Source organism: Microbacterium sp. NPDC090281, from assembly GCF_044769635.1.
In the GTDB taxonomy this organism is placed as follows: Bacteria; Actinomycetota; Actinomycetes; order Actinomycetales; family Microbacteriaceae; genus Microbacterium.
In genome coordinates this window covers 1,644,062-1,759,404 of record NZ_JBIVYH010000001.1, presented here as the reverse complement: position 1 = coordinate 1,759,404, position 115,343 = coordinate 1,644,062, and the positions used below count along the sequence as shown (strand labels likewise).

100 protein-coding genes and 1 riboswitch (2 of these 101 running past the window's edge) are annotated in these 115,343 nt (G+C 68.6%); of the genes, 44 read left to right on the top strand and 56 right to left on the bottom strand.

From position 1 onward, the window contains the following. The 9 genes from ACIQTX_RS08485 to ACIQTX_RS08445 form a co-directional block, all read right to left on the bottom strand. Window positions 1-1,389 carry the 5' portion of an NAD(P)/FAD-dependent oxidoreductase gene (locus tag ACIQTX_RS08485; RefSeq protein ID WP_402971200.1) on the bottom strand. 141 nt of this gene lie to the left of the window's left edge, so 1,389 of the gene's 1,530 nt are visible here — the first part of the coding sequence; it begins with the start codon at window positions 1,387-1,389; its stop codon lies beyond the left edge, outside the window. Between the two features lie 25 nt (window positions 1,390-1,414). Then, window positions 1,415-2,722: a S8 family serine peptidase gene (locus ACIQTX_RS08480; RefSeq protein ID WP_105526662.1), complete on the bottom strand. Its 1,308-nt coding sequence runs from the start codon at window positions 2,720-2,722 to the stop codon at window positions 1,415-1,417. Beyond that, window positions 2,719-3,261, bottom strand: a complete 543-nt coding sequence (locus ACIQTX_RS08475; RefSeq protein WP_402971197.1) for a DUF501 domain-containing protein — start codon at window positions 3,259-3,261, stop codon at window positions 2,719-2,721. Before ACIQTX_RS08475 ends, ACIQTX_RS08480 begins: the two co-directional genes overlap by 4 nt. 47 nt (window positions 3,262-3,308) lie before the next feature. After that, the gene (locus ACIQTX_RS08470; protein ID WP_402971194.1) at window positions 3,309-3,884 is read right to left on the bottom strand and encodes a septum formation initiator family protein; all 576 of its coding nucleotides are present in this window, start codon (window positions 3,882-3,884) and stop codon (window positions 3,309-3,311) included. 76 nt (window positions 3,885-3,960) lie between these two features. Further along, the gene (gene eno / locus ACIQTX_RS08465) at window positions 3,961-5,241 is read right to left on the bottom strand and encodes a phosphopyruvate hydratase (RefSeq protein WP_105526664.1); all 1,281 of its coding nucleotides are present in this window, start codon (window positions 5,239-5,241) and stop codon (window positions 3,961-3,963) included. A gap of 132 nt (window positions 5,242-5,373) precedes the next feature. Beyond that, window positions 5,374-6,033 (bottom strand): O-methyltransferase, encoded by a 660-nt coding sequence (locus ACIQTX_RS08460; protein WP_402971190.1) that lies wholly within the window; start codon window positions 6,031-6,033, stop codon window positions 5,374-5,376. A 31-nt stretch (window positions 6,034-6,064) separates the two neighbouring features. Beyond that, window positions 6,065-7,015, bottom strand: a complete 951-nt coding sequence (locus ACIQTX_RS08455) for a lysostaphin resistance A-like protein (RefSeq protein ID WP_402971187.1) — start codon at window positions 7,013-7,015, stop codon at window positions 6,065-6,067. Continuing rightward, a complete protein-coding gene (locus ACIQTX_RS08450; RefSeq protein WP_402971184.1) occupies window positions 7,012-8,070 on the bottom strand; it encodes a DUF1648 domain-containing protein in 1,059 nt (352 codons plus the stop codon). Before ACIQTX_RS08450 ends, ACIQTX_RS08455 begins: the two co-directional genes overlap by 4 nt. Beyond that, complete coding sequence (locus tag ACIQTX_RS08445) at window positions 8,067-8,465, bottom strand: GntR family transcriptional regulator (RefSeq protein ID WP_105526668.1); 399 nt, start codon at window positions 8,463-8,465, stop codon at window positions 8,067-8,069. The genes ACIQTX_RS08450 and ACIQTX_RS08445 overlap by 4 nt, the downstream gene beginning before the upstream one ends. A 108-nt stretch (window positions 8,466-8,573) precedes the next feature. Here ACIQTX_RS08445 and ACIQTX_RS08440 point away from each other — a divergent pair, with 108 nt between their 5' ends. After that, window positions 8,574-9,044 (top strand): PaaI family thioesterase, encoded by a 471-nt coding sequence (locus tag ACIQTX_RS08440; RefSeq protein WP_402971181.1) that lies wholly within the window; start codon window positions 8,574-8,576, stop codon window positions 9,042-9,044. 33 nt (window positions 9,045-9,077) lie between these two features. Here the strand turns inward: ACIQTX_RS08440 and ACIQTX_RS08435 are convergent, their stop codons facing one another. From ACIQTX_RS08435 to ACIQTX_RS08420, 4 genes are all read right to left on the bottom strand, one after another. Continuing rightward, window positions 9,078-9,482, bottom strand: a complete 405-nt coding sequence (locus ACIQTX_RS08435; RefSeq protein ID WP_402971179.1) for a hypothetical protein — start codon at window positions 9,480-9,482, stop codon at window positions 9,078-9,080. 95 nt (window positions 9,483-9,577) lie between these two features. After that, window positions 9,578-11,251: a hypothetical protein gene (locus ACIQTX_RS08430; RefSeq protein WP_402971176.1), complete on the bottom strand. Its 1,674-nt coding sequence runs from the start codon at window positions 11,249-11,251 to the stop codon at window positions 9,578-9,580. Next, window positions 11,248-11,541: a hypothetical protein gene (locus tag ACIQTX_RS08425; RefSeq protein ID WP_402971173.1), complete on the bottom strand. Its 294-nt coding sequence runs from the start codon at window positions 11,539-11,541 to the stop codon at window positions 11,248-11,250. Before ACIQTX_RS08425 ends, ACIQTX_RS08430 begins: the two co-directional genes overlap by 4 nt. A gap of 103 nt (window positions 11,542-11,644) precedes the next feature. Beyond that, window positions 11,645-12,631: a LacI family DNA-binding transcriptional regulator gene (locus tag ACIQTX_RS08420; protein ID WP_402971170.1), complete on the bottom strand. Its 987-nt coding sequence runs from the start codon at window positions 12,629-12,631 to the stop codon at window positions 11,645-11,647. Between the two features lie 103 nt (window positions 12,632-12,734). Here ACIQTX_RS08420 and ACIQTX_RS08415 point away from each other — a divergent pair, with 103 nt between their 5' ends. The 5 genes from ACIQTX_RS08415 to ACIQTX_RS08395 are packed head-to-tail and all read left to right on the top strand — an operon-like array spanning window position 12,735 to window position 19,020. Continuing rightward, window positions 12,735-13,745: an alpha/beta hydrolase gene (locus ACIQTX_RS08415; RefSeq protein WP_402971167.1), complete on the top strand. Its 1,011-nt coding sequence runs from the start codon at window positions 12,735-12,737 to the stop codon at window positions 13,743-13,745. After that, window positions 13,742-14,758: an alpha/beta hydrolase gene (locus tag ACIQTX_RS08410; protein WP_402971164.1), complete on the top strand. Its 1,017-nt coding sequence runs from the start codon at window positions 13,742-13,744 to the stop codon at window positions 14,756-14,758. Before ACIQTX_RS08415 ends, ACIQTX_RS08410 begins: the two co-directional genes overlap by 4 nt. Window positions 14,759-14,793: 35 nt before the next feature. Next, window positions 14,794-16,092, top strand: a complete 1,299-nt coding sequence (locus ACIQTX_RS08405) for an MFS transporter (RefSeq protein WP_402971161.1) — start codon at window positions 14,794-14,796, stop codon at window positions 16,090-16,092. After that, window positions 16,089-17,786: a CocE/NonD family hydrolase gene (locus ACIQTX_RS08400; RefSeq protein ID WP_402971158.1), complete on the top strand. Its 1,698-nt coding sequence runs from the start codon at window positions 16,089-16,091 to the stop codon at window positions 17,784-17,786. Before ACIQTX_RS08405 ends, ACIQTX_RS08400 begins: the two co-directional genes overlap by 4 nt. Before the next feature lie 4 nt (window positions 17,787-17,790). Beyond that, entirely contained in the window at window positions 17,791-19,020 is a 1,230-nt protein-coding gene (locus ACIQTX_RS08395) for an APC family permease (protein WP_402971154.1), read from the top strand. A 57-nt stretch (window positions 19,021-19,077) separates the two neighbouring features. Here the strand turns inward: ACIQTX_RS08395 and ACIQTX_RS08390 are convergent, their stop codons facing one another. Then, complete coding sequence (locus tag ACIQTX_RS08390; protein WP_402971151.1) at window positions 19,078-19,863, bottom strand: helix-turn-helix domain-containing protein; 786 nt, start codon at window positions 19,861-19,863, stop codon at window positions 19,078-19,080. Window positions 19,864-19,950: 87 nt separating this feature from the next. Here ACIQTX_RS08390 and ACIQTX_RS08385 point away from each other — a divergent pair, with 87 nt between their 5' ends. Next, entirely contained in the window at window positions 19,951-20,505 is a 555-nt protein-coding gene (locus ACIQTX_RS08385) for a VOC family protein (RefSeq protein WP_402971148.1), read from the top strand. Here the strand turns inward: ACIQTX_RS08385 and ACIQTX_RS08380 are convergent. The 4 genes from ACIQTX_RS08380 to nhaA form a co-directional block, all read right to left on the bottom strand. Further along, complete coding sequence (locus ACIQTX_RS08380) at window positions 20,474-21,280, bottom strand: SGNH/GDSL hydrolase family protein (protein ID WP_402971145.1); 807 nt, start codon at window positions 21,278-21,280, stop codon at window positions 20,474-20,476. The two genes, ACIQTX_RS08385 and ACIQTX_RS08380, sit on opposite strands and share 32 nt — an antisense overlap. Before the next feature lie 72 nt (window positions 21,281-21,352). Beyond that, a complete protein-coding gene (gene hisS / locus ACIQTX_RS08375; RefSeq protein ID WP_402972994.1) occupies window positions 21,353-22,603 on the bottom strand; it encodes a histidine--tRNA ligase in 1,251 nt (416 codons plus the stop codon). A 69-nt stretch (window positions 22,604-22,672) separates the two neighbouring features. After that, window positions 22,673-23,269, bottom strand: coding sequence for a MazG family protein (locus ACIQTX_RS08370; RefSeq protein WP_402972992.1), 597 nt, complete (start codon window positions 23,267-23,269; stop codon window positions 22,673-22,675). A gap of 101 nt (window positions 23,270-23,370) precedes the next feature. Then, window positions 23,371-24,540 carry a Na+/H+ antiporter NhaA gene (nhaA, locus tag ACIQTX_RS08365; protein WP_402971142.1) on the bottom strand — a complete coding sequence of 390 codons (1,170 nt, stop codon included), beginning with the start codon at window positions 24,538-24,540 and terminating at the stop codon, window positions 23,371-23,373. Window positions 24,541-24,652: 112 nt separating this feature from the next. Between nhaA and ACIQTX_RS08360 the strand changes: the two genes are divergently transcribed. Then, on the top strand, window positions 24,653-27,349 hold the full coding sequence (locus tag ACIQTX_RS08360) for a phosphoenolpyruvate carboxylase (RefSeq protein ID WP_402971139.1): 2,697 nt from the start codon (window positions 24,653-24,655) through the stop codon (window positions 27,347-27,349). 131 nt (window positions 27,350-27,480) lie between these two features. Next, window positions 27,481-28,851, top strand: a complete 1,371-nt coding sequence (gdhA, locus tag ACIQTX_RS08355) for an NADP-specific glutamate dehydrogenase (protein ID WP_402971136.1) — start codon at window positions 27,481-27,483, stop codon at window positions 28,849-28,851. 66 nt (window positions 28,852-28,917) lie between these two features. Here gdhA and ACIQTX_RS08350 read toward each other — a convergent pair whose 3' ends face one another. From ACIQTX_RS08350 to mfd, 3 genes are all read right to left on the bottom strand, one after another. After that, the gene (locus tag ACIQTX_RS08350; RefSeq protein ID WP_402971134.1) at window positions 28,918-30,345 is read right to left on the bottom strand and encodes an APC family permease; all 1,428 of its coding nucleotides are present in this window, start codon (window positions 30,343-30,345) and stop codon (window positions 28,918-28,920) included. Window positions 30,346-30,531: 186 nt separating this feature from the next. Continuing rightward, window positions 30,532-31,158: a gamma carbonic anhydrase family protein gene (locus tag ACIQTX_RS08345; RefSeq protein WP_402971131.1), complete on the bottom strand. Its 627-nt coding sequence runs from the start codon at window positions 31,156-31,158 to the stop codon at window positions 30,532-30,534. A 34-nt stretch (window positions 31,159-31,192) separates the two neighbouring features. Continuing rightward, window positions 31,193-34,768: a transcription-repair coupling factor gene (gene mfd, locus ACIQTX_RS08340; RefSeq protein WP_402971128.1), complete on the bottom strand. Its 3,576-nt coding sequence runs from the start codon at window positions 34,766-34,768 to the stop codon at window positions 31,193-31,195. 77 nt (window positions 34,769-34,845) lie between these two features. On the opposite strand from mfd, the gene ACIQTX_RS08335 reads away from it, so the two are divergent. From ACIQTX_RS08335 to ACIQTX_RS08305, 7 genes are all read left to right on the top strand, one after another. Next, window positions 34,846-35,409: a GNAT family N-acetyltransferase gene (locus ACIQTX_RS08335; RefSeq protein WP_402971125.1), complete on the top strand. Its 564-nt coding sequence runs from the start codon at window positions 34,846-34,848 to the stop codon at window positions 35,407-35,409. Window positions 35,410-35,476: 67 nt separating this feature from the next. Further along, window positions 35,477-36,340: an Fpg/Nei family DNA glycosylase gene (locus tag ACIQTX_RS08330; protein ID WP_402971123.1), complete on the top strand. Its 864-nt coding sequence runs from the start codon at window positions 35,477-35,479 to the stop codon at window positions 36,338-36,340. A 79-nt stretch (window positions 36,341-36,419) separates the two neighbouring features. After that, window positions 36,420-36,564: riboswitch (FMN riboswitch) on the top strand. 63 nt (window positions 36,565-36,627) lie between these two features. Beyond that, on the top strand, window positions 36,628-37,671 hold the full coding sequence (gene ribD, locus ACIQTX_RS08325; protein WP_402971121.1) for a bifunctional diaminohydroxyphosphoribosylaminopyrimidine deaminase/5-amino-6-(5-phosphoribosylamino)uracil reductase RibD: 1,044 nt from the start codon (window positions 36,628-36,630) through the stop codon (window positions 37,669-37,671). Then, window positions 37,671-38,300, top strand: a complete 630-nt coding sequence (locus tag ACIQTX_RS08320) for a riboflavin synthase (RefSeq protein WP_402971118.1) — start codon at window positions 37,671-37,673, stop codon at window positions 38,298-38,300. Before ribD ends, ACIQTX_RS08320 begins: the two co-directional genes overlap by 1 nt. Beyond that, on the top strand, window positions 38,297-39,565 hold the full coding sequence (locus ACIQTX_RS08315) for a bifunctional 3,4-dihydroxy-2-butanone-4-phosphate synthase/GTP cyclohydrolase II (protein ID WP_028503764.1): 1,269 nt from the start codon (window positions 38,297-38,299) through the stop codon (window positions 39,563-39,565). Before ACIQTX_RS08320 ends, ACIQTX_RS08315 begins: the two co-directional genes overlap by 4 nt. After that, window positions 39,562-40,035, top strand: a complete 474-nt coding sequence (gene ribH, locus ACIQTX_RS08310; protein WP_028503763.1) for a 6,7-dimethyl-8-ribityllumazine synthase — start codon at window positions 39,562-39,564, stop codon at window positions 40,033-40,035. Before ACIQTX_RS08315 ends, ribH begins: the two co-directional genes overlap by 4 nt. Window positions 40,036-40,088: 53 nt before the next feature. Further along, on the top strand, window positions 40,089-40,442 hold the full coding sequence (locus ACIQTX_RS08305; protein WP_402971113.1) for a Fe-S protein: 354 nt from the start codon (window positions 40,089-40,091) through the stop codon (window positions 40,440-40,442). A gap of 21 nt (window positions 40,443-40,463) precedes the next feature. Here the strand turns inward: ACIQTX_RS08305 and ACIQTX_RS08300 are convergent, their stop codons facing one another. Further along, a complete protein-coding gene (locus ACIQTX_RS08300) occupies window positions 40,464-41,450 on the bottom strand; it encodes a LacI family DNA-binding transcriptional regulator (RefSeq protein WP_402972989.1) in 987 nt (328 codons plus the stop codon). A gap of 159 nt (window positions 41,451-41,609) precedes the next feature. On the opposite strand from ACIQTX_RS08300, the gene ACIQTX_RS08295 reads away from it, so the two are divergent. From ACIQTX_RS08295 to ACIQTX_RS08275, 5 genes are all read left to right on the top strand, one after another. Beyond that, entirely contained in the window at window positions 41,610-42,527 is a 918-nt protein-coding gene (locus tag ACIQTX_RS08295) for a carbohydrate ABC transporter permease (RefSeq protein ID WP_028503760.1), read from the top strand. Between the two features lie 46 nt (window positions 42,528-42,573). Then, the gene (locus tag ACIQTX_RS08290; RefSeq protein ID WP_028503759.1) at window positions 42,574-43,419 is read left to right on the top strand and encodes a carbohydrate ABC transporter permease; all 846 of its coding nucleotides are present in this window, start codon (window positions 42,574-42,576) and stop codon (window positions 43,417-43,419) included. Window positions 43,420-43,488: 69 nt separating this feature from the next. Continuing rightward, window positions 43,489-44,844, top strand: coding sequence for an ABC transporter substrate-binding protein (locus ACIQTX_RS08285; RefSeq protein WP_402971110.1), 1,356 nt, complete (start codon window positions 43,489-43,491; stop codon window positions 44,842-44,844). 71 nt (window positions 44,845-44,915) lie between these two features. Beyond that, window positions 44,916-46,664 (top strand): beta-galactosidase family protein, encoded by a 1,749-nt coding sequence (locus ACIQTX_RS08280; RefSeq protein WP_402971107.1) that lies wholly within the window; start codon window positions 44,916-44,918, stop codon window positions 46,662-46,664. A 78-nt stretch (window positions 46,665-46,742) separates the two neighbouring features. Then, window positions 46,743-48,203 (top strand): MFS transporter, encoded by a 1,461-nt coding sequence (locus ACIQTX_RS08275; RefSeq protein ID WP_402971104.1) that lies wholly within the window; start codon window positions 46,743-46,745, stop codon window positions 48,201-48,203. 65 nt (window positions 48,204-48,268) lie between these two features. On the opposite strand, the gene ACIQTX_RS08270 is transcribed toward ACIQTX_RS08275, so the two are convergent. Next, on the bottom strand, window positions 48,269-49,300 hold the full coding sequence (locus ACIQTX_RS08270; RefSeq protein WP_402971101.1) for an LD-carboxypeptidase: 1,032 nt from the start codon (window positions 49,298-49,300) through the stop codon (window positions 48,269-48,271). A gap of 74 nt (window positions 49,301-49,374) precedes the next feature. On the opposite strand from ACIQTX_RS08270, the gene ACIQTX_RS08265 reads away from it, so the two are divergent. Both ACIQTX_RS08265 and ACIQTX_RS08260 read left to right on the top strand, forming a co-directional pair. Beyond that, window positions 49,375-49,581: a transcriptional regulator gene (locus ACIQTX_RS08265; protein ID WP_105526702.1), complete on the top strand. Its 207-nt coding sequence runs from the start codon at window positions 49,375-49,377 to the stop codon at window positions 49,579-49,581. Between the two features lie 77 nt (window positions 49,582-49,658). Next, on the top strand, window positions 49,659-51,545 hold the full coding sequence (locus tag ACIQTX_RS08260) for an ABC transporter ATP-binding protein (RefSeq protein ID WP_402971097.1): 1,887 nt from the start codon (window positions 49,659-49,661) through the stop codon (window positions 51,543-51,545). Window positions 51,546-51,675: 130 nt separating this feature from the next. Here the strand turns inward: ACIQTX_RS08260 and ACIQTX_RS08255 are convergent, their stop codons facing one another. Next, window positions 51,676-53,538 carry a phosphoenolpyruvate carboxykinase (GTP) gene (locus ACIQTX_RS08255; protein ID WP_402971094.1) on the bottom strand — a complete coding sequence of 621 codons (1,863 nt, stop codon included), beginning with the start codon at window positions 53,536-53,538 and terminating at the stop codon, window positions 51,676-51,678. Window positions 53,539-53,650: 112 nt separating this feature from the next. Here ACIQTX_RS08255 and ACIQTX_RS08250 point away from each other — a divergent pair, with 112 nt between their 5' ends. Next, complete coding sequence (locus tag ACIQTX_RS08250; protein ID WP_402971091.1) at window positions 53,651-55,093, top strand: helix-turn-helix domain-containing protein; 1,443 nt, start codon at window positions 53,651-53,653, stop codon at window positions 55,091-55,093. 36 nt (window positions 55,094-55,129) lie between these two features. Here the strand turns inward: ACIQTX_RS08250 and ACIQTX_RS08245 are convergent, their stop codons facing one another. The 4 genes from ACIQTX_RS08245 to ACIQTX_RS08230 form a co-directional block, all read right to left on the bottom strand. Further along, a complete protein-coding gene (locus tag ACIQTX_RS08245) occupies window positions 55,130-56,176 on the bottom strand; it encodes a winged helix DNA-binding domain-containing protein (RefSeq protein WP_402971088.1) in 1,047 nt (348 codons plus the stop codon). A gap of 44 nt (window positions 56,177-56,220) precedes the next feature. Next, a complete protein-coding gene (locus ACIQTX_RS08240; protein ID WP_036274616.1) occupies window positions 56,221-57,669 on the bottom strand; it encodes a glyceraldehyde-3-phosphate dehydrogenase in 1,449 nt (482 codons plus the stop codon). A 167-nt stretch (window positions 57,670-57,836) separates the two neighbouring features. Beyond that, window positions 57,837-58,364 (bottom strand): HNH endonuclease, encoded by a 528-nt coding sequence (locus ACIQTX_RS08235; RefSeq protein WP_402971084.1) that lies wholly within the window; start codon window positions 58,362-58,364, stop codon window positions 57,837-57,839. Then, window positions 58,256-58,864, bottom strand: a complete 609-nt coding sequence (locus tag ACIQTX_RS08230) for a DUF222 domain-containing protein (protein WP_402971082.1) — start codon at window positions 58,862-58,864, stop codon at window positions 58,256-58,258. The genes ACIQTX_RS08235 and ACIQTX_RS08230 overlap by 109 nt, the downstream gene beginning before the upstream one ends. A gap of 589 nt (window positions 58,865-59,453) precedes the next feature. Between ACIQTX_RS08230 and ACIQTX_RS08225 the strand changes: the two genes are divergently transcribed. From ACIQTX_RS08225 to ACIQTX_RS08215, 3 genes are all read left to right on the top strand, one after another. Next, window positions 59,454-59,822, top strand: coding sequence for a DMT family transporter (locus ACIQTX_RS08225; protein ID WP_402971079.1), 369 nt, complete (start codon window positions 59,454-59,456; stop codon window positions 59,820-59,822). Next, window positions 59,819-60,142: a multidrug efflux SMR transporter gene (locus ACIQTX_RS08220; RefSeq protein WP_105526708.1), complete on the top strand. Its 324-nt coding sequence runs from the start codon at window positions 59,819-59,821 to the stop codon at window positions 60,140-60,142. Before ACIQTX_RS08225 ends, ACIQTX_RS08220 begins: the two co-directional genes overlap by 4 nt. Window positions 60,143-60,219: 77 nt before the next feature. Then, window positions 60,220-60,600 (top strand): DUF4259 domain-containing protein, encoded by a 381-nt coding sequence (locus ACIQTX_RS08215; RefSeq protein ID WP_402971076.1) that lies wholly within the window; start codon window positions 60,220-60,222, stop codon window positions 60,598-60,600. Window positions 60,601-60,619: 19 nt separating this feature from the next. Here ACIQTX_RS08215 and ACIQTX_RS08210 read toward each other — a convergent pair whose 3' ends face one another. The 4 genes from ACIQTX_RS08210 to ACIQTX_RS08195 all read right to left on the bottom strand — a co-directional run bounded on the left by ACIQTX_RS08210 (window position 60,620) and on the right by ACIQTX_RS08195 (window position 63,848). Further along, entirely contained in the window at window positions 60,620-61,285 is a 666-nt protein-coding gene (locus ACIQTX_RS08210; protein ID WP_402971073.1) for an SDR family oxidoreductase, read from the bottom strand. Between the two features lie 31 nt (window positions 61,286-61,316). After that, window positions 61,317-61,853: a hypothetical protein gene (locus tag ACIQTX_RS08205; RefSeq protein WP_402971071.1), complete on the bottom strand. Its 537-nt coding sequence runs from the start codon at window positions 61,851-61,853 to the stop codon at window positions 61,317-61,319. Window positions 61,854-62,011: 158 nt separating this feature from the next. Next, window positions 62,012-62,947 (bottom strand): N-acetylmuramic acid 6-phosphate etherase, encoded by a 936-nt coding sequence (gene murQ, locus ACIQTX_RS08200; RefSeq protein WP_402971069.1) that lies wholly within the window; start codon window positions 62,945-62,947, stop codon window positions 62,012-62,014. Continuing rightward, entirely contained in the window at window positions 62,937-63,848 is a 912-nt protein-coding gene (locus tag ACIQTX_RS08195; protein WP_402971066.1) for an N-acetylglucosamine kinase, read from the bottom strand. Before ACIQTX_RS08195 ends, murQ begins: the two co-directional genes overlap by 11 nt. A 97-nt stretch (window positions 63,849-63,945) precedes the next feature. On the opposite strand from ACIQTX_RS08195, the gene ACIQTX_RS08190 reads away from it, so the two are divergent. After that, on the top strand, window positions 63,946-64,803 hold the full coding sequence (locus tag ACIQTX_RS08190) for a MurR/RpiR family transcriptional regulator (RefSeq protein WP_402971063.1): 858 nt from the start codon (window positions 63,946-63,948) through the stop codon (window positions 64,801-64,803). A gap of 75 nt (window positions 64,804-64,878) precedes the next feature. Here the strand turns inward: ACIQTX_RS08190 and ACIQTX_RS08185 are convergent, their stop codons facing one another. Further along, window positions 64,879-65,598, bottom strand: coding sequence for an alpha/beta fold hydrolase (locus ACIQTX_RS08185; protein WP_402971060.1), 720 nt, complete (start codon window positions 65,596-65,598; stop codon window positions 64,879-64,881). 101 nt (window positions 65,599-65,699) lie between these two features. Here ACIQTX_RS08185 and ACIQTX_RS08180 point away from each other — a divergent pair, with 101 nt between their 5' ends. Further along, window positions 65,700-67,154 carry a DUF222 domain-containing protein gene (locus tag ACIQTX_RS08180; RefSeq protein ID WP_402971057.1) on the top strand — a complete coding sequence of 485 codons (1,455 nt, stop codon included), beginning with the start codon at window positions 65,700-65,702 and terminating at the stop codon, window positions 67,152-67,154. A 442-nt stretch (window positions 67,155-67,596) separates the two neighbouring features. Here the strand turns inward: ACIQTX_RS08180 and ACIQTX_RS08175 are convergent, their stop codons facing one another. From ACIQTX_RS08175 to ACIQTX_RS08160, 4 genes are all read right to left on the bottom strand, one after another. Then, a complete protein-coding gene (locus tag ACIQTX_RS08175) occupies window positions 67,597-68,712 on the bottom strand; it encodes a sugar-binding protein (protein WP_028503959.1) in 1,116 nt (371 codons plus the stop codon). A 59-nt stretch (window positions 68,713-68,771) separates the two neighbouring features. Beyond that, window positions 68,772-70,142 (bottom strand): multiple monosaccharide ABC transporter permease, encoded by a 1,371-nt coding sequence (gene mmsB / locus ACIQTX_RS08170; protein WP_028503960.1) that lies wholly within the window; start codon window positions 70,140-70,142, stop codon window positions 68,772-68,774. Beyond that, complete coding sequence (gene mmsA, locus ACIQTX_RS08165; protein ID WP_402972985.1) at window positions 70,139-71,659, bottom strand: multiple monosaccharide ABC transporter ATP-binding protein; 1,521 nt, start codon at window positions 71,657-71,659, stop codon at window positions 70,139-70,141. The genes mmsB and mmsA overlap by 4 nt, the downstream gene beginning before the upstream one ends. A gap of 208 nt (window positions 71,660-71,867) precedes the next feature. Continuing rightward, a complete protein-coding gene (locus tag ACIQTX_RS08160; RefSeq protein WP_028503962.1) occupies window positions 71,868-72,881 on the bottom strand; it encodes a LacI family DNA-binding transcriptional regulator in 1,014 nt (337 codons plus the stop codon). A gap of 180 nt (window positions 72,882-73,061) precedes the next feature. On the opposite strand from ACIQTX_RS08160, the gene ACIQTX_RS08155 reads away from it, so the two are divergent. From ACIQTX_RS08155 to ACIQTX_RS08095, 13 genes are all read left to right on the top strand, one after another. Next, entirely contained in the window at window positions 73,062-74,546 is a 1,485-nt protein-coding gene (locus ACIQTX_RS08155; RefSeq protein ID WP_402971052.1) for an amidohydrolase family protein, read from the top strand. A gap of 156 nt (window positions 74,547-74,702) precedes the next feature. Further along, window positions 74,703-76,091 carry a serine hydrolase domain-containing protein gene (locus ACIQTX_RS08150; RefSeq protein ID WP_402971049.1) on the top strand — a complete coding sequence of 463 codons (1,389 nt, stop codon included), beginning with the start codon at window positions 74,703-74,705 and terminating at the stop codon, window positions 76,089-76,091. After that, window positions 76,088-77,005, top strand: coding sequence for a serine hydrolase (locus tag ACIQTX_RS08145; protein WP_402971046.1), 918 nt, complete (start codon window positions 76,088-76,090; stop codon window positions 77,003-77,005). Before ACIQTX_RS08150 ends, ACIQTX_RS08145 begins: the two co-directional genes overlap by 4 nt. Before the next feature lie 83 nt (window positions 77,006-77,088). Continuing rightward, a complete protein-coding gene (locus tag ACIQTX_RS08140) occupies window positions 77,089-78,684 on the top strand; it encodes an ABC transporter substrate-binding protein (protein ID WP_402971043.1) in 1,596 nt (531 codons plus the stop codon). A gap of 21 nt (window positions 78,685-78,705) precedes the next feature. Beyond that, complete coding sequence (locus tag ACIQTX_RS08135; RefSeq protein WP_402971040.1) at window positions 78,706-79,704, top strand: ABC transporter permease; 999 nt, start codon at window positions 78,706-78,708, stop codon at window positions 79,702-79,704. Between the two features lie 70 nt (window positions 79,705-79,774). After that, complete coding sequence (locus tag ACIQTX_RS08130; protein WP_402971037.1) at window positions 79,775-81,736, top strand: dipeptide/oligopeptide/nickel ABC transporter permease/ATP-binding protein; 1,962 nt, start codon at window positions 79,775-79,777, stop codon at window positions 81,734-81,736. Continuing rightward, entirely contained in the window at window positions 81,733-82,776 is a 1,044-nt protein-coding gene (locus tag ACIQTX_RS08125; protein WP_402971034.1) for an ABC transporter ATP-binding protein, read from the top strand. The genes ACIQTX_RS08130 and ACIQTX_RS08125 overlap by 4 nt, the downstream gene beginning before the upstream one ends. 19 nt (window positions 82,777-82,795) lie before the next feature. Further along, on the top strand, window positions 82,796-86,128 hold the full coding sequence (locus ACIQTX_RS08120) for a serine hydrolase (RefSeq protein WP_402971031.1): 3,333 nt from the start codon (window positions 82,796-82,798) through the stop codon (window positions 86,126-86,128). Then, window positions 86,128-87,261: a M20 family metallopeptidase gene (locus ACIQTX_RS08115; RefSeq protein ID WP_402971028.1), complete on the top strand. Its 1,134-nt coding sequence runs from the start codon at window positions 86,128-86,130 to the stop codon at window positions 87,259-87,261. Before ACIQTX_RS08120 ends, ACIQTX_RS08115 begins: the two co-directional genes overlap by 1 nt. After that, window positions 87,258-88,133, top strand: a complete 876-nt coding sequence (locus tag ACIQTX_RS08110) for a GNAT family N-acetyltransferase (protein WP_402971025.1) — start codon at window positions 87,258-87,260, stop codon at window positions 88,131-88,133. The genes ACIQTX_RS08115 and ACIQTX_RS08110 overlap by 4 nt, the downstream gene beginning before the upstream one ends. Then, a complete protein-coding gene (gene menC, locus ACIQTX_RS08105; RefSeq protein ID WP_402971022.1) occupies window positions 88,130-89,236 on the top strand; it encodes an o-succinylbenzoate synthase in 1,107 nt (368 codons plus the stop codon). Before ACIQTX_RS08110 ends, menC begins: the two co-directional genes overlap by 4 nt. Before the next feature lie 123 nt (window positions 89,237-89,359). After that, a complete protein-coding gene (locus tag ACIQTX_RS08100) occupies window positions 89,360-91,030 on the top strand; it encodes a helix-turn-helix domain-containing protein (protein WP_402971019.1) in 1,671 nt (556 codons plus the stop codon). A 286-nt stretch (window positions 91,031-91,316) separates the two neighbouring features. After that, window positions 91,317-91,778, top strand: coding sequence for an Lrp/AsnC family transcriptional regulator (locus tag ACIQTX_RS08095; RefSeq protein ID WP_028504010.1), 462 nt, complete (start codon window positions 91,317-91,319; stop codon window positions 91,776-91,778). Window positions 91,779-91,808: 30 nt separating this feature from the next. Here ACIQTX_RS08095 and ACIQTX_RS08090 read toward each other — a convergent pair whose 3' ends face one another. From ACIQTX_RS08090 to rsmA, 4 genes are all read right to left on the bottom strand, one after another. Then, window positions 91,809-92,228 (bottom strand): hypothetical protein, encoded by a 420-nt coding sequence (locus ACIQTX_RS08090; RefSeq protein ID WP_028504011.1) that lies wholly within the window; start codon window positions 92,226-92,228, stop codon window positions 91,809-91,811. Window positions 92,229-92,385: 157 nt separating this feature from the next. After that, window positions 92,386-93,318, bottom strand: a complete 933-nt coding sequence (locus tag ACIQTX_RS08085) for a 4-(cytidine 5'-diphospho)-2-C-methyl-D-erythritol kinase (protein ID WP_402971016.1) — start codon at window positions 93,316-93,318, stop codon at window positions 92,386-92,388. A 7-nt stretch (window positions 93,319-93,325) separates the two neighbouring features. Continuing rightward, complete coding sequence (mgrA, locus tag ACIQTX_RS08080; protein ID WP_105526734.1) at window positions 93,326-94,393, bottom strand: L-glyceraldehyde 3-phosphate reductase; 1,068 nt, start codon at window positions 94,391-94,393, stop codon at window positions 93,326-93,328. Between the two features lie 9 nt (window positions 94,394-94,402). After that, the gene (gene rsmA, locus ACIQTX_RS08075) at window positions 94,403-95,284 is read right to left on the bottom strand and encodes a 16S rRNA (adenine(1518)-N(6)/adenine(1519)-N(6))-dimethyltransferase RsmA (protein WP_402971013.1); all 882 of its coding nucleotides are present in this window, start codon (window positions 95,282-95,284) and stop codon (window positions 94,403-94,405) included. 54 nt (window positions 95,285-95,338) lie between these two features. Between rsmA and ACIQTX_RS08070 the strand changes: the two genes are divergently transcribed. Continuing rightward, window positions 95,339-96,625, top strand: coding sequence for an MFS transporter (locus tag ACIQTX_RS08070; protein ID WP_402971010.1), 1,287 nt, complete (start codon window positions 95,339-95,341; stop codon window positions 96,623-96,625). On the opposite strand, the gene ACIQTX_RS08065 is transcribed toward ACIQTX_RS08070, so the two are convergent. The 10 genes from ACIQTX_RS08065 to rsmI form a co-directional block, all read right to left on the bottom strand. Then, window positions 96,604-97,497, bottom strand: a complete 894-nt coding sequence (locus ACIQTX_RS08065; RefSeq protein WP_402971007.1) for a TatD family hydrolase — start codon at window positions 97,495-97,497, stop codon at window positions 96,604-96,606. The two genes, ACIQTX_RS08070 and ACIQTX_RS08065, sit on opposite strands and share 22 nt — an antisense overlap. Before the next feature lie 17 nt (window positions 97,498-97,514). Further along, window positions 97,515-99,092: a methionine--tRNA ligase gene (gene metG, locus ACIQTX_RS08060; RefSeq protein WP_105526960.1), complete on the bottom strand. Its 1,578-nt coding sequence runs from the start codon at window positions 99,090-99,092 to the stop codon at window positions 97,515-97,517. A 63-nt stretch (window positions 99,093-99,155) separates the two neighbouring features. Beyond that, the gene (locus tag ACIQTX_RS08055) at window positions 99,156-100,697 is read right to left on the bottom strand and encodes a molybdopterin-dependent oxidoreductase (protein ID WP_402971003.1); all 1,542 of its coding nucleotides are present in this window, start codon (window positions 100,695-100,697) and stop codon (window positions 99,156-99,158) included. A gap of 84 nt (window positions 100,698-100,781) precedes the next feature. Beyond that, complete coding sequence (locus ACIQTX_RS08050; RefSeq protein WP_402971000.1) at window positions 100,782-101,951, bottom strand: glycoside hydrolase family 1 protein; 1,170 nt, start codon at window positions 101,949-101,951, stop codon at window positions 100,782-100,784. Window positions 101,952-101,989: 38 nt separating this feature from the next. Beyond that, window positions 101,990-103,690, bottom strand: a complete 1,701-nt coding sequence (locus ACIQTX_RS08045) for an ABC transporter ATP-binding protein (RefSeq protein WP_402972982.1) — start codon at window positions 103,688-103,690, stop codon at window positions 101,990-101,992. Window positions 103,691-103,695: 5 nt separating this feature from the next. Further along, complete coding sequence (locus ACIQTX_RS08040; protein ID WP_105526963.1) at window positions 103,696-104,610, bottom strand: ABC transporter permease; 915 nt, start codon at window positions 104,608-104,610, stop codon at window positions 103,696-103,698. Beyond that, window positions 104,607-105,587 (bottom strand): ABC transporter permease, encoded by a 981-nt coding sequence (locus ACIQTX_RS08035; RefSeq protein WP_028504022.1) that lies wholly within the window; start codon window positions 105,585-105,587, stop codon window positions 104,607-104,609. The genes ACIQTX_RS08040 and ACIQTX_RS08035 overlap by 4 nt, the downstream gene beginning before the upstream one ends. Next, window positions 105,584-107,203 (bottom strand): ABC transporter substrate-binding protein, encoded by a 1,620-nt coding sequence (locus tag ACIQTX_RS08030; protein WP_402970995.1) that lies wholly within the window; start codon window positions 107,201-107,203, stop codon window positions 105,584-105,586. Before ACIQTX_RS08030 ends, ACIQTX_RS08035 begins: the two co-directional genes overlap by 4 nt. 237 nt (window positions 107,204-107,440) lie before the next feature. After that, window positions 107,441-108,553 (bottom strand): LacI family DNA-binding transcriptional regulator, encoded by a 1,113-nt coding sequence (locus ACIQTX_RS08025; protein ID WP_402970992.1) that lies wholly within the window; start codon window positions 108,551-108,553, stop codon window positions 107,441-107,443. Beyond that, window positions 108,550-109,377: a 16S rRNA (cytidine(1402)-2'-O)-methyltransferase gene (gene rsmI, locus ACIQTX_RS08020; RefSeq protein WP_028504025.1), complete on the bottom strand. Its 828-nt coding sequence runs from the start codon at window positions 109,375-109,377 to the stop codon at window positions 108,550-108,552. The genes ACIQTX_RS08025 and rsmI overlap by 4 nt, the downstream gene beginning before the upstream one ends. Before the next feature lie 62 nt (window positions 109,378-109,439). On the opposite strand from rsmI, the gene ACIQTX_RS08015 reads away from it, so the two are divergent. After that, window positions 109,440-110,993, top strand: a complete 1,554-nt coding sequence (locus ACIQTX_RS08015) for a dolichyl-phosphate-mannose--protein mannosyltransferase (protein WP_402970989.1) — start codon at window positions 109,440-109,442, stop codon at window positions 110,991-110,993. Window positions 110,994-110,997: 4 nt separating this feature from the next. Here the strand turns inward: ACIQTX_RS08015 and ACIQTX_RS08010 are convergent, their stop codons facing one another. From ACIQTX_RS08010 to ACIQTX_RS07990, 5 genes are all read right to left on the bottom strand, one after another. After that, the gene (locus ACIQTX_RS08010) at window positions 110,998-111,486 is read right to left on the bottom strand and encodes an Lrp/AsnC family transcriptional regulator (protein WP_028504027.1); all 489 of its coding nucleotides are present in this window, start codon (window positions 111,484-111,486) and stop codon (window positions 110,998-111,000) included. A gap of 2 nt (window positions 111,487-111,488) precedes the next feature. Further along, window positions 111,489-112,880, bottom strand: a complete 1,392-nt coding sequence (locus ACIQTX_RS08005) for an amino acid permease (RefSeq protein ID WP_105526967.1) — start codon at window positions 112,878-112,880, stop codon at window positions 111,489-111,491. Beyond that, window positions 112,877-113,965: a histidinol-phosphate transaminase gene (gene hisC, locus ACIQTX_RS08000; protein ID WP_402970984.1), complete on the bottom strand. Its 1,089-nt coding sequence runs from the start codon at window positions 113,963-113,965 to the stop codon at window positions 112,877-112,879. Before hisC ends, ACIQTX_RS08005 begins: the two co-directional genes overlap by 4 nt. Before the next feature lie 176 nt (window positions 113,966-114,141). Further along, window positions 114,142-114,876, bottom strand: coding sequence for a formylglycine-generating enzyme family protein (locus ACIQTX_RS07995; protein WP_402970981.1), 735 nt, complete (start codon window positions 114,874-114,876; stop codon window positions 114,142-114,144). Between the two features lie 67 nt (window positions 114,877-114,943). Further along, window positions 114,944-115,343, bottom strand: partial view of a thioredoxin domain-containing protein gene (locus ACIQTX_RS07990; protein ID WP_402970978.1) — the 3' portion only. It continues 1,403 nt past the right edge of the window; only the last 400 of its 1,803 coding nucleotides appear in the window; the start codon falls outside the window, past its right edge; it ends in the stop codon at window positions 114,944-114,946.

The window sequence follows — 115,343 nt, the reverse complement described above, 5'->3', positions numbered from 1 at the left end:
AGCAGCCTTCGCGACCGGCGCATCCTTCACGGCCGGAGCGGAGTCCGCTGCCGGAGCTGCGGGAGCGGCCGGACGCGGGCGCGCAGCGAACTCCTCGAAGACATAGCGCGGGTTCTGCACGGTCTCGAGGTTCACCAGGTCGCGTCCGAGCCACAGGTTGTTCCACCAGCCCCAGATGACGCGGAACTTGCGCTCCCACGTCGGCATCGCGAGGCCGTGGTATCCACGGTGCGCGACCCAGGCGACGAAGCCCTTGAGAGCGATCTTTCCGGACTGGAAGACACCGTTGTAGAGACCGAGACCGGCAACCGCTCCCATGTTCTTGTGGAAGTAGTCCTTCGGGAGCTCACCGCGCAGAACGGCGACGAGGTTCTTCGCGAGCAGCTTCGCCTGACGAACGGCGTGCTGGGCGTTCGGCACGCAGAAGCCGCCGACACCGCCACCCGAGAGATCGGGGACAGCGGACACGTCACCGGCTGCCCAGGCGCCCTCGACGAATGCCTCAGGCGTACCGACGCGCAGGTCGGCGCGGGTCTGGATGCGACCGCGTTCTTCGACCGGGAGGTCTCCGCCGCGCACGACGGTGGGGTTTGCCATGACACCGGCGGTCCACACGATGACGTCGGTCGGGATGACCTCGCCCGTGGAGAGCTCGACGTTGCCGTCGACCGCGCTGGTCAGCTGCGTGTCGAGGTGCACGTTGGCACCGCGCTTGGCGAGGTCCTTGAGCACCCACTCGCTCGTCTGCAGCGAGACCTCGGGCATGATGCGCCCCATCGCCTCGATGAGGTGGAAGTGCGTGTCCTCGAAGCTCAGCTGCGGGTACTTGCCCACCAGGGACGAGGCCAGCGAGCGCAGCTCGGCGAACACCTCGATGCCGGCGAAGCCACCGCCGACGACGACGACGGTCAGCAGACGGTCGCGCTCGGGGCCGGCCGGGAGGGCCGCGGCCTTGTCGAAGTTCGACATGACCTTGTCGCGGATCGCGACGGCCTCTTCGATCGTCTTCAGCCCGATCGCGTTGTCGGCGATGCCCGGGATCGGGAACGTGCGCGAGACCGCACCAGCGGTGACGACGATCTGGTCGTACGCGAACTCGTACGGCTCACCGACGGGCGGCGTGATCGTTGCGACCTTCTGCGCGTGGTTGATGTTCGTCACCTTGGCGGTGAGGACGTTGGTGTGCTTGAGGTGACGGCGGTGCGCGACCACCGAGTGCCGGGCTTCGATGGAGCCTGCGGCGACCTCGGGGAGGAACGGCTGGTACGTCATGTACGGCAGCGGGTCGACCATGGTCACGTCGGCCTCACCCTTGCGCAGGTGCTTCTCGAGCTTCCACGCAGTGTAGAAACCTGCGTACCCTCCACCGACGATCAGAATCTTGGGCACAGTGCTGTTCTGAGGCACAGAAGAACTACTCCTCGGAGTCGGGGGTTTGGCGTACGGAAATGCGCGCCGATCGGATGCGCCGGGCAGCTGCGGTGACGCCAAGCGCTACCAGGATACCAGGGACGGTGAGCGCAATGAGCGGCAGGGTACCGTAGCGCAGTGAATCCGCGCTGGGAAGCAACGGTGAACCGGCTTCGGTCGGCGCGTCGGCCGCCGGGAGAGGGGCGACCGCCACCGGTGTGACAGGCGCTTCAGGCTGCGGTTCCGTGGCGGCTCGACGGAAGACGCGGATCCACTCGGCCAGGTCTCCCATGGGGTTCTCATTCACCGGAGCGATGTTCGCAGAGATCGCCGCCGCGGCATCCACGAGCCCGTAGCCGTAGAGCGGATCCTGTGGCTTCGCCGCATCCGGAACCGGGATCGCGGTCTTGATGATGCGGTTGATGACATCGATCGCTTTGATATCGGGGTGCGCTGAGCGGATCAGAGCAGCGACACCGGCGACGATGGGGGCGGCACCACTGGTGCCTCGCCACGGCACGACGGAACCGTCGGCAGAGACCCCGATGAGGCCCTCGCTGGGCGCGGAGATCCCGATCGTGATGCCCTGGGTCGAAGCCTCGATGCTCGCCGTTCCGGTCTGGTCGACGCCGCCGACGGTGAGCACGCCGGGAATCGTCGCGGGAGCCCCGATGATGTTCGTGCCGCTCCCCCGGTTCCCGGCAGCGACCACGACCACCACGTCATGCTCGAACGCATAGAGGAACGCATCGTCCCAGCTCTCGTCCCAGTCGAGGGTGTTCGTGGTGAAGGAGAGATTGATGATGTCGGCGCCGTTGTCGACAGCCCATCGCATGCCCTTCGCGACCTGCTCGGTGAAAGGCACAGCGGCAGCAGCGCCGAATCCCACCGAGATCGAGAGCAGGTTGGCTTCCGGCGCGACACCGATCATGCCGGTGCCGTCCGGTGCACCGCGTCCGGCCGCGAGCGAGGCCACCCAGGAACCATGGTTTCCGTCGACCGCGCCCAGCGGCGTGCGACCGTCGGGCGTACCGGCCCCCGACACGTCGGTGCCTCCGACCACCGCCTCGCCGAAGACCGCAGGCACCTTGCCGATGCCCGTATCGATCACTGCGATCGTCACACCCTTGCCACGGGTCGTCTGCCACGCCTCACGGATTCTCGCGCCGTCGAGCCAGTACTCCGAAGCCCGCACGGGATCAGCCGGATCATCAGGGATCGGCGGCGGCGTCGCAGTGGCGCCGATGAGCAGCACAGTCGCCGCGACCACCACGATGGCGGCAGCGCTGCGCAGCGTCCGGCGGACGGTCATACCGAGGACGCCGCCACTTCGCGGGTGGCTGCGCCGGGGTCTTCGCAACGGCAGATCGAGGGCGACCACGAGGAGCGCGCGAGCGCGGCATCACCGATGGGATTGACCCCTGGACCGGCCGCCAGGGCGTGACCTGCGAGCGCGTGCAGGCACTTCACGCGCGTAGGCATGCCACCGGCGGAGATGCCATCGATCTCGGAGACCTCTCCGAACTGCGCACGATCGGCGAGGTACGCCTCATGGGCTGAGAGGTAGGCGGCTGCCACCTCCTCATCGTCGACGAGGAGGGCGGCGAGCTCCGGCATCACCTGAGTGGCCTCGAGGGTCGACATCGCCGCCGTCGCTGCGGGGTGCGTGAGGTAGTAGAACGTCGGGAACGGTGTGCCGTCAGGCAGCCGTGGCGTGGTCGCGACGACAGTCGGGTTGCCGCAGGCGCAACGGGCCGCGATGCCCACCACACCGCGGGCGGAACGACCGAGCTGGGCCGATACGACGGCGAGCTCGGCGGGAGTGGGTGCAGGGAACGGCGGCGTGGTCACCCCACCAGCGTAGGGGAGCCGCCAGGGAAGATGCTCGGAGCCGATTCTCAGGGAGCGACGGCTGCCGTGTCGCTGAGGCCCGTCGCGACGAGGGTGCGCAGCAGCTGCGGCATCCAGTCCGCCGGCTTCTCCTCGAGCGTGTCGCTCACCGGCTCCTGCTCACGAGGCAGAGCTGCCGGGTCGAGATCGTTGTCGATCAGGTAGACGACCTCGCCGGGCTTGACGTAGTAGAGACGTTCGCGGGCTTGGGTCGTGATGTACGCGGGGTCGTTCCAGCGTTCGCGCTCGGAGACGAGCGCCGCGATCTGGTCTTCGCTCACCTGCACCGAGGCCTCGAGAGCGGCGATCTTCTGACGCTGGTCGATGAAGGTGCCGAGCGTCGGCACGAGCACCCAGGCTCCCAGGACCACCAGCGAGAGCATGATGACGGAGAACGCTGAGAGTCGGATGCCGGAGGCCCACTCGCGGACGTCGACGCGCGGCGCCTCGCCACGGGTCGTGGCCGAGGCCTTCGTCGTCGAGACGGGCGCGGACGCCTTCTTCGATTTCGCGGTCGTCCTCCCCGACGGTCGTGCAGCCTTCGGCGCGGGAGACGGCGAAGGAGGAGCCGGTCGTCGTGCCACGGCTCCCCCTTCGTCGTGCCGCTTCAGCGGCGGTGTTCACCGCCGTATCGGCGGCTTGTTCGATGTTTCGTTGCGCTCAGCGCTGCGAGCGCGGGAACGCCGAGCGACCGGCGAAGACCGCGGCATCGCCGAGCTCTTCCTCGATGCGCAGGAGCTGGTTGTACTTGGCGACACGCTCGCTGCGAGCAGGAGCGCCCGCCTTGATCTGGCCGGCGTTGGTCGCGACGACCAGGTCGGCGATCGTGGTGTCTTCGGTCTCACCCGAGCGGTGCGAGAGCATCGCCGTGTAGCCGGAGCGCTGCGCCAGGCTGACCGCGTCGAACGTCTCGGTGAGCGTGCCGATCTGGTTGACCTTCACCAGCAGCGAGTTCGCGACACCGCGCTTGATGCCGTCGGCCAGACGTGCCGGGTTGGTGACGAACAGGTCGTCGCCGACCAGCTGCACCTTGGAGCCCAGGGCGTCGGTGAGGTGCTTCCAGTTGTCCCAGTCGTCTTCGGCCAGCGCGTCTTCGATCGTGACGATCGGGAAGTCGTTGACGAGTCCGACGTAGTACTCGGTGAGAGCCGCGGCGTCCCAGTCCTTGTTGTCCAGGCGGTAGACGCCGTCCTTGAAGAACTCGGTCGCTGCGACGTCGAGGCCGAGCGCGATGTCGGTGCCGGGCGTGAAGCCCGCCTTCTCGATCGCCTTGACCAGGAAGTCGAGGCCCTCGCGGTTGCTGGGCAGGTCGGGGGCGAAGCCGCCCTCGTCGCCGAGGCCGGTCGCGTAGCCGGCGGCCTTGAGCTCTGCACGCAGCACGTGGTAGGTCTCGACACCCCAGCGGAGCGCCTCGGAGTAGGTCTCCGCACCGATCGGGGCGAGGAAGAACTCCTGCATGTCGATGCCGTTGTCGGCGTGCTCGCCGCCGTTGATGACGTTGAACAGCGGAACGGGCAGCACGTGCGCGTTCGGGCCACCCAGGTAGCGGAACAGCGGGAGGTCGGCCGAGTCGGCTGCGGCCTTGGCCACTGCGAGGCTCACGCCGAGGATGGCGTTGGCGCCGACGCGCTTCTTGTTCTCGGTGCCGTCGACCTCGATCAGGATCTCGTCGACGATGCGCTGCTCGCTCGCCTCGACACCCTCGATGGCGGGTCCCAGCTCGTCGATGATGGCCTCGACGGCCTTGAGCACACCCTTGCCGCCGTAGCGGCTCTTGTCTCCGTCGCGCAGCTCGTACGCCTCGAACGCGCCCGTGGATGCGCCGGACGGAACGGCCGCCCGCTGCACGATGCCGTCGTCGAGGAGGACCTCCACCTCAACGGTCGGATTTCCGCGCGAGTCGAGAATCTCGCGTGCGCCTACAGCCTCGATCAGTGCCACTGATGTGCTCCTTGCTCAGGGGGAAAACGTTGTGTGGAGCGTCGTCGATCCGCGCCCAGTCTAGCCCGGCCTCCCGACACACTCAGGGACTCGCCTGACAGGTACGGACCGCGGTCCCTGACCCCGCCGACGTCAGACGACCACGGCGATCGCGAAGCCGTCCCAGCCCTTCGCGCCAACGGTCTGCAGGGCCGTGGCGTCGAAGCGCGGGTCCTCCCCCAGCATCCGGAGTCCCTCTCGGGTGCCGATCACCTTGGGATCGTCGGAATCGTCGCGGACGATCTCGCCCTCGCGCCCGATGTTGTCGAGCACGATCACAGTGCCGGGATGACCGAGCTTCGCCGCCCAGTCGAGGTAGATCGTGTTCGACTCCTTGTCGGCGTCGATGAACACCAGGTCGAATCCGCCGACCAGCGTCGGAAGCACGTCCGCTCCCCTGCCCACCCGGATGTCGACGCGGTCTCCGACGCCCGCGGCGTCGATGCTGGCGCGGGCGACCGCCGCGTTGTCGGACTCCGCCTCGATCGTCACGACCCGCCCCTCGGAGCCGACGGCCCTGGCGAGCCAGATCGTGGAGTAGCCGCCGAGGGTGCCGATCTCGAGCACCCGACGCGCGCCGCTGATCCGGACGAGCAGATTCAGCAGCTTGCCGGCGACCGGCGCGACCTCGATCTCGGGCAGACCCGCGGCTCGCTGCGCGGTGAGCGCCGCCTCCAACTCCGCGTCGGGACCGACGAGCGTCTCGGAGAGGAAGGAGTCTGCTTCGGACCAGGCGGCGGGGGTGGATTCCATGGCTTCAGCCAACCCCCGCCGCCGCCGCCAGTCAAGACCGCGGGGCGGAGAGCAGACGGCCCGGGGCGTCGGCGAGCTCGGGCTGCTGCCGGAACTGACCGGTCAGCACGAGCACGATCACGACGAGGGCGGCCACGATCCATCCTGCGACCCCCAGGGGTCCGGCGAGAGCGAGATCCGGCTGTGCAGCGGCGAAGATCACGATCATGCCCGCAGCCGCGTTCAGCGAGCCGTGCGCGATGACCGCGGGCCACACCGATGCCGACCGCAGTCGCAGCCAGCCGAGCAGAACGCCCCAGGCCACACACCCACCGATCATGAACAACACGCCGGTGATGTCGGTGCGCCCGAAGTTGTAGCCGAGCAGGATGATCGGGCTGTGCCACGCGCCCCAGATCACACCGCTGAGGATCAGCGCGGGCCAGGTTCCGAGCGGACGCAGCGCCGGGAGCAACCACCCACGCCAGCCGAGCTCCTCACCGAATGCGAAGAGGCTGTTGAACAGTCCACCGACGGGAATCATCGCGAGCTGGGCGAACACGATGATCTGGACGGGAGGAAGCGGAGTGCCGGCGGGCACGGCCTTCTCGAGTTCGGCGGCGAAGGCCGCGAACGTCAGATCGAGCTGTACGAAGCCGAGCGCGGCCGAGAGCAGGACGCCGAGGCCCACCAGCAGCGGCGGAACGAGCCAGCCCGCGACCATGAGCCAGATCACGCGCTTCGCTGGGCGCAGCGGCCACAGTCCGAGGAAGCGGGCACGCTGCCCGGATGCGGGGACGCGCATCACGAACGTCACGACGAGGGCTGCCACCGCGGGTGTGAACATCATCACCGGCAGCAGGAAGACCGACATCGGCTCGGCGAGACCGTCGCCCAGCCACAGCGGCAGGGCCACCAGCCAGGCGAGGGCGAAGGAGACCGCCACGAAGACGATAACCGCGGTCCACGGTACGCGGCGCGCGTGCAGGGTCTGGTCGTTCATGAGGTCGCCTTTCCGGAGTCGGTCGAGGGGGTGCCCGGTGTTCGCGAGCGGTCGACATAGGCCTGCAGCAGCGCTGCGGCTTCTTCCGCACCGTCGATCGTCACGATGAAAGGCCGCCGTCCCTGACGGGAGACCTCGATCGCGGAGCCGCGGCGCATGACGATGCCCGTGCGCCCGTCGACGGCGATGCGCCATCCCCAGCCGCCGAACTCGCCGAACGGAGAGATCTCGACAGCACGTGCCGATTCCACCTCGTCGAGCGGAATCCGGATGCGCGGCCAACCCAGCAGGGGCCGAGCAGAGAATCCCTCAGGGGTGATCGTGACGCGGAAGGAGGCGGTCGCTGCGAGGGCGACGCCAACGACGACCACGACCAGCGCGACGATCCATCCGCCCTCGACGCCGGCGACGAGCATGTACGCGGCGAGCGCGACGAGACCGAGGAGCACGAACAGCAGGAAGGCGAGCGCGCCGCGCGGCATCGTCGTCGTCGCGACCCACACGACACGTTCACCCTTCGCGACGTGCACCGAGTATCGAGGCTCGAGCGTGCGTCCTTGCTCCGGTCGCACGCGGGGCTGCACCGCCCAGACGATGCCGCCGACCGCAACGAGTCCGGCGAAGGACAGGGCCATGACCCCTCCGATCCCCGGCGCATCGGATATGTCGGTCAGATCGCGCTGGATCGCGAGAGAGCCGAGGCTCATGACGGCGGCGAAGACGGACATGCCGGCGGCGAGCGCGCCCATCAGTCGGGCCGCGCCGCCCCAGTGCGCACCGACCGAGGCGAGCGTCACGATCGCCATCAGCACGGGCAGTCCGAGTCCGACCCCGATGAGGAGCCAGAGATACGTGGAGGGTGGTCCGAAGCCATCGGCGCCACTCACACCCCAGTGGGTCGCGACCTGCTGCGGCAGCGTGGGCAGCCAGGTGAGGAGGACCACGACAGCGATGGCGGTGATCACGATCGGCACGATCACCGCAACGAGGAAGAAGGTCAGCCGCGCGCGCCTCAGCAGCTGCGGAGGGGTGCGGGTGAGGTCGTGGGTGGTCATGGCGAGTCCTCCTCGCGGGTCTCGGAGCGGGTCGGTTCGGTTCGGTCGTCGCGGTGCGACTGGATGATGCCGGCGAGCGTGTCGGCGGAGACGCCGAGGGCGGCCGCGCGTCGCACCAGCCCATCGATATCGTGCGCGAGCTCGGCGAGGGGCGCTGCCGAGGCCGCGATGACCGCTCCCCTGCCGCGTCGAAGATCCACGAGGCCCTCGTCGCGCAGCCGCTGGTAGGCGTGCAGGACGGTGTGCTGGTTGATGTCCAGCGCTTCGGCGACATCGCGTGCCGCGGGAAGCCGGTCACCGGGGGCGAGAACCCCGGCGAGGATGTCGGAGCGAATGGAAGCCGCCACCTGGTCGTACAGAGCGCGGGGGCTGTCGGGATCGACACGGATGAGCATCCGACCCTCCTCTCGTGGTATCGCTACTTATTCTATGCGAACTATAACAACTGTGCCAACCCTCCAGACGTCTTTGTCGCTCTCGGCTCGTTCCTCCACACTGGCGTGATGCGCATCACTCCCCGCCGTCTCGCGATCGGCATGAGCCTGTGGATCCCCAACCTCTTCAGCGGCATCCGCATCCGCCGCTTCAGTGAGGATTGGACCCACGCCACGGTCGAGCTCCACGTGAACGTCTTCACCCGCAACTACGTCAAGACCGCGTTCGGCGGTTCGATGTCGGCGATGACCGACCCGTACTTCTTCATGCTCGTGATGCACCAGCTCGGACGCGACCACGTCGTGTGGGACACCCGCGGCGAGATCGAGTTCCTCAAGCCCGGCCGTGGCGTGCTCACTGCCGAGTTCGAGGTGTCGAAGGAGAAGGCCGAGGAGATCCGCGAGCGCGCACGCGGCGGAGCCAAAGTGCTCGAGTGGTTCGAGACGGTCATCACCGACCGGGACGGCGACGTCGTCGCGAAGGTACGCCGCGAGGTCTACATCCGGGAGAAGAAGCGGGTCACGGCCTCGCGGGGTTGATCGAGGGCTGTGGAGGTGTTGGCGGGGCCGTCGTCAGAACTTGCCGCCCGGATAGACGCCCTCCGGCAACGTGAAGCAGACCGAACCCGACGCGATACGGATCGTGTGCGGCTCTCCCTCGCTGAAGATGTAGTTCTCCACCGAACCAGGCAGCGTCAATTGCACGCTGTACGTGTCAGTGACATCGACCCAGGATTCGACGGAGAACCGGCCTTCATCTCTCACATCTGATTCCAACTGCTTCACCACCGCAGTCGTATCAGCTTCCGGGACGAGCACCACCGTCGTCGAGCCCTTCCACCGGTGCCGTTCTTCGTCACAGGAGAACAGCGTTCCGTCCGGCTTCTGCTCGATGCTGGCGACGACGTCCTCAGGAATCAATGACGCGAGCTCCAACTCCGCTGCTTGCGCCTCAGCCTTAGCCTCTTCCAGCGTCACGTTACTCTCCTCGTTTGTTCGGTCAGGTGCGGGTGCACAGCCCGATAACGCGAAGACACAGCTCAGACCCACGGCGATGAGGCCCCATCGCGCCCTCATTCTCCAGCCACCAGATTCAGCATCGCATTCAGCGCCTTGTCGTTTGCCGTTGTGTTGGTGGCGATCAGATTGTGATTGTCCATCAGCACGCCAATGTCATCGACCGGGAAGTACACCACTGGGTACCCGCTGGCCGCCACGGCTTCGGCCTCTGCGGCGGACTCTGCCAGTTCGTCATCATGCGGCCCTTCGTAGTATTCGCCGTGCTCGAAAGCCGGGTGATCCCGTGGATTGTTCCTGTCCCACACGATCCCGAGCCCCTGCCCGGATTGCAGGATGTCGTTGTAGGAGAGGTCGGTGTACGTCGTGTCCTGCCCAGGGTTCCACGCTTCGGGCATCCCTGCCCCCGAGAGCGAGATCACCTTGTCGTAGTCTGCCCCAGCGACCTCGGAGCTCGTGACGTTCGACAGCCCCCAGCTATGTCCGAGAGCATCCTGCTCCGCCGCCCCGAGGAGCGGGTCCGCGCGCATGCCCGCCTCGAACCGCGCGAGCTGTCGCCCTGCCGCGAGCGCGCGATCCTCATCGTTCGCCTCGCCGATGCGGAACATGTCGATACCGCCGACGTCGGTGTTCTCACCCGGGAACGGCCCGTCCTTGTAGACGAACGCGACCGTGCCGGGCACCTGGTCCGCGAGGTACCCAGCGATCTGCTGCGCGCCACCCCGGTAGAAATCCCCGAGACTCGTGAAGGTTCCGGGCACATACGTGATCGCCTTCTCCGTCTCGGGCGAGGGGGTTCCGATCATCTCGACGATCCGCGAGGAATCGCGATCGTAGAGGTAGAGCTGCACGGGAGCATCATCGCTCAGCACCTGCTTCAGGTAGGCGATCTCGCTGCGCAGGAAGGCCGCGCGTTCATCCGAGATCCCTTCGACGGCGAGGTCCGCTTCGGCCTCCGCGATCCAGTCGGGCGCGTTCAAGCGGTTTGCAGCCACGCGAACGAGCGCGGGAATCCCGTCCATCGCGCCCACGATCTCGGGGTGCGCATTGATCACCTCGTCTTGCAACTCCGGCCGCGAAAGCCACAGGAGCAGCACGTCCTCCGGGGTGTCGGCGGACAGGAGCGCATCGAGGAAGTCCCGCGCCTCGAGGGTCACCGGCACGCTCTCCGACGGGACCAATGCCCGCACCGCGGCGTCGTAGGCCTCTTCCCAGGCCCCGAAGTGTCGTTCGTACTCGCCCCAGAGCTCGTTCAGCTCTTCCTCGGCTCGATCGCGCGCTCCGATCTGTGCCGTCGCCTCGTCTTCAGCCTTCTCCAGGGCTGCGGGGTCGTCGAGCCTCGACGCGGCCAGCGCACCGCGCCCGGCACTGTCAGCGGCCCTTCCCAGCGTTTCGTGCTGGGCGTGCGCACTCTCGATCTCCTCGATCAGCGCGTTCGCCTTCTGGGCGTGCGCGTCGTGCGCCTGCGCGTACGCCGTCAGGGCTTCGGCGAGCGTCTGCGCGAGCGCGACGTCCGGGCCGATCACCGACAGGATCGCCGCAGCGTCCCCGCGGGCGCCGGAGACGGCCTTTCCCACCCCGGCGCACTCCGTCGTCCGCGCGGCCGCTCCGCGAAGCGCGCTGAGGTGCTCGGCGACGACCTCGAACTGATCCACCCACCGCGACATCGTCCCTACGTCGCCGGTGATCTTCTCCAGCGGGTATCCGCGGTTCGGAGAAGCAAGGCTCACGGCTGTTCCTCACCCATGAGCTCGACATCGAGGTCGGAGTACCGATCCGTGATGTTGGACAGGGTGGTCCGCAGGGCGGCGCTCGCCTCCTGATGCGCGAGCGTGGCCTCACGGAGCACATCGACCTGCCTGTCGACCGCGGTCTTCAGCGTGTAGCGGCCGATCGGAGCATCGACTCCGGCATCACCGCCGACGAGATTCGATGCATCCGTCTGCAGGACGAACGCGGCATCGGCGAGATCTGACGCCGACGACTGCAATTCGTCATAGAACACCTGTACTTCCGACATGAAGACACCCCCCGGTATCCATCTGGATCATCCTTCCCTCATGGTTTCACCACACGAGGTCAGGCGTGGAAGCGAGCATAGGCGACGGCCGAACGACGCTTCGTCACCCTGGCGCGAGCGTCGACGACCTCGCGATCAGGGTCGGGGCGAGTCGCACGGTGTCGTGTGCGGTCGATGCGCCCGACACCAGTCCGAGGACGAGTTCGAGGGCCGTGCGCCCGCTCTCCTCGAACGGCTGCCGCACGGTCGTGAGGTCGAGCGCTGCGGCGACCTCACCGTCGTCGTAGCCGACGACCGCGAGCGGGGCAGTGCCAGGATCCGCGCGGAGCGCCGACATCACCGCGGCGGCGAACTGGTCATGGTTCGCGACGATCGCCGTCGCACCTGCAGCTCGGGCTGCGGCGATGACCCGACCATCGACCGAAGCGGGATCAGCGACCGCCAGATCCGTCATCGCCACGTGCTGCGTCAGCCCGTCGATGCGGAGCATCCCCGCCGACACGTATGCCGGCGAGCGCTGCGGCTCATGCACGAACAGGACCCGGCGATGGCCGAGTCCTGCGAGATGGCCGCCGATCTGCGACCCGCCGTCGCGGTCGTCGACGAGGACGACCGGACCGCCCGCATCGGACCGTGTCGGCACCACGTCGACATAGACGACCGGGATGCGCGCCGCTCTGCTCGCTCTGCGCGCCGCACCGCCGAGCGGAACCCCCATCACCACGAGGCCGGTGGCATCCGTGCGAGTGGGCAGCACATCGAGCAGCGGCTCATCCGCCGCGGCCGCGGAATCGAGGTCGTAGGGGATGATGTCGACTGCCGCGTCCCTCGCTCGACGGAGCATGCCGGACAGGCGGCGCAGATACGACGGGTAGGTCGTGAACGGTGCGGCGACCGCGATGCGCGCGGCCCCCACGCGCCGCCCCTGTGTCATCCGATACCCGAGCGCGGTGGCCGCGGCGACGATGCGTTCGCGGGTCTCGGGGCGCACCCGGTGCGGCGCGCTGACCGCCAGTGACACGGTGGAGATGCTCACTCCGGCGCGCTCCGCGACGTCGTAGATGGTGACCCGTCCCGGTCGTGCACGCATGATCGGACTTCCTTCTTCATCGAAGTTCTTCGATTGTCCAGACTAGGGCGGAACTCGCACTGTGGGAATTCACCGGTGCGGAACCCATCGAAGGAGATGCCCGATGCCGACACCACGGTCCCGATTCCGGCGCCCGGCCCTCGACAGCGCGGTCGCAGCGTGGGAGGAGCGGGTCGCACCGTTGCTCGCCCCGGAACCCGCCGACCCCGCAGGGCGCCGCCGGGTCGCGGCTGAGAACGACGACGCGGTGAGCGCCGCGCTCGGGATCACTCCGCTCCCCACTGCCACCGAAGAGCAGATCGTTGCGGTCGACGGGCACCCCGACGTGCGCGTCCGCGTGTACTGGCCCAGCGAGGAGCGCACGCCACCAGGGTCGGGTCTCCCCGTGCTGGTGTACTTCTACGGCGGCGGATTCACGATCGCCGGGATCGACTGGGTCTCGTGGGACGCCCGGTTCCGAGCCAGGGCACGGGACGCGGGAATCGTGATCGTCGCGGCCGACTACGCCCACGCGCCGGAGGAGCGCTTCCCGACCCAGCCGGAGCAGTGCTGGTCGGCGTTCGAATGGGCACACGACCACGCTGAGGAGCTGGGGGCTTCGCGAGATCGGATGGCCGTGGGGGGAGCCTCGTCGGGAGGTGACCTCGCCGCCGCCGTGACACTCATGAACCGCGATCGGTCCGCGCATCCGATCGCCCTGCAACTGCTGGAGAACCCCGCACTGGACTTGACGATGGGGCACGCCGACATGAGCGGGATCGATGCCCGCATGCCAGGAGTCATCGTGCGCGCGGTCGGCCGGAACCTGGTGCGGCAGTACGTCGGGGACGACTCCGCGGCTGCGCGCGGACCGTATGCCTCACCGTTGCTGGCCGCGACCCACGAAGGCCTTCCGCCCGCGGTGATCCTCACCTCCGAGCTCGACCCCCTGCGCGGTGACGGAGAAGCCTACGCACGGGCGCTCTCCGCCGCGGGGGTGCCGGTGACGGCGATGCGCTTTATCGGACAGACACACGGATCGCTCGGTTCGACCGGATACGTGCCAGCGGCCGATACCGCACATCGCCTCGTCGTCTCCGAGCTGCGCACGCTTCACGAAGGAGCCGGGGCGTGAGCGATCACGAGCAGAGCAGACCGCCGTTGAGTCCGGAGATCCGGGAGTGGATCCAGCGCATCCGGGAGCTCTCCGCGACACTTCCCGACCTCGAGTCGCGCGACATGGGAGTGCGCCGCCGCGCGCAACGGGAATTGAGCGACCTCCTGGCCGTCGAGTTCACCGCACCGGTTCCTGCGGGTGTGGAGATCGACGACCTCATGGTCGCCGGTGGGGCGGGCCCGCTGCGTGCGCGTCGATATCGACCCGCCGCCGCGACCGGCGCGCTGCCGACGATGCTGTGGCTGCACGGAGGGGGTTGGACCGGCGGCACGATCGACGAGCTCCTCAACGACCGCCTCTGCGCGGATCGCGCCTTGCGCTCCGGGGTGCAGATCGTCGCGCTCGAGTACCGGCTGGCGCCCGAGCATCCGTTCCCTGCTCCGGTCGACGACGCCGTGGCCGCAGTGGCGAGCCTGCGCGAGCGCGCCGACGAGCTCGCGGTCGATGCGGACCGGCTGGGGATCGGCGGCAACTCCGCCGGTGCGACGATCGCCGCGACGACGGCACTGCGCCAGCGGGATGCCGGAGCACCGCTGCATCACCAGACGCTCGAGGTGCTACCCGCGGCGCTGCGCCTCTTCGGCTCATCGATGCACCGATACCTCGGCGCCGCGGAGAGGGAGGGTGTCGAGCACCTCGCCGACCTCTACCGTGCCGGAGCGCCCCTCACCGATGCCTCTCCGCTGGACGCGCCGGATCACCGAGGACTCGCTCCCGCACTGATCCTCGCCGCCGAGTTCGATCCCCTCCGGGACGGTGCCACCGCCTATGCCGATGCGCTGCGGGTGGCGGGAGTGCCCGTCGTGCTGTGCATCGGCCCCGGCCACGATCATGCCTCCCCCGGACTCACCGGTCGTTGGCAGGGCGCACGGGAATGGCGTGACGTCTTCGTCTCGGAGCTCGCCGACGCCTACCGCACGACCAGCCACCCGAACGCCGACCCGGTGACGACCGCCGGCGCGCACCCGTGACCAGCCCGAACCCCGACCGAGACTCGGAGACGATGATGTCCACCCACGCAGTCGATCCTGTTTTCCCCGCCGACCCCGCTCCCCCGCTCACCGCCGACGCGATCCCCGGCCAGCGCCAGACCCGCTGGTTCTGGATCGCCTTCGTGCTCGCCTGGCTCGGATCCGGCATCGCTCAGGGCGTCGCCAGCGTCGCGATTCCCCAACTCCTCAAGGAGTGGGATCCCGATCAGGCGACAGGCAACCTGAGCATCATCCTCACGCTCGGCGGCGCGGCCATCCTCATCACGACGCCGATCTTCGGCCGGCTCAGTGACCGCTCGATGTCGAAGCTCGGCATCCGCCGCCCCTGGATCCTCTCCGGCTCGCTGATCGCCCTGGCCGGATACGGGGTGCAGGCCACCGCCCCTTCCCTCCTCGTGCTGGGCATCGGCACGATCCTGGTCCTCGTGGGCTGGGGCGCGGTGTCGATGACCGTCCACACTCTGTTCGCCGACCAGATCCGCCGCAGCATCCGCGCCATCATGTCGGCCGTCACCGGCGCCGCCACCGCGATCGGGATCCTCGGCGGCGTCTCCCTCGCCGGCATCGTCGCCCCGACCGGCCAGGTCGGGATGTTCCTGATCCCGGGCGGGCTCTCCGTGCTCCTGGCGATCACACTCTTCTTCACGCTGAAGGACATCCGTCGCCGGGAACCCGCGGCGCCGATGGACTGGAGCGGCGTCCTGGCCACGTTCTGGCTGAGCCCGCGCCGCTACCCCGACTTCGCCTGGGCGTGGGTATGCCGGTTCTTCATGACCGCGTCGATCGTGTCGGTCACGAGCTACCTCTACCTGACCATCTCGGGCCGTTTCGACATCGACGACCCGACCGAGATCGCCGCGGTGCAGACCCAGGCGACAGCGGCCTTCACCCTGATGAACCTGGTGATGGCGTTCGTGTTCGGGGTGATCTCCGATCGCACCGGCCGTCGCAAGCCGAGCGTCATCATCGGCGCGCTCGCGAGCGCGGGAGGCCTGGTGCTGGCGATCTCGTTCGGCGACATCGCGTTCTTCCTCGTCGGGATCGCGATCGTCGGAGCCGGGCAAGGCGCCTACATCGCCGCCGACGTCGCTCTGATGACAGAGTGCCTCCCCTCCGTCGACGATGCCGGCAAGGACCTCGGCATCGTGGCACTCGCGTATCTGCTGCCGGGCATCCTCGTGCCCGTTTTCGGATTCTTCGCCACCCGCATAGGCTCGCCGACAGGTGAGAACTTCGCGGCCCTCTACATAGGCGCGGTCGTGATGGCCGTGATCGCCGCATTCGCGGTCACCAGAGTGAAGGGCGTGCGATGACCGATGCTCCCCGCCTCAGCGGTGCAGCCCGCCGCGAGCACCGGCGCCTGACCCGAGCCTCCGACATGCCGCCGCGGACGCACCGGAACGTCACGCGCACGGCCGACATCCGGGTCGCCGCAGACGACGGCGCCACCCTCCTCACCGACCACTGGCATGCGGAAGGATCCGGCGGGCACACCGTGCTGATCCGGACCCCGTACGGACGTGACGGGATCGCCGGAGTGGCGCTGTTCCTCGCCGAACGCGGGCACCACGTGGTGGTGCAGAGCTGCCGCGGCACGTTCGGGTCGACCGGCGCATTCGACCCGCTGCACGACGAGGTCGCCGACGGACAGGCGACGATGCGGTGGCTGCGCGCGCAGCCGTGGGCGACGGGGCGCGTGCACTCCTGGGGCGGAAGCTACTTCGGCGTGACCCAATGGGCCTACTGTGACGGCGACGAGCGCCCCGACGCCATGGGCATCGCGATCTCCGCGCGAAACTTCGATGACGCGATCCTGTACCCGGGCGGCGGATTCTCGATCGACACCCCGCTCACGTGGGCCTACGCGCTCGACATTCAAGAGCGGTCGCTGCCGTCGAAGGCGTGGGCGCTGCTGCGCGCCCGCGGCGGGTTCCGTCGGGGCGCGCTCGCGGTACCGCCCGCGGATGCTGTGCGTCTGGCACGCGGCGCCGACCCTCAGTTCTTCCGCGACTGGGTCGAGCACAGCGACAAGGGCGACCCCTGGTGGGAGCCCCTGCACTTCGCACAGGAGGTCGACACCATCCCGCCCGTCACCCTGGTCGCAGGATGGCAGGACCTGTTCCTGGTCGGTCAGCTCACGGACTACGCCGCCCTCCGCGACGCCGGCCGTCCGGTGCGCCTCATCATCGGCGACTGGGTGCACGGTGCCCCCGAGATCACGGTGATCGGCGTCCGCGAGGCGCTGAGGTCGTTCACCGGTGACGCGCCGACGGACGGCGCGCGGATCGACGTGACCGGAGGCGGTGGCTGGCGCGAGCTGGCGAGCTGGCCTCCGCCGCACACGGCGATGACCATGGAACTCACCGCCGACGGGCGATTGGACCCGACCGGCACCGAGACCCCCGCGGCCGACCTCACGTATCGCTACGACCCGGCGGATCCGACCCCGGATGCCGGTGGCCGCACCCTCAATCCGTTCTCCGCGGGGCGACGCAAGCAGAGCGCCCGTGAACGCCGGAACGACGTGCTCGTCTTCACCGGAGATCCGCTCCCGGAAGATCTCCTCGTGATCGGGGCGCCCGAGATCGCACTCTCGTTCGGGTCGTCGAACCCCCGCGCCGACCTGTTCGTGCGTCTCTGCGAAGTGGATGCCCGGGGCGTCTCCCGGGCGCTCACCGACGGGTACCGACGGCTCTCCTCCGACGCAGCCACCGACGGAACACACCCCGATGCCGGCCGGATCCGGCTCGAACTCGCCCCTCTGGCCCACCGCTTCGCCGCCGGGTCGCGGCTACGCGTGCAGGTCTCGTCCGGCGCGCATCCTCTGCATCTGCGCAATTCCGGGACCGACGATCCGGTGCGCGACCACTCGCGCCTGATCCCCAGCGACCAGATCGTGCGGGTCGGAGGGTCGCGGCCTGCCACCCTCACCCTGCCCGCACAGGTGTCCGTGCCGGCGCGGGAGAGGGCCGGGTCACCCGCCGTTCACCGTCGCGTGCCACGATGACGGGATGCCCCTCGCCCGTCGACTGACACTCGCAGACGCGGTCGCCATCGGCCTCGGCTCGATGATCGGCGCCGGTGTGTTCGCGGTGTGGGCTCCCGCGATCGGCGTCGCAGGGAGCGGCATCCTCATCGCCCTCGCGATCGCCGCCGTCGTCGCGTACTGCAACGCCACCTCCTCGGCGCAGCTCGCCGCCGCACACCCCGTCGCCGGTGGCACGTACGCCTACGCCCGCGCGGAGATCGGCCCCTGGTGGGGCTTCATCGCGGGATGGAGCTTCGTGATCGGCAAGATCGCGAGCTGCGCCGCGATGGCGATGACCTTCGCCGCGTATGCAGCACCGGCCGGCTGGCAGCTGCCCGTCGCCGTCTCGGCGGTCGTACTTCTCGCCGTCGTGAACTGCTTCGGCGTGACCCGCACCGCCCTGGTCACCCGCATCCTGGTGGTGTGCTCGCTGCTCGGACTCGCGATCGCGGTCGGCTTCGGACTGGGCGCAGCCCCCACGGCCTCGCCGACCCCCTTGCCGGATGCAACGGCCTACGGAGTGCTCCAGGGCGCAGGGCTGCTGTTCTTCGCGTTCGCCGGCTACGCACGCATCGCGACGATGGGCGAAGAGGTCGTCGACCCGGCGCGCACCATTCCGCGCGCCATCGTCATCGCCCTGGGCGGCGCGGTCGTCGTGTACACGCTGGTGGGGCTCGCCGTCGTGCTCGTGCTCGGCGCCGACGTGATCGGTTCGACGGCTCCGCTGGTCGACCTGCTCACGGCCGCCGGCGCATCGGCGTGGGCTCCGATCCTCCGCGTGGCCGCGGCTGCGGCGTCACTCGGCGCTCTGCTGGCGCTGCTGACGGGCATCGGCCGCACGACCCTGGCCATGGCTCGCGAGGGTGACGTGCCCCGATTCCTCGCGCAGATCGACCGTCGCCATCAGGTGCCGCAGCGTGCCGAGATCGCGATCGCCCTGATCGTCATCGCCATCGTGCTCCTCGCCGACCTGCGCGACGCCATCGGCTTCTCATCCTTCGGCGTGCTGCTCTACTACCTCATCGCGAACGCGGCCGCCTTCCGTCAGACGGGGCCCGCCCGCCGCTACCCGCGGGCATTGCAGGTGCTCGGAGCCGTGGGATGCCTGGTGCTGGTGAACACCCTGCCCGTGCTCGCCTCGCTGGTCGGCACCGCCGTGGTGCTGATCGGCATCGGATACCGGATGCTGCGGCTGCGGTTCACGCGGGTCTGACGCTCGCGCGGGTTGACGCTCGCCCGAGTCTGACGCGCGCGCGGGTCTGACCCGATCTCAGCCGCTCACCTCGGAGCGGTACGTGCGCGGCGCGATGCCGAGGACAGCCTGGAAGTCGCGCGTGAGGTGGGCATGATCCGCGTAGCCGAGTTCGGCGGCGATCGAGGCCAGGTCGGCCTCCGGCTCCTCACGCACCCGCTGCGCCGCCTCTTGCAGCCGCCTCCTCCGGATCATCGCTGCCGGCGACAGCCCGACGTGGCGGTGCGTCATCCGCTGCAGAGTACGCACCGAGACGGCCAGCCGCGTGGCTGCCTCTTCGGAAGTGAGCGCCGCGCCGTCACCCATCAGAACGTCCATGACAGCGTTGGCCTGGAGGGCGGACTCCCGGGCCCGTCCCACGCGCTTCTCGAGCCAGCCGGAGAAGGCAGCGACCGCCCGCTCTCGGTGCCGCTCACCCGAGCCCATCGCCGAGGCGACGGCATCACGGAGCTCGGTGATGCCGTCGTCGAGCACCCGCTCGCCGTCGACCAGCGAGGCGGGATCGTCGATCAGGGCAGCGACAGCAGCCGGACGCAGCAGTGCCCCGACCGCCCATCCGCTCCCTCGGAGGTCGCGGTGAGACATGCGCGTCGTCGCGCCCGACAGCGTCACAGCATCTCGATCGACGACGAGGTTGAGCGCCGGGTACGCGACGATCTCCTGCCGCGATGAGCGCCCCGGCTCGATCTCCCACTCCGGCATCCAGAACCACGCGACCAGCTCGGTGACCGCCGACGGCGCCGGCAGCCGGTGGAACTGCGGCAGGCGTGCGGGATACAGCACGCCACGGGTCGGGTTCACCATGCGCCCAGCGTAGGCTCCGGCTCCGACATCGCGAGGTTGTCGCGGATCTTCAAGCGACGGCCATCCCGCCCGGCCTAGCGTGGCGGCATGAGCAACGACGACAGCACGACAGACACCACGACCGACGCCCCGACGATCGGTGCGAACGGGACGTACACGACGAACGGCCGCCCGAACAGCGCCACCTCGCTCACCCCCTTCCTGGCGATCCCCGACGCGAAGCAGGCGATCGAGTTCTACCGCGACGTCTTCGGCGCCCGGGTCGTCGACGTGACCGAGTTCGGCGGAGTGGTCGCACACGCCGACCTCGATTTCGGGCTCGGCCTGCTCCAGCTCGGAGAGCCGAACCCCGAGTACCACCTCGTGCCCTCCCCCGCAGGCGACGACGACTGCTACTCGATGGGCCTGTACGTCGCCGACGTCGATGCGGTCGTCGAGAAGGCCGTCGCTGCGGGAGCCACCGTGCGCGAAGCCCCCGCGCCCTTCGTCTCGGGCGACCGATTCGCCAGCATCCGCGATCCGTTCGGGGTGCGCTGGTCGGTCATGACGCGTGTCGAGGACATCTCCGACGAGGAGAGCAGCCGTCGAGTCGCGGAATGGGCGGCGTCGTTCAGCGCTGCACCGGCCGACGGCGCGAGCTGAGCGACTGCTCCGCCGCACGGCACACCGCCGACAGCAGCGCTTCGGCCGTGCGGCGATAGCCCAGCGCACTCGGGTGGAAGCGGTCGAGACTGAACATCGCCTCCGGCTCGTCGAAGAACATCGGCCCCACCGCACGACGCAGATCGACCGGCTCGGCGCCCGCCTGTCGCGCCGTCTCATCCTGGATCTCGGCGAGACGGCGGGACAGGCTGGACGCGATCCGACGAAGCGGCTGCGGCACTGCGCGCAGCGCGCCGAGGTCGGGGCAGGTACCCACGACGACTTCGGCGCCCCGCTCCCGGAGCCTGCGGATCGTCTCGTGCAGATGCTGAGCGGACAGTGCCAGGGGCAGCCGGTGCGTCACATCGTTTCCGCCGACGATGATCACCGCCACGTGCGGCTGGTACTCCGCAGGCAGGGCGTCGAGCTGGCCCGGCAGATCGGGTGACTCCGCCCCGACCACGGCCGCCGTGCGCAGCCGCACCGGCCGATGCATCCGGCGTCCCGTCGCCTTCGCCAGACGACCGCCGAGCGTCTCCTTGCGGCGCTCGGCCCCGAGGCCTGCGGCGATCGAATCACCGAGCAGAAGCAGTTCGAGCGGCTCGCCGTCGAGAGCTCGCCGCCAGAGGCGATCCGCGTCGAGGGACTCCTCCCCCAGCGGCTTCCCGATCCGGCGCCGCGCGAGCGCGGCCTGCTTCACGAGCACGAGACGGACGCCACCGAGGAACGCGACGAGCGCCACCCCCACGAGGACCGGGATGCGGATGCGACTCACGCCCCGATTCCACCCCGTCACCGTGAACGCGGCGTGAACGCGGCGCGGCCGCTCCGCTCAGGTCAGCTCAGCTCAGCTCAGCGGCTTGAGCTCCAGTTCGCCGGTACCGGCGGAGACGGTCGCGAATGCCGTGTAGCCGTCGGCGGCCGAACGCTCGAGCAGCGCCTTGACGTTCTTGGTGCGTCGCTCGAGCCGCACCCTGGCGCCGCCCGCGATGAGCGCCGCCTTGTGCTGGACCAGCTGGTGCACCGGAACATCGGCATCGTGGATGAGCACGACCGCCTGTGCCCCGGTATCAGCCTCATCCGCGATCAGGTCGACCAGGCGCTCGAACCCGAGCGAGAAGCCCACGGCAGGAACCTGCTGCCCGAGGAAGCGGCCGATCATGCCGTCGTAGCGTCCGCCGCCCCCGAGGGAGTATCCGACGGAGGGGTGCGCGAGCTCGAAGATCGTGCCGGTGTAGTAGCCCATGCCGCGCACGAGGAACGGGTCGAAGACCAGCGGGATGTCGGACTGACCTCGCCCTGCGGCCACGGCCTCGCCGATGCCGACCAGGTGCTCGACGAGCTCAGCGGGAGCACCGTCGGGCAGCGCCTTGCGGATCTGCCGCTCACCGTACGGGTTGTACTCCATGGTCTGCGGGCGACGCAGGAAGGCCTCGAATGCGTCGGCGGCCGCAGCGGAAGCACTGCGCTCACGCAGCTCGGTCGCCACGCCCTCAGGCCCGATCTTGTCGAGCTTGTCGATCGTGATGAGCACGCCGGGGCGCTCCTCGGCGGTGAACCCGAAGCTGTCGAGCATCCAGTCCAGCACGCGGCGGTCGTTGATGCGCACGGTCGCGCCCTCGAGGCCCAGCGCGTCGACCGCATCGAGCGAGGCGACCATCAGCTCGGCCTCGGCGCGTGACGAGTCGTCGCCCATGATGTCGATGTCGCACTGCACGAACTGGCGGTAGCGGCCCTTCTGCGGGCGCTCGGCACGCCAGACCGGACCGATCTGGATCGAGCGGAAGACGGTGGGGAGCTGGCCGCGGTTGCTCGCGTAGAAGCGCGCGAGCGGCACGGTCAGGTCGTAGCGCAGGCCGAGGTCCGAGAGCGCAGCCGGGTCTTCGGCGGCAGCGCGGATCGCGTCGGCGTCGAGGCCACGGCGCAGGATGTTGTACGACAGCTTCTCGTTGTCGCCACCGATGCCGGCATGCAGGCGGTCGTATTCCTCGACGACCGGCGTCTCGATCTCGTCGAATCCATGCGCGCGATAGCGGTCGCGGATGACGGAGAGCACACGCTCACGGCGGGCCTTGTCGGCGGGGAGGATGTCGCGCATGCCGCGCGGCGGGTTCACGGTAGCCACGGTTCCATCTTCCCAGGTCTGCCGGCGCCGTCGTGCCGGGCGTCAGGATGCGGCTTCGGCAGCCCGAACGTCGTCTTCCAGAACGCGCAGCCGCTCACGCAACGCCCGCTCGGCGTCCCAGCCCTCGGCACGCGCGGTCGCGACGAGCGCGAGGAGCGCGTCGCCGAGTTCTGCTTCCGACGCAGGAGCGGGCGCCGGTTCGACCGTCACCCCGGCACCTGCAGCACGGCCCGCGAGCTTCTGTGCGAGCGCGAGCGCGGGCATCCCCCGCGGCACGCCGTCGAGCACACTGCGCCGGGTGCGCTTCTCCGCGGCCTTCGCGGCGTTCCAGTGCACCAGCACCTGCTCGGGTGTCTCGGCCACCTCGCCCGCGAACACATGCGGATGCCGGCGCACCATCTTCTCGGTGAGCGTCAACGCCACATCGTCGATGTCGAACGGATCGTCCGGGTCCTGCGCCGCGATCGCCGAGTGGAACAGCACCTGCCACAGCAGGTCGCCCAGCTCTTCTCGCAGGTCGTCACGAGTGCCGGTTTCGACGGCGTCGATCACCTCGTGCGACTCCTCGATCAGGTAGGGAACGAGGTCGCGATGCGTGATCTGCTGCGACCACACGCAGCGTTCTCTGACCGCGTGCATGGTGTCGGCGGCGATGCGGAGCGGATCGTCCGCCGACGTGCCGGGCTCGGGCTGAGAGCTCACGCTTCCTCCTTGAATGGGCGGGGAACCGGACGGACCGCTCACGACGACGCGGATGCGACCCGACGGTACCAGCGCGCACGGAGCGACACGAAGAACGCGGAGACGACGAGCGCGATCAGAGAGCCCACGAGCACACCGAGGATCGCCTGATCCCGGATGCCGCCGTCGCTCGCGAAGGCGAGGTTGGCCAGCAGCAGCGAGACCGTGAAGCCGATGCCGCCGAGCGCACCGGCCGCGAGGATGTCGGCGAACGGCAGGGCGGGTTCCGTCCCCTTCGGGCGGATGCGCATCGCGAGCCAGCCGAACAGGGAGATGCCGATGATCTTGCCGACCGGCAGCGCGACGACGATCGCCCAGAACGCCGGCGACAGCTGCGTGATCGACACAGCGGGGATCACGACGAACGCGGCGACGAACGCGAAGACCGGGAGGATCACGCCGTTCACGGTCGGTTCCAGCGCGTGCCTGGTGCGCGCAGCCGGAACGGGCGACATCACGAGTCCCAGCAGCACGCCGGCGATCGTGGCGTGGATGCCGGAGGAGGCGACCAGACCCCAGGTGACGGCACCCACCACGACCATGGCCACCGCGATCAGCGGGTGCCCCTTCGCATGCAGGAGCCGGCTGAGAGCCCAGAACACGGCCACGCCGACGATCGCGAGGGCGAACTGCACCCACTGCACATCGTCGGCGAAGAGAACAGCGATGAAGATGATGCCGATGATGTCGTCGAGGATCGCGAGCGCGAGCAGGAACACCCGCACGCGGGACGGGAGGCCCTTCCCGAACATCGCGAGCACACCGAGGGCGAACGCGATGTCGGTCGCCGTCGGGATCGGCCACCCCGAGGCTGTGGAGCTGTCACCTCCGGCGATCAACAGATACACCGCGATCGGGACGAGCACTCCTCCGGCGGCCGCGATCGCGGGCTGCATGGCCTTGCGCGGAGAATCGAGCTCGCCGTGGGTCAGCTCATGGCGCAGCTCGATGGCCACGACGAGGAAGAAGACGGCGAGAAGCCCGTCGGACACCCAGTGTGCGATCGACAGATCGAGGTCGGTTCCAGGCACCGCGATGTGGAAATCGAGGAACGCGGCGAGCGCGTCGTGCGTCGGCAGGTTCGCGAAGAGCAGTCCGAGCCCCGCTGCGATGAGGAGGAGGACTGCGGGGAACTGCTGCCCGCGGAGGGGGTTCGCTGAGATGCGCATTCCCCCCATCGTAGGTCGCCGCGTTTCTCCGCGCCTCCCCCGTCTCCTGCTCGTCGGCGAAGCGTCTGTCATGCGTGCAGGACACCCCTTCCACGAGGGATACTCTCGAAGGGTGACCCCCGCACACTCCTTCTCCGAGCCCACGAACACCGAGGCCATCCGCGTGATCGGCCGCTTCGAAGCAGGCCAGGGCATCCCCGATGCCATGCGCACCGACGTCCGCATGCTCGGCCAGCTGCTCGGCCAGGTGCTGCGCGAAGCCGGCGGCGACGGACTCTTCGAAGACGTCGAGCGACTGCGACTCGCGACGATCCAGGCGTATGACCAGGAGACCCCCGACGCTTTCGAGCGCGCAGCGGCCATCGCCGAGTCGTTCACGGTCGCTCGCGCCGACGAGGTCGCACGCGCGTTCACCTGCTACTTCCACCTCGTGAACCTCGCCGAGGAGCACCAGCGCGTGCGCGTGCTGCGCGAGCGTGCCGGGCAGCCGGGCCGCGAGGATGCCGCCGACACCGTCGCGACGGCGTACGCGCGGCTGCGCACCGAGGTCGGCGACGACGAGGCCCGCCGCCGCTTGGAGGGCCTCCGCTTCCACCCGGTCTTCACCGCGCACCCGACCGAGGCCCGCCGCCGCGCGGTGTCATCGAGCATCCGTCGTCTTTCCGAGCTGCTCACGCAGCACGATGCGGCGAGCGAGGGCGGCTCGGAGGAGCACCGTGCCCGCCGGCGGATGCTGGAGGAGATCGACACGCTCTGGCGCACGGCTCCGCTGCGGTCGCAGAAGCCGTCTCCGACCGACGAGGTCCGCACCGTGATGGGTGTGTTCGACGAGACGCTCTTCACCACGGTGCCGCACGTGTACCGCCGCATCGACGACGCGCTTCGCGGCGAGGACTCCGGATCGAGCGCCCCGGTGGTTCCCGCCTTCGTGCGGATCGGCTCCTGGGTGGGCGGCGACCGTGACGGTAACCCGTTCGTCACGGCATCGGTCACCCGCGAGGCGTCGCAGATCGCGGCCGACCACGTGCTGCGCGGCCTCGAACGCGCCCTGGAGCGCATCGGCCGGACCCTCACGCTCGCCTCCGACGACACTCCGCCGAGCGCCGAGGTCACAGCCCTCTGGGAGCGGTTCGTCGCGGCGGAGCCGGAGCTTGCCGCCGAGCTCGCCACCCGCTCGCCCGATGAGCCGCATCGTCGCGTGCTGCTGGTGCTGGCGCGTCGCGTCGCCGCCACGCGCCACGGTGATGACGGCGCACAGGCCTACTCGCGTCCCGAGGAGCTGCTCGCCGATCTCCGCGCAGTGCAGTCGTCGCTCGCGGATGCCGGAGCGAAGCGGCATGCGTTCGGCGGCGTGCAGCACCTGATCTGGCAGGTCGAGACCTACGGCTTCCACCTCACCGAGCTCGAGGTGCGGCAGCACTCCCAGGTGCACGCGAAGGCCCTCGCCGAGCTGGAGAGCGGTGCGGCGATCAGCGCGCAGACCGAAGAGGTGCTCGAGCTCTTCCGTGTCATCGCCGACATCCAGCGCGACCGTGGACTTCAGGCCGCCGGCCGCTACGTGGTGTCGTTCACCCAGGCCGCATCCGACCTCGCGAACGTGCACCGACTCGCGAAGCACGCGCTCGGAGAAGACGCACCGGTGCTCGACGTCGTCCCCCTGTTCGAGACGTTCGCCGACCTCCAGGCGGCACCCGAGATCCTCGCCGAGGCGGTGACGTTCCCGGAGTATCGGGCCCGCATGGCCGCGACCGGCAACCGGCTCGAGGTCATGCTCGGCTACTCGGACTCGTCGAAGGATGTCGGCCCAGTGGCCGCGAACCTCGCACTGTACGAGGCGCAGGAGAAGATCGCACGGTGGGCCAAGGAGTCCGGCATCGAGCTGACGCTCTTCCACGGTCGTGGCGGCGCACTCGGACGCGGCGGCGGCCCCGCCAACTCCGCGATCCTCGCGCAGCCTCCGCACTCGGTCGACGGCCGGTTCAAGCTCACCGAGCAGGGCGAGGTCATCTTCGCCCGCTACGGCGAGCCCGCGATCGCGATGCGGCACATCGATCAGGTCGCCGCGGCGACGCTGCTCGCATCCTCCCCCACCGAGGAGGAGCGCACGAGCCGTGCAGCCGCCCGCTACGCCGAGGTCGCATCCATCATGGATGCCGCGTCCCGCGAACGGTTCTTCTCGCTCGTGAAGGCGGAGGGCTTCGCTCCCTGGTTCGCCACCGTGACGCCGATGGAGGAGATCGGGCTGCTCGCGCTCGGTTCCCGCCCCGCCCGTCGTGGGCTGTCGGTCGAGTCGCTGGAAGACCTGCGGGCGATCCCGTGGGTGTTCGCGTGGACACAGGCCCGCATCAACCTCGCCGGCTGGTTCGGTCTCGGCACCGCCCTGGATGCTGTGGGCGACGAAGAGCTGCTCGTCGAGGCCTACCAGGAGTGGCCGCTTCTTCGCACCATGATCGACAACGTCGCGATGAGCCTCGCCAAGACCGACGAGCGCATCGCCCGCCAGTACCTGGCGCTCGGCGACCGCGACGACCTGGCGCAGCTCGTGCTCGACGAACTCGCGAGCACGCGACGCTGGGTGATCCGGCTCACCGGCGGCGAGCGCCTCCTCGAGAACAAGCCCGTCCTGCAGCGCGCCGTGCAGTTGCGCAGCCCGTATGTCGACGCTCTCTCGCTGCTGCAGCTCCGCGCTCTCCGGGCGCTGCGGTCGGCCGAAGGCGGCGCGACGGGCTCCGGCGCCGATGCGGAACAGCAGCGTCTGCTGCTGCTCTCGGTCAGCGGCGTTGCCGCAGGCCTTCAGAACACCGGGTGACCGCCCGCCCCCGACCGAGCGGGAATCGACCCTTTCGGTGCCCACTAGAGTGAAATCTCTGCCGGATCCGGCACAGCCTCACGCGACACGATCGCCTGCAACACCATCCCCCACCAGAAAGCTCCTTCCGCGTGACCGCTAAGACTCCCGCCGATTTCCATCCGCTCGCAGCCTCGGTGCAGCCCGTCTTCGACACGGTGCTCTCTCGCAGCCCCTACGAGCCGGAGTTCCACCAGGCCGTCCACGAGGTTTTGCACTCGATCGCGCCTGTCCTGGAGAAGCACCCGGAGTATGTCGACGGTGGCATCCTCGAGCGGCTCGTCGAGCCCGAGCGCCAGATCCTGTTCCGCGTGCCGTGGATCGACGACTCGGGCAAGCTCCAGGTCAACCGCGGCTACCGCATCCAGTTCTCCTCGGTGCTCGGTCCGTACAAGGGCGGGCTGCGCTTCCACCCCTCGGTGAACCTCTCCATCATCAAGTTCCTGGGCTTCGAGCAGATCTTCAAGAACGCGCTCACCGGTCAGGGCATCGGCGGCGGCAAGGGCGGCTCCGACTTCGACCCGCACGGCAAGTCCGACGCCGAGGTCATGCGCTTCTGCCAGTCGTTCATGAACGAGCTGTACCGCCACCTCGGCGAGCACACCGACGTTCCCGCGGGCGACATCGGCGTCGGCGGCCGGGAGATCGGCTATCTCTTCGGCCAGTACCGCAAGGTCACCAACCGTCACGAGTCCGGCATGTTCACCGGCAAGGGCACGGGCTGGGGTGGCGCCGAGGTGCGCACCGAGGCCACCGGTTACGGCGCGGTGTTCTTCGCGCAGGAGATGCTCGCCGTGCACAGCGACTCCCTCGCGGGCAAGCGCGTCGGCATCTCGGGCTCCGGCAACGTCGCGATCTACGCGATCCAGAAGGCCACTCAGCTCGGCGCGACCGCGGTGACGGCATCCGACTCCTCCGGCTACGTCGTCGACGATGCCGGGATCGACGTCGACCTGCTGCGTCAGATCAAGGAGGTCGAGCGCGCCCGCATCGTCGAGTACGCCAACCGCCGCCCGAGCGCCCGCTTCGTCGAGGGCGGCAGCGTCTGGGAGGTCCCGGTCGACATCGCAGTGCCCTCCGCCACACAGAACGAGGTCAGCCTCGCCGATGCCGAGGCCCTGATCGCGAACGGTGTGCGTGCCGTCTCCGAGGGCGCGAACATGCCCTGCGTGCCGGATGCGGTCGACGCCTTCCAGAAGGCGGGCGTGCTGTTCGCCCCGGGCAAGGCCGCGAACGCCGGTGGCGTCGCGACCTCTGCACTCGAGATGAGCCAGAACGCCTCCCGCCAGCGCTGGAGCTTCGGCGACAGCGAGAACAAGCTGCGCGAGATCATGGCCGACATCCACGACGCCGCGTTCGACGCTGCAGAGCGTCACGACGTCGCCGGTGACTACGTCGCCGGTGCCAACATCGCGGGCTTCGAGCGCGTCGCCGCGGCCATGCTCGCCCAGGGCGTCATCTGATCCCTGACCAGACGCACGAGAGCCGCCTCCCTTCCCGGGAGGCGGCTCTCGTCGTGTGCAGCGGTGTCAGCTCTCGTCGACGGACACCTTGACCACCTTGTTGTATCCGGTCACCGCCTGGTTCTCATCGAACGCGACGACCTTCTTGCGGAAGCCCTTCGTGATGATGGCGAGGTAGATCAGCCCGATCGCCGTCCACACCAAGCCACCGCGCAGGGCGTCCTCGTGCAGGTTCGCCCAGAGCAGCCCCGTGAGGATCATGCCGATCCCCGGCATCACGATGAAGTTGAAGATGTCGCCGGGGGTCTTGCGACGCCCCTTGCGGATCGCGAACCATGCGATCACCGAGATGTTGACGAACGTGAATGCGATCAGCGCGCCGAAGTTGATCCACGCCGCGATCAGTTCGAGCGTGAACGGGATCGCCAACAGCGAGATCGCACCGACCAGCACGATGTTGAACGTCGGCGTGTGGGTGCGCGGGTTGATGTACCCGAACGCCTTCTGCGGAAGCACGTTGTTGCGCCCCATCACCAGCAGCATCCGCGACACCGACGCGTGCGAGGCGAGACCCGAGGCGAGTGTGGCGCAGAACCCCGCGGCCGTCAGCACGGCCATGAGCACGGGCCCGCCGACCAGTTCTCCGATGACGGGCAGGGTCGAATCCTCCACGAACTGCATGTCGCCACCTGGTGCGAACTCGTTCCAGTCGGGGAAGCGCAGTTGCGTGAGGTAGCCGGAGATCAGGAAGATCGCCCCGCCCAGCAGCACCGTGAGGAGGATGGCCTTCGGCATGATCTTCGGATCCTTCGCCTCCTCCGCGTACATCGTGACGGCGTCGAATCCGATGAACGAGAAGCAGACGATCGTCGCGCCCATCAGCACCGCGCTCATCGTCGCGCCGTCGTGGAAGAACGGCGTCATCGAGGCGATCGTGCCGGCCCCCTCTCCGCGCATGAGCTGCGCGACCACCATCACGACGAACACCGCCATCACGACGATCGAGAAGACCAGAAGGATCATGTTCATGTTCGAGGTGCCGCGCATGGTCAGGTAGATGACGCTCGTGACGAGGATGCAGTACAGCACCACCCAGATCCAGCCCGGGATCTCGGGGAAGAGCGCCTCCAGGTAGCTGCGGATGATGAGGCAGTTCACCATCGGCAGCAGCACGTAGTCGATCAGCGAGGTCCACCCGACCATGAAGCCCAGGTTCGGGTGGATCGACTCCCGCACGTAGGTGTAGGCGGATCCGGCGCTCGGGATCGCGCGGGAGATCTTGCCATAGCTGATCGCGGTGAACACCATCACGACCAGAGCGACGGCGTAGGCGGCAGGAACCACGTTGTCGGTGTCGCGGGCGACCATGCCGAAGGTGTCGAACACGACCGTCGGCGTCATGTAACCGAGCCCGAGCCCGACGATCGCCCACAGCCCGAGATTTCGTCTGAGCGTTCCTCCACCTTGCGCGAGCGGCTTCGTCTTCGTGGCCATGGGTACTCCTCAGGGGACAGCGCATGGGTCGGACTTCGGGTCGTCCGACGCTGAGCAACAGTATGGACCGGAGGTAATCGTCAGCGCTACGGCGAATCTGGCACGAAATGCGCATTTAACAATTGAAAAGCACACGCGATTCGAAGATGGGTGCGTCGGCTGCTGCGCCGATCATCCCCCGTGGCGCTACCGGCGGTGTGTGTGGTCGAGGCCCGAGTCGACGCTCACGTCGTGCGCATGCCGCGCGAGCGAGGTGCCGTAGCGCTCGGTCAGCTGCACCATCAGATCGGGGGTGTCCCGGTCGACGCCGAACACGTGCCCCGGGAAGTCGAGGTCGGGCTGTGCCGCCGCGATCTCCTGTTCACGATCCGGGGAGTACAGCTTCGCCGGATCTCCCACGGCCACCCACCCGATCGGCACGACGGTACCCTCCGGCAGCACCGCGCGGCGGAGCACGATCGCGTTGACGCGGATCTCGCAGCGTGGTCCGATCAGGGAGCCGTTGAAGAGTCGCGACCCCGAGGCGAGGAACGTCTCCTCGCCCACTGTCGCGCCGGCGATGCTCGACAGCGTGCCGATCAGGGTGTGCGCACCGATGTGCACCGCGTTGGCCGCGGTCGCCCTGATGAGGGCGTTCTCCATCACGATGACGTGCTCGCCGAGGGTGATCGCCCCTCCTTCGGCGGTGATCACGGCGCCGTGCAGCACCTGGCAGCCCGGGCCGATCTCCACGTCGCCGGAGACGACGGCGGTGGGGGCGATGACGGCGGTGTCATGGACGCGGGGCCGAGCCCCGAGGTGCTCGTACAACATGCGGCCAGACTAGTCCTGCGACTGCCGCCGCGCGCTACTCGGCCTTCACCGGCTCGGGGAAGATCGCGGTGAAGAGCTGGCCGACCCACTCGAGCAGCGGAGCGTCGGTCAACGGCTCGAGACCGACGCCGACCGCGGCAGGGATGGTGGGCATCGGCACGACCAGCGCCTCTCCCCCGGCGACGAGCTTCGCCTTCGGGTACAGCCGTTGCAACCGCACCTTGATCGAGTCTTCGAGGTGTGCCGGCGCGATGCGCAGGTTCGAGCCCATCACGACGACATCCGTCAGCCCTGCTCTGGCGGCACGGCGGCGCAGCCGCGAGATCGCCAGCAGCCCCTCGACCTCTTCGGGCGGAGTGCCGTACCGGTCGATGAGCTCCTCGATCACCAGGTCGATCGCGTCGTCCTTCGCCGTCGCCGCCGAAGCCGCCGAGAGCTTCTGGTAAGCCTCCAGGCGCAGTCGCTCGCTGTCGATGTAGTACTCGGGGATACGGGCATCCAGCGGCAGCTCGAGTCGCAGCTCCTGCCCGGTCTCGACCTCGTCGCCGCGGAAGGTCGCGACGGCCTCGCCGATCATGCGCAGATAGAGGTCGAAGCCCACACCGGCGATGTGACCGGCCTGCTCTGCACCCAGCATGTTTCCCGCGCCGCGCAGTTCGAGGTCTTTCAGGGCCACCTGCATGCCCGAGCCCAGCTCGTTGTTGACCGCGATCGTCTGCAGACGGTCGGCCGCGGTCTCCGAGAGCGGCTTCATCTCGTCGTACAGGAAGTACGCGTAGGCGCGCTCGCGGCCACGACCGACGCGGCCGCGCAGCTGGTGCAGCTGGCTGAGGCCGTACTTGTCTGCACGGTCGATGATGATCGTGTTCGCGTTCGCGATGTCGAGGCCGGTCTCGATGATCGTCGTCGAGACGAGCACGTCGAACTTGCGCTCCCAGAAGTCGTCGACGACCTGCTCGAGCTGGTGCTCGCCCATCTGCCCGTGGGCGACGGCGATTCGCGCTTCCGGCACGAGCTCGGCCAACTCACTCGCCACGCGCTGGATCGACTGCACGCGGTTGTGGACGAAGAAGATCTGTCCCTCGCGCAGGATCTCACGACGGATCGCCGCCGTCATCTGCTTGTCGCTGCGGGGTCCGACGAAGGAGAGGATCGGGTGCCGGTCCTCCGGCGGGGTCGCGAGGGTCGACATCTCCCTGATCCCCGTCACCGCCATCTCGAGCGTGCGCGGGATGGGCGTCGCGCTCATGGCGAGGATGTCGACGTTGGTCTTCATCTTCTTGAGCGTGTCCTTGTGCTCGACGCCGAACCGCTGCTCCTCATCGATGATCATCAGGCCGAGGTCTTTGAACAGGACGCCCTCGGTGAGGATGCGGTGCGTGCCGATCACCATGTCGACCGACCCCTCGAGCAGACCCTGCAGTGTGAGCCTGGCCTCCTTGTCAGTCTGGAACCGCGACAGCGCTCGCACCTTCACCGGGAAGCCTGCGAAGCGCTCCGTGAATGTTTCCATGTGCTGCTTCACGAGCAGCGTCGTCGGCACGAGCATCGCGACCTGCTTGCCGTCCTGGATCGCCTTGAAGGCCGCGCGCACGGCGACCTCGGTCTTGCCGAAGCCGACGTCACCGGAGAGTAGCCGGTCCATCGGGATGGGCCGCTCCATGTCGGCCTTGATCTCGTCGATGGTCTGCAGCTGATCGGGCGTCTCGGCGAACGGGAACGCCTCCTCCAGCTCGCGCTGCCATGGGGTGTCCGGCCCGAAAGCGTGGCCCTTCGCGCTCATGCGGGCGGAGTAGAGCTTCACGAGCTCGACGGCGATGTCCCGAACGGCCTTGCGGGCCTTGCCCTTGGCCTGCGACCAGTCGCTGCCGCCCATCTTCGAGAGCGTCGGGGCCTCGCCGCCGACGTACTTCGAGAGGGCGTCAAGCTGATCGGTCGGAACGAACAGCTTGTCGCCCGGGTAGCCGCGCTTGGACGGTGCGTACTCGAGCACGAGGTAGTCGCGGATCGACTTGGTGGCGTTGCGGCCGCCGGTGGACACCTCGCGCTGGGTCATCTCGACGAAGCGGCCGATGCCGTGGGTCGCGTGCACGACGAAGTCACCCTGCTTGAGTTGCAGCGGGTCGACGACGTTCTTGCGACGGGACGCGAGCTTCTTGACGACACGCTGGTCGCCGCCGATCGTGCGGCCGTAGAACTCGTTGTCGGTGAGGACGGCGAGCTTCGCCTCCGCCACCTGGAAACCGGCCTCGACCGATCCGGTGACCAGCGTCGCGACACCGCCCTCCGGTGCGTCGGTCAATGTCTCGACGACGCGTGCGGCAAGTCCCCGGTCGGCGAGCACATCGCGAGCCCGGTCGACCAGACCGTGACCGGCCGCGATCACCACCACCCGCCAGCCGTCGGTCACCTTCGCCTCGACGAAGGAGATCGCCCCGTCGACGTTGCCGTGGAAGGAGGGGATGACGGCGGCGCCGAGGTTCGCGGCATCGACGTCGCCCTCGCCGAGCCCCGCGCCGAACGGACTCAGCCGCCACCACACACCCCCGCGGTCGCGCACCACCTCACGCAGCTCGGCGATCGTCAGGAAATCGCCGGCACCGAGGTCGATGGGTGCGGAGGCGCCGGATGTGGCCGCGCTCCAGGCGGCGTCGAGGAACTCGCGGTTCGTCTCGCGCAGGGTGATGGCGCGCGCTGTCGAGCGCTCGGGGTCGACGACGGCCGTGGCACTGCCGGCAGGCAGATACTCGGCAAGGGACTTGAGTGGTCCGGCCACCGCCGGCAGCAGCGATTCCATCCCCTCGACCGGGATGCCCTCGGCCATCTTCTCGAGCATGCCGGAGATCGCCGGGAACGTGCCGACGAGCGCACGCGCGCGATCGCGGACGTCGGCCGTGAGCAGCAGTTCGCGCGTCGGAGGGAGGTCGACACCGGAGACATCGCCGGGGAGCGACCGCTGATCTGCGACCGAGAAAGCACGGATCTGATCGATCTCGTCGCCGAAGAACTCCACGCGGTACGGGTGCTCCGAGACCGGCGGGAAGACATCGAGGATGCCTCCGCGCACCGCGAACTCGCCACGCCGCGACACCATGTCGACCCGGGAGTACGCCCGCTCGACCAGCTGCTCGACGACACGGTCGAGCTCGTGGCCTCGGCTGCCCGACGCGAGTTCGAGAGGGGCGATCTCGCCCAGGTTCCCCGCGATCGGCTGCAGTGCTGCCCGCACCGAGGCGATGACGACGAGGGGGTGATCGCCCGACCAGTCCGCGATCCGACGGAGCGTCTGCAGGCGCTGACCGACCGTGTCGGGGCTCGGACTGAGCCGCTCGTGCGGAAGGGTCTCCCACGCCGGGAAGGTGAGGATGTCGGCGTCGGGCAGATAGGCCTGCATCGCCAGCGCGAGGCTCTCGGCTCGTCGACCCGTGGGTACGACCGCGAGGAGGGCCGCCGGGTGTCCCGCCGCGGTCCGCTTCTCGAGCAGACCGGCGAGCGCCGGAGCATCGAGTCCGTCGACCAGGCCGAGGTCGGCGTCGGTGTGCGCCCAGCTGAGGGCGTCACGGTACAGAGACGCCTCTTCCAAGGCGCGCAGAATCCCCGGAACAGTCACCGGATAAGACTAGTCGCGCCCACGGACACTCCGGCCCGCGCCCGTCGTCTCCGCTTCGGGCTCACTACGCTGTCGGGATGGAATCCGTCACCCTGACCACCGAACGACTCGTGCTGCGCGCACCATCCGAGGCGGATGTCGATGCGATCGCGAACGCGTGCCAGGACCCGGAGATCCCACGGTGGACGACTGTCCCGAGCCCGTACACGCGCGGCGATGCCGAGTCGTTCGTGCGTCTCGTGACCGGCTCGTGGGCTGACGACTCGGAGTACGTGTGGGGCCTGCACGCCGACGGCGTCCTCATCGGCATGATCGGTCTTCACAACATCGGCGATCACTTCACCGGCAGGCACGCGGAGCTGGGCTACTGGGTCACGGCCGACGCCCGCGGCAAGGGGTACCTTGTCGAGGCCGCCCGCGCCGTGATCGACTGGGGTTTCACAGGGCTCGGACTCGCGCGCATCCGGTGGCAGGCCGTGGCGGGGAACATCCCCTCTGCACGCGCCGCCCGTGCCCTCGGCTTCCGCTATGAGGGCCTCCAGCGCCAGGCCCTCACGAGTCCGCGTGGCCGCGACGACGGATGGATGGCCGGGCTGCTGCCGACGGATGACCGCACGCCGGTCGACTGGCCGATCCTCTGAGCTGCCGCTGGCCGATCCTCTGAGCTGCCGCTGGCCCAGTGTCGACGGCGGATGGCAGGATGAACGCATGCCCGAGATGCCGGAAGTGCAGGGACTCACCGCCTTTCTCGGCGAGCGCGCGGTGGGCCGGACCATCACCAAGGCGACCGTCGCAGCGATCGCTGCGCTGAAGACCTACGACCCGCAGATCACCGCGCTGCAGGGTGCCACGATCACGGCGTCCGCGCGTCTCGGCAAGTTCGTCGTACTCACCTGCAGCGACGAGTTGCACCTCGTGTTCCACCTGGCGAAGGCCGGGTGGCTGCGCTGGTACGAGACACTCCCCACGACGCTCATCAAGCCGGGCAAGTCACCCATCGCCCTGCGCATCGCTCTCGATGACGGCAGCGGGTTCGACCTCACCGAAGCGGGGACCAAGAAATCGCTCGCCGTCTACGTCGTGCGAGATCCGCAGGAGGTACCGGGCATCGCCCGGCTCGGTCCCGATCCGCTCGACCCCTCATTCACCCGCGAGGCATTCGCCGCGCTGCTCGACGATCGGCGGATGCAGATCAAGGGGCTGCTGCGCGATCAGGCGGTGATCGCGGGCATCGGCAACGCCTACTCCGACGAGATCCTGCATGCCGCGCGCATGTCGCCGTATGCGATCGCCGGAAAGCTCGACGATGCGGAGATCGACCGCCTGTTCGAGGCCATGCGCGAGACGCTCACCGAGGCGGTCGCCGAAGCCTCCGGCAAGCCGCCCGCCGACCTCAAAGACGCCAAGCGCCGCGGGATGCAGGTGCATGCCCGCCGCGGAGAGGCCTGCCCGGTGTGCGGCGACAAGGTGCGCAGCGTGTTCTTCGCCGATCGTTCGCTCGAGTACTGCCCCACCTGTCAGACCGGCGGCAAGGTGCTCGCCGACCGGCGGCTCTCGCGACTGTTGAAGTGACGGCTACCGCTTCTCGGTGCTGCCTGTCCATGTCTTGGAATGAAATGTGTCCAGACGCGTTGAGTACACTCAGAGCAACAACGTGCTCCGGGGTCGGTGAGAATCCGAACCGGCGGTGACAGTCCGCGAGCGTCTCGAGAGATCGAGATGCCGATCCGGTGGAATTCCGGGACCGACGGTGATGTGAGGGAGACCTCGCTAGTCCGGAAGGGAGGCAGCACGAGGCGCGTGCGTGCGTCCGTTCCGCCACCCCCTCTCGCCCCTGGAGCCTCAGAGGAGGACGACGGATGGCAGTGAACGCGGCAGAGCGCAGCGCGATGGACCGCGCGCTCCAGCTCGCCACCCGCGGACCGCGCGGGGCGAACCCGCAGGTCGGCGCGGTCATCCTCTCCCCCGACGGCACGGTTCTCGCGGAGGGCTGGCACCATGGCGCGGGCACTCCGCACGCGGAGGTCGACGCGCTCTCGAAGCTCGACCCTGGTGCCGCCACCGGTGCCACAGCCGTCGTCACCCTCGAGCCCTGCAACCACACCGGACGTACCGGGCCCTGCGCTGTCGCGCTCATCGAAGCCGGTGTCTCGCGCGTGGTCTACGCGCTCGATGACCCCGGGGTCGCCTCGGGCGGCGGCGCCGAACGGCTGCGTGCCGCCGGCGTCGACGTCGAGGCCGGCGAGCAGGCGGATGCCGCGCAGGCTCTGATCGACGGTTGGCTCACGGCCCAGCGACTCGGGCGCCCGCACATCACGGTCAAGTGGGCCCAGAGCCTCGACGGCCGTGCGGCCGCCGACGACGGATCGAGCCAGTGGATCACGGGACCGGCCGCCCGCGCCGACGTGCACCGCCGCCGCGCGGAGGCCGACGCCATCGCGGTCGGCATCGGGACCGTCCTCGCCGACGATCCTGCCCTCACGGCGCGCGAAGGCGACGCCCTGCTGCCGCACCAGCCGATCCCGGTGATCATCGGGTCGCGGCCCACTCCGGCCGACGCCGCGGTGCGCCGGCACCCGCACACCCCGCTGTTCTTCGACACCCACGATCTGCATGCGGTCATGGCAGACCTGCACACCCGCGGTGTGCAGAGCCTGTTCGTCGAGGGCGGTCCGACGCTCGCCAGCGCCTTCATCGAGGCGGGGCTCGCCGACCGCGTGCTCGCCTACATCGCCCCTGTGCTGCTCGGCGGGCGCCGACTCGCCCTGACCGACATCGGGGTCGGATCCATCGACGAAGCACGCCGCCTGACCGTCGAGGAGTGGGTGCCCCTCGGCGACGACCTGCTCGCGATCGCGCACCCTGTCCAAGACGCAGATCCTCAGAACGAAGGAGCCGCCTGATGTTCACCGGAATCATCGAGGAGATGGGCGAGATCACCGCGATCGCACCCGCAGGCGACGGCTGGCGCCTGACCGTGCGCGCCCCTCGCGCCGCCGCGGATGCCGTGCACGGCGAGTCCATCGCCGTCTCGGGTGTCTGCTTGACCGTGGTCGGCTCGACCGCCGACACCTTCGACACCGACGTGATGAAGCAGACGCTCGACGTCGCCGCGATCGGGTCGGCATCCATCGGCACCCGCGTGAACATCGAGAAGGCGATGCCGGTCGGCGCGCGGCTCGGCGGACACATCGTGCAGGGCCATGTCGACGGCGTCGGCGACGTGCTCGAGGTGCGACCGGGCGCGCAGTGGAGCGTGCTGCGCATCAGCCTGCCGACCGACCTCGCCCCGCTCGTCGTCGACAAGGGTTCGATCTCGGTCGACGGCACCTCCCTGACCGTGAGCGCCGTCAGCGTCCCCGCCGACCCGTCCCCCTGGTTCGAGGTCTCCCTGATCCCGGAGACCCTCGCCGCGACCACCCTCGGCATGCGCGCCGTCGGCGACCGCGTGAACCTGGAGACAGACATCCTCGCCCGTCACGTCGAGCGCCTGCTCGCGTTCCGCGCCGCACCGGAAGGAGGCTCGCGATGAGCCTTTCCACGATCCCCGAGGCCCTGGACGCGCTGCGCGCCGGGCGTCCCGTTCTCGTCGCCGACGACGAGAACCGCGAGAACGAGGGCGATGTGATCCTGTCGGCCGAGCTCGCGACCCCGGAGTGGGTGGCCTGGACGGTGCGGTGGTCGTCGGGGTTCATCTGCGCCCCGATGCCCACTGACCTCGCCGACCATCTGAACCTGCCGCCGATGGTCGCCGCCAGCGAAGATGCCCGTTCGACCGCCTACACGGTGAGCGTCGATGCGGCCCACGGCGTCACGACCGGCATCAGCGCCCACGATCGGGCCCACACGCTGAACGTGCTGGCGAACCCGGACTCGACGTCGACGAGCGTCATCCGCCCCGGACACGTGCTGCCGCTGCGTGCCGTCGACGGTGGCGTGCGTGAGCGCAGTGGTCACACCGAGGCAGCTGTCGAGCTCATGAAGCTCGCCGGTCTCCACCCGGTCGGTGCGATCGCCGAGGTGGTCGCCGAAGACGGCAGCATGATGCGTCTTCCTGGCCTGCTCGAACTCGGGGCCCGCGACGGCGTACCCGTCATCACCATCGAGCAGCTCATCGCCCACCTCAACGAGATCGATCCGGAGGGCGCGACACCCGGCGCGCACCGCGGCCGCCGAGTGAGCCTGCGCGCCGACGCCACCGTGCCGACCACGCACGGCACCTTCCGCTTCCTCGCCTACAAGGATCGCGTCACCGGCACCGACCACATCGCGGTCGTCTCGGGCGAGCCCGGCGACACCGCTCTCGTGCGCGTGCACTCCGAATGCCTCACCGGCGAAGCGTTCGGCTCGCTGAAGTGCGAGTGCGGGCCGCAGCTCGACGCCGCGCTCGACGCGATCGAGAAAGAGGACGGCATCGTGATCTACATGCGCGGCCACGAGGGACGCGGAATCGGTCTCATCAACAAGCTGCGCGCCTACAGTCTGCAAGAGGAGGGGCTCGACACGGTCGACGCCAACCTCGCGCTCGGGCTGCCGGCGGATGCCCGCGACTACGCCGCGGCTGCCGGGATCCTCGCCGATCTCGGTGTGTCGAAGGTGCGTCTGCTCACGAACAACACCGACAAGGTCGAGCAGCTGCGCGAACTCGGGCTCGACGTGATCGAGCAGGTGCCGCTGATCGTCGGCGTCGGACCGAACAACCACCAGTACCTGGAGACCAAGCGTGACCGGATGGGTCACATCATCGGCGAAGCGGCCCTCGCAGAGGCGCTCGCCCACGGAAGGGACGAGAAATGAGCGGCGCAGGAGCACCCGAGACCGGAAACATCGACGGACGCGGGCTGAACGTCGTCATCGTCGCCGGCACCTGGCACGAGACGATCTCGAACGGCCTGATCGCCGGCGCGGAGCGGGTGCTGGATGCGGCGCAGGCCACACATCGCCTGGTGCGAGTGCCCGGATCCTTCGAGCTCGCGATCGCCGCGCAGGCGGCATTCGCCGGCGGAGCGGACGCGGTGGTGGCTCTCGGTGTGATCATCCGCGGCGGGACCCCGCACTTCGAGTACGTGTCGGCGGCGACCACCGATGGCCTCACCCGCGTCGCCCTCGATGCCGGCAAGCCGGTCGGATTCGGCGTGCTCACCCTCGACGACGAGCAGCAGGGCCTCGATCGTGCGGGTCTCGAAGGCTCCAAGGAGGACAAGGGTGCAGAGGCAGCCGACGCCGCGCTGCGCACCGCCCTCGTGACCCGGGAGCTGCGCGGCTGAGGTCAGCCTGCCCTTGCTAGCGGCAGACCTCACCTCACTCGTACGGTGAGTGCATGGAGACCCTCCGCCACGTCGTCGTGTTCATCCACCTCATCGGCTTCGCCGTGCTCTTCGGCGCCTGGGCCGCGCAGGCGTTCGGCGGCAAGCGCCAGATCACGAAGATCATGGACTACGGCCTCGCCATCGCGGGTGTCGCTGGCCTCGCTCTCGCCGCACCGTGGGGTATCGAGTACGACCTCAACTACGTCAAGATCGGCGTCAAGCTGGTCGTGCTGCTCATCATCGGCGCCCTGCTGGGCATCGGCTCCGCGCGTCAGAAGCGCGGCGAAGCCGTGCCGCCCGCCGTGTTCTGGTTGATCGGCATCCTGGCGCTCCTGAACGCGGGCCTCGCCGTCATCTGGCGCTGACCCTCAGCGCCTGCGCGACGCTCAGCGCCTGCGCGGCGCCGCCGTGCTCTCGCGCACGATGAGCTCGGTGCCCACGAGCGGTGTCTGCTGACGCTCCATCCCGTCGAGCTCGGCGAGCAGCGCATCGACCGCGAGCGCCCCCACGCGTTCCGGATGCTGCTGCACGGTCGTCAGCGGCGGCCACAGCTGTGCGGCATCGGGCAAACCGTCGAACCCGACGATGCTGACGTCTTCCGGCACGTCGCGCCCGACCTCGCGGAAGGCGCGCAGCACGCCGATCGCCATCTGGTCGTTCGCCGCGAAGACGGCGGTGACTCCGTCGATCTCGCGCAGTTCGACACCGGCCGCATAGCCGGATGACGCCGTCCAATCCCCCGCGAGCGGCTCCGGCACGGCCCGCCCGTGCTTCTCGAGGGTCTCCCGCCATGCTTCGCGGCGACGCTCGGCGGAGTACGAGCGCGCGGGACCGGTGACGTGCCACACCGTGTCGTGGCCGAGTTCGAGCAGGTGCTCCGTCGCGAGCCGTGCGCCCTGGGCCTGATCGGTGTCGACGAACGGATGCGTCTCGCCGCGGTTCGAGTCGACGAAAACGACCGGAAGCGCCTCCGGGATCTCGATGTCGGCCTCGTCGAGCTGGTGGGCCTCGATCACGATGATGATGCCGTCGACCGCGTGCTCTTCGAGCCGTCGGAACGCGCCAGCCACGGTCTCTCCGGCGCTCGATTCGACGGGGATGAGGGTGAGGGCATAGCCGAGCTGCGCGGCGCGCACCGCGATCGCATCGAGTGTGCGCTGATTACCGTACGAGCTGAACGAGAACATCACGACGCCGATCGTGCGGAAGCGCCCTGACCGCAACGCGCGGGCAGCGCTGTTGGGGCGGTACCCGAGGCTGTGCATGGCCGCCTCGACGCGCTCGCGTGTGGCGGCGCCGACATAGCCTCTGGCGTTGACGACGCGAGAAACGGTCTGGCCGGAAACACCCGCCTCACGGGCGACGTCTTCCATCGAGGGCTCACGTCGACGCGTCGGCGCCTCTGTCGGATGCTCTGGGATCACGATCACCCATCCCCTCATGTGTTGACGTTGACACACTACCAGTCGATCCAATATGTTGACGTTGACACACGGCGCACGATGCGCCCGGATCTTGAGAAGGACTCGTCGATGACGACTGAAATCCCCGCAGCCCTGGGTGCCCCCGGCATCCGGCGCCGCGACAAGCGCGACTGGAAGGGCTGGGCCTTCGTCGGCCCGTTCATGGTCGTCTTCGCCCTGGTGTTCCTGACACCCCTCGCCTATGCGCTCTACCTCAGCTTCTTCCAGGAGAAGCTGATCGGCGGCACCGCGTTCGTCGGGCTGGACAACTACGTCCGTGCGCTCACCGACCCGCAGTTCTGGGAGGCGTTCGGCCGCGTGCTGATCTTCCTCGTGGTGCAGGTGCCGATCATGCTGCTCCTCGCGCTCGGGGCGGCCCTCGCCCTCGACAGCGCCCGTCTGCGCGGAGCATCGTTCTTCCGCATCCTGATCTTCCTGCCCTATGCCGTGCCCGCCGTGGTGGCGGTGCTGATGTGGGGCTACATCTACGGCGACCAGTTCGGCCTCACGAGCAACATCAATGACTTCCTCGGCGTCGATGCGATCACCCCGTTCGCCAAGGAGTGGATGCTGCTCTCGATCGGCAACATCGTCACGTGGGAGTTCGTCGGCTACAACATGCTGATCTTCTACTCCTCACTCAAGACCATCCCGACCGACATGTACGAGGCGGCTTCTCTCGACGGTGCCGGGGCGTGGCGCACGATCTTCTCGATCAAGATCCCGTCCGTGCGCGGAGCACTCGTGATCGCGACGATCTTCTCGATCATCGGCAGCTTCCAGCTCTTCAACGAACCCAACATCCTGCGCCCGCTCGCCCCGAACGTGATCACCACGTTCTTCACCCCGAACATGTACGCGTACAACCTGTCGTTCGCCGGGCAGCAGTTCAACTACGCCGCGACCATCGCCATCATCATGGGCGTCATCACCGCGGTCATCGCCTATGTCGTGCAGCTGCGCGGCTCGAAGTCTGAGGTGCGCTGACATGGCACTCCCCCTCGCCCGTTCCTCGCGCAAGCGTCACGATCCGATGAATCCGCGCAAGTCGAACACGCTGCTGATCGTGATGATCGTCTACGCGCTGTACACCCTCGTGCCGCTGGTCTGGCTGCTGTTCAGCTCGACCAAGACGCAGGCGGGGCTCTTCAGCTCGTTCGGACTGTGGTTCGCCGACGACTTCGCGTTCTTCGACAACCTCGTCGCCACCTTCTCGTATCGCGACGGCATCTTCCTTCGCTGGCTCGGCAACACCCTGCTCTACGTCGTGGTGGGTGCGGGAGGGGCGACGCTGCTGGCCACCATGGCCGGCTACGGCCTCGCGAAGTTCCGCTTCCCCGGGCGTCGCGCGGTGTTCGCGGTGGTTCTCGGAGCGGTGGCAGTGCCGGGTACCGCCCTCGCGGTCCCGACCTTCCTGCTGTTCAGCGAGCTGGGTCTGACCAATACGCCCTGGGCCGTGATCATCCCCTCGCTGATCAGCCCCTTCGGCCTGTACCTGATCTGGGTGTTCGCCTCCGAATCGGTGCCGACCGAGCTGCTCGAGGCCGCCCGCATCGATGGCGCCGGCGAGTTCCGCACCTTCTTCACGATCTCGATGCGGCTGCTGGCACCCGGCATCGTCACGGTCGCGCTCTTCACGGTCGTCGCCACCTGGAACAACTACTTCCTGCCGCTGATCATGCTGTCCGACCCCGCCTGGTACCCCCTCACCGTGGGTCTGAACCAGTGGAGCGCCCAGGCCATCGGCGCCGGATCCCAGCCGATCTACAACCTCGTGATCATGGGCTCACTGCTCACGATCATCCCGATCGTCATCGCCTTCCTGCTGCTGCAGCGCTTCTGGCAGTCAGGTCTCACCGCGGGAAGCGTCAAGCAGTAGCTCCCCGCACCTCTCCTGCATCACCTCTGCGATCCGACGCTGGATCGCACCTCCCGAAAGGACACAGCAATGAAGCACCTTCCCTCACCGACGCGGCGCACCCTCGTGGTGCTCGCCGCAGGAACCGTGGCGGCGCTGGCGCTGGCCGGATGCGGCACCGGCAGCGACGCCGGTTCCGGCGGCAGCGCGGGCTCCGGCTCGTTCGACTCGATCGAGGCCGCACTCGACAAGGGCGGCGAGATCACGTACTGGTCGTGGACGCCCTCCGCCGAGGCCCAGGTCGAGGCCTTCCAGAAGGAGTACCCGAACGCCAAGGTCAAGCTGGTGAACGCCGGTACCAACAACGAGGAGTACACCAAGCTGCAGAACGCGATCAAGGCCGGCTCCGGCGCCCCCGACGTCGTGCAGATCGAGTACTACGCCTTCCCGCAGTTCGCGCTGACGGATGCGTTCACCGACCTGTCGCAGTACGGGTTCGCTGACTTCGAAGACGACTACACCGCCTCCACCTGGAACTCGGTGACCGACGGCGACGCGATCTACGGCCTTCCGCAGGACTCGGGCCCCATGGCGCTGTTCTACAACAAGACCGTGTTCGACGCCGCCGGTGTCGCCGTGCCCACCACCTGGGACGAGTACTACGAGGCGGCCAAGAAGATCCACGCGGCGAACCCCGACGCGTACATCACCAACGACACCGGGGATGCGGGCTTCGCGACCTCGATGATCTGGCAGGCCGGCGGAAAGCCGTTCGAGACCTCCGGCACCGACGTCACGATCGACCTGCAGGATGCCGGCTCTGTGAAGTGGACCGAGAACTGGAACCGCCTCGTCGAGGAAGACCTGATCGCTCCCTACGGCAGCTGGAGCGACGAGTGGTTCCGCGCGCTCGGCGACGGCAGCCTCGCGAGCCTCGTGATCGGTGCGTGGATGCCGGCCAACCTCATCTCGGGCGCCCCCGACGGCGCCGGCGACTGGCGCGTCGCGCCGATGCCGACCTACGACGGCTCCCCGGCGAGCGCGGAGAACGGCGGTGGCGGCCAGGCCGTGACGAAGCAGAGCAAGAATCCGGAGCTCGCTGCCGGCTTCCTCTGGTGGCTGAACAACTCCGAGGAGAGCATCTCCATCGCCCTCGAGTCGGGCGGCTTCCCGTCCACGACCGCCGAGCTGTCCAGCAAGGAGTTCCTCGCCGAGGCCCCGGAGTACTTCGGCGGCCAGAAGATCAACGAGGTGCTCGCGGCCGCAGCCGATGACGTGGTCGAGGGCTGGAGCTACCTGCCCTACCAGGTGTACGGGAACAGCATCTTCGGCGACACCGTCGGCCAGTCGTACCAGAACGGCACCGACCTGAACGAGGGCCTCGTCGCCTGGCAGGACGCGCTGGTCGAGTACGGCAACTCGCAGGGCTTCACCGTCAACAAGTAACACCCGCGGCTGAGTCGGTCCCGGTCTCCATCGGGACCGGCTCAGCCCGCCTTCATCGAAAGCACTCCCCCGTGACCTCTTTCTCCCTCGGCGACACCGACTTCCTCCGCGACGGACAGCCTCACCAGGTGATCTCCGGCGCCATCCACTACTTCCGCGTGCATCCGGACCAGTGGCAGGACCGCATCCGCAAAGCGCGGCTGATGGGCCTGAACACGATCGAGACCTATGTCGCGTGGAACGCGCACGAGCCCCGACGTGGCGAGTGGGACGCGAGCGGATGGAACGATCTCGGGCGCTTCCTCGATCTTGTGCACGCGGAAGGTCTCGACGCCATCGTGCGGCCCGGACCCTACATCTGCGCCGAGTGGCACAACGGAGGGCTCCCGGTCTGGCTTACCGGCGGCCCGGACGAGCTGCGTTCGTCTGCGCCGTCGTTCCTCGCGGAGGTGAGCACGTACCTGCGCCGCGTGTACGACATCATCACCCCGCGGCAGATCGACCGCGGCGGCCCCGTGATACTGGTGCAGATCGAGAATGAGTACGGCGCGTACGGATCCGACCGCGCCTATCTCGAGGCGCTGGTCGCCACCACGCGCGATGCCGGGATCACGGTGCCGCTGACGACTGTGGATCAGCCGGTCGATCGGATGCTCAGCGACGGAAGCCTCCCCGAACTGCACAAGACCGGTTCCTTCGGCTCGCGGAGCACGGAACGGCTCGCGACGCTGCGCCGGCACCAGCCGACCGGGCCGCTGATGTGCTCGGAGTTCTGGGACGGCTGGTTCGACTGGTGGGGCGGTGTGCACCACACGACCGACGTCGCCACCGCGGCAGCCGACCTCGACGAACTCCTGGCAGCCGGGGCATCGGTCAACATCTACATGTTCCACGGCGGCACCAACTTCGGGCTCACCAACGGCGCCAACGACAAGGGGCGCTATCTGCCGCTCGCCACCTCCTACGACTACGACGCCCCGCTCGATGAGGCGGGGAATCCGACGGAGAAGTTCTTCGCCTTCCGCGAGGTGATCGCCAAGTACGCTCCGGTGCCGGACGAGCTTCCCGCCGCGTCCGATGCTGCTCCGGCGTTCGAGGTTCCGCTCGCTTCGGCGGGGGCATGGACCGAGGTCGCCGAGCTCGCGCCCGCCACCTCTCGGCCGCAGACGTTCGACGCGCTCGGGCACCTGAGCGCCCTGGTGCGCTACGACGCCGACCTGCCGGGCGGGAAGGGCGGACTCCTCGTCGTCGATGAGGTGCGCGACCTGGCTTGGGTGAGCGTCGACGGTCTCGTGGTCGGCACGCTCTCCCGCACCCGGCACGACCGAGCGATGCGGATCCCGGATGGCCGCAGCCTCAGCATCCTGGTCGAGGATCAGGGGCGAGTGAACTACGACCACCGTCTCGGCGAGGAGAAGGGTCTGATCGGTGCCGTCACGCTCGACGGCTCGGCAGTGAGCGGGTGGCGTTCGACGCCGCTGGACGTCGCCGCAATCGCCACACATGTCGCCGCGGAGATCGGCGCGGACGCAACCGACGAGATCGTGGGGAACGGACCGACTGCATGGACCGCCGAGTTCCTCCTGGATGCACCGGCTGACCTCTTCCTCGACGCGGGATCCTGGAGCAAGGGCTTCGCGTTCGTGAACGGCTTCTTCCTCGGCCGGTATTGGCGCAACGGCCCGCAGCGCACGCTGTACGTGCCCTCGCCCACGACGAGAGCAGGAGCGAACCATCTCGTCGTCCTCGAACTCGAACAGCTCCTGGAGCCCCGAGCGGTGTTCGTCACCATCCACGCCCTCGGCGACACGGAAGAGTAAGAGCACACAGGCAACACTCAGGAAGGCGTAAACTCGCCCGAGTCCCCTGCGATATCGGGGGCTGATCGGAGGAGCTTCATGAGTACTGCCACTGCGCCGGCGAATCCTCGTTCGCGCGTCATCACCGCGAGCCTGGTCGGCACCACGATCGAGTTCTACGACTTCTACGCCTATGCGACAGCGGCCGTGCTCGTGTTCCCGGTGCTGTTCTTCCCCACCGGCGACGACACCACGTCGCTCCTCTCGTCGTTCGCGGTGTTCGGTGCCGCGATGGTCGCCCGTCCGATCGGCGCCGTGGTCTTCGGCCACTTCGGCGACAAGTTCGGCCGCAAGGCCACGCTCGTGGCGTCGCTGCTGACGATGGGCATCGCGACCTTCGTGATCGGCCTGCTCCCGACGTACCAGGACATCGGATGGTGGGCCGCCCTGCTGCTGCTGTTCCTCCGCCTCGCTCAGGGCTTCGCGCTCGGCGGCGAGTGGTCGGGCGCTGCTCTGGTGGCCACCGAGAACGCACCGAAGGGCAAGCGCGCCTGGTACGGCACCTTCCCGCAGCTGGGCGCACCGCTCGGCTTCATCATCGCCAACTTCCTCTTCCTCGCGATCAACTGGCTGCTGCCGCACGCCGAGAACCCGGTCCTGAAGTCCGAGGCGTTCCTCTCCTGGGGCTGGCGCATCCCGTTCCTGTTCTCCGCAGTGATGGTCATCATCGGTCTGTGGGTGCGGCTCAAGCTCGTCGAGTCCGACACCTTCAAGAAGGCCGAGACGAAGGGCGTGATCCGCAAGCTCCCGCTCGCGACCGTGTTCCGTCACCACTGGAAGCAGCTCATCCTCGGCACGTTCATCATGCTGGCGACGTACGTGCTGTTCTACCTGATGACGAACTTCACGCTCGCCTACGGCACCAAGCCCGCCTCGCTCGAGACAGCCTCTGCAGCAGCGAAGGCCGCTGCCGAGGCGACGGGCGCCGACTTCGACCCGATCAAGTTCGCAGCGCAGTTCTACCCCGGTCTCGGCTTCGGCTACACCGACTTCGTGCTGATGCAGATCATCGGCGTGGTGTTCTTCGGTCTCTTCACGCTGCTCTCCGGACCCATCGCCGATGCGATCGGACGCCGGAAGCTGCTGCTGTGGGTGACCGGGGCGATCATCGTGTTCGGCTTCACGTTCAACACGTTCCTGCTCCCGGCCGTCGATCCGAAGTTCACCGGCGCACTCGCACAGGCCTTCCTCGTGTTCGGGTTCATGTTGATGGGCGCGACATTCGGGCCGATGGGGGCCCTGCTGCCCGAACTCTTCCCGACCAACGTCCGCTACACGGGGTCGGCGATCGCCTACAACGTGTCGTCGATCCTCGGCGCGGCTGTCGCGCCGCTGATCGCTCTGTGGCTGTGGTCACTGGGAGACGGTGCTCCCTGGCTGGTGGGGCTGTACCTGTCGGCCATGGGCGTGCTCACATTCATCGCGCTGCTCCTGAGTCCGGAGACGAAGGACAACGACTACGACGACGACCTCGGCGTCGCGGCGGCCGTCGAACTCTGACCAGCAAGAGCGGCAGCATCCCCACGAGGATGCTGCCGCTCTGCGTTTCAGGGCGCCCGTCTCGGTCAGTACTCGGCGACGATCGTCCGAGTGGCACCGTCGACGACCATCGTGCCGCCGTAGGGGAGGATCCACTGCGGCCGGGTGTGCCCGAACGGCGGACCGACGCAGACCACAGCTTCAGGGTTGTATCGGCCCACGACATCGATGACCGCGTCTCGCTGCGCCGCGCGGAGAGCGGCGGCCTCAGCGGGTGTCGGGTGGAACTCGAAATCGCTCACAGGCGGACGCGCGACGACCACTGCCGCCACCGCGCCGAGGATGCCACGCTCGCCCAGCCCGCGCAGCCACCGCGCCACCCAGCCGGCGGGCGGACGCTCTTCGCTCGTCTCCAGCAGCAGGATCGCCCCCTCGAGCGCCTCGGTCGCGGGGAGCCGGTCGACGAAGGCGAGTCCGTCGATCACCTCGAGGCAACCGCCCCAGGTCACCCCTTCCACCCGTCGCGCCGGCCCGGCCCAGGTCCAGGGTTCGGTCGGGGTGCGCTCGCCGAACTCCACCAGTGAGCGGGGGTCGTTCCAGCGGCGCCCCACGTCTTCCGACTCCCCCGGCTCGGTGATCTCGAGATCGCCGCCGTCGAGCAGAAGCGCGCGCAGCGACCGCAGGTGCAGGTCATCGACGCCGGGCCCAGGGCCCAGGTGCACGGCGGTCGACCCTCCGTAGTACCCCTGCACCCCGAGACCCCAGAGCCAGTTGAGGATGTTCGTGTTGTCGCTGTACCCCACGAACGGTTTGGGGTCGGCCACCGGCAGCGCCGGGTCGAGATGCGGGACGACGAGGATCTGGTCGTCTCCGCCGATCGTGGCCAGGATCGCCCGGATGCTCGGATCGGCGAACGCGGCGTTCACATCGGCCGCCCGCGCTTGCGGGGTCGCCCCGAGATCGCGTGTGGTCGGATACTCCACTGGGATCAGTCCGGTGAGCTCCGTGAGGCGACGCATCGCCTGCTCGTGCAGCGCCGGTGCGACCGCCGGAGCTGCGAACGCGGGCGAGAGGATGGCGACGCGATCGCCGGGGACGAGCTTGGGTGCGGACAGCATCCATCCAGTCTGTCACGTCAACAGATATTGACAACGGTCAGCTCGTCAACGATTATTGACGAAGGAGGTGCATCATGACAATGCCGACCGCGATCGCACAAGATGACGGGAGCGAGCCCCTGGCTGCGCTGCACCGGCTCGCCGAGCTGCGCAAAGAGGTCGCCCGCGCCGAAGAAGGAAACGTCCGTCGCGCCCGGAACCTCGGTTACTCGTGGCAGGCGATCGCCAGCGCCCTCGGCGTGAGCAAGCAGGCGGCTCACCGGCGATTCGGCCGCTCCTAGGCCGCATACAGCCCCTCCATAGAATTCGACCGCGAACGAAGTACGGTCGAAGTACCATCTCCAGATCGAGGTCCCGCATGTCCGGTTCGGCGACAGCACGCCGCCGCGGACGTGGCGCACAGCCTGAAGGCCCCCGCGCCACCTTCCGCCAGCTCCTCCCCTTCCTGTTCGAACACAAGCGCACCCTCATCGTGGTCGCCGTGCTCAGCGTCATCGGCGCCGCGACCTCGCTCGTGCAGCCGCTGCTCGTGGGCCAGGTCATCGAAGCGGTGCAATCCGACACCGGGATCGGGATCCTCGTCTGGCTCCTGGTCGGCTTCGTGATCGTGTCGTCGATCATCTCCGGCTTCCAGCACTATCTGCTGCAGCGCACAGGCACGGCGGTGGTGTACTCGAGTCGCCGCCAGCTGATCGCCCGCATCCTGCACCTGCCCACGTCGGAGTTCGACGCCCGGCGCACCGGCGACCTCGTCTCGCGCGTCGGCACCGACACGACATTGCTGTACGCCGTGCTCACCCAGGGACTGGCGGATGCCGTCGGCAGTGCCGTCCTGTTCCTCGGCGCCCTCATCGCGATGCTGGTGATCGACCCCGTCCTGCTGCTGCTGATCGTCGTCGTGATCGGCGTCTCGGTCACTGTCGTCGTGCTCCTGAGCGGACGCATCCGCACGGCGTCGACCGCGCAGCAGGAGAAGGTCGGCGAGCTGGCCTCCGGTGTGGAGCGCGCGGTCGGCTCGATCCGCACGATCCGCGCCTCGGGAGCGACCGAGCGCGAGGCCGCCGCGGTGACCGAGCTCGCCTCCGAGACCTACGGCATCGGCGTGCGCATCGCCAAGATCTCCTCCCTCGTCGTGCCCGTCTCCGGCATCGCGCTGCAGCTTTCGCTGCTCGTGGTCCTCGGCGTCGGCGGCTTCCGGGTCGCAGCCGGGGCGATCACGATCGCCTCGCTCATCTCGTTCATCATGTTCCTGTTCCTGCTCGTGATGCCGCTCGCCACCACCTTCGGCGCGATCACCTCGGTGAACCAGGCGCTCGGCGCACTCGGCCGCATCCAGGAGGTGCTCGACCTGCCGACCGAATCGCAGGAAGACGAGAAGATCGCCGCGTCGCTTCCCCGCGAGGACGCAGCCCCCGATGCGCCGGCCATCGAGTTCCGCGACGTGCACTTCCACTACCCCGCGAACGTCGTTGCCGCCCGGCAGGCGGCGGCGAAGGCAGCGCGGAACCTCCTCGCTGATGCGCACCTGGAATCTGCCGAGGACGCGGCTCCTGCGGTCAAGGACCACGAGGTGCTCCGCGGAGTGTCGTTCGCCGTGCCTCACGGCGCCAGGGTCGCCCTCGTCGGCCCCAGCGGCGCGGGCAAGAGCACGATCCTGTCGCTGATCGAGCGCTTCTACGACCCGACCGGCGGATCGATCCGGCTGCACGGACACGACGCGCGAACCTATCCGCGCGACGACCTGCGCGCCAACTTCGGCTACGTCGAGCAGGACGCGCCCACCCTCGCCGGCACGCTCGCCGAGAACCTGCGCCTCGCCTCGCCCGATGCGACCGATGCCGACTGCGAACGCGTGCTGCGCGCCGTGAACCTCGGCGACGTGCTCGAGCGCAACCCGCTGGGTATCGAGGCCCCCGTCGGCGAAGACGGCGTGATGCTGTCAGGCGGCGAGCGTCAGCGCCTCGCGATCGCCCGCGCACTGCTCACCGACGCCCCGATCCTGCTGCTCGACGAGTCGACGTCTTCGCTCGATGGCGTCAATGAACAGCGCATGCGCGAAGCGATCGACGCGGTGTCTACCGACCGCACGCTCATCGTGATCGCCCACCGCCTGTCGACGGTGGTCGACAGCGATGTGATCGTGGTGCTGCAGGACGGCCTCGTGGTCGGCCAGGGCACCCATGCGGAACTCGTGGAGTCGACGCCGCTGTACCGCGACCTCGCCAGGCATCAGCTGCTCACCTGATTCACGTCCGTTCCCGGACAACACGAAGGCGGGACGTCGGAGACCACTCAGCCATGGGTTCGTCTCTGATGTCCCGCCTTCGCGGGTGTGAGGGTGCCGGCTCCCCCGAACCGGCACCGGTCTGGGGGAACTACGCCTTGTCGAGGCGGTAGCGCAGCGAGGCCAGCTCGGCGCGCAGCGCCGCCGGAACCTTGTCGCCGAAGGTGTCGTAGAACTCCTCGGTCAGATCGGCCTCGGTCTTCCACGCCTCGGCATCGACCGAGAACAGCTCGTCGAGGTCGGCAGCGGGGATGTCGAGCCCGTCGAGGTTGAGGTCTTCCACGCGCGGCAGGCGTCCGATCGGGCTGTCGATCGCTGTCACGTCACCCGCGATGCGGCGGATGATCCAGTCGACGACACGCGAGTTGTCGCCGAAGCCGGGCCACAGGAACCGGCCGTCATCACCGCGACGGAACCAGTTCACCTGGAAGATGCGCGGTGCACGGTCGAAGCGCAGACCGCGACCGACCTTCAGCCAGTGACCGAAGTAGTCGGCCATGTTGTAGCCGCAGAAGGGCAGCATCGCGAACGGGTCGCGGCGCAGCTCCCCCACGGTTCCTTCGGCAGCGGCGGTGCGCTCGGACGAGATGTTCGATCCGAGGAAGACGCCGTGCGTCCAGTCGGTGGCCTCGACCACGAGCGGCACGTTGCTCGCGCGGCGTCCGCCGAAGAGGATGACGTCGAGCGGCACGGCCTCTTCCCAGTCCTCGGAGATCTGCGGGCACTGCGCCGCCGACACCGTGAAGCGGGAGTTGGGGTGCGCGGCGGGCCTGCCCGACTCGGGAGTCCAGTCGTTGCCCTCCCAGTCGATCAGGTTCGCGGGAGCCTCATCCGTCAGGCCCTCCCACCACACGTCGCCGTCCGGACGGAGCGCCACGTTGGTGAAGATCGTGTTGCCCCAGAGCGTCTCGACCGCGGTGACGTTGGTCGACTCGCCGGTGCCGGGTGCGACGCCGAAGAAGCCCGCCTCGGGGTTGATCGCCCACATGCGGCCGTCTTCACCCGGACGGATCCAGGCGATGTCGTCACCGAGGGTCTCGACCCGCCAGCCGGGGATGGTCGGGCGCAGCATGGCGAGGTTCGTCTTGCCGCAGGCCGACGGGAACGCGGCGGCCACGTGGTACGCCTTGCCCTGCGGGTCGATCACACGGATGAGCAGCATGTGCTCGGCGAGCCAGCCCTCGTCGCGGGCGATCACCGAGGCGATGCGCAGCGCGAAGCACTTCTTCGCGAGGATCGCGTTGCCGCCGTAGCCGGAACCGTACGAGTAGACCTCGAGAGTCTCGGGGAAGTGCACGATGTACTTGTCGTCGTTGCAGGGCCACTCGGCATCCTGTTCCCCTGCTGCGAGGGGTGCGCCGACCGTGTGCACGGTCTTGACCCACGGCGCGCCCTCGGCGATCTGACGCGTGACGGCGTCGCCGACGCGAGTCATGATGCCGATCGAGGTGACGGCGTATGCGCTGTCGGTGATCTGGACTCCGATGTGCGAGAGCGGGCCGCCGACGCGTCCCATCGAGAACGGCACGACGTACATCGTGCGACCACGCATCGAGCCCTCGAAGATCTCGTCCATCTTCTGGTGCATCTCGGCCGGGGCCGCCCAGTTGTTCGTGGGGCCGGCATCCTCTTCGCGCTCGGAGGCGATGAAGGTGCGCCCCTCGGTGCGGGCGACGTCGCTGGGGTGCGAACGGGCCAGGTACGAACCGGGACGCCATTCGGGGTTGAGCTTGATCAGCTTGCCCTCGTCGACGAGTCCGCGAAGCAGCCAGTCGTTCTCGGCGCGCGAGCCGTCGACCCAGTGCACGGAGTCGGGCTGGGTGAGCGCGCGGATCTCCTCGACCCAGGCGGCCAGCTCTGCCATGGCAGGGGTGTCATACGTCGGAGTCGCGCCGAACGTACGCGTCGGTGCGACGGGAGACGTGCGAGGGGTGAAGACTTCGGCGATGGCCATGACTGGTGCTCCTTTGAAGTGTGGGGCGTTGCACCTATCTTCTTCCGGTTCGGCGGCGTCTTTCGGCCATATCGGGCGATAAGAACATGAATTCTTTCGCTAGACTCAAGGAATGGCGTCCTCCGGCATTCACCTCACGACTCTCGGCCACCGCATCCGTCACCACCGGCTCGAGAACGGGTTCACCCTCGACGAGCTCGGTGCGCTCGTCGGCGTCGCGGGCTCGCAGCTGAGCCTGATCGAGAACGGCAAGCGTGAACCCAAGCTCTCACTGCTGCAGGCGATCGCGCACGCCACGAGCACCGAGGTGACCGATCTCATCTCCGGCGAGCCGCCGAACCGTCGCGCCGCACTCGAGATCGCACTCGAACGTGCACAGGAGAGCCCGGTCTTCCGTCAGCTCGGCGTCGCGCCGGTGCGCGTGACCAAGGGCATGAGCGACGAGACGATCGAGTCGGTCCTGGGCTTGCACCGAGAACTGGAGCGCCGGGAGCGCGAAGCCATCGCGACGCCGGAAGAAGCACGGCGCGCGAACACCGAGCTGCGGCTGCGCATGCGCGCGCAGAACAACTACCTCCCCGATATCGAGAAGCTCGCGGAGAAGCACCTCAAGGCCGCGGGGCACGTGCAGGGCGCGCTGACCCACCGCACGGTGAGCATCATGGCCGAGAAGCTGGGCTTCGAGCTGATCTACGTGAACGACCTCCCGCATTCCACCCGTTCGGTCACAGACCTCGAGAACGGGCGTATCTACCTGCCGCCGGCCTCCATCCCCGGCGGTCACGGTCTGCGCTCGATGGCGCTGCAGGCGATGGCTCACCGTTACCTCGGGCACCGGCCTCCGACCGACTACGCCGACTTCCTCCAGCAGCGCCTGGAGATCAACTACTTCGCCGCCTGCTGCCTGATGCCGGAGACCGCGGCCGTGGCTTTCCTGCAGCAGGCCAAGAAGGACCGCAACCTCGCTGTCGAAGACTTCCGCGACGCGTTCGGCGTGACGCACGAAGGTGCGGGCATGCGGATGACGAACCTGCTCACGCAGCACCTCGGCATGTCGCTGCACTTCCTGCGCGTGGACTCCACCGGCGCGATCACCCGCGTGTACGAGAACGACGACCTGCCGCTGCCGATGGATGTCACCGGCGCCGTCGAGGGCCAGCGGGTGTGCCGCAAGTTCCAAGCCCGCGCCGCGTTCACGCAGCAGAACCGCACCACCGAGCATCACCAGTACACCGACACCCCGTCCGGCACGTTCTGGTGCTCGACGCAGACCGGCTCATCGAGCGACGGGGAGTTCTCGGTCACGGTCGGGGTTCCGTTCGACGATGCACGCTGGTGGCGTGGACGTGAGACGAACGACCGGGCCGTGTCCACCTGCCCCGACGAGTCGTGCTGCCGACGCCCCTCGGAAGAGCTGACGGAGCGCTGGAACGGGCGGGCCTGGCCGAGCGCCCGTGTGCACACGCACATGTTCTCCCCTCTCCCCCGGGGTGCGTTCCCCGGCGTGGACGACAACGAGGTCTACAACTTCCTCGGGCGTCACGCGAGCGAGTAGTCGCGCGGCCGGGCGATCTGACGCTGCTGCGCCCGCTCAGTCGTCGGTGAACCGGGCGAAGCGGGCGAGGGCTGCGGCCACGGCGGCAGGATCCTCGGACTGGACGAACAACTCGGGCGGTGCATCCCTCGTCGCGCTCGCGTGCGACCAGGTGCCGATGACTCGTCCCCGCTCGATGAGGGTCGGACGCACCATCCCGTTCTTGCCGGGGCCGACGTCCGCCAGATGCTCCGGAGCGCAGACGGTCGTGCGGTCGGCGTAGGAGATGTAGTACTCGTCGAACGCGCCGAGGGCATGAGCGGATGCCGCACCCGTCGCGCGTCGCGGGCGTCGGAGCGCGGCGAAGAGTCCGGCGTCGACTTCGTCGACCCGGGAAGCGGCACGTTCAGCCGCCTCCCGCGCCTGCCCGAGCGTGAGCCCCGACCACCAGGCGAAGTCCGCGACACCGGCCGGACCGTGTCCGTCGATGTAGCGCACGAAGAGCTCGGCGAGCGGGTCGGCGGGGCGGTCGTGTTCGAGGATGTGGTCTTCGACGAGGACGAACCGCTGCTCGCGTGCGATCCCCTCACGTGCCACGACGGGCCCCTGGCAGATCAGGCCGTCGATCGTGAGGGTGAAGAGCAGATGGATGCCGCGCTGGCCTGCGGGGTCGATGCCGATGCCCTGGAGGATCTCGAACACCTCGGCGCGGGTGCGTCCGCCGTCGTGCAGGGCGGGGGTCAGGGCACGGGCGGTCGCGGCGATCATGTCGTCGTCGATGCCGAGGTCGCGGTGCCGCGAGGCCGCCTGTTGGCGCTGCCGCCCCGCGGTGACCTGCAGCATCCACCAGAGGTCTCGCGCCGGGACGGTGTGCAGCGTGCCGCGCATGGTCCAGCCCCGCACGATGTCGCCACGATCGAAGGCCCGATCGACGTCGCGCAGTCGAACCGGATCCTTGGTGCGGACGGCGAGCGCCCACCGGCCGGCTGTGAAGTCTTGGCTCTGCACGGCGAGCATGTGGTGCGCGGCATCCGTCACGGTGCGCGTCGGCGCGGTGAGGCGGTGCGATCGGAGACGCTCGGCGAGCAGGGTCGCAGTCTTCATGACCCCATCATGCCGGGCGCCCCCGACGCCGCGCACGGCTGCGCTCAGCCCTGCAGGGTCACCTCGCGGCGCTCGGGGAGCACGATCGGATGCGAGCCGGCCATGACCTCGAGCACGCGGATGACCTGGCACGAGTAGCCGAACTCGTTGTCGTACCAGACGTACAGGATGAGGGTGTCTTCGTCGGCGATCGTGGCGAGTCCGTCGACGATGCCCGCGCGGTGAGAGCCGACGAAATCGGTCGAGACGACGTCGGGGCTCTCGACATAGTCGATCTGCTGGCGCAGTTTCGAGTGCAGCGAGACACGGCGCAGGTAGTCGTTGACCTGATCCTTGGTCGCAGGGCGCTCGATTGTGAGGTGCAGCACCGCGAGCGAGACGTCGGGGGTGGGCACGCGGATCGAGCTGCCCGTGAGCTTGCCCTCCAGCTGCGGAAGTGCCTTGGCGACGGCCTTCGCGGCGCCCGTCTCGGTGATGACCATGTTGAGCACCGCCGAACGCCCGCGCCGGTCGCCCTTGTGGAAGTTGTCGATCAGGTTCTGGTCGTTCGTGAACGAGTGCACGGTCTCGACGTGTCCCTTGACGACGCCGTACGCCTCGTCGATCGCCGCGAGCACCGGGGTGATCGCGTTGGTCGTGCAGGAGGCGGCCGAGAGGATGCGGTCGCTCTCGACGACGCGATCGTCGTTGATGCCGTGGACGATGTTCTTCAGCGGGCTCTTCCCCGGCGCCGTGAGCAGCACGCGGGCGACACCCTTCGAGCGCAGGTGCTGCGAGAGGCCGGCCTCGTCACGCCAGCGTCCGGTGTTGTCGACAACGATCGCGTCGTGGATGCCGTGAGCGGTGTAGTCGATGGTCGCCGGGTCGTCGGAGTAGATCACCTGGATGCGGGTGCCGTTGGCGATGATCTGCTCGGCTTCTTCGTCGACCGTGACGGATCCGGCGAAGCGGCCGTGCACCGAGTCGCGCAACAGCAGAGAGGCGCGCTTGACGAGGTCGTTCTCGGCGCCGCGACGCACGACGATCGCGCGCAGCCGCAGTCCGCTGCCGCCACCGGTGTGGGCGATGAGGATGCGGGCCAAGAGGCGACCGATGCGCCCGAAGCCGTAGAGCACGACATCGGTGGGCTCGGCGGCGACAGCCCCCATCGCGGGTGAGAGTGCCTCGGCGAGGTAGGTGTCCAGCGGCTGGCCGCTCTCGGCGTGCTCGGCCACGAGGCGTGCAAGGTCGAGGGAGGACGCACCAGGCGAGAGCGAGTGGATCGCTTCCAGCACGGCGAGACTGTCTTCGATCGGGAGCCGTTCGTGCCCCAGCTGGGCCACGCGTTCGTGCACCTCGACGAGGCCGGTCGCCGACAGCCCGAGCAGCCGGTGTCCATGCAGGGAGGTGACCACGTCGTGTTCGCGTCGGAGCGCCCCGATGAGCGGGATCATCCGCTCAGCCAGCTCTTCGCTCTCGGTCCAGTCGTCGCGGTGTGCCGCGGAATCGTTCATCTGCGTCCTTGCATGTGTGAGCGCGCACCGAGATCGCCGGCGCGCGAGTTGCCGGGTGAATCGGGGGATGCGTCCAGCGTACAAGTCGCGGGAACCCGTGCCGAATCCGGATATCGAGAATCCGCGGCCGGGTCATCACACCGCGCTGACGTCCGGCTGCGCTGACGTCAAGCCGCGATGTCGAAGCGCGCTCGGCCGCCAAGCCGCGGGGTCTGCTCAGGGTCGACATATCGCGGCGGTATGAACCACACCTGCGCCGCGCTCCCGCTCCCGCTCCCGCTCCCGCTCCCGCTCCCGCTCCCGCTCCCGCTCCCGCTCCCGGCAGCATCGATGCAGATCTCCCACCCGTTGTCATGGATGCGGTGATGACATGTCTCGCACAGCAGCACCCCGTTGGAGAGATCCGTCGGCCCGTGATCACGTTTCCACCATCGGATGTGATGCGCCTTGGTCATCTCCGGTGGCAACCCACACATCGCACACCCCCCGTCCCGCTCGACCAGCGCCAACCGTTGCGCCCTCGTGAACAACCGTCTCTCCCGCCCCCAATCGAGAATCTCACTGTCCCCACCGAGAACACACGGAATCACGCCACCCCCGGCGGCCATCCGCCGCGCGGCTCCGACACTGACCGGCTGATCGACACCATCCACAGTCGCTGACCCGGTGCCAGCCTCAAGATCTTCGACACGCACCCGAACGACCACTGTGGCCCCGCCACCGGAACCCGCCGCTCGCACCCGAGCACGTGCGCGCAGAACACCGCGAGGGCATCAGCCTGGATCATCGGGACCGTCCGCCGATCCGCATCCGGAGCACCCGCGTCAGGCGTATCCTTCCGCGCGGCGAACGCCGCCGTCACGAACCCTCGGATCGCCGTCACCACCGGAGCCGCCGTCTCGACATCGAGGACCGCGTTCAGATGTACCATCCCATCCCGCTCGAACAGCGAAAGTGCGCGCTTGTTGCGGCGTTCTTCCTCCTGAGGCTCCACACCATCAGGGTCGAGCCACGCCTCCACCCTGACCACGAGCTTGCGCACATCATCGAGCGCCAGCCCCTGCGCCTTCTGCACCAGCATCCGCTCCCCTTCGGCGATGCGCTCCACCCCGGCGGCGACGCGGCACCGATCGAGCGCGGCGATGATCAGCGCCGCTGCGGGGGGCGCCGAGCGCACCCGAATCGAGCGCCTCACTCACCAGCGGATACTTCGCCGGTAGACGTGCGCCCAGGAGATCGCTACGCGGTGCCGTTGCCTCGCCCACCTTGACGAGACGCGAGGCATCACCCGTCGACACACCCGTTGTCGCGGCGATCAACGTCGCCGGGTTACGGAAGCCCTGCTGCTTGGCCAGGCTCTCGGCCCCGAGCTCGGGGCGGGACTCGCGAGAGATACACGCCGCCACCGAGACATGCACAGCGTCCAGCCGACGCCGCAGCACCCCGATCGATTCGCTCACCGCGATCAGTTGCTCTCTCGACAGTTCTCCCGAGTCACCGGCATCAGACCACACCTCATCGAGGCGGGACATCGCCTCGTGCAATGCGGTCAATTTCGACATACTTGATTTTACCGCAACCCAGGCAGACATTAGAAGTTTTGTTCGATTCAATGCCGGGATATCAGCGGTGCATCTGCCCCTCACCCGGCCCCAGAGCCGCCCTCGCCGAATGCACGTGCCCGCCACTGCACGTGCCCGCACTGCAACGCTCAGCCGCCGCCCGAGGGAATCCTCCGCACGCCCCTCGCGTTTCTCCCCCTGACACTCCACGAAAGGCCCCCGATGACAGATCGCCCTCGCCGCTCGGCGTGGCCACCCCTCCTGGTCGCGATCGGGCTCGAGGTCACGGCGACCCTCTCGCTGCGCGCGGCCGAGGGGTTCACTCATCCGCTCTGGCTGATCGTCGTCGTTCTCGGCTACTCCGGCTCGTTGTGGCTGCTGTCGGTCGTGCTCGATCGCGGGATGCCGGTAGGCGTCGCGTACGGCATCTGGTCGGCGTTCGGTGTCGTGCTCACCGCCGTGTTCGGCACCGTGCTGTTCGGCGAGCTGCTGGGCCCCGTGCAGATCATCGGCGTCGGCGTGATCGTGGTCGGCGTGCTGCTCGTCGAACTCGGTTCACACAAGCGCGAGTCGACGGAGGTCGCCTCATGACCTGGGTGCTGCTCGGGCTCGCGATCGTCAGCGAGGTCACCGCGACGCTGAGCCTGCGCGCATCCGAAGGCCTGCGTCGCCGCCGCTGGATCCCCGTGATCGTGGTCGGCTACCTCGCCGCCTTCACGCTGCTCGGCACGATCCTCGCGCTGGGGATGCCAGTGGGCGTCGCGTACGGCATCTGGGCCGCGGCCGGGGTCGCACTGACCGCGGTGCTGGGCCGGGTGATCTTCAAGGACCATTTCTCGGCCATGATGGCCGTCGGCGTCGCGCTCATCGCGGTCGGAGTAGGGATGATCGAATTCGGCGGCGGCCACTGACGACCACGCGCCTGCAACGTCGCCGCAGCATGATTCACTGGTTCCCGAACGGCAACTGACAGAGCGAAAGGCGCACCATGGGCACTTGGGGACCGGGGAACTTCGACGACGACACGGTCGCTGACGGACTGAGCGAGATCACGGACGATCTCATCGCGAAGATCGCCGAGTCGTTCGCCGATGAGGACGATGACACCGAGCTGCAGCCCGACGAATGGGGCGGCAGCATGGTGCCGGCGTGGCTGGAGATCCTCACCGACATCGGATCGGCGGGCCGCGTCGGCGCGACGTTCCCGCCGAGCACCACACTGGAAGCGTGGCGGGACCGCTACGTCCGTGTCTGGGACGGTTACATCGACGAGCTCGAGCCCGATGAGGACTACCGGAAGGACCGGCGTCAGGTCATCGTGTCGACCTTCGACCGCGCCGTCTCCCTCGCGCACGAGCGCGAGCAGTAGACAGGGCGCCTCAGCCCTCTCAGTATTCCGCCGAGAACGCGCCGTCGGACTTCAGCAGCTGCCCCGAGATCCAGCGGCCCTCGTCCGACACGAGGAATTCCACCACGGCCGCCACATCGGCGGGCCGTCCGAGCCGACCGAGCGGGGTCATACCCGTCAGCTCTGTACGCGTCTCATCATCCATCCATCCGGTGTCGATCGGGCCGGGGTTGAGGACGTTCGCGGAGATCCCCCGAGGGCCGAGCTCGCGCGCGGCAGAGATGACGAGCCGGTCGAGCGCGCCCTTCGATGCGCCGTACGGGAGGTTGCCGGTCACGTGGTCGCTGGTGAGCGCCAGGATCACTCCCCCGTCGTCGCCGGCCTGCCGCGCGAACGCCGCGATCAGCAGCAGACTCGCCCGCGCGTTCACGGCGACATGCAGGTCGAAGCTCTCGGCAGTGGTGTCGAGGATCCCCGATTCCACGTCGTGCGCGTGGCTCAGGATGAGCGCCGAGATCGGACCGTGCGCGGCGTTCACTTCGGCGATCAGCGCCTCGGGGCCTTCATGCGTCGAGAGATCGGCGGGGTGGTCGGCGTCCTGCAGGTCGCTGGTGACGACGGTCCAGCCGGCGGCGCGCAGTCGAGGCACGATGCCGGCGGCGATGCTGTCGGCCCGGGCGGCGCCGGTGATCAGAGCGAGGGGCATGCCGCCACGCTAGCGGAACCCGGCCCCCGCATCAGGTGGCGAGACACATCACGGCGGCACCGGCAGCCAGCGCCCACGACTCGACCGCGATGAGGCGTGCGGTGCGCCCGTGATGGATCGGTTCGACGATCCAGTCGGCGACGACCGTCCACAGCACCACGCCGATCACTCCGGCGACGATCAGCACCGACAGCAGACCCGAGAGGCCGCCATGCCCTCCGTGCACTCCGGTGCTCGCCTCCGCGGCCGCCCCCGTCGCCGCGCTCTCGAACGAGCAGACGGCCAGGAGCACGGCGATGAGCGCACGACGGAAGCACTCGCCGGCTGCCGGCGTTCCGCGCACCCCGACCGTGCCGAGCATGGCGGAGAGCAGCAGTACGGCTCCGAGCACCAAAGCGACCATGGCGACGCCACCCACGAGCGCGGTCGCGACCATCGCCGCCGCCATGATCATCACCGCCTGCCGGCCCTGCCACGGCACCGAGCGTCCTGCGATCAGCGAGGCCACGACCGCGACGACCGCAGCGCCGACGAGCAGCCAGGGCGCTGCCGGCACGAGATCATCCACACCCGAATCCTATTGACGCCGGAGCGTCGCAGGGCCGCGGGCGCGGCATCCGGAAATCCGCGAGTGCGGCGATCAGGCCAGGGGTGCGATCAGGGGCGCGCAGAAATCAGTGGAATGCAAAAATCACGCGAGGGGGTGCGATCTGGAGCGTACAGAGCTCAGGCGAGCGCAGCGATCGCGTCGCGGAGGATGCCGTCGGCGTCGTCGAGGGCGGAGGCTGCGTCCTGCGGCGTCGCATCGGCCGCCAGCATCAGCAGCGCGAGCTTGACCGAACCCTCCGCCGCCCGCAGCGCGGCGGCTGCCTGGTCGGTGTCGACTCCCGCGAGCTGCGACACTGTACGGATGGAGCGCGCGTGGAGCTTCTCGTTCGTCGCGAGCAGGTCGACCATCACGCCGCGGTACGTCTTTCCGAGGTTGATCATCGACAGCGTCGTGAGCATGTTCACGACGAGCTTCTGCGCCGTACCGGACTTCAGCCGCGTCGATCCGGAGATGAACTCGGGGCCGGTGACGACCTCGATCGCGATCTCCGCAGCAGCCCCGATGTCCGAGCCGGCGTTCGATGCGATCGCCGCGGTGAACGCGCCCACGCTTCGGGCGTAGTTCAGTCCGCCCACGACGTATGGCGTGCGTCCGGATGCGGAGATGCCGACGACAGTGTCGTTCTCGGAGAGGCCGAGATCGCGCAGCGAGAACTCCGCTGCGGCATCGTCATCCTCGGCGTTCTCGACCGCCGAGCGGATCGCGGTCTCGCCGCCAGCGATCAGGCCGACCACCATCGAGGGGTCGGTGCCGAAGGTCGGCGGGCACTCGCTCGCGTCGAGCACACCGATGCGCCCTGCGGTGCCGGCGCCGATGTAGATGAGCCGCCCACCCCGGCGGAATCGCTCGGTGATGCCGTCGACGGCGATCGCGATCTCCGCAGCACGCTCGGCGACAGCCTCGGGCACCCGACGGTCTTCGGCGTTCATCCGCCGCACGAGCTCGGCCGTGCCCAGCAGATCGAGGTCGCCGCGTTCGGTCGTCGAGGCCTCGGTGTCGAGGCGATCGAGCACGGTGAGGAGGGCGGCGAGGCGGGAGTCGTCATTCGGCACGGTGGACGAACCTTTCGTGGGGGAGGTCGTTGCGGTGCGCGAGCAGCAGCGCACCGTCGAGCGCGTCACCGCTCGCGGGCACGACCCGGCGACCGGCGGTCTGGAGCGAGAGGGTCAGGGATTCGCGGAACCATGCGTGGTCGGCGAGACCGCCGTGGACCACGATGTCGGCGGTGCGCACCGAAGCTGCGGTCGCCGTTGCGGTGAGAAGTCGGATGCCCTCGGCGACGATCTCGCGAGCCACAGCATCGCCCGCCTCTGCCGCGTCGAGGACCAGGGGTGCAAGCGTCGCGAGGCGCCGCGGGAGTGGTCCACTTCGAGCGAGCCACGCCTGGATGTCGGATGCTGCGCCGATGGGTGCAGCGATCGCCTGCGCCAGAGCAGTCTTCGGGGCCAGCCCGTCATCTGCGCGCAGAACAGCACGCAGGGTCTCTCGACCGAGCCATGAACCGCTGCCGAAGTCACCGAGCTCCGGCCCCCACCCGTCGATGAGTCGTGCGCCATCGGCGTCGATGCCGAGTGCCACCGCTCCGGTTCCCGCGATGAGGAGCACACCCTCACCACCGTCGAGCGCACCGGCGTGCGCGGTGACGACGTCAGAGGCGACAGCGACCCCGGCATCGGTGGCGCTGGCCAGTCGGGAAGCCAGTTCCTGCGCGGCAACCGGAGCCATCCATGCCCCTGCGGCACCGACGCCGATCAGATCGATGTCGGTGGGGGAATCGATGTCGGTGTGGGAGAGGAGCGGGACGATCGCGTCGAGCGCTGCGGTCACCCCGTCGGCAGCGGCGAGGCCGGGGGTGCCCACGCCAGCGCGTTCCACGCGCGTGCCCTCGCCGGTGATCACCACGCGGCACCGCGACTTGCCGAGATCGACGGATGCGGTCATGCGCGCGCTCATCGGCTCTCCTCGGTGTTCAGAAAAAGGGGTAGTGAAAAGAGACTACATGCGAAGTAGACTCAACGAAAAGAATTTACACCGCACCGACGGAGGACCGATGAGCATCCAGTCGACGATCGAAGCCGCCGCCTCGACGCTGCCGCCGTCGCTGGCCCGCATCGCGCTGGTGGTCCGCGAGAACCCGTCCCTCGTGATCGAGAACACGATCAACGAGCTCGCCGAGGAATGCCAGACGTCCGTCGCATCCGTCGTGCGCTTCTGCCGCGCGATCGGCTTCAGCGGTTACGCTCCGCTCCGCATGGCACTGGCCGCAGAGCTCGGCAAAGAGGCCGCTCAGTTCTCCGCCAGAGGCGCCTACGGCTCCGAGATCTCCGACGGCGACACACTGCGCGAAGCGGTGTCGAAGGTCGCCTCCCTCGAACTCCTGGCGATCGAGGAGACCGTCGCCCAGCTGGATTTCGAGGTGCTCGAGGCGGCGGTCGACGCGATCGACCGCGCCGAACGCATCCTCCTCTACGGGCTGGGCGCCAGCCGATTCGTCGCAGAAGACCTCACCCACAAGCTCCTGCGCGTCGGCCGGAACGCACATATGCCCGCCGATCCGCACGAGGCCGTCGCAGTGTCCGTGCTGCCCACCGCGCCGACCGTCGCGATCGGGTTCTCCCATTCGGGTTCGACGCTCGAGACCGTGCGGTTCCTGGAGACCGCGCGCGCCAGCGGTGCCGCGACGATCGCGGTCACGTCGGCGAAGGACTCCCCCCTCGCCCGCGCGGCCGAGCACCCGCTGTTCACCGAGGTGCGCGAGTCGACGTTCCGCGCCGGCGCCATGGTGAGCCGCATCGCCCAGCTCACCCTCGTGGACTGTCTGTTCATCGGCGTCGCGAAGCGCCGATACGCCGAGACCGTCGACGCCCTGCAGCGCACCGGCCAGGCGACCCGCGCACTTCGAGGCTGAACGGCCGCAGCGGGTCCTCTCCCGCTCGCGCGCGAGCGGGAGAGGACCACGAGCACCGCTCCGCGTCGCGACCGCTCAGGCGTCGCCGAACATCTCGGGGAGCGAAGCAGTGAACTCGTCGAAATGGCTGTACCAGACAGTGTGGGCGGCATTCGGGATGCTGCGGACCACCACTCCCCCGTTCTCGAACCGCCGGGCATCCTCATCACCGACCCACGTGCTCGGGTCGGCGCGAATCACGATGGAACCCGGTGCCGCCTCCCACGTCATATCGGGTCCGCACGACAGGGAGGCCGACGTCGCCGGGTCGAAGCGAGCCGCAGCCCTGGCCTCCACCACGGCATCCTCCTCCGAGTAGAAGGGACGGGCTTGACGCAACCTCTCCGGACGCAGCCGCGCGAGTCTGTCCCGTGCGTAGTCGGCCGTGAGAGCACGGCGATCACCGCCTCCGACAAGGGAGAGCGGGGCGTCGACGTACACCGCCAGCTTGGGCCTCAGTACAGGCGCGGCGGCCGCGAGAACGGTCGCGCCATAGGAGTGTCCGACAGCGTCGACAGACCGCCCCGGAGCGAGATGCCGAACAGTCTCCACGACAGAGGCTGCGGCTCGCTCGATGGTCAGCTCTGGATCCCGCGGGGAGAGCCCATGCCCGGGGAGGTCGAGGGCCAGCACGCGGTAGCCGCGATCAGCGAGGAGCGGGACGACCCGCCACCAGCTCTCGGCGGACCCCATGAAGCCGTGGAGCAGGACCGCCGTGCGCGGGCCGTCGCCGGTATCGATCGCGTGCAGGAGCATCGGATCAGTCAATCAGGTTCGTTACCGTTTCGTGACCACATCGCATTCTTAGAGCTTCGAATTCCCCTTCGAATGTCGGTGGTCTCTGATGGACTGAAGCCATGACCGCACTCCTCGACGCGACCGACTCCCAGATGGCGATGCTCGCCGATCTGGTCGCGTCGCTCGAAGCGGCCGAAGCGACGCTGAGCAGCATGCAGGCTGCTCGCGACGGCATGCTCGCGATGGCGGGCCGCCTCGCTGTCGACATCGCGCGCGAGTCCGCGCACCCCGACCATGGCGACATGGCCATCCGCACGGTGGCGGCCGAGATCGGCGCAGCGCAGCGGGTGAGCGACCGCACGATCGAGCGGCGCATGGCTGAGGCGTCGTGGCTGGTGGAACGGTTCCCCGCGGTCTGGGCGGCCCAGGGCGAAGGGCGCATCAGCGGCGCACATTCACGCGTGATCGTCGAAGCGGGCACCCACCTCGACGACGCCGTCGATCGCCAGGCCTACGCGGCAGAAGCCGTGACGCTCGCCGAGTCCGAGTCTCCGAACCGACTCCGACGACTCGCACGAAGGCTCGCCGAGCGGTTCCAGGAGCGCACGATCACCGAACGACACCGCGACGCCCGCGAGAAGCGGCGCGTGTGGGTGAAAGACCTCGACGACGGTATGGCCGAGCTGGGCGCGCACGGCCCGGCCGCTCTCGTGCACGGCATGTTCGACCGACTCTCCCAGATGGCGCATGCCGTGAAAGAGGAGAACGCCAGGGCTGCGAAGGCCGCCGCGAGCGGCACCAACACCGACATCGACACCGACACCGCAGGAGAGCATTCCGTCGGCGAAGAGTATGTGGCAGACGAGCGCTCGGTCGACCAGCTGCGCGCGGATCTGCTCTCCGACCTCGTGCTCACCGGCGCACCGACCGGACACGACACGACCGAAGGGCTGCTCGGCGCGATCCACGCCCGTATCGAGGTGTCCGTGCCGGTGATGACGCTGATGGAAGACGATCAGGCGGGTTCGGAAGCGAACGACCTCGACCTCACCGGCCTCGGTTTCGGCGATGGCCTCGACCGCAGACTTGGCGGCATCGATCCCCGGTTGACCGACCGCGACCTGCCTCCTGCTGAGCTCGACGGCACGACGCCGATCGACGCGAGAACAGCCCGCGCGCTGGCCGGCTCTGCGTCGGGTTGGGACCGCGTGTTCACGCATCCGATCTCCGGCGCGATGCTCGCGGTCGATCGATACCGTCCGAGCGAGCATCTGCGACGGCACCTTCGAGCGCGAGACCAACGCTGCAGGTTCCCGGGATGCGGAATCAGGGCGAGAAAGTGCGACCTCGACCACAATCACGCCGCTGCGAGCGGAGGACCGACCTCCGATACGAACCTCTCCGCGTTCTGCCGACGTCATCACATGCTCAAGCACAACTCCCCGTGGCATGTCGAGCAGCGGGCGGGCGGCGTCTTGGAATGGACGAGCCCGACCGGACGCGGTTACATCGACAGGCCACCGACCCAGAACACCGTCGTGTTCACCGAGACGTCTGTTCCTTCACCGTTCTGACGAGCCTCGGGCGGCCTGACCATCCGACGACCTGGCGAGCTTCCGACGGCCTGACGAACCGACGAGACGCGGGCGGCCTGACCATCCGACGAGCTGACGAGCTGACGAGCTGACGAGCTGACGAGATTCCGACGCCCTGACGAGCCGACGGGACTCGGGCGGGCTGACGAGCTGACGAGCTGACGAGATTCCGACGCCCTGACGAGCCGACGGGACTCGGGCGGGCTGACGAGCTGGCGAGATTCCGACGTGACGAACCGACAACCCGACGACCGGACGAACCGACGAACGAACGAGTCCCGGACGAGACTCCGACAACCCGACGAACAGACGTGACCCGGCGTCCGAAGGACTCGCACCTGGGTCCGGCGCACACACGCGAACGAGCCGCCCGGACCTGGAGGTCTGGACGGCTCGCTCGGTGCTGCGGGTACTGCTTCTGTTACTGGTACGACTTCACGATCTCGAGGAGGCTCGGGACGTTGGCGTAAGCCTCAGCCGCGTTCTCCTTCGTGACGATGATCGGGTCGAGCAGGTACGACGGGACGATCTTCTTGCCGTTGTCGTACTGCTCGGTGTCGTTGACGTCGACCTCCTCGCCCTTCTGGAGCTGGCCGACCATCTTGATCGACTGCTCGACGAGGAGCGTGGTGTCCTTGTTGATCGTGGAGTACTGGATGCCCTCCATGATCGACTTGACCGACTCGACCTCGGAGTCCTGACCCGTGACGACCGGGACCGGCTTGCCTGCACCCTGCACCGAGGTGATGATGGCGCGGGCGAGGGTGTCGTTCGGGGACAGGACGCCGTCGAGCGTCTCGGAACCGTACGAGGAGGTGAGCAGCGAGTCCATACGGCGCTGCGCGTTCTCCGGCTTCCAGCCCTCGGTCGCGGTCTGCGCGATCTCGGTCTGGCCGGAGACGACCTTCAGCGTCCCGTCATCGATCTTCGGCTGGAGAACCTCCATCGCGCCGTTGAAGAACACCGGCGCGTTGGCGTCGTCCGGCGAGCCCGAGAACAGCTCGATGTTGTACGGCGCCTCGTGGCCTGCGCGCTCAGCGAGACCGTCGAGCAGCGCCTGCCCCTGCAGCTGGCCGACCTTGAAGTTGTCGAACGCGACGTAGTAGTCGACGGCCTCGGTGTTCTCGATCAGACGGTCGTACGCGATGACGGTGACGCCGGCGTCGCGGGCTGCCTCGACCTGCGTCGACAGCTGCTTGCCGTCCTTCGCACCGATGATGATGACCTTGGCGCCACCGGTGACCATCGCCTGGATCTGGTTCTGCTGCTCGGCGACCGTGTTGCTGGCCGGCGCGTACTGCACGTCGGCCTTGAAGCCGGCCTCCTTCAGACCATCGGTGAACAGCTGACCGGCGAGAACCCAGTTCTCGGAGGTCTTGTCCGGAAGGGCGACGCCGATCGTGGCGTCGGCGGCGAAGCCCTTGGCCTCGTCTCCCGATCCGGAACCGGTGTCACCGCCGCGCTCCGAGGAGCAGCCGGTGAGGGCGAAGGCGCCCGCGACGACAAGCGCTGTCGCCGACAGAAGAATCTTCTTCATGTGATCTCTTTCTCTGGTGTGTGAAGGTCCAGGCGCGTGTGCGGTGCGCGACTCGACCCCTACTTTCCGCGCGTCTCGTCGACGGCGGGGGCTTCGTACTTCTGGCTGGTGGGGTAATTGGCCTTCGGGTCGAAAGTCTCGAGTGCGGGGTCTTCCTTGCGACCGAACCGTCGCGTCAGGAACCCGATGATCGAGGGGCGGCCCTGCTGCTTGTTCCAGACGTCGACACCGACCGCGAACAGGAGCACGAGGCCCTTGATCATCGAGACCACGTCAGCGCCGGCGCCGAGCAGCGCGAGTCCGTTGTTGAGGAACGCCATCACGAGACCACCGATGATCGACCCGATCACGGTGCCGATGCCGCCCGAGACGGCGGCGCCACCGATGAAGACCGAGGCGATGGCGTCGAGCTCCCAACCGTTGCCGTCCTGCGGACCGGAGGCCGTGGCGCGGGCCACGTAGATCATTCCAGCGAGCGAGGCGAGAACCGACATGTTCATCATGACGAAGAAGTCGACCCAGCGGTCCTTCACGCCCGACAGACGCGCCGCCTGGCGATTGCCACCGACGGCGTAGATGTGGCGGCCGAACACGGTGTTGTTCGTGATGAACGAGTAGAGGATGACGAGGGCGAGCAGGATGACGCCCGAGATCGGGAAGCTGGTCCCTTCACGCCCTGTAGCGAACAGCCACCCCGCGATGAGGATCACGGCCGAGATCAGCACGACCTTCGTGATGCTCACCCAGCGGGGCGCCATGTCCGAGCCCATCTTTGCCTGCGCGCGGCGGGTGCGGATCTCCGAGATGACGATCCACAGCACACCGATCAGGGCGAGGACCATCGTGAACACGTTGAACGGCACGGGGATGAACGACAGCTCGGGCAGGTAGCCGGCGCCGATGACCTTGAACCCCTCCGGGATGGGGATCGACTGCGAGTCGCCGACCCACTGGTTCGCACCACGGAAGAAGAGCATGCCCGCCAGCGTCACGATGAATGCGGGCACCCCGACATAGGCGACCCAGAATCCTTGCCAGGCACCCACCAGCACGCCTACGCCGAGACCGAGGAGGATAGCCAGCGGCCACGGCAGATCCCAGTCCGCCATGGCCTTGGCGACGACGATGCCGGTGAACGCCGCGACCGATCCGACCGACAGATCGATGTGCCCCATGATGATGACCATCACCATGCCGATCGCGAGGATCAGGATGTAGGAGTACTGGTTGACGACGTTGATCAGGTTGCCCGACGAGAGCGTGAGTCCCTGACCTTTGAAGATCCAGGTCAGCACCTGGAAGACGACCAGGATCACGACGAGGCTGCCGAGGATGCCGAACTGGCGGAGGGTCGACTGGCCGCCGCCGAACATCTTCGTGATGTCCTTGAAGTGGAAGCCGCGCTTCGTGGCGGTGGTTTCGGTGGTCATGCGGATGCTTTCTGGGTCGCGGAGGTCATGCTGCGCATGAGGTCCTCAGGTGTCGCCTGATCGGCCGGGATGCAGTCGGTGACCCGACCTTCGAAGACGGTGTAGATGCGGTCGGAGATGCCGAGGAGTTCGGGCAGCTCGCTGGAGATGACGATGACGCCCTTGCCCTGCGACGCGAGCTGGTTGATGATCGCGTAGATCTCGTACTTGGCGCCGACATCGATACCGCGGGTGGGCTCGTCGAGGATCAGCAGGTCGGGGTCGGTGAACATCCACTTCGCCAGCACGACCTTCTGCTGGTTTCCGCCGGAGAGCTTGCCGACGCCCTCTTCGACGGAAGGGGTCTTGATGCGGAGCGCCTTGCGGTACTCCTCGGCGACCGCGAACTCGGCACGCGAATCGACGACGCCGCGCTTGGCGATCTTGGAGAGCTTGGCCGCGACGACCGACCGCTTGATCGTGTCGAGCAGGTTGAGCCCCAGTACCTTGCGGTCCTCGCTGACGTACGCCAGCCCGTGCTTGATCGCCGATGCCACGTCGTACAGGGCGATCTCCTGACCGTCCTTGATCAGAGTGCCGGAGAGGAACGAGCCGTACGACCGGCCGAAGATGCTCATCGCGAACTCGGTGCGCCCTGCGCCCATGAGGCCGGCGATACCGACGACCTCGCCACGGCGCACGTTGATGCTCGATCCCTTGACGACCATGCGCTCGGGAACGGTCGGATGCTGCACCCACCAGTCCTTGACCTCGAAGAACACCTCGCCGATCTCGGGCGTGCGATCGGGGTACCGGCTCTCGAGCGAGCGGCCGACCATCCCGCGGATGATGCGGTCTTCGTTGATCTCGCCACGGGAGATGTCGAGCGTCTCGACGGTGCGACCGTCACGGATGATCGTGATCTCGTCGGCGATCTGCTCGATCTCGTTGAGCTTGTGGCTGATCATGATCGACGCGATGCCCTTGGCCTTGAGCCCGAGGATCAGGTCGAGCAGGTGCTGCGAGTCGTTCTCGTTGAGGGCTGCGGTCGGCTCGTCGAGGATCAGCAGCTTGACGTCCTTGTTGAGCGCCTTCGCGATCTCGATCAGCTGCTGCTTGCCGACGCCGAGGGTCTTGATCTGCGCGTCGGGGTCTTCACTCAGCCCGACCCGGGCGAGGAGCTCGATCGTCCGCTCCTTCTGCGCCTGCCAGTCGATGCGGCCGAGGTGCTGGATCTCGTTGCCGAGGAAGATGTTCTCGGTGACGGAGAGCTCCGGGATCAGCGCCAGCTCCTGGTGGATGATCGCGATGCCGGCCTGCTCGCTGGCGACGATGTCCTTGAAGCGCTGCTCTTCCCCGTAGAGCAGGATCTCTCCGTCGTAGGTGCCGTACGGGTACACCCCGGACAGGACCTTCATCAGAGTCGACTTCCCGGCACCGTTCTCGCCGCAGATCGCATGGATCTCCCCAGCGCGGACGGTGATCGAGACGTCGGCGAGTGCCTTGACCCCTGGGAACTCCTTGGTGATGCTGCGCATCTCCAAGATGGGGCCTGACACGGTAGGCAACGTTGCTGTGGTGCTCACGGATCTTTCCTCGCGACGTGCGGTCACCTTCGATGTGACCGTTCACATTGGATTACATCGTCCACTCACGACGATCCTCTGTCAAGTCCGCGCGCCGATTTCGTGTCGCTACCGTGATGCATCCGAGCGAAAATGCTGGGAGCGGTCCCGTCGCGAAGCGCTATCTCGACGCGGCGGACTCGCGCGCACGCACGATGGTCTGCAGCGGACCGAACTCCGGCAACTGTTCGCCGCGGATCTGCGCGAGGAGGATGCGCACGGCACGCCGCCCGAGCTCGGGGAAGTCCTGGTGCACGGTGCTGAGCGTCGGTGCGACGTGGGCGGCGACCGGGATGTCGTCGAACCCGATGACGCTCACGTCGTGCGGGACCCGCAACCCGGAGTCGCGGAAGCCGTGCAGCAACCCGATCGCCATCAGGTCGTTCGCGGCGAAGACCGCCGTGAAGTCCCGCCGGAGCGACAGCTCCTTGCCCGCGAAATAGCCGAAGTCCGCCGTCCAATCGCCGCGGATGGGCGGGAACGTCGGCAGGTCGGCCTCGCGCAGGCCGTCGAGATATCCGCGCATGCGCGACTCCGCCTCGATCCAATCCTGAGGCCCGGCCAGATGCAGGATATCGCTGTGGCCGAGCGAGATCAGATGCTCCGTGGCCGCCCTGGCGCCCGCCACCTGGTCGGCCGACAGACTCACTCCGTCCGAGCCCGATGCCGTCTGCAGGGTCACGAAAGGCATGTCGACGGACATGCCGCGAAGCACATGGAACACCCGCACCTGCGGGGCGAGCACGACGATCCCGTCGACCTGCTCGCGCGACAGCTGGCGCACCGCATTGCCGATGGCCTCCGGCGTCGTATCGGCGAGGTTCAGGGTCGAGACGGAGTAGCCCTCTTCACGCGCCGCGTCCTCGATGCCGGCGATGGACGAGGTCGGACCGAACTCCCCGATCGTCGCGGACAGGATCCCCAGCATGTTGGACTTGCTGGTGACCAGAGCGCGGGCGGCGAGGTTCGGCCGGTAGTCGAGCACCGAGATCGCATCGAGAACCTTGGCCTTCGTCTCGGGCCTGATGCTCGGATGATCGTTGAGCACTCGGGACACGGTCTGATGCGAGACCCCGGCGAGTCGCGCGACGTCGCGGATACTCGGCAACCGCGCACGCTCGGAGGCGGTGGACATCACTTGCCTCCTTGCGTGTGCACGGTCACATCCCCACTACATTATGTCTGTCGCGGCTGCTGCGTGCACCTCTCGGCGATCGGGTCCTCCCAGACCGGGTTGTGCGTCGGCACCGGAACGACCGCCTGGTTTCGTCCGACGGCACCGGAACGGGCCCGTCCTGCATGGCATGGTGACAGCGTGGACACTCTGCTGCGCGGCGGGCGCGTCATCGACCCGAAGACCGAAACCGACCGGATCACCGACCTCCTGATCGCGGACGGACGCGTGGCCGCTCTCGGCGACGGACTCACGGCACCGACCGATGCCGAGGTCGTCGACGTCTCCGGCCTGATCGTCGGACCGGGCTTCGTCGACCTGCACAGCCACGTGCACTCGATCGCGGGGCAGCGGCTGCAGGCGATGGACGGTGTCACCACCGCGCTCGATCTCGAAGCAGGGCTGATGCCGATCGCCGAGGCGCTCGCGCGGGCCGCTGCCGACGGGCGACCGTTGAACTACGGCTTCTCCGCCTCCTGGTCGCAGGCACGGGCGTACGCCCACCTCGACCGGGTACCCGTCGCCGACTTCACGGCGTCGATGGACCTGCTCGGCAAGCCGGACTGGCAACGGGCCTCCTCCCCCACCGAACGCCGACGTTGGCTGGGCCTGCTCGAAGACGAGCTCGGTGCCGGCGCACTCGGGATCGGGGTGCTCATGGGCTACGCACCGCGCTCCGATCCGGACGAGTATCTCGATCTCTCCCGCCTGGCCGCCGCCGCGCACGCCCCGACCTTCACACACGTGCGCGAACTGATCGAGGCCGACCCGCGCACCCCGATCGACGGGTCTGAGGAGCTGGTCCGCGCCGCAGCCGAGACCGGAGCCGCGATGCACCACTGCCACGTCAACAGCACCTCGCTGCGCCACGTCGACCGTGTGCTCGCCCTCCTCGACCGGAGCCGTGCCGCCGGCTCCCGCGTCACCGTCGAGGCGTACCCCTACGGCGCGGGCAGTACCGCGATCGGGGCCTTCTTCCTCGCCCCGGAGAAGCTCGCTGGTCTCGGCATCACACCGAGCTCTCTCGTGCTCGTCGACACCGGCGAGCGCATCGCCGACGAGGCGAGACTGCGCGAAGTGCGCGCGACCGATCCGGGGGCGACCTGCATCGTGACGTTCCTGGACGAGGCCGACCCCTTCGACCGCGCGCATCTGCACCGAGCCCTCGCCTACCCCGACTCGATCGTCGCGAGCGATGCGATGCCGATCTCCTGGACGGGCAGCGACGGACGCACGGTGTACGAGCAGCGCGAGTGGCCGCTGCCCGCCGGCGGGCACACCCACCCGCGCACGGCAGGGACCTTCACGAAGTCGCTGCGTCTGATGGTCCTCGAGAGCGCGACCTGGAGCTGGCTCGAGGCGTTCCGCCGCTGCTCCTTCCTGCCGGCACGCGTGCTCGACGAGGTCTCATCCGGCATGCGGGGCAAGGGGCATCTGACGGTCGGAGCGGATGCCGACATCGTGGTCATCGACCCGGCGACCCTCACCGACCGTGCCACCTATACCGACCCGACCCGTCCCTCGCGAGGCGTCCGCCAGCTGTATGTGCACGGCGCTCCCGTGGTGCGCGGCGGCGAGATCGTGACCGATGCTCTGCCGGGGCGCCCCGTGCGCGGAGACGCCTGACCAGGAATCCGCCGGAGCGGGATCCTTCGTCCGGACGAACCAACGTCTGCGCAAGTCTCGTCGTCGGGCACCAACGAGTCGACGGAACACGCGAATAGTCTCGGCCCCATCGCCGTCGCCCCGAAGACGACGGCCACTCGACGAAGAGGAGCGCACGTGTCCGACCTGAACGAAATCGGCAGCTGGGTGCGGGAGAACCTTCCCACGATGCTGGCCGACGCGCATATCCCTGCAGCATCCGTCGCGATCCTGGCCGGTGGCGAGATCTTCACCACCGCCGCCGGGATCCTCAATCGCAACACCGGCGTCGAAGCCGACGAGGACTCGGTCTTCCAGATCGGCTCGATCACGAAGACCTGGACGGCGACGCTCATCATGCAGCTCGTCGATGAGGGCCTGCTCGACCTCGACGCCCCGGTGCGCGATACCGTCCCCGCGTTCGCGATCGGCGACGACGCCGCGGCGAGCGCGATCACCGCTCGACAGCTGCTGAGCCACGTGAGCGGGTTCGAGGGCGACCTGTTCAACGACACCGGGATGGGCGATGACGCCGTGGAGAAGTACCTCGCAACGATCGCCGATGCCCCGCAGCTCTTCACCCCCGGCGAGCGCTTCTCGTACAACAACGCCGCATTCGTCGTGCTCGGTCGCATCGTCGAAGTGCTGCGCGGCACCTCGTACGACCAGGCGCTGCGCACGCACCTCGCCACTCCTCTGGGGCTCACGCACGTGGCGACCACGGCCTCCGAGGCGATCATGTTCCGGGCAGCCCTCGGGCACATCCCCGCCGAGGGCAGCGACGAGCCGGTCCCCGCGCCCGTCTGGAGCCTCGTGCGCTCGAACGCCCCTGCCGGGTCGATGCTCGCCATGACGGCGCGCGACCTCGTGAGCTACGCCCGCATGCACCTGGACGGCGGTGTCGCCCCCGACGGGACCCGCATCCTGTCCGAGAAGAGCGTCCGCGCGATGCAAGAGCGTCAGGTCGATCTCCCCGAGCTCGGCATCATGGGCGACGCGTGGGGTCTCGGCTGGGAGATCTTCGACTGGGACGGCGGGCCGGTGATCGGCCACGACGGCGGCACGATCGGCCAGAACGCGTTCCTGCGCATGGTCCCGTCCGCCGGCGTCGCCGTCGCGATCCTCACGAACGGCGGGCGGACCGTCGACGCGTACCACGCGATCACCGCGAAGGTGCTCGCCGCTCTCGCCGGGGTCACTATGCCTGCGTTGCCGGCGATCCCGGCGTCGCCCGTCGCGGTCGACGTGGAGCGGATCCTCGGCAGCTACTCCTCGTCGGTGTCGGACTCGACGGTCCGGATCGACGACGACGGTCGTATCTGGCTCGAGCGCACCATGAAGGGAATCTTCGCCGAGCTCGGCCCGGCGCCGGAGCCCGTCGAACTCGTCGGCTGGGAGGGAGACACCCTCATCCCCCGTGAACCACAGAACGGCATGCACATGCCGCACGCGTTCGTGGGCGACGACGGCTCGGGGCGTGCTCTGTACCTTCACACCGGACGCGCCGACCGTCGGGTCGGCGCATGACCGTGGCCACGGCGACCACGTCGGACATCGGACAGGACATCGCCGAGATCTTCGCGGATGCCGGGGCCACGGGTTTCCTGCACGCGCGACAGATCGGTGTCGTCGACGGCCCCGAGGTGAACGCGGGTGCCGACGAGCCGGTGGTGCTCGCGTCGGTCTTCAAGATCCTGGTGCTCACCGCCTTCGTCCGAGCCGTCGCCGCCGGTGACCTCGACCCGACCGAGCGCACCACCGTGACGGCCCGCTACCGCATCGGCGGTGTGGGCACAGCCGGCTTCGCAGACGATGTCGAGGCGAGCTGGCGTGATCTCGCGCTGAACATGATGACGATGAGCGACAACGCGGCCACCGACGTGATCTATCACCGCCTCGGCGCCGACGCCGTGAACCGGGTCGTCAGCGATCTGGGTCTTCAGAAGACGCGCCTCATCGGATGCTGCGAAGACCTCTTCGCCTCCGTGGTCGCCGACCTCGGCGGTGATGCCGACAGCGATCTGGACGAACTGCTCGAAGGCGCGACCGCTGAGCAGATCCTCGCGCTCGACGCGGTGCATCCACTCAAGACCTCGCACTCCACCCCGCGTGAGGTGGCGACACTGTTGAACGCACTGTGGACCGACACCGCGGCACCGGCAGACGCCTGCCGCCAGGCACGAGACATCATGGCTCTGCAGATCTGGCCGCATCGGCTGACCTCCGGGTTCCCCGGCGAGGTCAGCCTCGCGGCGAAGACCGGCACACTGCCCACCTGGCGCAACGAGGCCGGCGTCGTGACCTATCCCGATGGGCGCCAGTACGCAGTGGCGGTGTTCACCCGCGCCGGATCGCTCGCCGACCGGCAGCCGCTCGTCGACGCCTCGATCGGCCGTGCGGCCTTCGCCGCCGTCGAGCACCTGCGCGCACAGACCGTCTGACCCGCACCACCCACCCCTGCACCATTCCGCTGCACCATCCCGCAATCACCCTGCACCATCCCGAACACTGCTGGAGGCTTCTGATGCGTTCTCGTACCCCGCTGATCGCGCTGCTCGGCGCTGCGGCGCTCGCCCTGACATCCTGCGCCGCCGGCGCCCCTCCCGGCGGAGGTGACAGCACCGACGGAGTTCTCGCCGACGGCAAGACCTTCACATCGGTGATCTCGACCGATCCGGGAAGCCTGGATCCGTTCGTCACCGTGATGTCGGTCGCCCGCTCGATCGACCGGTTCCTCTACGCCCGCCTGGTCGAGGTGATGGAGGACGGCAGCATCACCTCCGGCCTCGCCCAGTCGTGGGAGGCCGACACGACCACTGCGACCTTCACGCTGCGCGACGGTCTCACCTGCGAGGACGGCACGCCTCTCACGGCGACCGACGTCGCGGCGAACATCACCCACATCGGCGACCCGGCCAACGGCTCGCCACTGGTCGGGCTGCAGGTGCAGCCGGGGACCGCGGCGGTCGGCGACGATGAGGCCGGCACCGTCACCGTCACCAGCGGGCACCCCGACTCGTTCCTGATCGAGAACATCGGCAGCATCTCGATCGTGTGCGGCACGGTGATCGACGACCCCGACGCCCTCGCGAAAGGCGAAGGATCGACGGGCATGTTCACGATGACCGAGATAGCGCCCAACAGCCAGTACACCCTCACGCGACGGGACGACTTCGCCTGGGGTCCGGGCGACTGGGACCCGAAGCAGAAGGGCCTGCCCGACAGCGTGGTCTTCCGCGTGGTCCCGAACGAGACCACCGCCACGAACCTGCTTCTCTCCGGCGAGGTCAACGCGGCCACGGTGATCGGCCCCGACACTGCACGCGTCGAGGACGCGGGGCTCTTCCACACGTCGATGGAGACCCCGGGCGGATCCTTCACCTTCAACCAGGCGGAAGGACGGCCCACGGCCGACCAGGCCGTGCGCGACGCCCTGATGGAGGCCCTCGACCTCGACCAGATGCGTCAGGTCATCGGCAGCGGCAAGGCCACCGTGCCGACGGGGCTCGTCACCGTATCCCCCAACCCGTGCCGTGCCGACACCGTCTCGGGGCACCTCCCCGAGCTCGACGTCGACGCGGCGGCCGCAGCCCTCGACGATGCCGGCTGGACGGCTGGATCCGACGGGGTGCGTTCGAAGGAAGGCAAGACTCTCACCCTCCGGATGATCTACTCCTCGCAGCTCGGAGACGCCGGCAACGCCGCGGCCGAACTCGCCCAGGCCGCCTGGAAGGACCTCGGTGTCGACATCAGCGTCACCGCCGTCGATTCGCCGACCCTCAGCGAAGTGCTCTTCTCGACGGGCGACTGGGATATCTCCGCCGCGCCGCTGACGGTCTCGCTGCCGAGCATGCTCGTGCCGTTCTACTCCGGACCGACCCCGCCCAACGGCACCAACTTCGCCTCCATCGACAACCCGGACTACACGGAGGCCGTCACCACCGCATCCACCAAGGCCGGCAGCGAGGGCTGCGACGACTGGGCCGCCGCCGAGGAAGCACTGTTCGAGACGACCAGCGTGGTGCCGTACGCGAACATCTCCCGGATGACCTTCGCGACCAGGGCGACCTTCACCGAGGGCGACGGCATCGACCCCACGTCGATCCGCATGTACGAGTAAACCGAAGACCGGAGACAGCCGATGGCCAGCACCACCGCCACGCAGGCGATACTGATCAGATCCGCACGGTCGGACAACCCCTGGGTGTCCTTCCTGGTCCGTCGCGGAGGGCAGTTCGTCCTCTCGGTGTGGGTGCTGGTCACGGCTGCCTTCCTCATGATCCATCTCGTGCCGGGCGACCCGGTGCGCGCAGCCCTCGGGCTGAACGCCCCGGCAGAGCTCGTCGAGGCCAGGCGCGCGGCACTCGGCCTCGACCAGCCGCTCATCGTGCAGTACTTCCGCTACATCGGCGGGCTGTTCACCGGCGATATGGGCACGTCCATGATCACCAGCCAGCCGGTGTCCGAGATCATCGCCACCCGGCTCCCCGCGACTCTGCAGCTCGCCCTGCTCGCGGTCGTGCTGGTGCTGCTGGTCGCCGTCCCCCTCGGGGTGACCATGGCCGTCGCCACTCGCGGCGGCCGACGACGCGGCCTCGAGCTGGCGTTCGCCACTGGGTCGGTGATCCTGGCCGCCATCCCCGAGTTCCTCCTCGCCGTCGGCCTCGTCTACGTGTTCGCCGTCTCGCTCGGGTGGTTCCCGGTGGCAGGCAACACCGCCCCGCTCTCGCTCGTCCTCCCCGTGCTCGCACTCGCGGTCGGACCGATCGCCGTGTTCTCGCGCATCATCCGGGTCGAGGTGCTCTCGGTGATCGGCCAGGACTTCATCCGCACCGCACGCGCCAAGCGACTCGCCCCGCACCGCATCTACTCGCGCCACGCGCTGCCGAACGCCATGACCGCGACGCTGACCCTCACCGGGCTCCTCCTCACGGGCATGGTCGCCGGCACCGTGCTGGTCGAGAACGTCTTCGCCTGGCCGGGCCTTGGCACCATGATCGTGCAGTCGATCCTCACCAAGGACTACTCGGTCGTGCAGGGCATCGTGCTCGTCTACGGCGTCGGCGTACTCGTCGTGAACCTCGTGATCGACGTGATCCTCGCGCTCCTCGATCCTCGCTCCACCATCAGGGAGGCATGATGTCGGCACGCACGGCATGGTCAGGTATCGACGCCATCTCCCCGAGCCCGCGATCCACCATCAGGGAGGCATGATGTCGGCACGCACGGCATGGTCAGGTATCGTCCGGTCGCCACTGGGGATCACCGCCCTCGCGCTGGTGCTGCTGGTCGCTCTCGGCGCGATCTTCGCCCCGATCATCTGGGGTGCCCAGGCGGAGCAGGTCAACCCCGCCGAGATCACCCAGGGACCCAGCGCCGCGCACCTCCTCGGCACCGACACTCTGGGACGCGACGTGCTCGCCCGCGTGCTGGTCGCCACCCGGCTCTCCGTGGTGCTCGCCGTGATCGCCGTGGTCATCGGCGTCGTCGCCGGAACCCTGCTCGGCACCGCGCCGTCGGTGCTCCCCCGCTGGGTCGGGCGCCCGATCGTCGGCTTCGTCAACATCGCGGTCGCCTTCCCCGGCCTCCTGCTCGCCCTGTTCTTCGCGGTCATCTTCGGGGTCGGCTCCACGGGCGCCGTGCTCGCGATCGGCTTCGCGATGGCTCCGCAGTTCGCCAGGCTCACCCAGACCCTGTCGGCGGCGATCGCGGGCCGCGACTTCATCTCCGCCGCACAGGTCGCCGGGGTCTCGCGCTTTCGCATCCTGATTCGGCACATCCTGCCGAACATCGGCGAGCCGCTCATCGTGAACGCGACTGTCGCGGCGGGCTCAGCACTGCTCGCCTTCGCCGGCCTGTCCTTCCTGGGCCTGGGCGTGCAGGTACCCGAATACGACTGGGGTCGCCTGCTCGGCGAGGGCCTGAACCGCATCTACCTGAACCCTGCGGCAGCCCTCGGACCCGCCGTGGCCGTCGTGATCGCCGGACTCGCGTTCAACCTCCTCGGCGAGACCGCGGCCGCAGCCCTCGGCGGACGATCGGCGCGTCGCAGCCATCGCCTCCCCGCCATCGCGCTCCCCGGCGCAGCCAAGCCCGCGCAGGTCGACGGTGAAGAAGTGGTGCTCCTCGTCGACGACCTGCGCGTCTCCTTCCCCACCCCCTCCGGCTGGGTCACCCCGGTGCGCGGCGTCTCGTTCACCGTCTCGCGCGGCGAGGCGATCGGCGTCGTCGGCGAATCCGGATCGGGCAAGAGCCTCACAGCCCTCGCCGCTGCCAGGCTCATCGAACGCCCCGGCCACGTCGACGCCGCCCAGCTGGACTTCTGCGGCACCCCGCTGCTGACCACGTCGGACCGCGCGGTACGGAGCCTCCTCGGCACCTCGCTCGCGATGGTGTTCCAAGACCCGATGACCTCGTTCAATCCGACCAGGCGGATCGGATCGCAGCTCGCCGAAGCCGCGTCCGAGCACCAGGACATCACGAAGAAGCAGGCCATGGACCGGGCGATCGAACGCCTGCAGTCGGTGCGGGTGCCTGCAGCCGCCCGCCGCGCCCACCAGTACCCGCACGAGTTCTCCGGCGGCATGCGGCAGCGGGCGATGATCGCCATGGGCCTCATGAACCATCCGCGGCTGATCATCGCCGACGAGCCCACCACCGCACTCGATGTGACCGTGCAGCGCCAGGTCCTGCAGCTCCTCGCCGGAGTGCGCCGCGACACCGGCGCCGCGATCCTGCTGATCAGCCATGACATCGCCGTGGTCGCGCAGACCTGCGACCGGGTGCTCGTGATGTACGCGGGCCGCATCGTGGAGGACCTGCCGGCGGCGACGCTGCACACCGACGCGCGGCACCCGTACACCCGGGCCCTGCTCGAGGTCGTGCCCGAGCTCGACGCCGACCGCAACGAGCCGCTCAAGATGATCCCCGGTCGTCCACCCGCACCAGGCGCCTTCCCGGTCGGCTGCGCATTCGCCGCCCGCTGCCCGCTCGCCACCGACGTCTGCCGCGAGAGCGACCCCGAGCTCGTGGCGGATGCCGAAGGGCACAGGGTCGCCTGCTGGCATCCGATCAGCGGCGAGGCACCGGTGCCGGTGACGATCGCCACGGCTGCTGATCAGACGGTTGCTGATGAGACGGCCGCAGAAGAGGAAGAGACGGTGCTGCGATGAGCGAACTGCGTTTCGAGCAGGTCAGCGTGCGCTACGGCACGCATCGGGCAGGTCTCACCGCCGTCGACGATGTCTCCCTCGTCGTCCCGTCCGGATCGGTCGTAGGACTCGTAGGCGAGTCAGGGTCGGGCAAATCGACGCTGGCCCGCGCGGCGATCGGCCTCGCCCCGATCAGCGAGGGCTCGATCACGCTCGACGGCGTGGATGTGCGCAGTTTCCGCCGTCGCCGTCCGATCCAGATGGTGTTCCAGGATCCCTTCTCCTCGCTCGACCCGCGCATGACGATCGGCGAGTCGATCGCCGAGGCCCTCCCCCGCGACATCCGCGGTGCAGTGGCCCGACGCGCCGAGGTGGCCCGTCTGCTCGACCTCGTCAGCCTCGACGCCGACCGCGCGCAGGCGCTCCCGTCCGCGCTCTCGGGCGGGCAGCGTCAGCGCATCGCCCTGGCCAGAGCACTCGCCGCCCGGCCCGAGGTCGTGATCGCCGACGAGATCACCTCGGCGCTCGACGTCTCCGTGCAGGGCTCGGTGCTCAACCTCGTGCGGGAGCTGCGTGGCGAGCTCGACCTCACGATGCTGTTCATCTCGCACAACCTCTCGGTCGTGCGGTATCTGAGCGATCACGTCGCGGTGATGTACCTCGGGCGCATCGTCGAGTTCGGGCCCACCGAGCAGGTGCTCGCCGACCCGCAGCACCCGTACACGCGGGATCTGCTCCAGGCCGCGCCCACCCGGCACGGGAACCTGCTGGCGGTCGACCCGCTCGCACCCGTCGATGTCGAGCCCGCCGATCCGCACGCGCCGCCCAGCGGATGCCGCTTCCACCCGCGCTGCCCGATCGGTCCGGCCGCACGACCCGACCGCCAGATCTGCGTGATCGCGGACCCTCCGCTGCCCTCTGGTACGGCGGGTGCGGCCTGTCATTTCGCCGGGACGCATGCCGACGCCGCACTCGGAACTGTGCCCACCTCCCAAAGCATCCCCCTGGTTTCGGCCGCGACCACAACACGGTCACCGCTCTCAGCGGACAGAGTGAACTGACCATCCGATTGGAGCTCTCATGAACCGCGTCACCGTCGACGAACTGCTCTCCGTCCGCACGCCCGAGCAGCCGACGCTGTCTCCGGACGGCACCCGCATCGCCTTCGTGCTGCGGACGACCGACCGCGACGGCGACCGCGAAACGCGCGCACTGTGGCAGGTGCCGACAGCCGGCGGAACCCCCGCTGTCTTGACCCACGCGACCGCGGACTCGACCCCGGTGTGGAGCCCCGACGGTTCGCAGCTCGCGTTCCTGCGGGCTCAAGACGGGCCGGCGCAGATCTGGGTGCTCCCGGCAGCCGGCGGCGAGGCGCGCGGGCTCACGAATCTTCCGCTCGGCGCGGGAGCACCGGCCTGGAGCCCTGACGGCACTCGAATCGCCTTCACCGCCCCGGTCGACAGCGCAGCCCTCCCCGGCGAGGGCGCCGACACGATCCTCGCTCGCCGCTCGGCACCGACAGCGACCGATCGCCTCGGCTACAAGGCCGACGGCGCCGGGAACCTGGGCACCCTCGTGCAGCAGCTGCACGTGCTCGATGTCTCCTCCGGCAAAGTCACAGTGCTCACCCACGGACGCTCCCACGCCTCCGACCCGTTCTGGTCGCCCGATGGCACTCTCCTCGCCTACTCCACTAGCACCGACGACGACGCGGATCTGACGATGCGGATCCCGGTGTTCGTGCGCTCCTCGACCGACCCGAACAGCGAGGCCGTGCGGGTCAGCGCCGCAGACGTGCAGGCGACGGCCGTGGGCTGGACTCCGGACGGACGCCATGTCGTCGCAGCCGGACGCACCGACACCGAGGTCGGCAACGCCGGTCTCCTGCTGTTCCCGACAGACGGCGGTGAGGCGCTGGACCTCACGGGCGAGCTCGACCGCAACGTCATGCCCGGAGGCCCCGGCTACCCGGGCGGGATGCCGCAGTTCGCGGACACCGGGGACATCGTGTTCTGCCTGCGCGACAACGGGTACTCGCACGTGTACCGCGTCTCGCAGGACGGTACCGGCGCCGTTTCGCTCGTCGACGGCACCGCGAACGTCTCCGGCCTGTCGGTAGCCTCCTCTTCCGCGGCGATCGTGCTCGCCACCCCGGAGTCGTTCGGTGACATCGCGCTCGTGGACCTCGCCGACGGGACGACGCGTGTGCTCACCGAGTACGGCACCCCCGACTTCGACCTCGTCCCCGCCGAGGAACGCCGTTTCACGATCTCCGACGGCACGGTCGTCACGGGGTGGCTGCGGCGCGATCCCGATGCCACCGGTCCTCTGCCGCTGCTGCTGGACATCCACGGCGGTCCGCACAACTCGTGGAACGGCGCCGCCGACCTCATCCATCCCTATCACCAGGTGCTCGCGCGTCGCGGGTGGGCCATCCTCACCCTCAACCCCCGTGGCAGCGACGGCTACGGCGACGCGTTCTTCTCCGCCGTGTCCGGCGGCTGGGGTGTCAACGACGTGAACGACTTCCTCGAGCCGATCGACCAGCTGGTGGCCGAGGGCATCGCCGATCCGACACGACTGACCGTCACCGGCTACAGCTACGGCGGCTTCATGACCTGCTTCCTCACATCTCGCGACGACCGCTTCGCCGCGGCTGTGGGCGGAGGCGTGGTCACCGACCTCTTCTCCATGGGCGGCACTTCCGACTTCGGCCACTACCTCTCGGCGAAGGAGAACGGCGGTCTGCCGTGGCGCGACGAGGAGCGCATCTCGGCGCAGTCGCCGTTCACTCAGGTCGACCAGGTCGACACGCCGACGCTCATCCTGCAGGGCGCGGCCGACGATCGCTGCCCCGTCGGCCAGGCCGAGCAGTGGTTCACCGCACTGCGCGAGCGCGGGGTGCCGACGCGGCTCGTGCTCTACCCCGGTGGTTCGCACCTGTTCCTGCTCTCCGGCCCGCCCTCGCACCGTGCCGACTACTCGCAACGCGTGATCGACTGGGTCGAGCAGTACGCACCGCCCGCCGGCAAGCCCGTGCGCGCGCGCCTCGATGCCCGGCATTGGCAGCAGCGGCTCAGTGCTCTGGCCGAAGCCCACAAGGTTCCGGGTGCGACGCTGGGCATCCTCCGCCTCGGCGAAGAACCCGTATATGCGCATCACGGCATACTCAACGTGCGCACCGGCATCCAGGCGACCGACGACTCGGTGTTCCAGATCGGCTCGATGGGCAAGGTGTGGACCGCGTCCGTGGTGATGCGGCTCGTCGATGAGGGCAAGCTCGACCTCGACGCCCCGATCGTCGACTACCTGCCGGAGTTCTCCTCCTCCGACCCCGAGGTCACCCGCACCGTGACGATGCGCCACCTGCTCAGCCACACCAGCGGGATCGACGGCGATGTCTTCACCGACACCGGCCGTGGCGACGACACGCTCGAGAAGTACGTCGCACTGCTCGACGGCGTCGCCCAGAACCACCCGCTGGGTGCGACCATGTCGTACTGCAATTCGGGATTCGTGCTCGCCGGACGGGTGATCGAGAAGATCACCGGCACCAGCTGGGACCAGGCGATGCGCGATCAGCTCTTCACCCCGCTCGGGCTCACGCATTCCTGCACCCTCCCGGAGGAGGCGATCATGTTCCGGGCCGCGAGCGGTCACACCGAGGTCGGCGACGACGGCCCGACCCTCGCGCCTGCCTGGATGCTCCCGCGCTCGATGGGGCCGGCCGGTCTCATCAACTCGACGACCGCCGATGTGCTCGCATTCGCCAGGATGCACCTGACCGGCGGGCTCGCCGCCGACGGCACCCGGGTGCTCTCCGAAGCCAGCGTGCGACGGATGCAGCAGCACGAGGTCGACGTGCCCGACCCGTACTCGATCGGCGACAGCTGGGGCATCGGTTGGATCCTCTTCGACTGGGAGGGTCGCAAGCTCATCGGCCACGACGGCAACACGATCGGACAGTCGTCGTTCCTGCGCATCCTCCTCGATGAGGGCGTGGCCGTAACCCTGCTCTCCAACGGCGGCAACACCCGCGACCTGTACGACGCGCTGTTCGGAGAGATCTTCGCCGAGGTCGCTGACCTGCAGATCCCCGCCGGTCTCGTTCCGCCGGAAGAGCCCTTCGCCGATGACTTCTCGGAGTACGAGGGCGTCTACGATCGGGCGGGCGTGCGCACCGAGATCTTCCGCGACGACGACGGGCTGCGCATGCGCACGACGCTCAACGGACCCCTCGCGGCCCTCCTCCCCGACCCGGTGCAGGAGCATCCGCTGGTGCCTGTCCGCGCCGGCGAGTTCGTGATGCGCACGGAGGGCGAGCAGGCCTGGCATGCCGTGGTGTTCTACTCCCTGCCCAGTGGCGAGCGCTATCTGCACCACGGTGTCCGCGCGGCGCCGAAGGTGTCGTGATGACCGTGCAGGCGGACGTGGACCTCGACCTGGTTCTCGCCGACATCGAGACCCTCGTCTCCTGCGAGTCGCCGTCCGACGACCTCGACGCGGTCGCCCGGAGCGCCGAGGTCGTCGCAAGCCTCGGCGAACGGCTGCTGGGCGTCGGGCCCGAGCGCATCGTGATCGACGGACGCACGCACCTGCGTTGGCGGTTCGGCGAGCCCGCCGTGTTGGTCCTCGGACACCACGACACCGTCTGGCCGCTCGGCTCGCTGCAGCGGCTGCCGTTCCGCATCGAAGACGGCGTGCTCCGTGGCCCCGGATGCTTCGACATGAAGACCGGCGTCGTGATGGCCCTGCACGCCGTGGCGGCGCTGCCTGATCGCACCGGCGTCAGCATCCTGATCACGGGCGACGAGGAGCTCGGCTCCCCCAGTTCGCGCACGTTGATCGAGCAGGAGGCGCTCGGCTGCGCCGCGACCTTCGTGCTCGAGGCCTCGGCCGACGGCGGAGCTGTGAAGATCGCGCGCAAGGGCGTGTCGCTCTATCGGGTGCATGTCTCCGGCCGGGCGGCTCACGCCGGGCTGGAACCGGAACGCGGGGTGAACGCCGCGATCGAGACGGCCCACCTTCTCCTCGCGATCGCCGAGCTCGGTGATCAAGCCGTGGGCACCAGCGTGACCCCCACGCTCGTGCGGGCCGGCAGCACCACGAACACGGTGCCGGCAGCGGCGGAGTTCGCGATCGATGTCCGCGTGCGCACCATCGCGGAGCAGGCGAGGGTCGATGCGGCTCTCCGCGCGATCCCGGCCACGCTCCCCGGCGCGTCCGTGCGCGTGGAGGGCGGCGCGAATCGTCTGCCGATGGAGCCCGACTCCTCGGCGGAGCTCTTCGCCAAGGCCGTGACGATCGCCGAGAGCGTCGGACTGGCGCCGTTCGCGGGCGTCGCGGTGGGCGGAGCCTCCGACGGCAACTTCACCGCCGGAATCGGCGTGCCGACCCTCGACGGCTTGGGTGCGGTGGGTGGCGGCGCGCACGCCGACGACGAGCACGTGGTCGTCGCGATGATCCCCGAGCGCATCCTGCTGCTGCAGGGACTGATCTCCTCGGCGCTGGCCGGTCGAGAAGCGCCGGCCGGAGGAAGGGCATGAGCATGACGGATGCCGCAGCTTTCAGCGCCTCACCGCAGGAGGCCGCCGATGCGGCGAGCGCTGCCGCGTCGATGGCGGGGGTGGAGATCCGACTGCTCGAGGATGTGGGCGACTTCGCCAGGGTCGCCGACCTGTTCCAGAGCATCTGGACCAAGGAGGGCGAGAACTCGCCCGTGAACGTCGAGACGCTGCGCGCACTGTCGAAGGCCGGCAGCTACGTGGGCGGGGCGTTCGAGGACGACGAGCTGGTCGGCGCCTGCTTCGGGTTCTTCGCTGCCCCCGATCAGCGCGCCCTGCACAGTCACATCGCCGGCGTCTCCTCACGGATGCGCGGGCGCAGCGTCGGCTTCGCCCTGAAGGTGCATCAGCGCGCCTGGGCGATGGAGGAGGGGCTCGACGAGATCTCCTGGACGTTCGATCCGCTCATCAGCCGGAACGCGCACTTCAACCTCGTGAAGCTGGCCGCGACGCCGACGTCGTACCACCGCAACTTCTACGGACACATGGCCGATGCCCTCAACGGGGCCGACGACACCGACCGGATGCTGGTCACCTGGTATGTGCGCGATCCCCGGGTCGTCGCCGCCTGTCACGGGGAGCCGGCCGTCGCGGGCGAAGACATCGCCACCGCCGAGCCGCTGCTCAGCGTGGGCGAGGATCTCGGGCCGCTCCGGCATCGCACCGACGCGCGCCTCGTGCGGGTGGCGCTGCCGCGCGACATCGAGACCCTGCGCCTCACCGAGCCCGCACGGGCGACCGCCTGGCGTCTGGCGCTGCGCGAGACGCTCGGATCATCGCTGGAGGGTGGCGGGCGCGTGCTCTCGTTCGACCGTTCCGGCGCGTACACCATCGACAGAGGAGAACAGGGATGAAGCTCACCGGATTCGAGCTGCGTGTGATCGAGATGCCGCTGGTGTCGCCGTTTCGGACATCGTTCGGCGTGCAGACCGTGCGTGAGGCGCTGGTGGTCAGGGCGGTCACCGACGAGGCGGAGGGCTGGGGCGAGGGCGTCGCGATGAACGACCCGCTGTACTCCTCCGAGTACGTCGAGGCGAGTGTCGATGTGATCACCCGATTCCTGCTGCCGGCGCTCGCGCAGGTGAAAGACCTGGATGCCGCAGGAGTCGCTCCGGCGCTCGCGAAGTTCAAGGGGCACCGGATGTCGAAGGCCGCCGTCGAGCTGGCGATCCTCGACGCGGAGCTGCGGGCCGCCGGGGTGCCGCTCTCGCGCGAACTCGGAGCCGTGCGCGACCGGGTCGGCTGCGGTGTCTCGGTCGGCATCATGGACTCCATCCCCGAACTGCTCGATGCTGTGGGCGGCTACCTCGACGAGGGGTACGTGCGCATCAAGCTGAAGATCGAGCCGGGTTGGGACATCGACCCCGTGCGCGCGGTGCGCGAGCGCTTCGGCGACGACGTGCTGCTGCAGGTCGACGCGAACACCGCCTACCACCGCGGTGATGCCCGACACCTCGCCAAGCTCGACCCGTTCGACCTGCTGCTGATCGAGCAGCCGCTCGACGAGGAGGATCTGCTCGGTCACGCGCAGCTCGCCAAGGCCATCACGACCCCGGTGTGCCTCGACGAGTCGATCGTCTCGGCCCGTGCCGCCGCGGATGCGATCGCGCTCGGCGCATGCTCGATCGTGAACATCAAGCCCGGCCGGGTCGGCGGCTACCTCGAGGCGCGTCGCATCCACGACGTGTGCGTGGCCAACGACATCCCGGTGTGGTGCGGCGGGATGCTGGAGACCGGGATCGGCCGCGCGGCGAACGTCGCGCTCGCAGCTCTCCCCGGATTCACGCTCCCCGGCGACACCTCGGGGTCCGGCCGCTACTACGCGCGCGACATCACCGAGCCGTTCGTCGTCGAGGACGGCACGCTCACGGTTCCCACAGGCCCCGGGATCGGCGTCACGCCCGACCCGGACGCGCTGGATGCCGTGACCGTGCGCACCGAGTGGATCACCTTCTGAACGGGGACTGACCTCCTCGTGGGGCACGATGATCCTGTCGAGATCGACCAAGAGTCGATACGATTTCGTCGTGCCCCACAGCTCCCCCACCGGCGGTCGCCCCCTAGCCTGGGCCCTGTGCTCATGTCAGTGACGACCAGGCCCCGCGCCAGCCTCGGCCGGGTCATCGAAGACCTCGGCAACACCCTGCTCGAGGTGGTGAGCGGTGCGGTCGACGACGACGCCGAGATCGAGACGGTCGTCATCCACGACGTCCTCGACGACGCGATGCCGATGCGAGGCGCACTCGTGCTCGGCGTCGGACTGAGCGATCCCGACGAGATCGCAGACCTGTTGCGGACCCTCGCCGCCCAGCACGCCTCAGCCCTCGTGCTGCGCGCCCCGGTGCGGGCGGAGCAGCCGGTCCGCGAAGCCGCCGAAGCCACCGGCATCCCGGTCCTCGCCCTCACCCGAGGGGCTTCGTGGGCGCAGCTGGCGGCGATGCTGCGGTCGCTCATCGCCGAGGGCGACGTCGGCGATCAGGCGGCCACGACGCTGGGTGGCATGCCCTCCGGCGACCTCTTCGCCCTCGCGAACGCGATCGCCACCCTGCTGAACGCCCCGGTCACGATCGAGGACCGCAACTCGCGGGTCGTCGCCTTCTCGGGGCGCCAGCACGAAGCCGACCCCGCGCGCATCGAGACCGTGCTCGGACGGCAGGTGCCCGAGCGGTTCGCCCGCCAGCTCGAGGAGCGAGGCGTCTTCCAGGAGCTGTACCGTAGCGAGGATCCGATCGACGTGGGTCCGGTGCTCAACACCGAGGGCCTCCCCTCCTTCCCCCGCGTCGCGCTGGCGGTGCGCGCAGGCGATGAGATCCTCGGGTCGATCTGGGCCGCGGTGCAGGAGCCGCTCTCCCCCGATCGCGTGCGGGCGCTCAAAGACTCCGCCGGCCTCGTGGCCCTGCACATGCTGCGCCTGCGAGCGGGTGCCGACGTCGAGCGCCGACTGCGTGCCGACCTGCTCGCCACGATCCTCGAGGGAGGGCCGGGTGCTGCGGATGCCACGGCCCGGCTGCGTCTGAGCGATCACCGCTGCGTGGTGCTCGCACTTTCCGCCGCGGAGGAGGCCGACGACGAGCCCTCAGCCGGAGCCCGCGGAGTGGCCGAGCGGCAGCGGATCGCCGACGCCTTCGCCGTGCACCTCGGTGCCGTGTACCTCCGCTCGGCCGTGGCAGTCATCGGCAACGTCGTGTACGCGGTCGTCGGCATCCGCCCTGAGCAGGGTGATGCCGACACCGACGTCGAACGCAGCGATGCGGACAGCCGCGCCGCACGCGTAGCGACCGACTTCCTCGGACGCCTCGGGTCGACCAGCGAGATCCGCATCGGCGTCGGCACCGTGGCGGATGACGCGGCCGTCATCCCGTCATCGCGCGCGAACGCCGACCGGGCGCTCCGGGTGGTCCGCCAGGCGCCCTCGCGCGAACCCGTCGCACGGTTCACCGCCGTGCAGATGGAGGCGCTGCTGGTCGAGCTCGGTGACCTCGTCCGGGCCCGCGGCGATCAGCCCACCGGTCCCGTCGCGCAGCTGTTGGCGCAGGACAGGGAGAAGGGCACGCATCTGGTGGAGACGCTGCGGGCCTGGCTCGACGCCTTCGGTGATGTCGCGGTGGCCGCGGCACGGGTCTACACGCACCCCAACACGTTCCGATACCGGCTGCGCCGACTGTCGGAGATCAGCGGACTCGATCTGACCGATCCGGAAGCCCGGTTCTCGGCCATGGTTCAGCTGCGCCTGCTCGTTCCCCACGACTGACACGCGGACGATACTGACATCAGGGGATTGTGCCTGCCCCGCCCCCTTGCTCAACGAGGCTGCTGCGGGGACGGGGCCGGCTGAGGCTCGTGGCCCGTCGCCGTCTGCACTCGGCTCGTACGGCTCGTGGCCCCGGCGATCGAGTGCGCGTGGTGTCCGCTCGTGACCGACATCCTGCGTATCTGACACTCATCTCAACACACGGCGATCATTCAGACCATAGAGTGAGTTCTGATTGATCGATCCGATCAGTCGCGACCCCGCGACGAAGGCGACGGTGATCGGAATGGCCAACCTCGATGAGACCGACCGGAGGATCCTCACGGTCCTCGACACCGACCCCCGGCGCCCCGTGGCCCTGATCGCCCAGGACCTGAACCTCGCCCGCGGCACAGTGCATGCTCGGCTCGACCGACTCGAATCCGGCGGGTACCTGCGCGCGCACAGCTCCCGCATCCTCCCGCAGGCACTGGGTCGCGGTGTCGCGGCCTCGATCCTGGTCGAGCTCGATCAGCATCAGATCACCGCCGCGATCGACGCGCTCAGCGGGGTCCCCGAGGTGCTGGAGTGCTTCGCCCCCGCCGGCGACACCGACCTGCTGCTGCGCGTCGTCGCGAAGAGCCCTGAAGACCTCTACCGCGTCGCCGAGGTCGTGCGCCTGTGCCCCGGCATCCTCCGCACCTCGACGAGCCTGTTCCTGCGCGAAGTCATCCCGTACCGGGTGAGCGCACTGCTGCAGGCGGAGTAACAGCGCCCAGAGAGGTCTCGGCCTGAGCGATCAGGTCCGTGGCGCGAGCCCGGCGTAGAGCAGCGCGCCGCTCTGCGGGTCGTTCATGACCAACACCTGCTCCCCCACCCGCGGGATCTCGAGACGGGAGACGAGCGCCTGGACCGCGACCGCCTGCGCGCCGAGCTGCAGAGTGAGCACGACGTGCGGGTTGTCGTTCACCGTCTGGCCCGTGTCCTGCAACCCCAGCACCGTCACGGTCTGGGTCGGCACGCCGGCCGCCCGCAATGCCGCGACGTGCTCGGCCTGGTGGATCGACGAGGTCGCCTGCTGCATGGCCTCGGTGAACTCGCTCCCCATGAACGCCTTGGTCATCTTGCCCATGAAGCCCCGGCCCGCGGCGATGTCGTCGGCCATCTGCAGAGCCTCTTCCTGACGGTCCTGCGACGACTTCCTGTTGAAAAGTCCCATGATCACTCCTCCTGAACGATGCTTCCCTGATGGGTGTGACGCCAGGTTATTCAGGCGCCACGACTACCGATCACAGGAATCGATGAACACCGGATGAACCACGGATGCCGGAGCAGGGGGAAGGACGCCAGACGGATGCCGGCCAGAAGGGTATCTGTCAGCCGATGATGCGGGCGCCTGGAACGGGGCCATGCACGTGCAGTGGGTCGAACCCGGTCTCACGCAGGGAGGACTGCACGTCCTGCGCCGTCTCGGGATCGGGGCAGAGAAGGGCGACCGTGGGCCCGGAGCCCGACACGATGCCCTGCAGCGCACCCGCCGCGATCCCCTGCCGGATCGTCTCGGCGAGGTCGGGCCGCTCGTAGAGAGCCGCAGCCTGCAGGTCGTTGAAGAGCGTCTCGGCGAGCAGTGCCGGCTCACCCGACCGCAGCGCCTGGAGCACCGGGATCGGCACGTCGAGCGAGGGAAGCGGATCGTCGGCGAGCGCGCCCTCCTCCTCGCGCAGCAGATCGAGGCGCTCGTAGACCACGGGCGTCGAGAGCCCCTGCTCGCTGGGCACCAGGATCCAGTCGAAGCGTCCGCGCGCGAGCGCCGGATTGAGCTGATCGCCGCGCCCGGTGCCGACCGCCGTGCCACCGTGCAGCGCGAACGGCACATCGGCGCCGAGTCGGGCCGCGAGGTCATGCAGACGGACCTGAGACAGGCCCGTGCCCCACAGCGCGTCACAGGCGACGAGAGCGGCCGCGGCATCCGCCGAGCCGCCGCCCATGCCACCTGCGACAGGGACGCTCTTGCGGATCTCCAGGGCGACTCCACCCCGGTGATCCACGGCGACGGCGAGCAGCTTGGCCGCGCGCATCGCGAGGTTGCGGTCATCGAGCGGGACCGCATCGATGTCTTCCACACCGGAGACCGTCACGGAGAAGTCGTCGGCCGGGCGCGCGATCACATCCTCATAGAGGGAGACCGCCTGGAAGACCGTCGCCAGCGCGTGGTAGCCGTCGTCATGCCGCCCGCCGACCCCGAGGAAGACGTTGATCTTCCCCGGGGCGCGCACGTGCACGGAATCGGTGAACGCGGCATGGCTCATGATCGGGTCACAGCTCCGAGGACTTCGCCCACAGGTTGACGTCGATGGCTCCGGCGAGCTCGTCGATGCGGGCGAGCTCTTCCGATGTGAACTCGGGACCGTTCACAGCCGCGATGTTCTCATCGAGCTGCTCGGGCCGCGAGGCGCCGATCAGCGCGGAGGCCACCACGGGGTTGCGCAGCGTCCACTGCAGGGCGAGCTGCGCGAGCGACTGGCCACGCCCCTTCGCGACCTCGTTCAGCGAACGGAGCGTCTGCACGGCCTCGTCGGTCAGGTGCCCCTCGGGCAGCGAGCCGCGCTTCTGGGCACGCTCGGCAGTGCCGTCGCCGAGGTACTTGTCGGTGAGCAGCCCCTGCGCCAGCGGGGTGAAGGCGATCGCGCCCAGGCCCGTCTGCTCGAGGGTGTCGGTGAGGCCGTCTTCGACCCAGCGGTTCAGGATCGAGTAGGCCGGCTGGTGGATGACCAGCGGCGTGCCGAGATCTTTCGCCACCGCGACGGCCTCTGCCGTGCGCTCTGCACTGTAGGAGGAGATGCCGACGTAGAGAGCCTTGCCCTGACGCACGAGCGTGTCGAGCGCACCGACCGTCTCGGCGATCGGCGTCACGGGGTCGACCCGGTGCGAATAGAAGATGTCGACGTAGTCGAGGCCCATGCGCGTGAGCGACTGTTCGGCGCTGGCGAGGATGTACTTGCGGCTCGCGAAGTCGCCGTACGGGCCCGGCCACATGTCCCAGCCGGCCTTCGACGAGATGATCAGCTCGTCGCGGTACGGACGGAAGTCTTCGGCGAAGATGCGCCCGAAGTTCTTCTCGGCCGAGCCGTAAGGCGGACCGTAATTGTTGGCCAGGTCGAAGTGCGTGATGCCGCGATCGAACGCGTGGCGCAGCAGTGCGCGCTGGTTGTCGAGCGGGATGTTGTCGCCGAAGTTCCACCACAGCCCGAGTGAGATCGGGGGCAGGTAGAGGCCGGACGTGCCGACCTGACGGTAGGCGAACTGCTGGTAGCGGCTCTCGTCCGCGGCATACGGACGGTGCAGCTCGGGGACATCGGGGCGGAAGCGGGGGGACTCGGTCACGGTGCCAGATTACTGGGTGGGAGCGACATCGTCAGCGAGTACGTCGGCCGCAGCGGCCTGCTGCGCGATGCGCTGATAGTCCTCGACCGTGAGGTCTTCCCCCCGAGCCGTCGGTGCGACGCCCGCGGCGATCAGCACCTCGGATGCCACAGCCGAGCTGCCGAAGAGCCCGGACAGCGCCTGGCGGAGCATCTTGCGGCGCTGGTTGAACGCGGCGTCCACGATCTTGAACGTGCGGCGACGCTCGTCTTCCGTGCCGCGTTCCCCTTCGGAGCGGTCGAACCCGACGAGCAGGCTGTCGACGTTCGGCACCGGCCAGAACACCTGGCGGGACACGTTTCCGGAGAGCTTCCAGTCGCCGTACCATGCGGCCTTGACGCTGGGCGAGCCGTAGATCTTCGAGCCGGGCTTCGCGGCCAGCCGCTCGGCGACCTCGGCCTGGACCATCACGACACCGCGCTGCAGGTAGGCGAAGTTCTCGAGAAAGTGCAGCAGCACCGGCACCGAGACGTTGTACGGCAGGTTGGCCACCAACACGGTGGGCTCGCCCGGCAGCTCGGTGATGCGCAGCGCATCCGCATCGACGACCGTGAGACGGTCGGCCTCGACGCCGTGCTCGGCAGCGGTCTGCGCGAGGCGGGCCGCGAGGCGATGATCGATCTCGACGGCCGTGACCGATGCTCCGGTCTCGAGGATCGCGAGCGTCAGGGAGCCGAGCCCCGGACCGACCTCGACCACACGCTCATCCGGCTGCACGCGAGCGGCCGTCACGATCTTGCGGACGGTGTTCGCGTCGGTGACGAAGTTCTGGCCGAGCTTCTTCGTCGGGGTGACGTCGAGCTCGGCGGCGAGGCGGCGGATCTCGGTGGCGCCGAGCAGGGTGACGGTCATCCCCCCATTCTCCCCCACCAACCCGATGTCCCCCGCCGTCAGTAGTCTTCTCTGGTGCCTTCCCTCGGTGAACTCATCGCGCCCCGCCGCATGGGCCGAGACTTCCGCTGGCTGCTCGCGTCGTCGTGGACGAGCAACGTCGGCGACGGCGTCGCGCTCGCAGCTGCTCCCCTGCTCATCGCATCGATGACCTCATCGCCGATCCTGGTGGCGGCCGGTGCGATCCTGCAGTTCCTCCCGTGGCTCCTGTTCGGGCTGCACGCCGGCGCGATCGCCGACCGCTTCGACCGTCGGCGCCTGGTCATGTTCGCGAACGCCGCCAGGGCCGTGGTGCTCCTGGCGCTCTGCGTCTTCCTCGTCACCGGCGTCGCCAACATCTGGATCGTCCTCGCGGTCGCGTTCCTCTACGGCACCGCCGAGGTGTTCGTCGACACCGCGGGCAGCACACTGCTGCCGATGCTCGTCAAGCCCGCCGACCTCGGCATCGGCAATGCGCGTCTCCAGGCCGGATACCTGGTCGCGAACCAGTTCGCCGGCCCGCCGCTCGGCGCGTTCCTGTTCGCCGCCGGCACCGCCTGGCCGTTCCTGCTCGAGGTCGTGTGCGTGAGCTTCGCCGTCGTGCTCATATCCCGCATGGCGAAGACCCCCGTCCCACCGAGAGAGACCGACGCCCACCCTCCCGTGCACACCGACATCGCCGAGGGGCTCCGCTGGCTGTGGCGCAACCCGCCGGTGCGCATGCTGGTGCTCATCATCCTGGTGTTCAACATCACGTGGGCAGCTCCCTGGGGCGTGCTCGTGCTCTACGCCACCGAGCATCTGCACATGGGTGCGGTCGGCTACGGAGCGCTCACGACCGCATCGGCCGCTGGCGGCATCCTCGCCACCCTCAGCTTCGGATGGCTGGAGCGGCACGTCTCCTTCGCGACCCTGATGCGCGTGGTGCTCTCACTCGAGGTGCTCATGCACCTGTCGTTCGCGCTCACCACCGCCGGCTGGGTCGCCCTGGTCATCATGTTCTTCTTCGGCGCGTACGCGTTCGTCTGGGGCACGATCTCCACGACCGTACGACAGCGTCTGGTCCCCGCCGAGTTGCAGGGCCGGGTGGCGTCGGTGAACATGGTCGGGGTGTTCGGCGGCATGGTCATCGGGCAGGCACTCGGCGGCGTCATCGCCCAGGTGTGGGGACTCACCGCTCCCTGGTGGTTCGCGTTCGTCGGCGCCGCGCTCACGCTACTGCTGGTGTGGAAGCCCATCTCGCAGATCGTGAGCGCGAAGCCGGTCGCCGAGACCGGGCCGGAAGACGTCAAGCCCGAAAGTCAGTCGTCGAACGAACCGTAGACCCGCAGGGTGTTCTCGGCAAGCTGCGCGCACAGCTCATCGACGTCGATACCCAGCTCGGCCGCCATGAAGCGCACCGTGATCGGCACGAGGTACGGCGCATTCGGGCGGCCTCGCAGCGGCACCGGAGTGAGGAACGGGGCATCCGTCTCGACCAGGATGCGGTCGAGAGGGGTGACCCTCAGCGCATCGCGCAGGTTCTGGGCGTTCTTGAACGTGACGTTGCCCGCGAACGACAGGTGATACCCGGCATCGGCGCAGACGCGCGCCATCGCGTCATCGCCCGAGAAGCAGTGGAACACCGTGCGCTCCGGGGCGCCGACACGGGCGAGCGTCTCCAGCACCGCGTCGTGCGCGTCGCGGTCGTGGATCTGCATCGCGATGCCGTGCTTCTTCGCGAGGGCGATGTGCGCCTCGAACGACTCGAACTGCGGCGCCTGGCGCTCGGGCTCGGTGCGGAAGAAGTCGAGCCCCGTCTCGCCGATCGCCCTGGTGCGAGGGTGTGCGGCGAGCTCGTCGATCACCGCGATCGCCTCATCCAGACCGACACCGCCCAGACGCCCTTGCTCGGCATAGGTCGGCGCATCGTTCGGATGGATGGCGACGGCGGCGAGCACGCGGGAGTCGGATGCCGCAGCCTCGACCGCCCACCGCGACGACTCGATGTCACCCGAGGCCTGCACGACCCCGGCGATGCCGACGGCCGCCGCGCGGTCGAGTTGCTCGGTCAGAGACAGCGGCTCATCACCGTCGACGATCTCCAGGTGCGCATGGTTGTCGTACACCGCAACGGTCAGCGGCTCGGGGGCCGACGGATACTTCAGATCCTTGCGTCCGTCACCCGAGCGCTCGCGAACGTACGTATCTGCCATGTGTTTCAGACCTCGGCTCAGGCCGTGGGCTCCACCCGCGGGAACAGCGGCGCGAGGCCGTTGACGCTGGTGCCGGGGCGCAGCACTCCCCAGGCTCCGGCCTCACGGATCGGCTGGTCCTGCAGACGACCCAGGGTCTCGGCGGCGCCGATCGCGATCCAGAGCTTCTCGGTCGACTGGGGCATCACCGGCGAGAGCAGCACGGCGAGCGCGCGCAGGCCCTCGGCGCAGGTGTACAGCACGGTGCCCAGGCGCGCGCGCTGGTCTTCATCGCGGGCCAGGGCCCACGGCTCGTTCTCGGTGATGTAACCGTTCAGCGCGTCGACGATCGTCCAGATCGCCGAGATCGCCTCGTCGATGCGGAACTGCGCGATCGACGCATCCGCGTTCGCCGCAGCATCCGCCACGATCTTCTGGATCGTGAGGTCTTTCTCGGTGTACTCGGCCGCGGGCGGCACGATCCCCTCGAAGTACTTCTCGATCATGGCGGTGGTGCGCGAGGCGAGGTTGCCGAAGCCGTTCGCGAGCTCGGCCTGATAGCGGGCGGACAGGTCTTCCCACGAGAAGGAGCCGTCCTGGCCGAACGCGATCGCGGAGAGGAAGTAGTAGCGGTACGCGTCGGAGCCGAAGACGTCGGTGATCTCGGTCGGCGCGATGCCGGTGAGCTTCGACTTCGACATCTTCTCGCCGCCGACCAGCAGCCAGCCGTGCGCGAACACACCCTTGGGCACCTCGAGGCCGGCAGCCATCAGCAGCGCGGGCCAGATCACGGCGTGGAAGCGCAGGATGTCCTTGCCGACCACGTGGTACGCGGGCCAGCGGCGCTCGAACGTCTCTTCGTCAGAGCCGTAGCCGACGGCCGTTGCGTAGTTCAGCAGCGCATCGACCCACACGTAGATGACGTGCGACTCGTCCCACGGCAGCGGAATGCCCCAGTCGAAGGTCGAACGCGAGATCGACAGGTCTTTGAGACCCTGGCTCACGAACGACACGACCTCGTTGCGCGCCGAGTCGGGGCGCACGAAGTCGGGCTGCGTCTTGTACAGCTCGAGCAGACGGTCCTGGAACTCGCTCAGCTTGAAGAAGTAGTTCTTCTCCTGGAGCAGCTCGAGCGGCTTCGAGTGGATCGCGCAGACCTTCAGCCCCTCGAAGGGACCGGTGCCGTCGACGATCTCCGACTCGGGCTTGAACTCCTCGCAGCCCACACAGTAGAGGGCCTCGTACTCGCCCGCGTAGATGTAGCCGCGGTCGTACAGGCGCTGGAAGAACGTCTGCACGTTCGTCTCGTGTCGTTCCTGCGTGGTGCGGATGAAGTCGTCGTTGGCGACGTCGAGCGTCGTCAACAGCGGGAACCAGCTCTCGCTGACGAGCTTGTCGACCCACTCCTGCGGGGTGACGTTGTTCGCCGCAGCGGCCCGCAGCATCTTCTGGCCGTGCTCGTCGGTGCCCGTGAGCATCCAGGTGTCATCCCCCGCCTGGCGGTGCCACCGTGCGAGCGTGTCGACGGCCACCGTGGTGTACCCGTGGCCGATGTGAGGCACATCAGAGGGGTAGTAGATGGGCGTGGTGATGTAGAAGGATTCGCCTGCGGGCATGGAGCAATTCTAGGTGGGATACCGCGGGTGGTTACGCCGTTCGCACGCAGGCCCGCCCCGGGCTCACGCCACCGACACGTCGATGCGATGCCATCCCTGCGCACCGTCGGGCGCGGGGGCTGCCGGATCCGATGTCTGCGTCTCGCCATCGACACTGAGCGCCCGGCATTCGACGGTGTGCGCGCCACTCTCCGCCGTCCAATCGAGGCTCCACTGCACCCAGGTGTCGGCGGAGATGGCGGTCGCGAGGTCCGCAGCACGCCACGGACCGTCGTCGATGCGCACCTCGACCCCGGCGATGCCGACGTGCTGCTGCCAGGCCATCCCGGCGATCACCGCATCGCCCGCCTGGATCGATTGACCGCGCCGCGGCACGTCGATGCGCGACTGCAGCTTGATGGGTCCGTGATCAGACCATCCCCGTGTCGTCCAATAGGCCTTGGTGCGATCGAACCGCGTCACCTCCAGCTGTGTGACCCACTTGGTGGCGGACACGTAGCCGTAGAGCCCTGGCACCACCATCCGCACCGGGAAGCCGTGCTCGATCGGGAGCGGCTCACCGTTCATGCCGATCGCGAGCAGGGCATCGCGGTCATCGGTGAGCGCCTCGATCGGCGTCGAGGCTGTGAAGCCGTCGGCCGAGGTCGAGAGCACCATGTCGGCATCGGCGTCGACGCCCGCACGCGCGAGCAACTCCCGCACCGGGAGACCCAGCCAGCGGGCGTTGCCGATCAGCGATCCGCCGACCTCGTTCGACACGCAGGCGAGCGTCACGTCCGACTCCTGCATCGGCATCGCGAGCAGTTCGTCCCAGGTGATCTCCACCTCGCGGTCGACCATCCCGTGGATGCGCAGCGACCAGTCGGCCGGGTCTACCTGCGGGACGATCAGCGCGGTATCGATGCGGTAGAACTCCGCGTTCGGGGTCACGACGGGAGCGAGGCCGGGGATCGCCAGCTCCGCACCGGCAGGGACCGCCGCTGCCGCTCGTGCGGCCTTGGGCAGTCGCAGGGCGGCGCGAACCGCCTCGATCGAACGGCTCGCACCCCGTGCGACATTGCCGACGATGAGAGCGACGGCGCCCGCCGCGGCGACCCCTGCGGTCCACACGAGGAACCGCCTGCGATCTTCGTCATCGGGGCCGAGGCCTGCGACCGGACGCAGTCGGCGGATCAGCATGCGCAGGATCATCACCGCGACGAGACCTGCGACGAGACCGGGGAGCCACGCGAACGGCCCCGCGCCAGGGCGGATCATCGCGGCCACGACGGCGAGCGCACCGAGCGCGCCCAGGATCACCGCACCGATGCCGGATCGCCGAAGCTCCAGAATGCCGGCACCCGCGGCGACCACGACGAGCACCAGTGCGATGCCGACGATCAGGGCTGCCTTGTCGCCGGTGCCGAACAGCGCGATGGCCGTGTCTTTCGCCCAGCTCGGTGCGAGGTCGATGAGCCCGCTCCCGATCACGGCGAAGGGGCTCGCGCTCGGCTCCACCACCGCGGCGACGAGTTCGGCCAGGCCGACGGCGAGGAACGACGCGCTCAGGCCGGCAGCGGCCGACCTGAGCGTGTCTCCCCGCGTCGCGTGCATCGCGTGCGTCATGACCCGAGGCTAACCCTCCGGGCACGCCACGATTCACCGCAATTCTTACAAACCGCGGATCTCACGATCTTGAGTGCGTGTCGATCAGAGACCGTTGCGACGCGCGACCTCTCCGAGCCAGGCCAGCGAGGGCTTCGGCGAGCGCACGAAGGTCTCGTGGTCGAAGCCGATGAGGCCGAACGTGGGACGGAAGCCGCTGGCCCACTCGTAGTTGTCCAGTGCGCTCCAGTGCTGGTAGGCGCGCACGTCGATGCCGTCGGAGATCGCGCGGTGCAGACCTTCGAGCGCACCCTGCGTGTAGGCGATGCGACGCGTGTCGTCGGCGGTCGCGATGCCGTTCTCGGTCACGAGCACCGGCACTCCGCCGCTGCGCTCCCAGGCGCTGCGCACGCCCATCTCGAGAGCCTCGGGGAAGTACTCCCAGCCGGTCAGCGTGGTCTCGACATCAGCCGACACCGGGCGCGGACCCTCGGGGCCGATGAAGGTGCGCGTGTAGGCCTGCACGCCGACGAAGTCGTCGCCGGCCGACTGGTCGAGGTACCAGTGGTCGCGCGGGTCACCGTACGTGGCGAGCATCTCGTCGGCTCCGGGCTCACCGGTGGAGTGGAACGCCTGCGTGGCGATCGTCCATCCGGCCTTGACTCCCGGCACCGAATGCAGGATCTCGGTGGCACGGTGGTGCGCATCCAGCAGCGTGTCGGCCACGGCGAGGTCGGGGTTCGGGAGGCCGTAGGCGACGAGGTTCGCTGCATCCTCTCCCCCGGCGAGCATCGCGGCGATGTTCGGCTCGTTGATGGTGCACACGTAGTCGATGCCGTCGAGGATCGGGAGGACCGTCTCGACGTAGCGGGCGAACAGGTCGACCGCGTCGTCGGCACGCCAGAAGCCGTCCTTCTGGAACCACTGCGGCACCGTGAAGTGCATGAGCGTGACCGTGGGATCGAGCCCGTTCTCACGCGCCGTGTCGATCATGCGGCGGTAGTGGTCGAGCATCGCTCGCGAGACGAAGCCGCGCTCGGGCTCGATCCGCGCCCACTCCACCGAGAACCGGTAGGAGTTCAGCCCGGCCGCGGCAAGCAGCCGCATGTCCTCCGGGTAGCGATGGAAGTGATCGGCGGCGTCACCGGAGGGCTCCACCATGGGCGAGCCGGGCGCGTGTTCCATCGCCCACCAGTTGCTCGTGGTGTTGTTGCCCTCCACCTGGTGGGCCGCTGTCGCGGCACCCCACAGGAAGCCGTCGGGGAATGCGAGCACGAGTGCTCTCCTCTCTCTTGTGTTTGAAGTCGTGATGGTCAGCGAAGGCGTGCGGGATTGGGCACGGCATCCAGCAACTGGATCGTGTACGGATCCTCCGGATGCTGCAGCACCTCCGCGGTCTCGCCGCGTTCGACCACCCGGCCGCCGTTGAGGACCAGGATGTTCTGGGTCACGAGCCTCGCGCTCAGCAGGTCGTGCGTGATGTAGAGCATGCTGATGCCCCACCTCTCGCGCAGATCCTCCAGCAGCGCCAGCACACCGGCGCGCAGGGATACGTCGAGCATCGAGACCGGCTCATCGGCGATCAGCACCTGCGGGTCGCTCGCGAGTGCCCTGGCGATCACCACGCGCTGCCGCTGGCCGCCGGAGAGCTGATGCGGCAGCTTGGCCGCGAACTGCTCGACGGGCGTGAGACCGACCGTCTCGAGCAGTTCGAGCACCCGGGCCCTGGCCTCCGGTCCCCGCAGCTTCGTGTAGTTCATGACCGGACGGGTGAGGGCGTACTCGACCGTGTGCAGCGGATTGAGCGCCGCATACGGGTCTTGGAACACCATCTGCACGTCTTTGCGCAGGTCGCGCAGACCGTGTCGCTTGAGAGAGGCCACGTCGACATCGCCGAAGTGAACCGTTCCGGAGGTCGGCTTCTCGACGCCGGTGAGCATCTTGGCGATGGTCGACTTACCCGAGCCCGAGGCGCCGACGAGCGCGAGTGCCTCTCCGGGTTCGAGCCGGAACGACACGTCGTCGACCGCGGTCACGGCATCCTGTCCGCGGCGCGGGGCCGGGTAGTGCTTCGAGACGCCGTCGACCACGATCGCCGCATCCGCACGACGGGCATCGCGCGACGACACCGTCGGCAGCGTCTCGGTCATGTCCGTGCGGGAGCGCCCTTCGCGACGCCGCGTCTCGAGGTCGACGAAGCCCGGGATCGACAGTGTCTTCGCGCGGGGGTCCGCGTAGTGGCTCAGTAGCATCCGCGTGTACTCGTCCTGTGGGCGCTGGAGGATGTCGATGCTGGGCGCATCTTCGACGATGTGTCCCTCGTGCATCACCATCACCCGGTCCGTGGCCTCGAGCACGATGCCGAGGTCGTGACTGATGAGGATGGCGGTGAAGTGCTCGGCGCGCTGCAGCTCCTTGATCGTGTCCATGACCGCGTGCTGCACGAGCACGTCGAGCGCCGTGGTGGGCTCGTCGAAGACCATCAGTTGCGGTTCGAGCGAGAGCGCGAGCGCGATGGACGCACGCTGGCGCATTCCGCCGGAGAGCTCTCCCGGGTAGCGGGCGAGCACCGACGCCTCGAGTCCGACCTTGCCGATGAGCTCGCGGGCACGCGCATCGCGGGCGTCCTTGGGCACGTGGCCGTGAGCGGCGAAGATGTCGCGGAAGTGGTTGCCTATCGTGCGCACCGGGTTGAGGGCGTTCATGCCCGACTGCAGCACCATGGCGAACCCGCCCTGGCGCTGACGGCGCAGCTCCTCGGAATCCAGCTCGCGGATGTCGCGTCCTCCGAAGAGGATGCGTCCGGCACTGATCCGCGCCGGCGGCTTCTGCAGGCGGGTGAGGGCGAAGCCGAGAGTCGACTTGCCCGACCCCGATTCGCCCACGAGCCCGACGAACTCGCCGCGGCGCAGCGAGAACGAGACGTTCTCGACCGCGGTGACGGGCTTGGTGCCCGGCGAGGCGTATTCGACGGACAGCCCCTGCACATCGAGCAGGATCTCGTTGGAGTCCATGGCGCTCATCGGCCCTTCCCCTCTCGCAGGCGCGGATTGGAGATGCCGTCCACGCCGAAGTTGATCAGTGTCAGGCTCAGCGCCAGCAGTGCGATGCACAGACCGGGCGCGAACAGCAGCAGCCACTGTCCGGTGAGCAGGGAGTTGGAGTTCTGCGCCCAGTAGAGCATGGTGCCCCAGCTGACGATGCTGGAGTCACCGAGGCCGAGGAACTCCAGCCCCGCCTCCGCGAGGATCGCCGCGGTGGCCGCCCCGAAGAGCGTGCCGGCGATGATCGATGTCATGTTCGGCAGGATCTCGCGGAACACGATGCGCGTCCTGCTGTCGCCTGAGAACTGCGCCGATGTGACGAAGTCGTTGCCGCGCAGCGACTGGGTCTGACTGCGGAGCACGCGAGCACCCCAGGCCCAGCCGGTCACCACGATCACGGCGATGATCATCAGGATCCCACCGTTCTGCAGGTACGCGGCGATCACGATCATGAGCGGGAGTCCGGGGATCACCAGGAAGAGGTTGACGATGAAGCCGACCACTTCGCCGGCGAAGCCGCGCATGTATCCCCAGCTGAGGCCGATGAGCACGGCGACGATGGTGGACAGGATGCCGGCGGCGAAGCCGACCAGGAGGCTGATCTGCGCGCCGTAGATGAGCTGGCTGAGCACGTCTTCTCCGGCGGCGGTCGTGCCGAGCCAGTGCGCCCAGGAGGCATCCGCGTTGCGCTCGAACGTGTTGTCCTTCGCGCCGTAGGGGGCGAGGATCGGGGCGAAAACCGCCACGAGCACGAAGAAGGCGAGCAGGCACAGCCCGAGTCGAGCCTTGCCGTTGCTCCAGAGCGTGGCGACCATGCGCCCGAAGGCACGCCACGGGCTGGGCGCGGCGATGCGCTCGGCGGGGATCTTGACGTTCATGGTGGAAGTCATCGGCGCGTCCTTGGGTCGAGAACCCCGTAGAGGATGTCAACGAGGAAGTTGGCGATGAGCACGCTCACGGTGATCATCAGGAAGAGTGCCTGCATGAGCGGGTAGTCCTGCCCGATCACGGCGTTGAACAGCAGATACCCGATGCCCGGATAGCCGAACACCTGCTCCACGAGGATCGATCCGCCGACCACACCGCCGAGCGTGAGCCCGAAGCCGGTGAGGTTCGGCAGGATCGCGTTGCGCGCGGCGTACCGGAGGGCGATCGTGCGGCCGTGCAGACCGTTCGCCTCGCCGAAGGTGATGTAGTCCTCGCCGAGCGTGTTGATCATGGCGTTGCGCATCCCGATGATCCAGCCGCCGAGCGAGGTGAGCAGGATCGTCAGCGCGGGGAGGAACGCGTGGCTGATCAGGTCGCCGAGGAACTCCCAGGTGAACCCCGGGGTCGTGGTCGCCGAATAGGCGCCGGTGGTCGGGAACCAGTGCAGCACGTAGCCGAAGAAGAACAGCAGCAGCAGCGCCGTCCAGAAGTAGGGGAACGTGCTCAGGAACGAGCCGGTGAGTGTCGGCAGCGTGTCGAGCCAGGTTCCTCGGCGCCAGGCGGCCGCGACGCCGATCAGCGTGCCGATCACGAACGCGAGGATCGTGACGATGCCGACGAGTCCGATCGTGTAAGGCAGGGCCGTTGAGACCATGCTCGACACCGACTGCGGGTAGAACGTGTACGAGACGCCGAAGTCGAGCCGGGCGACCTGGCCGAGGTAGGCGATGTACTGGTCCCACAGCGATCCGGTCGGAACACCCAGCTGCGCCTCGATGGCTGCGCGCGTGGCGTCGGAGACCGGCCCGTTCTGGGACAGCTTGGCGATCGCGGCATCCGCCGGGGATCCGGGCATCATGCGCGGAAGGAAGAAGTTCAGGGTGATCGCGGCCCACAGGGTGAGGACGAACAGGCCGAACTTCTGGAGAACGTACTTCATCGGTCATCCCCGTCCACGCGCTTGAGGTGAGTGAAGATCATCAGCGGCGCTGAGTCGTAGTTCTGCGGGATCATGTACGGGTCTTCCTCACTCGGCCAGCCGGTGAACTTGGCGTCGTTGAACAGGCCCCAGATGCCGCCGTAGTAGAGGCCGATCACGGGCATCTCGTCGTAGACGATGCCCTGCAGCTCCCTCACGATCTCGGCCTGGCGGGTGGTGTCGACGGTCTCGCGATACTCGGCGAGCAGCGCATCGACCTTCTCCGACTTGAAGCGCTCGAAGTTGTTGGCCGTCGGCTCGCCCGACGGCACGTAGAACTCGCTCGAGAGCAGGTTGTTGTAGGCCTGGTAGACGTCACCGTTGCCCATGCCGCCGATCGCCATCTCGAAGTCGCCGTTGCTGATCGCACTCTGGTAGCCCGCCGGCTGCGGGAGCTTCAGCGTGACCTTCACGCCGACGTCGGCGAGCTGGCTGCGCACGGTCTGCGCGGCTCTCGTCCAGTCGGTGAAGCCGTTGGCGGTGGTGAGTGCGAACTCGAGCTGCTCCCCGTTCGCGTCCACGAGACGGTCGCCGTCGAGGGTGTAGCCGGCCTTCTCGAAAGCGGCGAGAGCGGCATCCTTGTCCTGCGTGATCATGCCCTGGTCGGGGATGCTCGGATCGAGGTACTGCTCCTGGTTGGGGAGGATGAGTCCGGTCTGACCGGCCGGCTTCATATATCCCTCGGAGGCGGTCTCGGCGATCTCCTCACGGTCGAGCGAGAGCGCGATGCCGCGACGCACGTTCACGTCGTCGAACGGTGCGACCTCGAGGTTCGGCATCAGCGCGATCACGCCGCCCGGCGGGAACCACCAGGAGTTGTGCTCGCTCGCCGCCCCCCAGGTGCCCTCGACGTCGGAGATGAAGGCGTACGCCCAGTCGTAGCCGCGGCTGACGGTGTCGAGCTGCGAGTTCGTGGCGGGGAGGATGATGTGCTCGATCTCGATCGAGTCGGCCTGCCAGTAGTCGGGATTCTTGTCCATCGAGTACTGCTGGTCGTTGTAGTTGCCCAGCACGAAGGGGCCGGTGCCGACCGGCGTCTCGTTGCGGTAGGTGCCGGGGTCCTTCACATCGGACCAGAGGTGCTCGGGCACGATCATGGTCTGTCCGAGGATCGACAGCGAAGGAGCATCTTCAGTCTTGAGGTGCAGGATGACATCGCTGCCCTCGGTCTCGACGCTGTCGAGGTGCTGCCACGCGCCCTTGATGTCGAGGGAGGGGTTGTCCTTCAGCAGCTGGAACGTGAAGGCCACGTCCTCGGGCGTCAGGTCTTCCCCGTCGCTCCACTTCACGTCGTCGCGGATCGTCATGACGATCGTGCGGGCGTCGGGCTGGGCCCATTCCGAGGCGAGCCACGGGTTCTGCGTGCCGTCGAGCGGGTTGATCAGGATCAGCGGCTCGTAGATCCACCGCGACGCCGTGCGCGTGTTGGTGAGATACGGGTTGAAGTTCTTGGTGAAGAACGGGTTGCCCTTGTCGGCGTTGATCAGCATCGTGTCGGCGCCGATCGATGGATCGGGTTGGGATGTGATCTGGATGCTGCAGCCGCTGAGTGCGACCGCGACGGCTGCGAGGCCCACGATCGCTGCTCTGCGCCAGCGCTGGATCAAGCGCCCTCTCGGCGTTGTGCCACCTGACATCTGCCACCTCATGTCGTCTCTGTCATGAAGGGCGCTCCTCCCGGAACACCGGATCTTCGGAACACCCGCACGGCCTTCGCCGTCTCAGGACGGTTCGCACCGCCTCAGTGATTGTAAGCGCATACATTTTGCGTTCGCAACCCCTTGACACCGACGCACCGGCGTGAGCGACCCCGGTCAGGAGGGGCGCTGCGAGCTCTCGCGCAGCAGGATCTGCAACGGCAGGCGCGCAACGACGGGCTCGGCCTCCGCGTTCTCCAGGCGTCGCGCGAGCACCTGCACGGCCGCCCTTCCGAGGTCGATCATCGGCTGGCGGATCGTCGTCAGCGGCGGCCGGGAGAGCGCCGCCGCCTCGATGCCGTCGAAACCGGTGACGAGCACGTCGTGCGGCACGCGGATGCCCGCTCCACGGAACACGTCGAGCGCGCCGAGCGCCATCTGATCGTTCGCCGCGATGAGAGCTGCCGGCACGCCCGAGCCGACCAGCTCCTCGGCCGCCCGGCGCCCTGATGCCCGAGTGAAGTCGCCTCGCAGAACGGTCACGTCGTCGTGCGACCGGCCGGCCGCCGTCACGGCCGCGGCGAAGCCCTCCCACCGCTGCAACCCATCCGGCGAATCCGCGGGCCCTGCGAGGAAGGCGAGCCGCCCATCCCCCACCTGCGCCAGTACGTGTCGGGTCAGCTCGGCCATCGCCTCGGCGTTGCTCACAGTGACGTGGTCGTAGTGATCGCCGCGCGGCGGTCCGGAGAGCACCACCACCGGGATGCGCCGCGCCAGGCGCGCCAGCACATCGTCCGGCACGCTGCGCGCGAGGACCATCAGCCCGTCGACGCGCCCGGCCATGTCGCGCACCGTTGAACGGTCGGGGTCGTCGCGTCCCACTCCGACCATGAGCACGAAACCCTGCTTCCAGGCCTCGAGCTCGGCACCACGGAGCACCTCGTCGAGGAACAGCATCGATGAACGCACACCGTCGGCGTCGGACTCATCGCGGACGATCGCGAACGGCGGCGCATCGGCGCGGGCGGCTGACAGCGCGTCGAGCGGCGGGGCGTCCTCCGCGGCATCGAACCCGGGGAAGTACAGCCCGAGCACGCCGGTGCGGCGCTCCGCGAGCCCACGGGCGCTGCCGCTGGGGACGTAGCCGAGCGCCGAGACGGCATCGAGCACGCGCTCACGGGTGACCGGACGCACCGCGTCCGGCGAGCGCAGCACGCGTGAGACCGTGGCGATCGAGACGCCGGCCCGGTCGGCCACGTCGTAGACGGTCGCCGCCTTGCTCACGGTCACGCCCCTCCGGAGCGGGCGGCCAGGGCCGCCTGGTAGAGGTCGCGGGACGACAGACCGCTGAGGGCGGCGACCTCGGAAGCGGCATCCTTCAGCCGGATGCCGTCGGCGACGAGCTTCTGCACCTGGGCGAGCGCGTCTTCCGGCGAGGCGTCGCGTCGGGTCGCTCCCTCGACGACCACGACGATCTCGCCCTTCACGCCGTTCTCGGCCCAGGCCACGAGCTCGGACGCCGTACCGCGACGCACCTCTTCGTAGAACTTCGTGAGCTCCCGGCACACCGCGATCCGCCGCTCATCACCGAACGCTGCGCCCATGTCGGCGAGAGAGCTCGCCAGGCGTGCGGGAGACTCGAAGAAGACCATCGTGCGTGGTTCGGCGGCGAGTGCCCGCAGCGTCGAGCGTCGCTCCCCCGGCTTGCGCGGCAGGAAACCCTCGAACGTGAAGCGATCCGTGGGAAGACCCGAGATCGCGAGCGCCATCAGCACCGCGCTCGGTCCGGGGATCGCGGTCACCGTGACCCCCTGGGCGACCGCCTCGGCGACCAGCCCGTAGCCGGGGTCGCTCACGGTCGGCATGCCGGCATCGCTCATCACCACGATGTCGGTCTCGGCCGCGAGTGCTGCCAGCTCGGCGGCCTTCTGCTTCTCGTTGTGATCGTGCAGGGCGATCAGACGAGGGCGGTTCTCGATCTGCAGGGCCTTCAGGAGGCGCTGCGTGGTGCGGGTGTCCTCCGCGACGACGACCTCGGCGTTCTCCAGCACCTCCACCAGACGCCGTGACGCGTCGCCGAGATTTCCGATCGGAGTGGCGGCGAGGATGATCACCCGCCCAGCTTAGGCGGGCAGGATGCAGCCGACGGAGAAGGCGCGTTGTCTAGGCTGGAGCGGTGACCGCGCCCGTGCCCCTGCTTCCCGCTCCCGAGGAGCGACTGACGCGCTACGGGCAGCTCCGCGATCGCCTGCTGCGCGACCCGGACTGGGGGCGGGCCATCCGGTGGCTCGCACCCCTCGTGATCACCGCGATCGCCGCGGTGCTGCGCCTGGTCAACGTCGCACATCCGCACCAGCTGGCGTTCGATGAGACCTACTACGTCAAGGACGCCTGGTCGCTGTGGACGCTCGGCTACGAGGGCACCTGGGGTGAGAACGCCAATGACGCCTTCATCACGCTGCAGAATCTGCCGCTCTCGGAGCAGGGCGCGTTCATCGTGCATCCTCCACTGGGCAAATGGCTCATAGCGCTCGGCATGGCGATCGGCGGCCCCGACAACAGCGGCGGCTGGCGACTGGCGACAGCGGTGCTCGGCGCGGGCTCCGTGCTCCTGGTCTACCTGATCGCCCGACGCCTCAGCGGCTCGGTGGTCGTCGCGAGCGTGGCAGGCACCCTGCTCGCGATCGACGGTCTCAGCATCGTGATGAGCCGCATCGCCCTGCTCGACGGCATCCTGACCTTCTTCGTCCTGCTGGGCGTGCTCTTCGTGCTGATCGACCGGCAGCGGACGATCCCCGTCCTCGAGCGGCGAGACCCGGATTCGCCCGACCCGTTCTGGGGCCCGATCCTCTGGCGTCGTCCCTGGCTGATCGCTGCAGGGGTGGCGCTCGGTGCGGCATCCGCCGTGAAGTGGTCGGGACTGTACGCGCTGGCGGGCTTCGGCCTGTACATCGTCGTCACCGATGCACTGGCCCGCCGCCGTGCGGGTGTGGTCCTGTGGCCGACCTCCGCCGCGTTCCGCCAGGGCCCCGTCTCGTTCGTGCTGCTCGTCTTCCCGGCGCTGGCGGTGTATCTGGTCAGCTGGACGGGCTGGCTCGTGACCGCGGGTGGCTACGACCGGCAGAGTGACCCCAACCCACTGATCGCGCTGTGGAAGTACCACGAGTCGATGCTCGGATTCCACGTCGGCCTGACCCGCGGACACCCGTATGCGAGCCCCGCCTGGGAGTGGCCGCTCCTGCTCCGTCCGACCGCGGTGTGGGTCGATTCCGACCCCACGGACTGCGGCACCGACCACTGCATCGGCGTGATCTCGGCGATCCCCAATCCGCTCATCTGGTACGCGGGCGTGGCGGCGGCCATCTACCTGCTGTACCGGCTGGTGCGCGGCTGGATCACCCGGCAGCCCGTCGGGCCGGAGCTGAGCATCCCCCTGGTCGGCCTCGCCGTCACCTACCTGCCCTGGCTGATGTTCCCCGACCGCACGATCTTCCAGTTCTACACGGTCGTGATGATGCCGTTCCTCGTACTCGCGCTGGCGATGACGCTGCGGATCATCGCCGGCAGACGCGAGGATCCGCTGCATCGCCGACGATCCGGCGAGCGCACGGTGATGATCTTCCTCGCGTTCGTGGTGCTGGTGTCGGCGTTCTTCCTGCCGCTGTGGACCGGGATGAGCGTGCCGTACGAATTCTGGCTGCTGCACAACTGGCTGCCCGGCTGGGTGTGACGCACTAGCTCGAGAGCACCTCGTCGGTCGCGACGTGCTCCACCAGCGGGAGCACGCGCCCGGAGAGATGGGTGCGCATCGCGATCGACGACGCCGTGCGAGCGACGCCCGGCACGAGCGCGACCCGGTCGAGCACCTCCTGCAGCTGCGTCGCGTCGCGCGCCACGAGCCGCAGCTGCATGTCGCTCGCGCCGGTGACGGTGTGCATGTCGACGATCTCCGGCACGGCATCGGCGAGTGCCACCGCCACGTCGTCGTGCCCGACCTTCTGGTCGATCTCGACCAGGCAGAACGCGACGACGCCGTAGCCGAATCCGGCCGGGTCGATGCGGGGCACGATCGCCTCGATCACTCCGCCCTCGTGCAGGCGCGCGAGGCGACTCGTCGCGGTGCCGCGGGCGATCCCGAGCCGCCGCGCGCACTCCAGGATCGGCAGCTGCGGCGACTGCGTGAGCAGACGGATGAGCTGGGCGTCGAGGCGATCGATGCGCACGACTACTCCCGAGCCACGCCGGGTCGTGCGACACTCCTGGTCGCACGGGCGATCACCAGGAGCACGGCGGTGAGGCCGAGCGTCAGCAGCAGTTGGATGCGTGCGGCCGGGTCGATCATCGCGAGCCCGATCACGGCGGCGAGCAGCACCAGGCACAGCCACGACAGCCACGGGAAGCCCCACATCCGCATGGGCATGGCCTCACCCGCACGGTCCGCACGGCGGCGGAGGATGATCTGCGCGATGGCGGTCGCCGTCCAGATCACGAGCAGCGTCGAGCCGACGACGTTGAGGAGGGCGGGGAGGACCACATCGGGGAACGCCCAGTTGAGTCCGACCGTGACGAAGCCGAAGACCACTGATGCCAGCACCGCGACGAACGGCACACCTTTGAGGCTTGTGCGGGTCGCAGCCAGCGGAGCGAGCCCGCGCTCCCCCAGCGAGTAGGCCATGCGGGAGGCGCCGTAGATGTTGGCGTTCATGGCCGACAGCAGCGCGATGATCACGATGAGGTCCATCACGAGACCGACGCCGGGCACGTTCAAGGTCTCGAGCACCGCCGAGAACGGGCCCGCCTTCACCGCAGGGTCGTTCCAGGGCAGCACCGAGACGATCACGAAGATCGATCCGACGTAGAAGACGAGGATGCGCACGAGCACCTCGCGCACGATGCGGCGGATGTTGTGCGCGGGATCGTTCGACTCGGCGGCCGCGATCGCGACGACCTCGGTGCCGCCGAACGCGAACACCACGATCAACAGCGCGCCGGCGATCCCGGTGATGCCGTTCGGGGCGAAGCCGCCGTTGTCGACGAGGTTCGAGATACCGGTCGCTGCCACCCCGGGGATGAGGCCCACGATCGCGCACACCCCGACCACGAGGAAGGCGATGATCGCCGCGACCTTGATCGCCGCGAACCAGAACTCGAAGCGGCCGTAGTTGCGCACGCCGAACAGGTTCACCGCGGTGAGCGCCACGACGAAGATCAGCACCCACACCCAGGCCGGGATGCCGGGAGTCCAGTTGGAGACGATCGCACCGGCACCGGTCGCTTCGGCCGCGATCACCACGACCAGCTGGATCCAGTAGAGCCAGCCGACCGCGCTGCCGGCGCTGCGCCCCATCGCCTTCTGGGCGTAGGAGCTGAAGGCGCCGGAGCTGGGCCGCGCGGCGACCATCTCGGCGAGCATCGCCATCACGAGCACGACGATGCCGCCGGCGACGAGGTACGACACCAGAACGGCGGGGCCCGCGATGCTGATCGCCTGCCCCGATCCGACGAACAGGCCGGCGCCGATCGCACCGCCCAGCCCCATCATCGAGATCTGGCGGCGGGTCAGCCCTGGATGCAGGCCCTTGGTGGTCGTGGTGGTCGGCGGAACCTCGGTAGTCATGCGGCAGCCTCCGCACTGTCGATGGAGACAGCCGCTGTGGATGCTGTGAGCGCGGCCTCGACCCGGTCGATGTCCTCCACCGAGCCCGAGGAGATGCGGATGCCCTCCCCCGCGAAGGCGCGCGCGATCACGCCGCCCTCCTGCAGCAGGCGCTCGAGCTCCGCCGTGCGGTCAGCGGACGGCACCCAGACGAAGTTGGCCTGGGAGCGGACCGCCGGCCAGCCCGCCGCCGTGAGCACGTCGTGGAGGCGATCGCGCTGGGCGACCACCTCGTCGATGCGTGTCGCGAGCTCATCCTCGGCATCCAGCGAGGCGAGGGCCGCGGTCTGGGCGAGGTCGGTCACTCCGAAGGGCACCGCGACCTTGCGCTGGTTCTCGGCCACCGCGGCCGGTGCGATCGCGTAGCCGATACGGAGGCCTGCGAGTCCATACGCCTTCGAGAACGTGTGCAGCACGGCCACGTGCGGGTGGCGTCGGAACAGCTCGATGCCTGCACCCCGGCTCTCGGTGCGATCGAAGTGCACGTACGCCTCGTCGATCACGACGAGCACGTCATCCGGCACCGCGGCGACGAAGCGCTCCAGCTCGTCGGCGCCGACCACGGTGCCCGTCGGGTTGTTCGGGTTGCACACGAAGATCAGGCGGGTGCGCTGCGTGATCGCCGCGAGCATCGCGTCGAGGTCATGACCGTGATCGGCGTCGAGCGGCACCGGGACCGGCGTCGCACCGGCGATGCGGACGAGCGAGGGATACGCCTCGAACGAGCGCCACGCGAAGACGACCTCGTCACCGCTGCCTGCGACCGCATGGATCAGCTGGGCGGCGATCTCGACCGATCCGGCCCCGACCGTGACCTCCGACGCGTCGACGCCGTAGCGGGCGGCGAGCCTTTCGCGCAGGACCGCGGCGCTCATGTCGGGGTAGCGGTTGATGCCGTCGAGGCGATCGCGCACGGCCTGGACGACCGAGGGAAGCGGCGGATGCGGGGACTCGTTCGAGGAGAGCTTCGACGCACCGGCCGGGGCCGAGCGGCCCTGACGGTACGCGGGAACGGCGCCGAGTCCGGCGCGGGTGGGGAGGGGCATCGTCAGAGCGTCCTTGCTGTGATCCGTTGGCGGCCCCTGGACGGCGCCGCCTGCTGTCGCGCAACACTAGAACGGATGCCGTCCACTGGGCAATCGGCGCACCGGAAGCTGCGCATCCCGCGCAATCGACCGGCCAGAAGGGAAGGAACCCTAGGCAGATTGCACAGTGAGGAGGATCAGACGGCAGAGGCCGCGAGCCTGAACCCGATGCCCACCGCGACGAGGTCGGCCTCGTAGGCGCCGTGCCGCCGTGCGCAGCGAGCCAGGTCGACGTCGTGGCGGAACGCGCCGCCACGCGTGATGTGCGGGTCGGCCGCCCAGTCCTCGACGGCCGGGACGCTGTCGGGCGCACCCGGGTACGGCGCGTATCGGGTCGAGGTCCACTCGTCGACGTTGCCGGCCATGTCGAGCACTCCGAACGCACTGGCACCGTCGGGGAACGACCCGACGGGCGTGGTGGTGCCGAGGCCGAGATCGAACAGGTTCGCCCTCCCCCGCACGTACTCTTCTCCCCATGGGAACTCGCGGGCGTCGTCACCGCGCGCCGCCCGCTCCCACTCGTCTTCGGTCGGCAGCCGCACCTCTTCGCCGAGCTGCCTGCCGATCCACGCGGCGAAGGCGGATGCTTCGTCCCAGGTGACCCCGACCACCGGATGCTCGTCGATCCCGGGGATGGCGCGGGCGCCGGTCGCCTCCGCGTACGCCGTCCACTGCGCGACCGTCACCGGGGTGCGTGCCAGCCGGAAGGCGGGGACGAAGACCTGCGTGCGCGGCGTCTCCTTCTCGTACCAGGCTCGGGGCACCCCGGTCTCGGCATACCGGACGGTGAGGGCGTCGACCTCATCGGGCGGTGTCCCCCGCTGCAGTGTTCCCGCCGGGATGTCGACCCACTCGATCCGCTGCGCGGTCATGCCCGTCCCTTCGTCGAAACCGGTTCGTCTCCAGCGTAGGAGCAGCTGAGGAAGCGCAGGCCGATGGTCAGCGGATGATCGACACGTCGGCCGGGTCGCTCACCGGCAGCCGACACACGAACGCGCGGCAGTCGTAGGCGCGTTCCGCCGATGCGCCCTTCCCTTCGAACAGTTCGAACCCGGCATCCGCGAACGCCCGCGCCTGCTCCGGGGCGACGACGGCGACGACCTCGGCGTCCGCACCCCTGGCGACCACGGCGAGGGCGCTGTCGCGCGCTCCGGTGACAACGACGAGCTGACGGGGCGGAACGGCGAGACCCGCGGCCACCCGCAGCAGCGTGCCATGGGCGAACGGCTGCTCCAGCGACCGCACGGCGAGCGCGCTCACGGTCGCCACCGCCGCCTCGCGATACCGGTCTCCCGCTCCCAGCCACCATGCGGTCAGGGCGGCGCCGGCGACCGCAGCG

Coding starts and splice junctions, on each gene's coding strand:
- ACIQTX_RS08270 (WP_402971101.1), bottom strand. CDS start 49,300: ATGCTGTCCGCACCCAAGCTCGTCCCCGGCGATCGCGTCGCCATCCTC.
- ACIQTX_RS08125 (WP_402971034.1), top strand. CDS start 81,733: ATGAGCGAACTGCGTTTCGAGCAGGTCAGCGTGCGCTACGGCACGCAT.
- ACIQTX_RS08420 (WP_402971170.1), bottom strand. CDS start 12,631: ATGCGTGCACGACCGGGACGGGTCACCATCTACGACGTCGCGGAGCGC.
- ACIQTX_RS08250 (WP_402971091.1), top strand. CDS start 53,651: ATGGCGTCCTCCGGCATTCACCTCACGACTCTCGGCCACCGCATCCGT.
- ACIQTX_RS08035 (WP_028504022.1), bottom strand. CDS start 105,587: ATGAAGTACGTTCTCCAGAAGTTCGGCCTGTTCGTCCTCACCCTGTGG.
- ACIQTX_RS08480 (WP_105526662.1), bottom strand. CDS start 2,722: ATGACCGTCCGCCGGACGCTGCGCAGCGCTGCCGCCATCGTGGTGGTC.
- nhaA (WP_402971142.1), bottom strand. CDS start 24,540: ATGCGCATCTCAGCGAACCCCCTCCGCGGGCAGCAGTTCCCCGCAGTC.
- ACIQTX_RS08220 (WP_105526708.1), top strand. CDS start 59,819: ATGACCTGGGTGCTGCTCGGGCTCGCGATCGTCAGCGAGGTCACCGCG.
- ACIQTX_RS08120 (WP_402971031.1), top strand. CDS start 82,796: ATGAACCGCGTCACCGTCGACGAACTGCTCTCCGTCCGCACGCCCGAG.
- ACIQTX_RS08055 (WP_402971003.1), bottom strand. CDS start 100,697: ATGACGCACGCGATGCACGCGACGCGGGGAGACACGCTCAGGTCGGCC.
- ACIQTX_RS08450 (WP_402971184.1), bottom strand. CDS start 8,070: ATGACCACCCACGACCTCACCCGCACCCCTCCGCAGCTGCTGAGGCGC.
- ACIQTX_RS08140 (WP_402971043.1), top strand. CDS start 77,089: ATGCGTTCTCGTACCCCGCTGATCGCGCTGCTCGGCGCTGCGGCGCTC.
- ACIQTX_RS08085 (WP_402971016.1), bottom strand. CDS start 93,318: ATGAGCCATGCCGCGTTCACCGATTCCGTGCACGTGCGCGCCCCGGGG.
- ribH (WP_028503763.1), top strand. CDS start 39,562: ATGAGCGGCGCAGGAGCACCCGAGACCGGAAACATCGACGGACGCGGG.
- ACIQTX_RS08130 (WP_402971037.1), top strand. CDS start 79,775: ATGATGTCGGCACGCACGGCATGGTCAGGTATCGTCCGGTCGCCACTG.
- mmsB (WP_028503960.1), bottom strand. CDS start 70,142: ATGACCACCGAAACCACCGCCACGAAGCGCGGCTTCCACTTCAAGGAC.
- ACIQTX_RS08445 (WP_105526668.1), bottom strand. CDS start 8,465: ATGCTCATCCGTGTCGATCCCGACAGCCCCCGCGCTCTGTACGACCAG.
- ACIQTX_RS08100 (WP_402971019.1), top strand. CDS start 89,360: ATGTCAGTGACGACCAGGCCCCGCGCCAGCCTCGGCCGGGTCATCGAA.
- ACIQTX_RS08455 (WP_402971187.1), bottom strand. CDS start 7,015: ATGAACGACCAGACCCTGCACGCGCGCCGCGTACCGTGGACCGCGGTT.
- ACIQTX_RS08290 (WP_028503759.1), top strand. CDS start 42,574: ATGAATCCGCGCAAGTCGAACACGCTGCTGATCGTGATGATCGTCTAC.
- ACIQTX_RS08135 (WP_402971040.1), top strand. CDS start 78,706: ATGGCCAGCACCACCGCCACGCAGGCGATACTGATCAGATCCGCACGG.
- ACIQTX_RS08295 (WP_028503760.1), top strand. CDS start 41,610: ATGACGACTGAAATCCCCGCAGCCCTGGGTGCCCCCGGCATCCGGCGC.
- ACIQTX_RS08390 (WP_402971151.1), bottom strand. CDS start 19,863: ATGGTGAACCCGACCCGTGGCGTGCTGTATCCCGCACGCCTGCCGCAG.
- ACIQTX_RS08110 (WP_402971025.1), top strand. CDS start 87,258: ATGAGCATGACGGATGCCGCAGCTTTCAGCGCCTCACCGCAGGAGGCC.
- ACIQTX_RS08285 (WP_402971110.1), top strand. CDS start 43,489: ATGAAGCACCTTCCCTCACCGACGCGGCGCACCCTCGTGGTGCTCGCC.
- ACIQTX_RS08305 (WP_402971113.1), top strand. CDS start 40,089: ATGGAGACCCTCCGCCACGTCGTCGTGTTCATCCACCTCATCGGCTTC.
- ACIQTX_RS08330 (WP_402971123.1), top strand. CDS start 35,477: ATGCCCGAGATGCCGGAAGTGCAGGGACTCACCGCCTTTCTCGGCGAG.
- ACIQTX_RS08040 (WP_105526963.1), bottom strand. CDS start 104,610: ATGACTTCCACCATGAACGTCAAGATCCCCGCCGAGCGCATCGCCGCG.
- ACIQTX_RS08045 (WP_402972982.1), bottom strand. CDS start 103,690: ATGGACTCCAACGAGATCCTGCTCGATGTGCAGGGGCTGTCCGTCGAA.
- ACIQTX_RS08320 (WP_402971118.1), top strand. CDS start 37,671: ATGTTCACCGGAATCATCGAGGAGATGGGCGAGATCACCGCGATCGCA.
- ACIQTX_RS08275 (WP_402971104.1), top strand. CDS start 46,743: ATGAGTACTGCCACTGCGCCGGCGAATCCTCGTTCGCGCGTCATCACC.
- ACIQTX_RS08395 (WP_402971154.1), top strand. CDS start 17,791: ATGCCCCTCGCCCGTCGACTGACACTCGCAGACGCGGTCGCCATCGGC.
- ACIQTX_RS08245 (WP_402971088.1), bottom strand. CDS start 56,176: ATGAAGACTGCGACCCTGCTCGCCGAGCGTCTCCGATCGCACCGCCTC.
- ACIQTX_RS08405 (WP_402971161.1), top strand. CDS start 14,794: ATGTCCACCCACGCAGTCGATCCTGTTTTCCCCGCCGACCCCGCTCCC.
- hisS (WP_402972994.1), bottom strand. CDS start 22,603: ATGCGCGACATCCTCCCCGCCGACAAGGCCCGCCGTGAGCGTGTGCTC.
- ACIQTX_RS08345 (WP_402971131.1), bottom strand. CDS start 31,158: ATGTTGTACGAGCACCTCGGGGCTCGGCCCCGCGTCCATGACACCGCC.
- ACIQTX_RS08215 (WP_402971076.1), top strand. CDS start 60,220: ATGGGCACTTGGGGACCGGGGAACTTCGACGACGACACGGTCGCTGAC.
- ACIQTX_RS08185 (WP_402971060.1), bottom strand. CDS start 65,598: ATGCTCCTGCACGCGATCGATACCGGCGACGGCCCGCGCACGGCGGTC.
- ACIQTX_RS08065 (WP_402971007.1), bottom strand. CDS start 97,497: ATGGCAGATACGTACGTTCGCGAGCGCTCGGGTGACGGACGCAAGGAT.
- ACIQTX_RS08240 (WP_036274616.1), bottom strand. CDS start 57,669: ATGAACGATTCCGCGGCACACCGCGACGACTGGACCGAGAGCGAAGAG.
- ACIQTX_RS08460 (WP_402971190.1), bottom strand. CDS start 6,033: ATGGAATCCACCCCCGCCGCCTGGTCCGAAGCAGACTCCTTCCTCTCC.
- ACIQTX_RS08225 (WP_402971079.1), top strand. CDS start 59,454: ATGACAGATCGCCCTCGCCGCTCGGCGTGGCCACCCCTCCTGGTCGCG.
- ACIQTX_RS08335 (WP_402971125.1), top strand. CDS start 34,846: ATGGAATCCGTCACCCTGACCACCGAACGACTCGTGCTGCGCGCACCA.
- ACIQTX_RS08415 (WP_402971167.1), top strand. CDS start 12,735: ATGCCGACACCACGGTCCCGATTCCGGCGCCCGGCCCTCGACAGCGCG.
- ACIQTX_RS08260 (WP_402971097.1), top strand. CDS start 49,659: ATGTCCGGTTCGGCGACAGCACGCCGCCGCGGACGTGGCGCACAGCCT.
- rsmA (WP_402971013.1), bottom strand. CDS start 95,284: ATGACCGTCACCCTGCTCGGCGCCACCGAGATCCGCCGCCTCGCCGCC.
- hisC (WP_402970984.1), bottom strand. CDS start 113,965: ATGCCCCTCCCCACCCGCGCCGGACTCGGCGCCGTTCCCGCGTACCGT.
- ACIQTX_RS08145 (WP_402971046.1), top strand. CDS start 76,088: ATGACCGTGGCCACGGCGACCACGTCGGACATCGGACAGGACATCGCC.
- ACIQTX_RS08210 (WP_402971073.1), bottom strand. CDS start 61,285: ATGCCCCTCGCTCTGATCACCGGCGCCGCCCGGGCCGACAGCATCGCC.
- ACIQTX_RS08265 (WP_105526702.1), top strand. CDS start 49,375: ATGACAATGCCGACCGCGATCGCACAAGATGACGGGAGCGAGCCCCTG.
- ACIQTX_RS08425 (WP_402971173.1), bottom strand. CDS start 11,541: ATGTCGGAAGTACAGGTGTTCTATGACGAATTGCAGTCGTCGGCGTCA.
- ACIQTX_RS08115 (WP_402971028.1), top strand. CDS start 86,128: ATGACCGTGCAGGCGGACGTGGACCTCGACCTGGTTCTCGCCGACATC.
- ACIQTX_RS08440 (WP_402971181.1), top strand. CDS start 8,574: ATGCGCATCACTCCCCGCCGTCTCGCGATCGGCATGAGCCTGTGGATC.
- ACIQTX_RS08350 (WP_402971134.1), bottom strand. CDS start 30,345: ATGGCCACGAAGACGAAGCCGCTCGCGCAAGGTGGAGGAACGCTCAGA.
- mmsA (WP_402972985.1), bottom strand. CDS start 71,659: ATGCGCAGCATCACCAAGGAGTTCCCAGGGGTCAAGGCACTCGCCGAC.
- ACIQTX_RS08180 (WP_402971057.1), top strand. CDS start 65,700: ATGACCGCACTCCTCGACGCGACCGACTCCCAGATGGCGATGCTCGCC.
- ACIQTX_RS08095 (WP_028504010.1), top strand. CDS start 91,317: ATGGCCAACCTCGATGAGACCGACCGGAGGATCCTCACGGTCCTCGAC.
- ACIQTX_RS08090 (WP_028504011.1), bottom strand. CDS start 92,228: ATGGGACTTTTCAACAGGAAGTCGTCGCAGGACCGTCAGGAAGAGGCT.
- ACIQTX_RS08315 (WP_028503764.1), top strand. CDS start 38,297: ATGAGCCTTTCCACGATCCCCGAGGCCCTGGACGCGCTGCGCGCCGGG.
- metG (WP_105526960.1), bottom strand. CDS start 99,092: ATGCCCGCAGGCGAATCCTTCTACATCACCACGCCCATCTACTACCCC.
- ACIQTX_RS08005 (WP_105526967.1), bottom strand. CDS start 112,880: ATGACTACCGAGGTTCCGCCGACCACCACGACCACCAAGGGCCTGCAT.
- ACIQTX_RS08370 (WP_402972992.1), bottom strand. CDS start 23,269: ATGCACGCGGTCAGAGAACGCTGCGTGTGGTCGCAGCAGATCACGCAT.
- ACIQTX_RS07995 (WP_402970981.1), bottom strand. CDS start 114,876: ATGACCGCGCAGCGGATCGAGTGGGTCGACATCCCGGCGGGAACACTG.
- ACIQTX_RS08385 (WP_402971148.1), top strand. CDS start 19,951: ATGAGCAACGACGACAGCACGACAGACACCACGACCGACGCCCCGACG.
- ACIQTX_RS08255 (WP_402971094.1), bottom strand. CDS start 53,538: ATGGCCATCGCCGAAGTCTTCACCCCTCGCACGTCTCCCGTCGCACCG.
- ACIQTX_RS08175 (WP_028503959.1), bottom strand. CDS start 68,712: ATGAAGAAGATTCTTCTGTCGGCGACAGCGCTTGTCGTCGCGGGCGCC.
- ACIQTX_RS08190 (WP_402971063.1), top strand. CDS start 63,946: ATGAGCATCCAGTCGACGATCGAAGCCGCCGCCTCGACGCTGCCGCCG.
- ACIQTX_RS08160 (WP_028503962.1), bottom strand. CDS start 72,881: ATGTCCACCGCCTCCGAGCGTGCGCGGTTGCCGAGTATCCGCGACGTC.
- ACIQTX_RS08300 (WP_402972989.1), bottom strand. CDS start 41,450: ATGGAAGACGTCGCCCGTGAGGCGGGTGTTTCCGGCCAGACCGTTTCT.
- menC (WP_402971022.1), top strand. CDS start 88,130: ATGAAGCTCACCGGATTCGAGCTGCGTGTGATCGAGATGCCGCTGGTG.
- ACIQTX_RS08195 (WP_402971066.1), bottom strand. CDS start 63,848: ATGAGCGCGCGCATGACCGCATCCGTCGATCTCGGCAAGTCGCGGTGC.
- ribD (WP_402971121.1), top strand. CDS start 36,628: ATGGCAGTGAACGCGGCAGAGCGCAGCGCGATGGACCGCGCGCTCCAG.
- ACIQTX_RS08400 (WP_402971158.1), top strand. CDS start 16,089: ATGACCGATGCTCCCCGCCTCAGCGGTGCAGCCCGCCGCGAGCACCGG.